We start from the raw sequence: 115343 nt of genomic DNA on the forward strand, positions 1-115343 counted from the left end.
CTTAATTCACGCTTTTTTGAATAAAAACACTTTTAGTACGAAAGGTATACAATTAGAGGGCTAAATAATATAAATAGCTGATAAAAAGCCCATCTCATGAGTTTAGCAAAGTCGCATAACTATTTATTTCATTCTTATAAGGTAGCAGTTTTATACATCATTAAATTCTCTACTACTTACTGCTTATATAATTACTTATATATCTAGTTTTAAGAGTTAAATTTTTAGACTCTATGACTTACTAATAATACGTACATATTTATCAGCTAACTTATCTAAAGCTTCTCGCCAGTTGGGATCAGCTTTTATACAATCTATTGGACATACACTGATGCAGGTTGGCTTTTCATAATGCCCAACACACTCGGTACATTTTTCAGGATCTATCTGATAGATTTTAGCCCCCATGTATATAGCTTCATTCGGGCATTCGGGATGGCACATGTCACAGTTAATGCATTTGCTATTTATAAGTAGAGCCACTATTAACCTCTTTCATTAATATAATTTATAAAACAAGAATCGGTAGGGTTTTGTTTTAAGTTCAAGTACCTTTATTAACTGAATGCTTAACTCTGTTTATTTTTTATCACCATTTTTAAAATTATCGTTATGCCGGATAGTTTTAGAATGAAGAGCGCTTGTAATCGTTTCCTTGCAAAACGTTGCCAAATCATTAATGTTGATTTCAGTTTTCAATTTTGGAGTTAAAAACAATGAATTCTTATATATGGGCAATCCCTGCACTCGTACTTACAATAATTTTGCTAAAACTAATAAGTGACTCAAGCAAAAAATAACATAATGAAAATTTAATTTAATAGGCTGCTTCTAAATTAGCTCGAAAATATCTAAGCATTAGTTAATTACTTTAATTGCCCAGTAATACACACCCTCATTCGTTATTGGGTTTAATTATTAATTAGCCGCGACTTGCTTAAATGGATTTCTGGTATCTTGGTGCTCATCCAAGTTGCGCATCAAAATAGTATGTTGCAAATTTATAGTTTTATCTAAACGAATGAAAACAATATGGCCCGAGCCTTTGCCATCGGTAATGCTTTCGCCTTTTTTATTTTCCATACTTTCAAGGGTAAAACTAATATTGCCTTTCGGCGTCATTAGCTCTAATGAATGGCCAACACAAAACTTATTTTTTACATCTATTTCAACCAAACCATTAGCATTTCTTCCTAATACCTCACCTACAAATTGCTGTTTAGTTGATACAGAGTGACCGTATTCGTAATTTTGATAATCTTGATGAGCATGGCGCTTTAAAAAACCTTCGGTGTAACCGCGGTGTGCTAGGTTCTCAAGGGTTTTAAATAAGTCTGCATCAAATGGTTTACCTGCAACGGCATCGTCAATCGCTTTACGGTATACCTGTGCAGTACGGGCTACATAATAAAATGACTTAGTGCGCCCTTCTATTTTAAGGCTGTGCACCCCCATTTTTGTTAGCTGCTCCACATATTGCACGGCGCGTAAGTCTTTTGAGTTCATGATGTAAGTACCATGCTCATCTTCAAATGCGGGCATGTATTCACCGGGGCGTCCTTGCTCTTCGAGCATAAATACTTCGTTGCTTGGTGCGCCGTCACCTAAAGTGGGTATAACTGCTTTAGGGTCAATTTTATGCACCATTTCACCGGTTTCATTCTCAGTACCGGGTTTTACATCGTACTCCCAACGACACGCATTAGTGCATGTGCCTTGGTTTGGATCGCGTTTATTTATGTAGCCAGAAAGCAAACAACGTCCAGAATAAGCCATACATAACGCACCATGTACAAATACTTCTAGCTCGGTTTCAGGGCACAGAGAACGTATTTTACTTATTTCTTCAAGCGATAGCTCACGAGACAAAATCACCCGTTCAATACCCTGTTTTGCCCAGAACAATACACTGGCATAGTTTACCGCATTGGCTTGTACAGAAAGGTGAACTGGCATATCGGGCCACTTTTCACGTACTAGCATTATTAGACCTGGGTCGGACATGATCAACGCATCAGGTTTCATAGCAATTACAGGTTCTATATCTCGTAAATACGACTTCACTTTGGCGTTATGGGGCGCGATATTTGATACTACATAAAATTTTTTATTTAATGCGTGTGCTTCATTAATACCTATTTGTAAGGTCTCTAAATCAAACTCATTATTTCTTACGCGCAAACTGTAACGAGGTTGCCCTGCGTAGACCGCATCAGCACCATAAGCAAAGGCATAGCGCATATTTTTTAAGCTCCCTGCTGGGCATAATAGTTCTGGTATAAATGGGCTAGATGAAACAGATGGCATGTGCGCTCCCTACAACAACAGGCATTGAGCCAATTGTGTGCGTCATAAATTTAAATATAAAAGCAGAAGCGCGGCAGTATAAAGAGCACTAAAATTAAGCCTTTGATCAAGATCATAAAACTGTAATTGAACTGGCTTTTAATAAAATTAGGATTTTTCACTTAAAACGCGTATAATTCGCGCCCGTTAATATTCACACTTTTACTTATAAATTATTGGAGCATAAAGATGGCTTTAGAGCGTACTTTCTCAATCGTAAAACCTGATGCAGTAGCTAAAAACCACATCGGCGCTATCTACAACCGTTTCGAAACTGCTGGTCTTAAAATCGTTGCAGCTAAAATGGTTCACCTTTCTCAAGAGAAAGCTGAAGGTTTCTACGCTGAACACAGCGAACGTCCTTTCTTTGGCGCTTTAGTATCTTTCATGACATCTGGTCCAGTAATGGTTACCGTTCTTGAAGGCGAAAACGCTGTTCTTAAAAACCGTGAAATCATGGGTGCTACTAACCCTGCTGAAGCGCTAGCTGGTACTTTACGTGCAGACTACGCTGATAGCATCGACGAAAACGCTGTTCACGGTTCTGATGCTGTTGAATCTGCTGCTCGCGAAATCGCGTACTTCTTCGCTGACGAAGAACTTTGCCCACGTACTCGTTAATTCGAGTTTCACAGCTAACCCTGTGATGCAAAGTATGGAAAGGGCTTTCGAGCCCTTTTTTAGTCATTAATTAAAGTATTACTCTGCTATTTATGATGCTTTATTTAATGATTAAAGTGAACGAATTGTGTACAATTTGTCTCTGTAAATTTTATCACCACCGTTACTGATTAAGGTTGTTTCATGACCACTGCGCAAAAAAAGATTAACTTATTAGATTTAAACCGAGATGCAATGCGTGAGCTATTTGTATCTTTCGGTGAAAAGCCATTTCGTGGCGATCAGGTGATGAAATGGATTTATCATTTTGGCGTAGATAACTTCGACGAAATGAGCAACGTGAATAAAAAGCTTAAAGAAAAGCTTAAAGCTGAGTGCGAAATTGTAGCCCCTGAAATCTCAGTTCGCCAACAAGCGAGCGACGGTACTATTAAATACGCTTTAGTACTAGAAGGCGGACAAGAAGTTGAAGCCGTGTGGATCCCTGAAAAAGAGCGCGCAACATTGTGTGTATCTTCACAAGTAGGTTGTGCACTAGAATGTACTTTTTGCTCAACAGCACAACAAGGCTTTAACCGTAACTTAAAAGTATCAGAAATTATTGGCCAAGTTTGGCGCGTAGCCAAAGATATTGGCCTAGATGGCAACAGCGAAAAACGCCCTGTTACTAACGTAGTAATGATGGGTATGGGCGAGCCATTACTTAACGTTAAAAACGTAGTACCAGCAATGGAATTGATGATGGACGATTGGGGCTTTGGTTTATCTAAGCGCCGCGTAACATTAAGTACATCGGGCGTAGTACCTGCACTTGATTTATTAAAAGAGAAGATTGACGTAGCGCTTGCTATTTCACTCCATGCACCAGATAACGCACTGCGTGATATTTTGGTACCAATTAATAAAAAGTACCCTATTGAAGAGTTTTTAGCGGCATGTCGTCGATACATTGATGGCTCTAAAGCCAATAAAGACGTAACAATTGAATACGTAATGCTTAATGGCGTAAACGACAGTACCGACCAAGCACACGAACTTGTTAAAACCTTAAAAGGCACGCCATCTAAGGTAAACCTTATTCCGTTTAACCCGTTCCCAGGTAACGAATATACACGTTCAAGCAACAGCCGAATTGACCGTTTTTCTAAAGTATTACAAGCTGCTGGTATTACTTGTATTGTTCGCCGAACTCGAGGTGATGACATTGACGCAGCCTGTGGACAATTAGCCGGAGATGTCGTTGACCGTACAAAACGTATGGCAAAAAAGAAAATGCGCGACGATAACAAAATCTCAGTTAACATCCAGCAAGCCTAAATTTAGTTAAATTACTAAAAGCCCTCCTGTTAAATCGTTTATTATTAAATAATTGATGCAACATGAGGGCTTTTAGGTAATATAGGCAATATGGACAAAAATAAAGAGATAAGGTAATGCGATCTATACTTGCTATAACACTATCGGCACTGGCTTTAAGTGGCTGTGTTACCGAAAGTAGTTATAACGGCAGTAATAAGCCCGTTGTCAAAAATAAAATCAATAACGCCGGGGCAGCACGCACGCGAATAGCTTTAGCCTTACAGTACCTAAAAACAGGTAATAATTCACAAGCAAAATACAACCTAGAACGCGCAGCTGAATTCGCTCCCAACTTACCTGAAGTTCATTACTCTATGGCGTATTATTACCAGCAAGTAGGTGAAAACCCATTAGCCGACAGAGCCTATCAAAAAGCACTAGATATAAAACCAGATGACCCTAATACACTTAACAACTACGGTGTATTTTTGTGTGGCATTGATGAATACGACCGTGCCACCGACCAATTTTTAAAAGCCATTGAAATTCCAACGTATATCCGTGTTGCAGAAAGCTACGAAAATCTAGCGTTGTGCGCTATTGAATTTGACGATTTTGAAAACGCAGAAACTTACTTTAAGCAAGCGCTTAATCACAGCTCTCAGCGAACCTCAACTCTTTTAAGTTTAGCGGCTTTGTTTTATGCAAAAAGTGATTTATACAAAGCAAACGACATTCTTAAAAAACATGACGACACAGGTCGGGTATCGTCGCGTGCTTTAATGCTTAGCTATTTAGTAAAAAATCGTATGGGGCGAATAGAAGAAGCCGAAAAAGTAGCAAGCACCCTTTTACAAACCTACTCTACTAGTAACGAAGCGTATGCAATCAGAGAGCAACGAACACGTTTTAACGAATTTGAAATGCTGCGTGAAAAATACCGTAAAGCAAAACTAAATGAGTTAAAAGCTGATGCAGACAGCACATATATAAGTGCAAAACCAAAAATAAAAATAGTCAGAAAAAAAGCACCTACTCAAGATGGCACAAAAAGCCTGGTTATTAAACAACCAGCGCAAGTTAGATCTGTAGAGCCTGAGCAAAACACGCAAGACGCGAATCCAGTCATTGCTAGAAATGATACAAACACAAGCATTGAAAACACCGTTGCTGCAGTTTCAGCACCACAACAAATTGCTCCCAAAAAAGCCACAACTAAAGCAACAGCAATTGTTGAACAGCCAGAACAAGCTGAAATAAAGCAAGTTACATCTACTGGGCCATCAACAGATACATCTGCGGTATTACGTGCTTTAACAACTGAACCCAAAGCACCAAATAGACCTGAGTCAGTTATTGAAAAGCCCGCCACTAAGCCTAGTACAGCACCTGCAACAGTGGCAGCTAAAGTAGCATCAGCACCACCAAAAGAAGAGGTGAAAATTATTTCTTTTGGGGCGCCTAAAACGGCTAACTTTAATTCACCTCAAACAAATCAGCCAGCAGTCACGGCAAACACTACCGTTGCCAATAACGACTCAAATGTTGTTTTTTACGAAGCCACTAAAAACGAAGATATTTTTGAAACGAGTGATTACCAAAGCGGTAATGATGTTACATTTACAAACTTAGCGTCAAATAAGCAAACAGCATTACCGATGTTAAACCCTAAAGTGGCAGCATTACGTGTGCCTTTTCATATTATAGAGTTTGGTGAAAACCTATTTAGCATTTCGGTGCGATACAATGTTAAACTACAAAAACTCCTGCAATGGAATGGATTAAAAGAGTCGGATCGGGTAATGAATGGCAGCAAAATTTACTTAAACGATCCTAATATTTATTACGAAATTAAATCTGGCGACTCCCTTTACGATATTGCTACCCAGAAGCAAGTATTAATTGATGAATTAATGCGATGGAATAAATTAAGTCCTGATATAGAGCTAAAACCAGGACATAGACTTTTACTAGTGGATCCAGACTCATACTTATTATGAATGAAGAAAAAACGCAGAGCGAACAGCCTACCGTAGGCCAAATTCTAAAAGCACACAGAGAGCAAGCCAAGGTAAGCATTGAAGCCATTGCTAAACCGCTAAAGCTCTCTGAATTTCAAATTAAACACCTTGAAAACGATGAGTTTCAAGCGTTAGGACCTATTACCTTTGTAAAAGGGTACATAAAAAACTATTGCCGCGAATTAAAGGTAGATAGCACCCCTATATTAGCCATGTTGCCAGCGCCACCAGAGCCAGCAAAACCAGCTAACATGCAAAGCTTTTCTCGTCGTACAGAAAAAGAAGCCAGCGATAGCCGTTTAATGTTAGTGACCTACATTATATTGGCCATCGTTATTGGCTCGTCTGCATTATGGTTTTGGCAAAACGCTACCCCCATAGAAGAGCAAACCACAAATATAAATATTGGCAACACTATAATGAGTGAGCGCCAGGCAATTCAATCAACAAATATTGAACAGCAAAAATCGGCAAACGACGCTGAGGAGTTACGTCAAGAGTCTATTGAGCAAAGTACAGACTTAACAAATGACGAAGTAACACAAACACTTGACGAGCAAACCCTAGAGTCAGATACCGGTAAGGCCAACATCAGCACAATAGAAATGCTATTCAATGACGAAAGTTGGGTCGAAATACACGACGGCGAAGGGGAAAAAATAGCCTTTGGCGTTAAAAAAGCAGGTTACAGAATGACTGTTTCTGGCACACCTCCTTTTGCTGTTGTGCTTGGTAAGCACAATGTAGTTAACATTACTTTAAACGGTGAGCCAGTGGATATCTCGGCTTTTCCTAAAAACCGTTTAGCCAAATTTACCTTACCATTAGCAGAGTAGTCGCTATGTTTTCAGAATCTCCTATCAAACGCAGAAAATCCACCCGTATTAATGTAGGCAATGTGCCTATTGGCGACGGCGCACCTATTGCAGTGCAATCGATGACCAACACCGACACCATGGATGTGGATGCAACCGTTGCACAAATACAAGCAATTCAAGACGCAGGAGCAGATATAGTTCGTGTGTCAGTACCGACTATGGACGCAGCAGAAGCGTTTAAAAGTATAAAAGAGCAAGTCAGTATTCCCCTTGTTGCCGATATTCACTTTGATTACCGCATAGCCTTAAAAGTGGCAAAATATGGCGTAGATTGTTTGCGCATAAACCCAGGTAATATAGGCAGCGAAGAGCGTATTAGAGCCGTTGTTGATTCAGCTCGCGAGAATAACATTCCAATTCGTATTGGTGTAAACGGTGGCTCGTTAGAGCGTGACTTGCAAGAAAAATATGGCGAGCCAACACCAGAGGCATTACTCGAATCAGCAATGCGCCATGTAGATATATTACGCCGTCTTGATTTTGATCAGTTTAAAATATCGGTAAAAGCGTCAGACGTATTTTTAGCTGTAGGCGCATATCGTTTGCTTGCTAAAGAAATAGAACAACCTCTACATTTAGGGATCACCGAAGCTGGCGGCATGCGCTCTGGCTCGGTTAAATCGGCCGTTGGTTTAGGTATGCTACTTGCCGAAGGCATAGGCGATACGCTACGTGTATCACTCGCCGCCGACCCGGTACAAGAGATCAAAGTAGGCTTTGATATTTTAAAATCGCTGCGTATACGCTCACGCGGTATTAACTTTATTGCCTGCCCAAGCTGCTCACGCCAAGAGTTCGATGTGGTGAGCACCATGAACCAATTAGAAGAACGCCTTGAAGATATCATTGAGCCTGTTTCTGTTTCAGTTATTGGTTGTGTAGTAAACGGCCCAGGCGAAGCCCTTGTTAGTGATATTGGCCTTGCCGGTGCAAACCGTCGCTCAGGTTTATACATTAATGGCGAACGCCAAAAAGCACGTATAGATAACAACAACATTGTTGAGCAACTAGAGGGCTACGTTCGCGATTTCATCGATAAAAAGCAAAGCCAAACCCCTATCGATGTAAAAATAGTCGAATAAATAACGTATTAACCGCCAAGCACTCGTGTTTGGCGTTGACCTTTATAATAGATTTACCCAAGCATTCACAAAATACAGAGTTCAGCGCTTCATCGGGCTTTATATCAAAGTATTACTTTTAATAATGGTAATTTCTTTTAATTCCAACGACGCTCGCATCTTGAGGTCGTTTGGGTATATAATATTGGGTCAATTTTTAGCATTCTTGTTGTGTAAGCATTTTTTTATTACACATAAACAGTATTTAGGATTTATCAGTGGCAAAACAAATTCAGGCAGTTCGCGGTATGAACGATTGTCTGCCGGGCGACACGCAAGTTTGGCAGAAAGTAGAAAACATTTTACGCGAGACAGTAGCTTCGTTCGGTTATCAAGAAATTCGTTTTCCTATTGTAGAATCAACCGATCTATTTAAACGCTCTATTGGTGAAGTGACCGATATAGTAGAAAAAGAAATGTACACGTTTGCCGATCGCAATGGTGATTTACTAACTCTTCGCCCAGAAGGCACCGCAGTGTGTGTTCGTGCTGGTAACGAAAACGGCTTATTGTATAACCAAGAGCAACGTCTTTGGTACATGGGCCCTATGTTTCGTCATGAGCGCCCGCAAAAAGGCCGTTACCGTCAATTTCACCAATTTGGTTTAGAAACCTTTGGCATTGCCACAGCCGACATTGATGCAGAAGTTATTTTACTAACAGCACAGCTTTGGGAAGCGTTTGGCATTACCGAGCATGTGCGATTAGAGCTTAACTCATTGGGTTCTAATGAAGCTCGTGCACAATACCGCGATGCGCTTGTTGCCTACCTTGAACAACATACCGACGTGCTTGATGAAGACTCAAAACGCCGCATGTATTCAAATCCATTACGTGTGCTAGATAGCAAAAATCCAGACGTACAGGCAATATTAGTTGATGCACCTAAACTGTCAGAGCATTTAGATGCTGAATCAAAAGAACATTTTGAAAATTTATGTGAACGTTTAGACGCAGCTGGCGTCTCATACACGGTTAACGAAAAATTAGTGCGCGGTTTAGACTATTACAACCGCACAGTATTTGAATGGGTAACCGACAGCCTTGGCGCGCAAGGTACTGTGTGTGCTGGCGGACGCTACGATGGCTTAGTTGAGCAACTTGGTGGAAAAGCAACCCCAGCAGTTGGCTTTGCAATGGGCCTAGAGCGCTTAGTGTTGTTACTCCAAGCACTTGAATGTGTTGGTGACATTCGCCGTAATGCTGATGTATATTTAGCGGCCATGGGCGACAAGGCAAGTATTCAAGCCCCGATTATTGCGTCTGAACTACGCCGTGATGTGGCTGGCCTTCGTGTGATGGTTCACGCGGGTGGCGGAAACTTTAAAAAACAATTAAAACGTGCCGATAAAAGCGATGCACTTGTTGCCGTAATTATTGGTGAAGATGAATTAGAACAAGGCGTGGTGACCATAAAGTATTTACGTGATCGTAAAGAACAAGTCACATTAGAATTAGAACAAGCTAAAGCGCTACTAGCTGAGCTTATAAACGGCTAAGCAGATATTAGAGGTAATCATGGATATACATTCAACAGAAGAAGAACAAGCAGAAGCCATTAAACGCATTTTCCGTGAAAACGGTCTTTCACTGGCACTCGGTGTAATTGTAGGTTTAGGTGGCTTATACGGTTGGAAAGCCTACAACCAAAACCAAATTACAACCGCTGAGCAAGCGTCAGATTCTTACACTAAATTAGTAGAAAGCGATGATGTTTTATCATCAGCTGATGCTTTTATCAGTGAAAATAAAGACACAAACTATGCAGCACTTGCGGCGTTTGTAGCAGCTAAAGACGCCGTAGAAGCGCAAAAGTTAGATGTCGCTAGCGAAAAGTTAAGCTGGATTGTATCAAACGTTGAAAATGCAGAATTAAAAGCGATTGCTATTACACGTTTAGCACGTATTCAAATTGCACAAACTAATTTTGACGATGCATTAAACACACTAAATGCACCGTTACCTGAAGCGTTTAATGCAAATGTTGCAGAGCTTAAAGGCGATATTTATGCTCAGCAAGGTAATAAAGAGCAAGCGCGCACCGCCTATCAGGCTGCGGTAGATGCAGGTGGGTTAACAGGCAATCCACTTTTACAAGTTAAGTTAGATGACCTAGCAGTAACTAGCCCAGCGGCATAAGGTTTTAGGTATGAAAAAATTAACGACCGCAACCCTTGCCCTATGTATGGCAACGCTAATGGGTTGTTCATCAAGTGATGAAGAAGACGAACTAGTCCTTCCCGAAATCGCCAATCAGTTTGAAACTGATGTGGTTTGGCAAGAGTCTGTAGGTAGCGGCGTAGAGCATTATTTTTCTCGCTTAACTCCTGCTGTATACAAAGACACTGTTTATGTTGCAAACCGCGAAGGTCAAGTAGAAGCATTGTCGCTTACTAACGGCGATGTACAGTGGGAAACCGACGTACGTCAAGGCACCTCATTTTGGCCTTGGAGCGACAACGGTACAGCAAAATTATCAGGCGGTATATTACAAGCTTATGGTAAACTGTATATCGGTTCTGAACACGGCTTTGTAGTGGCACTTGATCGCGAAACTGGCGAAGAAGTATGGCGTAAAAACGTACCCGGTGAGTCACTTTCAAAAGCAGCAGCCGGCGACGGCCTTATATTTGTAAACTTGGGTTCAGGTAAACTATTAGCACTTCACCCTGATACAGGTGAAGAGCGTTGGAGTTTTGAACAAGAAGTGCCAGCGCTTACATTACGTGGGCAAAGTGCACCTACTGTTGCAAACGGTGGTGTTTTAGTTGGCCTTGAAACAGGTAAATTAAGCGTTTTAATTTCAGAAAGTGGTTACTCAGCTTGGAGCGCAGAAATTGCAGCAGCAAAAGGTGCTTCAGAGTTTGAACGTCTGGTTGACGTAGACACACAGCCACTCATTAGCGGCCCGTACGCCTATGCAATTGCATACAACGGTAACCTAGCAGCAGTTGATATTCGTTCAGGTAATGTTGTTTGGAAACGTGAATACAGCAGCTACCGCGAAATTTCGATGGATGCACAAAGTATTTATGTAGTAGACAGCAACGGCGTTGTTTATGCATTAGATAAAAATTCAGGTATTGAACGTTGGAGCCAGCCCGCACTTCGTGGCTGGTACTTAACAGGTCCTGCTGTTACAGGTAACTATTTAGCCTTAGGCGACCAAGATGGTAACCTACACTGGCTAAACAAGGAAACTGGCGAGTTAGTAGCGCGTGAAGACTTTGATAGCTCAGGCTTCTTTGTTGAACCTGTTGTTGCCGACGACAAACTGATATTATACACCCGTGACGGTGAAGTAAGTGCGGTAACAATACCAAACTAACTTACTAATAGTCATATGGTTTTTATAAGGCTTCGCTCTGCGAAGCCTTTTGTTGTTTTTTAAAGAGGTAGTTTATGCTTCCCGTGATCGCTCTAGTTGGGCGACCCAATGTGGGCAAATCCACATTATTTAACCGTTTAACACGTACTCGTGATGCACTCGTAGCCGATTTTCCAGGTTTAACACGAGATAGAAAATATGGCCAAGCTAGTTACGATGGCTATGAATTTATCGTGGTAGACACGGGCGGTATTGATGGCACTGAAGAAGGCATCGAGATCGAAATGGCTGACCAATCGCTACTTGCAATTGAAGAAGCCGACATCGTACTGTTTTTAGTTGATGCCCGCGTAGGCATGACCGTTGCCGACCAAGCTATTGCTAATCATCTTCGCAAGCAAGACAAAAAATGTTTTGTTGTTGCCAATAAAACTGACGGTATTGATGCTGACTCAAATTGTGCTGAATTTTACCAGTTATCACTGGGTGAGATTCATCACATTGCGGCAGCTCATGGTCGCGGTATTACGCTTTTACTTGAGCACACACTTCAGCCTGTTATTGCCGAACTCGCAGCACAAGATGAAGACGTAGCCGATAATGATGAAGAGCTCATTGAGCTTTACGAAGAAGGTGAAGGCGACGATACTGACCACCAAGCATTTGCAGATAAACCAGTAAAGCTTGCTATTATTGGTCGACCTAACGTCGGTAAGTCTACACTTACAAACCGTATACTTGGTGAAGAACGTGTGATTGTTTACGATATGCCTGGTACAACACGCGACTCTATTTATATCCCTATGACACGTAACGAAAAAGAGTATGTGTTAATCGATACAGCAGGTGTTCGTAAACGTAAAAAAGTAAGCGACGTAGTAGAAAAGTTCTCAGTGATTAAAACACTACAAGCAATCGAAGATTGTAACGTGGTTTTACTTGTTGTGGATGCGCGCGATGGTATTTCTGATCAAGACTTAAGCTTATTAGGTTTTGCGCTTAACTCAGGTCGTTCGCTGGTTATTGCCGTTAATAAATGGGATGGCCTTGACGACTACGTTAAAGATCGTATTAAAACAGAGCTTGATCGCCGTTTAGGCTTTATTGACTTTGCACGCTTACACTTTATATCTGCACTTCACGGTACAGGTGTTGGTCATTTATTTGAATCGGTTGATGAAGCTTACGAGTCAGCAACTAAGCGTATTAGCACCGCAATGCTTCGCCGTATTATGGATATGGCACAGGCCGATCACCAGCCGCCACTTGTTCGTGGTCGTCGTGTTAAGCTTAAATATGCGCATGCCGGTGGTTATAACCCGCCACGTATTGTAATTCATGGTAACCAAGTTCACGATTTACCAGATAGCTACAAACGCTACCTGATGAACTATTACCGTAAAGCACTGAAAATTATGGGCACCCCAATCAAAATTGAATTTAGAGAAGGTGATAACCCATTTGCAGGGCGTACTAATAAAGTAACGCTTTCGCAAAAACGTAAAATACGTGCATTTGCTAAAGAAAACCGTAATAAATAAACTGCATAAGCGTTAATTTATTACAAAAAAACGGCGTACTTTTTAGTACGCCGTTTTTTATTACTGAAAATTAAGTAATGCTAATTGCACCAGCCGTTCAACTGTCGTGTCTTGAACATTTTTAGGCGCTCTGGGGTAATACTTTGATTTTGGCGGCTTAATAGTTATAAACCCATGATTGGTTGCCATTTCGTGGGCTAACAGCTTTCGCTCTCGGGGGGTTAAATGGTTTTCGTGTATTTTTGCCAGCTCGCCGCTATCAAGCCATATGCCTGCACAACCTGGGCATTCGTCTATTTCAACCACTTTGAGTGGCGAAAAATATCGGCGCATCATCACAATACTTGGGCATTTAGGGCAATTTACTCGCGATGAGACTTCGCCCTCACCTTCGGTATAATTATTCAAATACTTAAGTAAAACCTGACCATGCTTTAACTCCGGCGAACTAAACTTAAAAATTTGGCTGTTATCAAAAAATACGCCGCCTTGCGCTGACGTAAAAACAGTAATTCCGCCAACAAGTAAAGGTTCAAGTGGCGTATTACTACGAGGACAATACATTTAAAATTCCTTTTTATTTATTTTCTTTTACTCAAGTGCTTTATGAATAAGCCCAACAAGCGGCCCGGGCAATGTAATATTACCTGCAAGTACAAACTCATGGGCTTCATCTGACATTTTTTGCCATGTACGGCGAATAATCCCAATCCATTTTTCTTCATTGTAATCTGGTTTTGCATAGGCAAACCCAAGCATATAATGTTCAATAAATACAAGGCTTGCTACATCTTCAACTAATTGGCTGTCTGGGTTATGTTTAATATTTTTTTTAGCGACCGCATCGTACACTCGGTTTTGCTCAGCTTCACCGTAACCAGCTTGCTTCATGAGCGCAACCACGCTGCTAGCATGAAATATATAAAGTGCACTGCGCCACTGATGATAGCCCTGTTTGTTCATTTCAAAATCACTACGTGGCGACTTCCAACGCTGAATATGCTGTGCACGCACTGCAATTTGCATGAGTTCATCGGCATCTGGTTTAAAACGAGTTAACATTTCGCTCATGCGCAAGGCGTATAAACTTTCTTTAGGAAAGCTTTGTCCATTGTGCTGCTCAGTATTAGGGTCTTGGTCGTTTGCTTCATCAATTAAGGTAATTACTTTATTAAACATGACAATCATTTTTTATAATAAGTTTTAGTCATTCTAAACGCTGATAAAACAATAAACTAGTACGCCAATCAGTTACGCAGTGAAATTTGTTCAATCAAAATATAAAACCAATAAATATGGGCTGTAAAAGTAAGCGCATTGATTAAATTAACTTGGTACTATATTGAGCACAAATTAAAATAAAAAAGCGCGATTAATAACAACTAACTCGCCAATAACGGATGATTATGTTTAAAAAACGTATTTTAGCTATGTGCTTAGCAGCCATATCGCTTCCAAGCCTTGCCGACAGCAACAGCGATTTAAAAAGCATTATTGATAATCACTGGCAAAACGCCAAAGTTGAAAAAATATTTTTTCGTACCGATCCAGACGGTTGGAAACCAAACGGCACATTGCCAAATTGGAGCGAGCAAGCCATTGCTAAGCGCCAAGCCTACAACAACAGCGTTCTAAAGAGCTTAGCCAGCATAGACCCAAAAACGCTCAACACCGAGCAACTAATGAACTACCGCTTATTTAAATATGAGCGAGAAACCGAGCAACAAAGCTACCTTTATCAAGATAAGTATTTTCCGGTTAATTTTTTAAGTGGCTGGCATACTTACTTTGCAGAAGCGCCAGCTAATATGGCTTTTTTAACAGCTGATGATTACAACGCATTTTTAATCAGCCTTGCCGACTACCCACGCTTTAATCAGCAAAATATTGATTTAATGAAACAGGGTATAAAATCAGGCTTTACCCATTATTGTAAAACCTTTGAAAATTACGGCCAAAGCATTAGCGCGCATATAGTTAAAAACTCTGAAAACAGTGCCCTTTATGAGCCCTTTACGCGTATTCCTAATACATTTACCGCACAGCAAAAGGCAGATTATCAAGCCAAGGCTAAAGCGATAATTGCCAAAAGCGTATTACCCGCATACGAACATTTCTACGATTTTTTTAAAAATGATTACATGCCTAACTGCAGAGCAGAGCCTGGTATAGCAAGCATAAAAGGCGGGCTTGATTACTACCAATACACTGTTAATTACTACACCACAACAAACGCGACACCTAAACAAATACACGAACTAGGCCTTAAAGAAGTCGCACGTATTAAAGCGCAAATGCAAAGCATCATTGATGAAGTAGAATTTGATGGCACATACAGCGATTTTTTAGAATTTTTAGCAACCGATGCGCAATTTTACGCAAAAGACGCGCAGGACCTACTTGAAAAAACCGCTTTTATTACGCAAAAAATGTATGGCAAACTCCCCACTTACTTTGGCCATTTACCGCGTAACACCTTTACTATAAAAGGCTCAGCGAGTCGTGGTGCGTTTTATATGCCACCGCCTGATAACCGCTCTCCTGGCACTTACTTTTTAGCCTCAACGCCTAAACTGCAGCCTTTATATAATTTAGAAGCACTCAGCCTGCATGAAGCCATACCAGGGCATCACTTACAAAATGCCATTGCTATGGAGCTGGATGTACCCGAATTTAGACGCACACTTAGCCACTCTGCTTTTGGGGAAGGTTGGGCGCTATACACAGAGCGCTTAGGTAAAGAAGCTGGCTTTTATCAAAGCCCATACAGTGACTTTGGCCGCTTAGGTTACGAAATGTGGCGTGCTGTGCGTTTGGTGGTTGATACCGGTATTCATGCGTTTGGTTGGAGCCGTCAAAAAGCAATTGACTACTTAGCCAGTCACACGGCTTTACCACAAAGCGCCGTGGAAGATCAGATTGATCGTTATATTTCATGGCCAGGCCAAGCGCTCTCTTACAAAATGGGCGAAATAAAAATACGCGAACTGCGCGCAAAAGCCGAAAAAGAACTCGGCGCTCAATTTGATATACGCAGCTTTCACGACACCGTTATTGGCCAAGGCTCTCTGCCTATGGCAGTACTAGAAGACGTTATAAACGATTGGATAGCAGAGCAAAAAGGATAATTTAACCCTACTTCAATAAAATCAGAGGCGGTAACTTTACCGCCTTTTTCTAACTTAGAGTCTTGCACTCATTTTTAAATTTAGTCGATTAAACACTATTAATTAATCCTCATCTACTTTTGCTTCGTAGATTTAATCATCATAAAAACCAGAGCAAAAGTATGAGCAAACGCATTTTATATTGGCTACAAAACGATTTACGCCTCAACGACAACCCTATTTTTAGTAAACTTGCACAACAACAATGCGCGCTAGACGTAGTGTTTGTAATTAACCCCAACTGGTTTAAAAACACAAATTATCATCAAAAGCAGTATGGTGAAAACAAGTACACCTTTTTAATGCAAAGCCTTTATGAGTTACAGCAAGCATTAATTGCTCGAGGGCAGACCTTGCATGTTCTAGAAGGTGAACCGGTGCGCGTTTTAAAACAACGTATCAAAGAGCAACACATTGATGAAGTGGTTTACAGTGAGCAGTTTGGTGTGTACGAACAGCGCGAAGTTAATTTATTAAAAGCCCATTGCCCTGAAATTCAATTTACCAGTACCCTGCAGGATACCTTGTACCAACAAAACGAACTGCCTTTTAATTTAAACGATTTACCTAAAAGTTTTACCCCGTTTAAAAAGAAGGTTGAAGCAATCAATGTTCCAATTACACTCTCGCATATAACAACCGAACTACTGCCTAAACCTATTACGCTGTGCGCTAAAAACCCAATTGAGTTGCCAAAAGCAATTAACACCTCAATGCATGGTGGCCTAACAAGCGCACACAAACACTGTGAACAATACTTTTCAGGCGAATTACCCAGCACTTACAAAATAACTCGTAACGCGCTTGATGGCTTTGACAACACCACCAAATTTAGCCCATGGCTTGCTTTTGGGTGTATTAGCGCAAAACAAATATACAATGCTGTTGAACAATACGAACAAACATATACCGCTAACGATTCAACCTACTGGATTAAGTTTGAATTACTGTGGCGTGAATACTTTAAATGGCATGCACTAAACGTACAAGGCAGATTGTTTAGTTTTAAAGGGCAAAAGCAAACTAAGCCGCTAACTACGTTTATGCCAAACCGTTTTGCTGCTTGGTGCCAAGGCACAACCCCATACCCTTTAGTTAATGCCATTATGAAAGAGCTCAATGCAACCGGGTTTATAACAAACCGCTCCAGGCAAATTGTGGCAAGCTGCTTAGTAAACGAGCTTGGCCTTGATTGGCGATACGGCGCAGCTTATTTTGAGCAGCAGCTAATTGATCACGATGTAGCAGCCAACTGGGGAAATTGGCAGTACATAGCAGGAGTTGGCGTTGACCCACGTGGCGGACGCCACTTTAATATACAAAAGCAAACTGCACAGTTTGATCCAAACGGTACCTACACCAACAAATGGCAAGGCAATCAACATTCAGCTGGACAGCTTGATCACTTAAACGAGGTAGATTGGCCTGTATAGGTTAATGATTTAAAACCCCAAAAAGTTGCGCTATGCCTATATTAATGGCATAGCCACCCAAGGTTAAAAATAAAAACAAACAGCCCGCTAACAAAAGGGGCTGTATGCCTGCTTGGCGAATAGCCCCCATCTGCGTCCGAAGCCCTAGCGCCACCATGGCAATGGTAAGTAATATATTGTCAAACCATATGATAGCGTTTGTAGTATCTTGCGGAATAATCGATAACGAATGCACACCACTTGCTACTATAAATAACACGGCAAACCAAGGAATTGTAATTCCCGAAATTTGCTTACCATAATGGCCATTATTGTTAACCTTAAAGTGCTTTTTACTTTGCCAAAACGATAAGCCCACTAAAAATGGTGCAAGCATCATTACGCGTAGCATTTTTTCAATCACGGCGGTGTCGGCTGCACTGGCACTTACCGCAGTACCTGCTGCAACCACTTGCGCGACCTCATGAATGGTTGAACCAACAAAAATACCGTACGCATGTTCACTCAACCCCATAAACTCAAACAGTATTGGGTAGGCAAACATACTTAACGTGCCAAACACCACCACCGTTGCCACCGCTACTGATACTTTATGCGCCTGCGTTTTTATAACTAGCTCGGTTGCCATTACCGCTGCGGCGCCACAAATAGAGCTACCCACACCTATTAGTATGGTTGTTTGTTCATCAAGCTTAAAAACACGCTTACCTAGCTGCACTGCCAAAATAAATGTACCTAACAGCATTATTATATCGGTTAATAGGCCATGCCAGCCTACACCCGCTACTTGCGAAAAAGTAACTCTAAACCCAAATAAAATAATGCCTGCTTTGAGTAATATACTTTTAGCGTAATCAACACCTACATCGGTACGCGTAGCTATGCGCGAAAACACACTGTTGCCCACAATAATGCCAAGCACAATACCAATAGTGAGTGAGCTAAATTGCGCACTTTGCATTATGGGTAACTTACTTAATGCAACAGATGCCCCCGCTAAAATAACCACCAGCAGTATACCTAACCACCAGCGCGTATCGCCGTATTGCTTAGTATTAATACCCAAAGGCTGAAACCCATTTTTAATAGCGCTAAGCATTCTACTTCCTCAATTAAACCATGTTGATCTGTTGACTTAATTGTAAGAAACCTCAAAATATAACTCCAATATATTAAAATCATGATTCAATAACTTAAAGTTATACAATTTAGAGTTATGCAATTTAAGGTTATACAATGAACTTACATGCACTTAGGGTGTTTTATACGGTGGCTAAAGTAGGTAGCTTTTCAGGCGCAGCCGAGGCACTTTTTATAAGCCAGCCCGCTGTTTCTAAAGCGCTAAAAGAGCTAGAGCATCAGTTAAATATTCAACTTATTGAACGTGCATCGAAAGGCAAAAAGCTCACCTTAAGTGAAGGCGGCCAAGCCCTATATGATCACGCCCGCAGTATTTTTGCTATCGAAAAAGCCGCCCTTGACGATATTAAATCGCGCACAGGGCTTAAGCGTGGCACGCTCGTTATTGGCACCAGCACCACTATTGCCAGTTATTGGCTACCGCCTTATTTAGCTAAATTTTGTGCCCAGTACCCACATATAAAAGTAGAAGTACAAGTGGCTAATACCGCGCAAATTGAGCACGCATTGCTAGAGTGCACTATCGATTTAGCACTGGTTGAGGGCACCCCGACCGAATCACATATAATAAGTAAACACTGGCAAAACGATTTAATGAGTGTCGTTATTCCCAGCAACTTTAAGCCTACTAAAGACTTAAACGCATGGTTAAACGAGCAGTTTTGGCTACTGCGCGAGCCGGGCTCTGGCACTCTAGAAATGTCGGTTAAGTTATTAGCAGAGCATGGCGTACAAGCTGACCGCAGTATGCAATTAGGCAGCAACGAAGCCATAGCAAGGGCTGTTGCTCAAGGTATGGGGGTCGCTTTATTGCCAAATGTAGTCACAGAAGATTTAGTGCAGCTAGGCAAATTAACACGCCTGAGCAAAAAAAATAACGAGCAACTCTCTCGGCCACTTTATCAACTGCAATATAAAGACAGACCCTCTTCGCATGCCGCGCAAGCATTCGAAAAAAACCTGTTTAGTGAATAGTACTCACAATGTGAGAATTAAGGCACCATTAGCAAATTGAGATAAAGTTTAATATGTAAAATCGAAATTTGAGCACTTTAGTTTTCTCGTGCCTGTTAGCTGAGCTAAAACTCTCTTGCGTTAGGTGACACACCTTTCATGCTTCACTATTAAATTAAAATAGTTTTTAAACATGTGTTCGGAACTAATATCCCTAAAATCCACATCAAAATAGTAGCCGTCTTCTAGAATTTCTAAACTCTCTAAGTCATTACAAATTAATTCAAGAATCAAGTGTTTATATTTTGGGGTTATACTTTCGATTTCATTCAAAGTGAGCCCTTCAGCATCAAAGTTTAAAACAACTCTTAAACTGGTACCTGAATAACCATGCCTTACAAAACTAATTCGGCTATCAATGGATGAAAAAAAAGTGCTGAAGTGATTTTTATCTTCCTCGTATTCCCATTGGGAAGCATCTCCCCAAATTAAAATAAAAATAGCACCAAAAATAGCTGCAGCTACATATAGTTTGTTGGCATTAACCAAGAACCACAATTGAATTTTTTCAGAGCTCATTAACTTCATAAGTCACTTCACTTTTAAATAAAAGACTAAAATGAGTCGGATAAAATAAGCAATTAATGAACAAAGCTAATGCCTTGCTTATTTACATATTTGGTTAATATAACCAAACTCAAGAAAAGTACCTTGATGCCACACCAATAACTATAAGTAAAATAATTAATGTAACCCAATACCTTTTTGAACCATCTAAATTTTCACCACATACAGGGCACGTTGATGATGTTATTGGCGTACTATCAATATTTATTGTTTTAACTACTGGTGAGGTAATCCCTGATTTACACTTTTTACACTTTTTACACTTCATAAATATCCCTATTAATTTTAAATAAAATTACTGGTTGATGTTCGCATAACGCTTAACAAACCGACGCTAAATATCTGCCTATGATTAGCAACAAATCAAAAAAGCCAAGCTTTATAGCCCCTAACTGAATGGCTATAACATAAGGATAGACCTTACAAGCCTTGCGTTAAATCTTCTGCTAATGTTCCGGTTGGCTTTTCAATGACGCGAACTAACTCTTTACCATCGTCTTTTACTATAAACGTAGGCGTGTACTGCAAATCGTATGCCTCAGCTATTCCGGCATCATCGCGTTTGTTGTAACCCACTGCCACGTAGTCAATACTTGCAAGCTCTACCTTAGATTCATCAATTAACTTAATCAGCTTAGGCACTTCGCGATGGCTGTCGTGGCACCAAGTACCAAATAATACAATTAGCTCCTTACCTTCTAGCTTTTGCATTAAGGCAATATCTTGTTCGGTTGGCGTAAATGCGTTGTATTGTTCGTTAAATTTATCGTAGTCGCTTAATAGTGCTTGTGTACTTATCTCACCCGAAAATGGCGCAACATCATCCGCACATGCTGCCAGTGGTAAGCTTAACGCACACAATAAAATTAATTTTTTTAACATAAAGTTACTTTATAAAGAAGAGTTTAAACAACTATACCCAATGTTTAGTATTGAGTGAATAAAGAGTTCATACCGTAAAATTTTATTTCCAATAAACTTTGCTGAAATTTAAAGAAAATATTCACTCTGCCTAAACAGTAAAAAAACATAAGTCGATCTTAAACTAGGGTCTGTTGATCTTAGTGGATTAAATTTTGTTCAAACTAGGGGCTATTTAATAGCGGCTCGAGGTTTGTAACCTAGTGTGCTTGATATCGGCTCCTAATTTACTTTACTGGTTTACATGCATGTAATAATAAATAAAAACCGAGTAAACTTCCGCGTCCTGCTCACGCCCCCACCTAAACCCATGAAGGCAAATAAGCGTAAATAGCCCCTACGAGCCCCATTGGACAGCGCCTGTTTGGCAATAAAGCGACGTTATCGCCAATTTATGGAGAATAAACTAAATTGGCTTTGCCTTACCTAAATACCAAACAAACTGGTGTAAATTCAATCTTGAAAACTCAACAGACCTTAATAGTTAACTGAAGCTCTGGTTAGTTAAGATCGCTTTTGATCAAACTACTCAATAATTATACGATTTCGTACAATAGTCATAATTCTGTAATGTTGATGGTGGATAATTTCTACTCGATAAACTGATACTGTTGTAAGAAGACGAAGTAAAATGACCACACCTCTAGTGCAATTAACATTTGCACTGCAATCACTTGATGACCCGATGTCTGCGGCAATGAGCCACACCATGGAATACGAAAACCTTTCGGTACAAGCTAATGCGCTTCATGCAATCACGCTGCAATGCGATTTACCCGATGCGGTACATGAAGGCGATGTTATTTCGCTTAGCGCAACACATCCAAGTGCCCGTGGTGCTCAGTACTTTACTGAAAACATTATTACGCAAGCTGATTTAGAGCGTGGTTACGTTAACCTTACTTTAAACAAAATCACCCACAGCCAATGTTTTGTAATGCAGCTAATGTTGCATGGAAAATACGCCACCTTAAAAAATAGCCTTCAGTTTGATATGAATATTAACGCCTTTGAGGGCGGCTATAACGCGCCACTCATCAATATCGAGCAATCAAAACCACAAGGGTTGCGCCGATATTTTGCAGGGGTAGGATCAACCTTTTTATCGTTATTTTAAACCGGTTTGATCGAGAAAGCTTAATCGGGAAAGCTTATTTTCCCCATCGTTACTCCCGCAATACCTTGTGAGCAGCCTTTAAAATGTTGTTTTTCACCTGCTAGGCATTCGTTTGCTAAAATGGCAAACAATACGGCTTCTTTTGCATCGGGATCGATTCCCAATACTTGAGTATTTTTAAATGCCTTAACCTCTGGGCAAAGAGTTAAAAGCTGTTCCATTAATAACGGGTTATGTATTCCGCCGCCACTGGCATATACCACACAGTTTCCCTTGTTTTTAGCGCACTCTTTTATTGCAGCACTTATTACATTAGCACTAAATGCATTGAGTGTTGCCATTACATCTTGATGAGTTAAATCCTGTGTATTGGAGAGTGCTTGAGCCGCTTTTAAATACGCTAAATTAAATACTTCTGGCCCAGTTGTTTTAGGCATACTTAAATTAAAAAAGTCATCCGTGCATAACGCATTTAGCAAAGGTGTATTCACCCTACCTGTTTTTGCTATCTTTCCACCATTGTCGAAATGCATCCCCTCAAAATATTTTTGTACGTAGGCATCCATTATTGTATTACCCGGGCCAATATCGGAGCTAAATACCGCGCTAGCATCACCGCACTTGGGTAAAAATGTTAAGTTAGCGATACCCCCCATATTAAGCAAAATACGGTTTTCAACAAGGCTTGAAAAAAACAAGTAATCGCCATAAACTGCAAGAGGTGCGCCTTCGCCCCCTGAGGCTATGTGCTTTTGCCTAAAATCGCCAATAGTTGTAATGCCGGTAGTAACGGCTATTTGGTCGCTATCGCCAATTTGTAATGTGCCATTAGTAAAGCTTTTATGATTATGTTGTGACTGTGGGCAGTGGTAAATTGTTTGCCCGTGACTGGCTATAACATCAATGCTTGCCGGATTTATCTGCCAAGTATGTAAGCACTGATTAACCATATCGCCATGTAATTTACCCACCCACGGGTGTAATAAGGTTACAAGTTCTAAATCGCACTCTCGTTTTGCAAATACCTGCTTTATTTTGCTTTTATACTCATTGTTATAGTCAACGGTAGTGAAATTTAGTATTTCAATATGCGTGTTTAAGCCTGCACCGCTTACCTTACATAAAGCGACATCGAGCCCATCTAACGAAGTACCACTCATTAAACCTATAATTAAACGGCTTGGTTTTTGGGCACTATTATAAAGGGCGGCTATGTGTGGATGCATAAAAGTATCTTAAACAGGTATCATATTTTGCTTATATTAGAGTAATTTAAAACAAAGTTATAGGCGTAAACGGTTAATCTTTGTGATTGTGCAATCTCTAATTGCTTGCTAACTTGACCCGTATGCAACAGACACTTAATTAAAACAATGATCACCCTAAGAGATTTTCAACCGCACGATGCCCCGCATATTATTAAAACCTTAAACGATGGGCTGGTGACACGCTTTTTATCGTCTAAAATTCCATTTCCATACACTCAAGCTGATGCGGATTGATGGATAAACCAAGGCTCAAAAAATGGTATAATTAAAGCCATAGTTGTTAATGGGCAATTTGCAGGTTGTATAGGTATCACCCCAGGAGAATTTGAATACAACCGCAGTGGCGAAATAGGCTATTGGCTTAATAGTCACTTTTGGAGGCAAGGAATAATAACACTCGCTATTACACAAATTTGCGATGAAGCCTTTAAAAACTCAAATCTAAACCGTATTTTTGGTGCTGTATTTGCTGGCAATATTGGCTCTATAAAGGCACTGACTAAATGTGGTTTTGAAGCCGAGGCCACTCTCAAACACGCCATTTATAAAGACGGCGTTTTTTATAATAGTCATATATTTAGCAAGCTAAAATAAATTGTTTAGAATAAATACTCTGCAAAGCTTGAATTAGCAGCCCCCCGCCCAAAACTCCTGTTATAAGGTACAAATTTGTACATATATAGACTACTTAGCGCGCATTATTGTTTATGCCAATTAGGTTATTAAACGCATACACATTCGTTAAGTGGGTTCATATTCAAAAGGAGATTTTATGTCTGCAACTAGTCGTCAACTTACTTTAGCATCACGCCCACATGGCGCCCCGAACGATGAAAATTTTGAACTTAAAACAGTAAACCTACCAGCGCTTAAAGATGGCGAAGTGCTGCTGCGCACTATTTACCTTTCACTTGACCCATACATGCGTGGCCGTATGAACGATGCAAAGTCGTATGCTGATCCGGTAAACGTGGGCGATGTAATGGTTGGCGCTACAGTGTGCCAAGTAGAAGAGTCTAAAAACGATAAATTTAGTGAAGGCGAATGGGTGCTTGCCTACACTGGTTGGCAAGACTACGCCATTACCAATGGCGAGGGCTTAATGCAATTAGGCAAAGAACCTGCAAATCCGTCTTATGCGCTTGGCATTATGGGTATGCCTGGCTTTACGGCTTACATGGGCTTACTTGACATTGGTGCGCCTAAAGAAGGCGAAACGGTAGTCGTCGCCGCCGCAACAGGGCCAGTGGGCGCAACCGTTGGTCAAATAGCTAAAATTAAAGGCTGTAAAGTAGTTGGCGTTGCTGGTGGCAGCGAAAAATGTGCCCATGCCGTTGAAAAGCTAGGCTTTGATGCATGTATCGATCACAAAGCCGATGACTTTGCAGAGCAACTAGAAAAGGCCTGTGATAACGGCATAGACGTATATTACGAAAATGTGGGCGGTAAAGTATTCGACGCCGTATTACCCCTACTCAATACCGCAGCTCGTGTACCGCTGTGTGGTTTAGTATCGCAGTATAACGCAACAAGCTTACCAGAGGGGCCAGATCGCTTAGGTATGCTTATGGGTCAATTACTTACTAAACGTATTAAAATGCAAGGCTTTATAATTTTTGACGACTACGGCCACCGCTACGACGAATTTGCACAAGACATGCAAAAATGGCTACGCGATGGCAAAGTACAATACCGCGAGCACATGGTAGAAGGTATTGAAAACACCATAAGCGCATTTAACGACATGCTTAGTGGTAAAAACTTTGGCAAAACCGTTGTTAAAATTAACGAGCCTCTTTAAATTTTACTAAGCGTTACTGCCTATGCAGTAACGCCAACAAGGACTGACATGATAAAACTACACCATTTAAACAAATCACGTTCAAAACGTATTATCTGGCTTTTAGAAGAGCTAGATGTTGATTACGAAATTGTTGCCTACCAGCGCAATACAGAAACTTTTTTAGCGCCTGACGAACTAAAAAAAGTGCACCAATTAGGTAAGTCGCCTGTTATTGAAGACGATGGTTTGATTGTTACTGAATCTGGCGCCATCACCGATTACTTAATTACTAAATACGGTAACGGTAAATTTGCGCCAAAAGCAGGTACTGCTGAATACGTTGATTATCAGCAATGGCTTCACTTTGCAGAAAGCTCTGCAATTTTACCACTACTACTTAAAATGTTTGTGCTAAAAGATGGCGCTAAAACACAGTTTTTAGAAGGATACGCTGATGCCGAAACCGCTAAAGTTATTAGTTACTTCAACGACCGCCTAGAAGGTAAACGTTATTTAGTTGGCGACACTCTAACCGGTGCCGACTTTATGATGTCGTTTATAGTTGAAATTGTTAAAAACGCTGGTCAGCTAGGTCACTTTAAAAATCTCGTTAAATACGACGAGCAATTACAAAGTCACGAAAAGTTTCATACAGCTAATGAGTTAGAGGCTAAATACGATTAATTAGCTTAAGTACAAAACACAGATAAACCAAAGGGGCTTGTTAAGCCCCCTTTTTAAAGTGCAAACTATATTCCCGCTAACTCACGTTCGGTAATACACTCACCCGATGCCATTTCAAACTCGCGGCATACCAAAGGGCGGTTCTCGTAAATAGAGCACATTAGCGTGTTACGATCGAGTGCTTCGCACCAGCCATCATCAGCGCGTTTCATTACTTCACTGCCCCATTTGTCGTATTCAATAAAATTAAAAGGGACACCGGTGTCGGTTACTATACGCACTTCTAATTGACAGCAACACGCTTGGCAATTGGCACATGTAATTGGCTCTGGCGTAGATGCAATTGTTTTACTTGGAATAACGGTATGTGGCATGGTGGCTTAAATAAAAGAAACACATAAGATAGGATACACGAGCACGCTAAACGCGCTAGTTAATTTTAATGATGAACAAATACAGTAAAATAAAGCGTGCTGCTATTTAGCACGCTTTATTGTTTGGTTTTAGTGTTAAATTAAAAGGTTAATACTACTTTAACATCATCAGACACGGTAGATGCCGAAACAAACCCAATCGTATTTGGGTTAGCTGCAACCATTTTGATCACCTCAGCGTCATTTTCTAGCTCTTTTGGTGGTGTACCTTTTCCCGTAAAAATAAGCTTTGACCAATAAGCTCTTAACTGTGAGGCGCTTTTATTAAGCAACTTACTATTAAACTGCTCGGTAGTCGGGTTTTTTGAATCTTGTGAAATTGGAATGATCGTATTGCCATTACTAAACGACTTTTCTTTTCCTGTATAGATTCGACTAATAACGGATTCATCAAAGCTACTCTCGTTTGACGGATGTACAATAATAGCAAAATCAGCAAAGGCAACGTTGCTAAACAAAAACAGTACACATAACATTAATTTTTTCATTTTTAATTCCTCTTAAAATACAACATCAACACCAAGCGTGATTGCCTTACTATCACCCGCTACCGCTAAATCGAATGAATCATCTTTGACTCTATCGTACTGCATTTTGAGTGCCGCTGAAGGATGAAAATCCCAACGAACCCCCACCGCAAAGGTATTATGGCTTTCAGTATCACCTTCACCTTCTTGCTCAAAATCTGAAAACATCACATAAGGTGTAATTGCATCAAACCGGTATCCCGCACTGATCATATAGGTGTCTAGGTTTCCATCTAGGTCTAAACGGTTGAGTTCGCTTAGTACAAAAAAATCGCCAAAATCAAAATTGGCTGCTAAACCATAAAATTTACCATCACGGCTATCTTTTCCATCCCATAAAACAGGCTCACCAGAACGAAAACGTTTATTAGTGTATTGCATGTGCGTTACTCTCACTTCAAGCCAATCATGGCTTAACGAAAGTACCCCACCTAGCATATCTTCCCAAATTTCTCGGGTAGGCTCTTGAAAGAAAAAGTCTGATAGCAGTTTGTTGTCGTCATCATCTTCTTTACCAGCATATACATTAGCCGACACTCCCCACTCTCCAATCGAGCCAGAATAAAGAAGGTTTACGCCCTCATAGTTAAATACTTGCCATGTATAATTGTCGGCAGGTGCCCGCATCCATACATATGCGTAACCTACGTCAAAAAAGTCTGAGTAATAAAAAAGAGGCAAACGTTTTTTACCCGCTTGAACCGTCCAATTATCATTAATTTCATACGAAATATATGCCCACTCAAAATTAGCATCAAAATCGTTTACACCTCGGGCAACAATTTGACCTGTGACAGATAAGCCTTCACCAAGGTCCCCCGACACTTGTATGCCAATTAACGACTCAGGCGAGAAAGATAAATCTTCTGTATAGCCACTCACATTAGGGTAGTCAGCCAAAAAAGTTGGCTCAACACCGTATTGCGGCACACCACTTCCACTTAGTACTTTACCAGCGTTAATACTTGCAAAGCCTGAAATATTAATTTCAGCGTAACTAGTCCCTGAAATAAATACTCCTAACAGCATCAATTTTTGCAGTTTCATCGTTCACCTCATTTTTATATGACCTTCATAGTCATGTTGAGTATAGTTAAACGATGAAAAAACAAACAAAAATTTAACATTTTTTATAATTATGCGAGTTTGGTCATCATTTCAATACTATCTTGCAAGCAGTGTTGCTTTAATTTCGCTATAGCGCTGCTGCTCGCACAGTGCAAAGCCACCTAGTTGACGCACTTTATTTCGGGCAAACAACGGGACACTCATGCCGGCTAAAAAGCGGCACTGCGTTTCAATACCTACACTGTGAATACCTTTTGTTGCCATATGCGCTAAAAACTCATCCACTTTTTGATAAACAACATCATCGGCAATGTGAGCAGGTTCTATTGAATACTCAAGCTTTACAGCATTACCACGGCATACACTACAATGCCCGCATTGCGCTGGCGCATTTTGATCGTCAAAATAGCGAGCTAAGTTATAACTCAAGCACGTTTGCAGTTCAAAAAAGCGCACTAACGCAGCAATTCGTTTAATCTCAGCCTGTTCTTTGTCAACAAAGTAATGGTGCAGTTGCGCGGCAAGCTCTGGGTTATTTATAACCTCACCATGCACCTTATATACTTGGGTAATACGTTTAGTTTCAAGAGTAATAAGGTTTTTTTCGGCTAGATAGTCAAGTGCAGCCACTACGCGTTTACGGTCAACCTGCGCAGCTTGGGTAAGGGTGTCAAAATTAAGCGTGCCCCATATTTTTTTAAAATCGGTGTGGCTAAATATTTGCGATAAAAAGGCTTGGCGTTGCTCGTCAAACTGGCTAAGCAATTCATTTTTATCAACCAAAAACTTGTATTTAAAATCGGCGTAATAGGCGTACTGCGGCGTTATTGCACCTTGCATTTCTAGTTGTACCAGCAAAGTCTTAAGCGCTAGCTGCCTAATATTACTCTCGCTCGAAAGGCTGTACTCTTGCATTTCCCATTGCTGTTGGCTTTGGCGAATATCGTTAATAACGTGCTCAATACCACTAAGCTCGGGGGTGTCGCCGTACACAAAATTCTCTACTGTGTTTAGACCATCTAAATTAGCCAATGTATAACAATTTGAAGGGTTGCCATCACGCCCTGCACGGCCAATTTCTTGGCTGTAGTTTTCTATAGATTTAGGTAAATCGTAATGAATAACAAAGCGAATATCTGATTTATCAACTCCCATGCCAAAGGCTATTGTTGCCACAACAACGTTAATTTTGCCCGCCATAAAATCGTCTTGAATTTGCCCGCGAAGCGTATCTTCAAGCCCTGCATGATACGCCACCGCTTGCAAACCCTGCGCGCTTAATATATTGGCAACTTGCTCTGCGCTTTGTTGTAGTGTGACATACACAATACCGGGGCCAGTTTGCGCACGCACTATGTTAGTAAGTTCGGTGTTTTTATCAGCTGTTTTTACACTTAGCACACTTAAATCGAGGTTTGCGCGGTAAAAGCCGGTTTGTACAATACACTCAGGCGATATATTAAAACGCTCAGCCATGTCACGCTTTACTTTTTTAGTGGCTGTGGCGGTTAGCAATAGTACCAGTGGAATATTTAGCTCATCACGGTAGCGCGGTAGTTTTAAGTAATCGGGTCTAAAGTTATGGCCCCATTCAGAGATACAGTGCGCTTCGTCTACCACCAACATAGAAAGCGCAACTTGGCTTATAAACTCTCTAAAGCGCTCGTTTTTAAAGCGCTCAACCGAGACCATTAATACTTTTACTTTACCACTGCGCACGTCGTTCATTACCGTGCTGCTTTGCATTTGATCTTGGCTTGAGTCAAGGCTTGCAGCATAAATGCCTTTACTATTTAAAAAGCTTATTTGATCTTTCATCAATGCAAGTAAAGGCGATACCACTAAGGTTAAATGAGGTAAATGTAAAGCCGTTAGCTGATAACATAACGACTTACCCGACCCTGTGGGAAATATAGCCAATGATGACTGCCCATTTAAAAGTTGCTCTATGGTTTGCTGTTGCCCAGTTCTAAATTGTGAAAAGCCAAAATGCTGCTCAAGTGATTGTAATAACGGCGTATTCATAAAAATGTCCTTTTAGGCGATGTAAACACAGGGCTAAAACAAAAAGTGCAGCCAAGATGAAGTATTTGCAAGTTAGTATACAGTAAATAACATGATTTAATGCTGACATTTCCTTTAATTAGGCGCACACTATAGCCCCATAAACGTGTGCTTTGCCAAAATAATTTTTGATACCCAAGTCATTTTAAAATAATAAAACAGATCGCTTGGGTATATTATTTTTAAGGTCATAGTCATGAATATAACCAAACCTAAAATCGTCGTTATTGGCGGTGGCGCAGGTGGATTAGAGCTTGCAACTCAGTTAGGGCATAAACTAGGGAAGAAAAAACACGCCGAAATACTACTCATTGATAAAAACCGCACCCATATATGGAAGCCGCTATTGCACGAGGTTGCAACAGGCTCTATTGACCCCGATTTAGATGGCGTAGTTTACTCTGCCCATGCCGCAAAACATCATTATAACTTTCAACTTGGTACCTTTTGTAATCTCGACCAAAGTAATAAAACCATCACTCTCGCCCCTCTTTTTGACGAACTTGGACACACTATTTTACCCAAGCGCACTGTACGTTACGATCATCTTGTTATTGCTATTGGCAGTGTAAGTAACGACTTTAATACACCTGGCATAAAAGAGCACTGCTACTTTTTAGACTCAAATCAACAAGCGGAACGTTTTCAGCATTCATTGCTCGATAGCTTTACTCGCCTACACCAAGACGATAACCAGCAACAGTCTCTTGATATTGCAATTGTTGGCGGAGGAGCTACCGGTGTTGAGCTATCAGCGGAGCTGTATCATGTATCTGAGCTGTTAAAGCTATATGGACTTACAAATATGTCGTCTAAGCGTTTGCACATTCATTTAATTGAAGCAGGGCCACGTATTTTGCCCGCATTAACAGAGCGAATTGCCGTAAGCGCCAAACGTGAGCTACTCAAATTGGGTGTAAACGTACGCGAGCAAACACAAGTGAAGGAAGCTACGGAACAAGGCTTTATAACCAAAGACGATGAACACATTAATGCCGATATTATGGTGTGGGCTGCAGGCGTAAAAGCGCCAGACTTTATTAAAGACTTAGGCGTTTTTGAGCTTACCCGTAACAACCAAATTCAAGTTAATGAGTTTTTACAAAGCACCGTCGATGAGAGTATATTTGTACTGGGCGACTGCTGCGCTTTTACTCAAAAAGACGGAAAGCTCGTTCCACCGCGCGCGCAATCGGCGCATCAAATGGCGCTATGTGTTGAAAAAAACCTCATTGCCACTTTAAAACAACAACCTTTGTGTAGCTTTAAATATAGCGATCATGGCTCATTAGTTAACTTATCGCGCTACAGCACGGTAGGTAATTTAATGGGTAACTTAACCAGCAACACCTTTTTTATAGAAGGGCGCATAGCCCGCTTTATGTATATATCGCTTTATCGCATGCACCAACGCGCCATTCATGGCAGCGCAAAAACCTTTGCGTTATGGATAAGCGAAAAAGTCCTGCGTGTAGTGCGCCCTAAAATGAAATTACATTAATAAAAAGCTTAAGGCGGTAATAAACACGTTTAATAAATATTTATTACCGCTGTCTTTGATTTTTCACAATTCCCATATAAATTTATACAAACTACTGAGGGAAATAGGCAATGACGGGCAAAACGCTAATTTTTAATTTTGATGGTACCGGGGGCGAGCCTCGCGACGCAGAGCAATTTAACTCAGACCATTTTAAAGAAGACAGTAGTATTTCTAACATCCTCAAGCTGCATTTATTATTAGGTGGCAAACTTGATGACTCCCCCACCACTCCATTTACAAACCAGCTTAGTTTTTATTATCAGGGCATTGGCACTAAAGGTAGCCGCTTAAAGCGCATTTTAAATCAAACTTTAGCACCGCGCGGTGACGATGTTGCTAGCATTTTGAATCAAGCAATTAACGACTTTAAAGCACATTACCAACTAGGCGACACTGTGCTGCTTACTGGTTTTAGCCGAGGTGCAGCCCTAGCTAGACGCTTTGCAAAATGTTTAGAAAGCCTTATCAGCGAGCATGTTTATTTATGTGTGTTTGATACCGTTGCCTCTATTGGGCTTTCTAAAGTAAGTAAAGCGACACGCGGCGCAGAGCATGTTATTTTTGAAAACCACACCATTGCACACAATATAACCGCGGCGCTGCATTGTGTTGCGCTTGATGAAAAACGCCGTGCGTTTGAGCCCACGCTAATGAACCATCAAAATAACATTACTGAACTATGGTTTGCAGGCGCCCATTCAGATATAGGGGGTGGTTATTACCGCGACGGATTAGCCGATATTTGCTTACGTTATGCACTTGAGTGGTTAATTGAGCAACCGTTAGCTATTTCATTGTTAACAAGTCACGAGATAAATTACGAAACACTCCTACCAACGAGTAATTTAATTGCACAAGACGATGTTACTGTGATCCCAGATCCACTTGCACTTAGCCACCAACAAAACTACTTTTGGTTTAATTCGCTCTTTAAACTGGTAGATAGAGAATGCATTGTACTGGTTGATAATGAGGTAAGCACTATAGAGCCCCTTATACACCACAGTGTGGCTACACGAATTAATAAGCTCACCAGCTACCGTCCTGAGTCACTTAAAAAGCTAACATACAAAATTAGCTACAGTGACGACTCTACATTAAGTTTTACCGGCTTAAGTGCGCACATTACGCTTGCCAACCAAAATATGAGCGTATTAAGTATTGGCCAAAGCCAAGATGTGGTGGTATTTGCGAGTGAGTTTTATAACAGTACGGGTTTGATGCTTGAGCAAGGTGCAACCTATCGCTTTACCCCATACCCTGAGCAATATTGGTTTGACGACGGCATAAAGTGTACACCCAAAGGGTGGCATCGTGATAACGTGCAACTTGGCGTAAAAGAAATACCTATGGCATTACTGGAGCCTTTTAGGCGCAAGCCAAATGCTGATTGGTTTGCTTTAATTGGCGCCATTGATAAAAGTGACAGAGCCTTATTTGAAATAGCGCAAGGAGCAGATATAACCATGACTAAATCGGGCGAGTTTTGCCCTTTCGCTAACGATTTAAGCCGTTTTTATGGGGCAAATGCTGGCAGGATAAAACTAAAAGTAACGCGCTTAAGTTAACGTGTAATAGTTAACTTGAACTGTGGGTAATAAATCTATCCCTCGCCAAAGCTCAGGTTCGTTAATCATCAGTGCACTTTATATTGCAAAGTGCACTGGAGTTAGTGTAGCTGGTGGACGTTATTGCTTTTTCATTTTATGGCCTTTTACGGCGTAAAATAATATAAATAAGTAACAAGGTAACAATACAGAGTAGCCAGTTTGTAGCGAGGTAAAGCCGCTCAATAAACCCCATAACACCGGACCAAATGCACCGCCTGCTATACCCATTACTAACAGTGCAGAGCCTGTGCTTGTTAGTTTTCCAAGCCCCGACAACGCAAGTGGAAATACCGCGGGCCAAACAATGGCGTTTGCTAAGCCTAAAAAAGCTATAAGTAGTAATACATCGGGTAAGTTAGCGCCACCTAATGGTATTAACAATGCGTTGGCAATAATAAACGACTGCGCATCAATTAATAAAATGCACAAGGTAATAGCAATACCTAATACGGCTGATAGTGTGAGGGCTGTTTGTTGAGTTATAAATTTGGGAATAAGCAAAATACCCAAAATATAGCCAAACACCATAAAGATCATGGTGTAGGAAGTCATCACACTATAATTAGCAACGCCAAGAGAGAGCGCAAAAGTGCCAATGGTATCGCCAGCAATAACTTCTACTGCAACATATAAAAAAATGGCAATCGCCCCAAAAACTAAGTTAGGGTGAGATAAAGTTTCGCGTATTTCACTGTTGCTACTTGTTTGCTCAGCATCGTCAGTAATAAGTTCGGGTAATGGTGATTTTTTAACGGCAAACGCTAATAGTCCAATAAATAGTGCCATACCTAAATAAGGAAGAATAAGACCATTTGCCATATCATCAACTTGTTGCTGGCTAAGCTCAGTGCCTACTGTATCTGTAAAATTACTTAAAATTAACGCGGTAAACACTAAAGGAGAAATAACCCCCGCCCCTTTATTGAGTATGCCCATAATACTAATGCGAACCGCTGCAGACTCTTCTGGCCCAAGCCTTACAACATAAGGATTAACGGCAGTTTGAAGCAATGTTTGTCCTGCGCCCATCACTAGCTGTGCTAGCAAAAATAAAGGAAAAACTTGCGACATCGCAGCAGGAATAAATAACAAGCCGGCAATCATCATTAACCCCATGCCCATCGCCATACCGTTTTTGTAACCAACTTTTTTAATTAACACTGCCGATGGCAATGCTGTAAAAGTCACCGCGATATAAAACGAAAATAAAATTAACGAACCCTGAAATGGCGTTAACTTTAATATTTGGCTTAAATAAGGCATTAGTGAACCATTTAGCCACGTTGCAAACCCCAGTATAAAAAATAATACTGCCACAATAGCCATGGGCAGCATGCTACTGCTTTTAGGTGTATCCATAACATTTGTTGTCATGTTATTTTTCCTTTATTTATATTTATTATCGTTTTTTAAAAAAGCTGTTCACCACCAATCCACGTGCTTATAACCTGTTGGTGTGTATCGAGTTGAACAAAATTAGCAGGGCTGCCAACAATTAACCTTCCATGTGTTGTGGGTAAGTTAATATACTGTGCTGGGTATAAAGATGCCATTTTTAGTGCTTCTGATAGTGGCAACTGTAAATGCTCTACGCTATTTTTTACAGCCGTTGCCATATCAAGTACTGAGCCTGCAAGCTCCCCCGTTGTTGAGGTTAACTTGCCTTGGTTAAGTGTTACTGTTCGATCGAAAAAAGCAAATTCAGTTTCGTTTGTACCTACCGGTGGCATTGCATCGGTCACTAAAAACACACGCCCTTTAGGTTTAGCTTTCAGTGCTACTTGGCATGCAGCATAATCAACATGATGACCATCAACTATTAAGCCACAATAGGTATTATCATTTAGCAAAGCACACCCCACAACGCCTGGCTCACGCCCTTGTAAAGGCGACATGGCGTTGTATAAATGTGTAAATCCTGTAGCGCCAGCATCAACGGCTCGTTGTGCCTGCTCAAAACACGCATTTGTATGGCCCAAGCAAACATGTATGCCTAACTCACGCATTTGAGTAATATCACTAGGTAGTACATTTTCAGGGGCTAATGTAACCACCACTTTGCCTATATCTTTGCGCGATAAAACTTGCCACTCATCATCTGAAATCGGACGAATAAATTCTTCGCTATGTGCCCCTTTTTTAGCTATAGATAAATGCGGTCCTTCAAAGTGAATGCCCAAAATGCCAGGTGTGTGTTTAACAATCGCATCGGCTATTACATCAGCCGCTTGGCGCATAACTTCAACTGTATCGGTAATTAAAGTAGGCAGCATGGCTGTTGTGCCATACTTAGCGTGAGCCATAAGCATTCGTTTAACCTCTGATGCACTGCGTGCTCGGTTAAACAATACACCTCCACCACCATTTACCTGTAAATCTATAAACCCAGGGGTAACTACGCCTGATAAGGTTTCATCTACATTATTAGTATTATCATCAATAGCGGTAATAACACCCGCGTCAATTGTAAGCACTTTTTCTTTTAAAAACTGATCACCATCAAACAGCGTAGCAACAAAAATACGTTGAACTGACATTTATAATGTCCTTGTTACTTTTTTAAGCCCTTTGGGCTCGTCGGGGTTAAAGCCTCGCTTAACTGCCACTTTGGCAATATCTAAATAAAAACGCTGCAGCACTAAAAACGGCGCTAAACGTGGGTGCACTGCAATTCCATTTTGAGTAAGGTTGATAATGTGAGCGCCGCGCTGGGTTACGTCTGCTATTTGCTGCTGGTGAGAGTATGCGGTTTCATCTTCTACCGCGCAGTTTAAAATCACCAAACCTTGTTCAACTAACGTAACGGGGCCGTGTAAAAATTCTGCACTACTAAATGCCTCTGCATGAATAGCACACACTTCTTTAAGTTTTAATGCCATTTCTTTAGAGACTGAAAACCCTAGACCGCGTGCTAATACAACCATGTTTTTAACAGGCAAAAATGCGTCTGGCTGAAGTTGTATTGGTGAGTCAATGATTGCATCTAATGCTTCAGGTAACTGCTTTAACCCTTGTAATAATTCATTATTTTGAGTCCAATTAGCAACTAAATGCACTAAAGCTGACAGCGTAGATAAATAACTTTTAGTCGCCGCAACCGATATTTCATCTCCCGCTTTAAGCCCAATAAAGTCATCAACAATGTCTTTTAACGGTGACGCCTCGTCATTTACCAGTGCAATACAGTATGCGCCAGCTTCTTTTGCCATTTTAGCTTGGGCAATAATATCTGGGCTTCGTCCTGATTGAGAAATAACAATCACCAATGCACTATCAAGTTTAAGTGTTTTACCGTACACACTGGCAACCGACGGCGCCGCTGAACTAACAGGAATACCTGCTTCAATTTCTATTAAATATTTACCAAATACTCCAGCATGATCTGACGAACCACGGCCGATGATCATCACCATTTTAGGCGCAATATCACGTAGTTTTTGGCCAATTTTTTCTACTAGAGGCTGATTAGCAAGAATTTGCTGTTTAATGACTTCGGGCGTTTGCGCCGCTTCTTTTTCCATTAATGTGTGATACATCATAACTCCTGACTGCTGTAGTTAACTTGCTGTTGTTTCGCGTAAAGTACTGATCCCATTTCGGGTGATGATAAAGGCGCAGATAAAACACCTTGAATATCTATGTCTAGCCAAGGCGTCATAACCGAAGACAATCCACCTATAAAAGATAATCTTGGTGATTTTTTGGCTAATAATTGACGAGCAATGTCACTCAAATAGGCACCGCTTTCTTTTAAAATACTAATAGCAATATCGTCGTTTGCCGCAGCCGACTGAAATACACACCCGGCTAATTGAGCAAAAAATGCAGCCGGTTTATTTGCAATAATTTCGACTAACTCCATGGCATCATTGACAGACAAATACTTTAAAATACATTCAGTCAGCGTGTTATTAGGCATTAGCTTATCTAAGCTCAACAGCACGTTTTGGCATGCTGTAAAGCCAATCCATGCACCACTTCCTTTATCGCCATGCGGAAAGCCATGCCCGCCAATCATAAAAGACTGTCCTTTAACATATGAAAAACCACACGAACCCGTACCAGCAATTATCACTGCACCATCATCACCTTGATGTGCACCCATACAAGCAATAAGTAAATCGGTAGTTAAATACATTGTTTTGAAGGGGCTTTTCCAATGCATCATTTGTTTATGTAGGCTTGGTAAGTTAACACCCGCCAACCCCACACCCGCCACTAAGTAAGATAAAGGGGTTTCACTTAAACCTGCATCATTAAGAGCTAATTGGGCAGACTGCTCTATAGAATTAATGGCCTGTGTAAATCCATGTAAAGGGTTTCCTGGCCCAGCAATACCCGTTCCTAAAATTTCATTCGCGCTGTTAACGATAATTGCTTTACATTTAGTGCCGCCCCCATCGATCCCAACAAAGAGTTCATTATTAATTGTATTGGTGATCATTTTTGCCTCTTTACTTGTTCGACCGTGTTGCATAACACTCAAAATAAAACACGCTGCCAGAGCGGATGAATCTTATACTAACACAAATGACAGCGTTGTCATTATTTAATTTATATTCAAATTATGTTTCTACACCTCTTATAATTTAAGGGGTGTGTATGCTACTGCTGTGTTACTTTTAATGTACGACTAACACGACCAGATACTGGCAATTTGGTACGCACCCACACATCTTGAGTTACTTTTACCGGCGCATTATACGTCTGCCATTGTCCTCCGGCTTGCATATATTCTATTAGCAAACCGGGGTAAGCAACGTTAGCGTACAACATGCCGTTTTCAATTTTGGCTCCTGCGTTAGCAATGCGAAAGTGCACATTTGCCCTCTCTAACTTATTAAACTCTTTAAGCCCTAAACTAGCGGCAAACGTTAACCATTGTTGGTCTCGCTGCTGCTTCAGTGAAGGCGTAAAACGCTGCGTGTTTCGGCTATAAACAAAGCCATCATGATCGTAAGGCACCGCCCATTGCGCTTTGTGCCATGCGCGTTGTGCTAACGATAATAAACGAGGAAAAAGCTTATACTCAGCCATATTATTGGTACGGGTGTTTTCGCTCCATAACTGACCTTGAATACCAATAAATTGCTTACCTTTTTCAAGCGGTGCAAACTCAACTTCACCTGCATCATTTTTTATGACCGTGTCGTTTGCGGTGTAAGGCCTATCTTCTCTGTCTAACCAAAATTCGGCGTGCACGGGTAAATTATCAGGCATAAATTGAAATACTTTTTCTGTATTAATATGCCTTGAAGCCCAGTAATAACCGTGCTCTTGAGGATCGGCTTCATAAGGAAAATCAAAATATAAAACATCGGGTGATGACACCACTACCTGCCAATTACGATTAGCAAATTGGTGTGCGCGCTGGTGGCCATTCCACATCAGTAAATCCCAACTATTACCTTGCACAATGTCAGGCATATTATTTGGGTTAGTATGCGATAGGCCATCACTCCATGCAGCTGTTTCAATATTCATGTCAGCTAACATGTTCGACACACGCTCTATAAAGTAGCTACCTAATTGCTCAGCTTTGGTAAACAGCAAATTATTTTGTTTAATAAACTCAGTACACGCTGGAGACGACACCCATGCACCCGCTGTTTCATCTGCACCTATGTGATAACGCGTTAGCGGGTGCTGCGCTTCATTATGAATTATTTTAACTTGCTCCATAACTTCGCGTATAAACGCATACGATGAATCTAAACATACATTGATGGTGTTATCGTTGTAATGCTGTACCGAAGAATACACGGTGGTATCGAGCGGATCATAAAGTAAAAACTGTTCAGCTTTTTGTTTATTACCCTGTTTTATGTACTTATTATAACGAGCTTGCATAGCCTTAATAGCCGCTCGCGAATGACCTGGCATATCTAATGAGGGAATAACTTGAATATGTCGCGCACTCGCAAATTTAAGGATTTCTTGGTAATCATCCACTGAATAAAAACCATTAACCGGGCTAGAAGTATCTATACCAGCACCAAGTTGTGGCATTAAACACTCCTGCTCTGAGAGGTCAAAACAGCGTTTTGAAGCAACATCAGTAAGCTCTTCAAGAGAAGGGATTTCTAAACGCCAACCTTCGTCATCGGCTAAATGTAAGTGTAATTTATTAAGCTTATATGCAGCCATTTGATCAAGTAACTTTAATATAAATGCTTTGTCTCGAAAGTTACGGGCCACGTCCACCAACACGCCTCTAAATTCATAATGAGGAGCATCGTTTACCTGACCTATTGGCAATGTTGTATTGTTTACTTGGTATAAACTCGCCAAGCTCTGCAAGGCATAAAACACGCCAGATTCATCAGTGGCGCTTATATTTATTTCACTGACATTAATTGCTAATGTATAACTACCTTGTGAGCCATCTTTTGTGGGTGTTAAATTAAGATTTACCGCAACACCAGATTCACTTGTCGTTAAACCCAATAATTTAAGTCGCTCAATGGCCGCAGTTACCCCTTTTTCATTTACACCATTGAGGTTAAAGCGTAAGCCTTGGCTAATATCTAGCTGTTGTATTTGACTAAATGTAGCCCTAGTTGGAGTAGGAATGATGTGCTGTGCTACTTGTTTATTTTCATCTGTTAAATAAGGTGAAAAATCATATTTTGTGTTTCGCTCAAACAAACGTTCTGCTGTCAGCCATTGTGTTTCATCGTTTTTAGTACGCTTAAATTGTCGCTCGTAATCACTATAAGGTACAACATGAGGTAATAGCTCTAAACCTGTCTCAGGGTCAACAGTGGGCTTTGTACTTGTAATTACTTTGGCGTACTCATTATGGTTAACCAAAATATAATTTGGGATTGCATCACTTTGCGATAACGACCAAAAATTAGCATAAAACGTAATAGTTTTGGTTTCGCCTGCTTTAAACCCCGTAAACGCCTCTTTTAACTCAATTACATGAAGGTCACCATTAACATGAGTAATAGTAAACTCATCACTGAGAGCCTGTTGAATAGGCGTAATTTGACTAAAGTAAATTTTCCACCCATCCACATTAACGGCACCACTTGCCTTAATGTGTAGCTTTGCTTCAAAGCAATTACCGTTTTCAATGGTTTTATCGCAGTATTTTGACGGTCTATTATCGACTTGTTCGTACTGTATTTGTAGCATATTAGCGAGTGACTCTATTGCGCTATTACTCGCTTGAACCAGTTCAACATTTTGTTTGTGTGTTTTTGTGTCCTGACACGCTGTTAAGCTCAATGCTATACAGCCTGCTATCAGTAATGATTTGAGTGTCATTGCCTGTATCCTTTAATCTATTAACTGAGCTGCTTGATAAGCCACTGCTTAACTTGCGCTCGTTGTTGACTTGTAAGCGGGTTTAAGATTCCTTTAAGCTGTTCAGGAATATGCTGATTTTGCGCCTCTTCAAAGTCAAAAATATGGTAGTTAAAAAAAGCCTGCCACGCTTTTTTTTGAGCTGTGGGTAAATCTCTAATGGCCATAATTGATAACAATAATGCATCCATTGGCACGGGTTCACTGCTCTTTGCAATAGACCCGCCCGACCAATAATTCATCATCATATTTATAGGACTTAATGCCTCTACATGATGCCACCACAAGGTAGGAATATATAATGCATCCCCCGGTTGTAGCTGAGCGACAAGTGCCTCATTGAGTGCTTGCTTAAACTTGGGGAATTTTTCAAAATCGGGATTATTTAAATCCACCATTGAAACTGGCGCACCCGCTGGCGTATGCTCAATAGAGCCTACATACAAATTTGTTATTTGATGCGGTGCAAATAAAGTAACCTTGCGCTCACCAGCAATTACGCAGGCAATATTTTCTGCATCATCATAATGAGCCACCACCGTTGACTGATTACCCAGCCAAAATCGCGGCTGTGGTTTATCTGCAAATAACGCCATAGTGTGAGTTGTTGCAAGGTCATTAAAATAATCAACAACTGGGGCACTTTGAATAGCAACAGCACCAGAGTTATTACCCGCCTTTATTAACTCTGCATTTTGTAATAGCACCTGCATAAATTGCATAAAAGGTGCAACTTTGCGGGTAAAGTTAAATCCATCACGCGCTTTGTTATAAAAAAACTGAGGTGATTCACTTCGCGGTATTTCAGCCATTCGAACACTGCCACCCACATAATGCTCGCTTAACATGTTAAGCCAAGCATGAGGGTTCTCGCCTGTGCAGCTAGTTACTTGCTTTACTAACGGCCAATCACTTATCAATCCTTTTAAAATAGCGGGCTCGGCTAGTGGTGCTATGTCGTTTTTAAACATAGCTGGAGTTACATTATGCCAAGTTGCGACCTGTTTTAAAGCACGCATAATTAAAGACCATAATTTGTATCAAGGTGATTAATAACCAAAAGCCGAGCTAAACTCGGCTTTTGAAATGCTTATTCATATTAACTTAAAAGTTAACACGAATACCTGCCACATAACGGCGTCCATTAGAGTAAATAGACATAATGCGTTCTTCATTCGTGTTGTACTCAACAATTTCTTCATCTGTTAAGTTAACCGCTTCTAAAGTAAGCGTTACGTATTCATTTACATTATAAGAGGCGCTTGCATCCCACTGGCCAAAGGCGTCATTGAAAAGCTCATCACCATTAAAGTGAAGACCTTTATACCAGTCGCTTCGGTAGTTATACATAATGCGCGCTTGGTAATCGTCGTTTTCGTAATATGCCATTAAGTTAAGCATATTTTTCGATGTCCCTTCGACTAAGCCACTTCCAACCTGATTTGTATCGCGCTGCTCATCAGCACTTGCATCTGTGTATGTATAGTTCGCTGATACACCAAAACCACCAAAATCATGTTGTAGTCCCAGCTCAATACCTTGAATTGTGCCACCTAGCCCATTACCCGGCTGTGCAAAATCAACAGGAACAAATACTTCGTTTTCCTGATCATAACGGTCTTCTGTTACGGTAACGGTAGAGCGCAATGAGCTTAAGTCTTTAGCAAAGTAAGCAATCGATAGCATTGATGCCTCGTTGTAATACCATTCCCATGACAAATCAAACTGATTTGAAATAGTGGGTGCTAAGTTTGGATTACCACGGCTACCTGTGCCACGACCGCCGGTTAATGAACCGAAGGTTTCTGACGATGAAATATCGGCCCAATTTTGACGAGCCATAACACGTGCAGCACCGATACGAAGTATTTGCTCTTCAGTTAAATCAAAAGCAATGTTAAAGCTTGGTAAAAACTCAGCGTAGTCATTATCTTGGCTTACCCAGTTTAAAACGCTTGGCGTTAACCAATCACCATTAATTGTATTTAAGCCCCACGAATCACCTGAAAATTCATAACCATAAGAGGTCTGCTCGGTGCTTACATAACGCATACCTACATTACCTCTGAAACCCTCTCCAGAAAAATCACCTTGTACATACAGCGCCAAAATATCTTCTTCTACTTCCCAAATTTCGGCTAAATTATCGTGAATTGCATAACTGGCAGATATTCCGTTTAAACCGTTAAAGGCAATTTCTTCCATTAGTTTACGGTTATGTGAAACTTGCTCAGTAATATTACCAGTCACAGCAGCATCAATACTTGTAGCGCCATTGGCATCTAAGCCACACGTTGCAAGCGTTGGGCAGGTGTCAAAAATGTGATCTAGATAATTGTCTGAATTTGCACCACCGTCGGCAAACGGTGCATGCCAACTATAAGCATGACGCCCTTGAGTTCGCTCTGCTTGGCGATATTTAACACCTGTTTTTATTGCTGTGAATGGGCCAAATTCAACATCGTATGTTAAATCGGCCTGAGCAAAGGTTTCTTCATCGGTAGTCGGTTTTGCCCCGCCCCAAATCCATCCAGCTGCAAAGTTATTACCATCGGCGGCGTTAACACCCACATTTACATTGGGTGTACCCGTTAAGTCGTAATCATAGCCTGAGCCAACAGCAACATATTCCCAAGACGTTTCACGGTAAGTCCCCCCACTCGCTGCGGTTTTACCTAGCTCAAAATTAAGGCTGTAACCGTCGCCTTGGTAGTCAATATCAAGATGTACTTGATCTGTTTCAGTACTTGATACGCGATTAATGTAATTGTAAGCATAATTACCGCCTGCGCTTGATGCTAAAATAGCGCCATTTTTAACTTTAGTCGCATTAGCAATAATTTCAGCGCGGTCGCCAAACGCAAAATTAATTAAGTTAGAATTTTGGTTGTCTACATCCATTTGCGAATCTAGATAATTTAACGTCATTAATAAGTTATCGTTCGGTGCGTATTGGAGGGTTGCAAATAAGGTTTCGCGCTCCCGGCTTTGAATAAATTTAGGTGCACCAATGTTACGAGGTACAATATACTCATCATCGTCGCTTTCAACCCAACCTAGCACTTCAAAACCTTGACGCTCTAAATTACGTTCTTGCTTAACAGCCGATACCATAACACCCAATGTTTCATCGTCATTTTTCCACGAATACATTCCCGCTAACTGTGGGTCTGTTTCGCCAGATGTTTCTGAATACTGCCCTTCTAATGACAAACTAACTGAGTTGGCATCCATATCCAACGGGCGGCGTGTTTTAAGTACAATAGTGCCCCCTATAGAGCCCTCATCAATACTTGCCACAGGTGATTTGTTCACCTCAAGTCCTTTTACAATAACTGACGGTAGCATGGTGTAGTTAAAGCTTCGGTTTGCTTCATCTAAAATAAACCAATCAGCAGTACCTACCGTTTGACCATTTAACAATGTTCGGTTGTATTTTGGGCCAGCACCACGAATACTGATTTTTTCACCTTCACCAAATTCACGGCTAACTGCAACACCAGTAATACGAGACAGTGTTTCAGCAACGTTTTTGTCAGGGAACTTGCCAATGTCTTCAGACGTGATCACGTCTGATACATTTGAAGAAAAGCGTTTTGCATTAAGGTTTTCTTTTAGTGAACTGCGGATCCCTTTAACCTCAATAACTTCCATTTCTTCTTGTGCTAATTGCGCATCTTGTGCAATGGCCGCAGCAGATAGGCTACCAGATAAAATAAGTGCAATTGAACTAGCTAGCATTCCCTTTTTAAACAGTGAATTTGACATTGGTTTCCCCTTATTGGTGTTTCATTTTTTTTAGTGTTCTAGTGTCTGAGTGTCAGTATTTTTTATAAATAAACAACGCGCTACGGTGTCATGTCATTGTGTGCAAAACCTCATGACAGCGTTGTCATTATGGAGCGACTTTACACCGTTTTTATTTTCATAGCTACATACGAGCGCAAAAAAGATACAAAATATTTACATAATAAATCATATAAATTACATAATGTGTTGTATTTTATAAATAATAAATTAGTCATTTTTTTATAAAAAATTTCAGGATTTTCATGATCTGCGATACCCATTCAATAAATTAACTATCAATCTCAACGGATGTCTTTATAATTTGTTCATTAAAATGATATCCAATGCGCAGTTATCGCTATTTTAACTGTCGATATTAACTAATGAATTAGTGCCAAAAAAAATAATATTAAAGGTCTATTAAGCTTATGAAAGCAACAATAAACGACGTGGCAAAAGATGCAGGGGTATCGATAAAAACGGTATCGCGAGTAATAAACAACGAAGCGTCTGTGCGTGACAATACGCGTGAAAAAGTCATGGCGTCGGTTGAAAAGCTAAACTACCATCCAAACTTAGCAGCAAGAAGCCTTGCAGGAACAAAAGCTTACAGTATTGCTTATATTTACGATAATCCTAATGCCTATTACATCATAGACATGCAAAGAGGTATTTTAGATGCCTGTAAAAAACAAGGCTTTGAGCTACTCATTCACCCATGCGATGCGAAAGAAACACGAATAATAGATGAAATTACCGACATGGTAAAACGCACGCGAATTGCAGGTATTTTACTCACACCGCCCTTTTCAGAAATGCCCAATTTTGTAGAAAAACTCACGCAGTTAAATATTAAAGTTGTGCGCATACTATCGGGCCATAGCGCTCCAGATACGTTAACACCGTGTATTATGATTGACGATAACTGCGCTTCGAAATCTATTACTGAGCATTTAATTAATAATGGACACACCCGTATTGGTTTTTTAGCAGGTGGCTCAGAGCATAACTCAACTAAAGAACGATTAGAGGGCTATAAAGCAGCTTTAACGCAGCATAATATTGAAATAGACTCGCAGTTGGTCATTGCCGGAGAGTACTCGTTTGAGTCAGGTGTTGAAGGGGCAAAAGTATTAATAAATCAAACCAACCGGCCAACCGCTATTGTATCTTGTAACGATGAAATCGCTGCAGGTGCGCTATTTGCAGCGCGCTTAATGGAAATTGACATACCGAGTCAATTATCAATTACAGGCTTTGAAGATAGCCCGTTTTCACGCCAAACATGGCCTAAGCTTACCACTGCTCACCAGCCTAACAACCAAATAGCGCAAGATGCTGCTAACTTATTAATTGCGCAAATTCGTAATGGCAACGAACGCGACATTATCAAGCAATATACCCCTGAACTGGTAGTTAGAGATTCAACCGCCCATATTGACTAATTCAGAAAAAGCAGGCTAAAACACTGTTTTTAGCCTGCCTTATCGGTTTATACCAATTCGTTTAATTAACTGATCTATTTTGAGGGTGGTAAAACGTGTTGAACGTTTAGCCCCGCAAAATGATTAAGTATTATTGCAGATTGGTATTCCTTAACCTTTATTACCCCTCGTTTACCGCCATTGCTAAATCAGATTCTGCATCAGCTAACATAGCAAATTCTTCATCAGCCGTTTTAGCCATTAAATGCTTAGAGCTGTAGCCAAAATAATATGCCGCACCCAATGCAAATAAAATTACCGTGTATAAAAACGCTCGAGGGTCAAAGGCGTATACACCGGTAAGTGCAATAAGCGATAGTACAAGTGCAATACCCGATGTAACCACACCACCAGGCGTTTTATAAGGGCGAACTAATTCAGGTTGCTTAATACGTAGCATAATATGGCTTAATGCCATTAATGCGTAAGATACCGTTGCACCCACAACCGCCATTGCCAACATTAAATCACCTTCACCACTTAGTGAGGCAATAAAACCAAAAATAGCAGGCACTATTAACGCACGAGCCGGTACTTTACGCTTTGTGGTAATTGACAAAGATTGTGGTAAATAACCCGCTCGTGAAAGGGCAAACACTAAACGGCTATAACCATAAATAATAGAAAAAAACGATGCGACCAACCCCGCTAAGCCTAAAATATTGACTACCGTGGCTAAGCTTGTATTACCCGTGGCGTTCAGCGCATCAACTAAAGGTACTGCACTTGCTCCCATGGCGTTGGCACCAGCAGCACCGGGCACTAACACCACGACTAACAATGCAGTGAACAGTAAAAATACCATTGCTCCAATAATGCCTTTTGGCACATCTTTAGCGGGATTTTTTGCTTCTTCTGCAGCAAGTGGTACACCCTCAACGGCTAAAAATAACCACATAGCAAATGGCAGTGCGGCCCATACGCCATACCAACCTAATGGTAAAAACTCAGTTGCGCCAGCGGCGTCGCTGACCGCCACATCAAATAAATTAGCTGCATCAAAATTAGTTACAAGCACAACCGCAGTGGCAACAATAGCAAGCACCGCTAACCCACTTATTACCATCATCACTTTTAGTGCCTCACCTACACCCGCTAAGTGAATGCCCACAAATGCCAAGTAAAACAGCGCATAAACCCACGGGCCATTAAACCCAGTTAATGCTTCTACCGCAGAGCCAATAAATATAACAATAGCGGCGGGCGCAAGAGCGTATTCAATTAATACGGCAAGGCCTGTTAAATAGCCACCAGCGGGGCCCATTGCTTGGCGAGCAAAACTGTATCCGCCTCCTGCTGCAGGTATAGCTGCTGACATTTCAGCCAGCGAAAGTACCAATGTTAAATACATAATTGCCATTAGCACTGCTGCAATGGCAAAACCACCCCAACCCGCCTCCGCTATGCCAAAATTCCAACCAGCAAAATCGCCCGATATAACATACGACACCCCTAGACCGGCTAGTAATAACCAGCCTGCGGTACCGCTTTTTAATTGCCTTTTGGCAAGGTATTCTGAATTATTATTCGACATTGTTATCTCCGTTGATGCTTCATTTTTATTGTTTTAATTTTTAATTGCTTACTATTAGCCAATTAAAAAGTGGGTATTAGGCTGCTGATGTTCAATTACATCGTCTTGTGTTCGATCTTTTAGGTTAACGCCTGTTAACTTGAGCTTTTTGGCCTCGCGTACTAAATACACTGCACGACGAGCCGCCTCTTCATAAGACAAACCCGCAGGTCGAATATTTGAAATACAATTTCGGCACGCATCGTTTAACCCTGTTTTTGGCGCCCATGTTAAATAAAGCCCCAAACTATCAGGCGAGCTAAGCCCTGGGCGCTCACCTATTAGCACCATGACTATTTGCGCATTTAATAACTCGCCAATATCGTCGCCAATGGCTACACGTCCTTGTTCTACTAAGGTTATTGGCGCTAGTTTAAGTTGCTGATTTTTGCCCAGTTGTGCCAACAGTTCACTAATAAATGGGTGCGCATTTTTTTGTACTGCTAGTGACGAAAGACCATCGACCACGACAAGAGCCAAATCGTAATTTAAAGGTGTGGTTTGCTTTTGCTCTGCCATAAAATCAAGCAAAATATCTTGGCTTTTTTTACTTAACTTACGCCCTAAATCAGGGCGTTGAAGATAACTTACTCGATCAACCGCTTGGCTATGTAAATGCAAAATATGAGTGCGGGGAGTTAAAACACCAAGGCTATTTTTCATTTGATTAATATCCAGCGGAAAACTCACTGCATCGCGGGCTTGGGCATGAGACAACTGAAACGCCAGCATTTCTGAAGTCGGTAAACTAATCCCCGCTCTACCAAGGCCAATTCGCGCATCAGTAAAGCGGCGTAAATCATTCCACGGATTATGTACCACCTTGCCATTACTTTTATGATTGGTGTTTACATTTAAAGCTTTAGGGTTACTTGCCATTAATTCCCTCCTGAAATCGCGTTAAGTGGCTTTACAAACGCCGCAGGTAATGAGTCTGACAAAGTCACATTTTCAGTGCTTTGCATTATTTTCATCTCACTCAGCCATGCCTCAAATTCAGGTGCGGGTTTTGAACCCAGTACACGGCGTACATACAACGCATCGTGAAACGAAGTGGTTTGATAATTCAACATAATGTCGTCAGAACCAGGGATCCCCATTACAAACGAACACCCCGCTACACCTAATAACGTAAGTAAGTTATCCATGTCGTTTTGGTCGGCTTCTGCATGATTGGTGTAGCACACGTCACAACCCATAGGAATACCAAGCAACTTGCCACAAAAGTGGTCTTCCAGACCCGCGCGGGTAATTTCTTTGCCATCAAATAAATACTCTGGGCCAATAAACCCCACAACTGTATTAACAAGTAACGGATTAAACTTTCTTGCCACAGCATATGCTCGTGCTTCACATGTTTGTTGATCAAGCCCATGATGCGCATTTGCTGAAAGCGAGCTACCTTGCCCGGTTTCAAAATACATCACATTGTTGCCCACCGTGCCGCGCTTTAAACTAAGCGCGGCATCTTGCGCTTCAGCGAGCGTATTTAAATTAAAACCAAAGCTTGTGTTTGTTGCCTCTGTGCCCCCTACTGACTGAAAAACCAAATCAACTGGTGCGCCTGCTTCAATGCATTCAATCGTATTAGTTACATGAGTCAGCACGCAGCTTTGTGTTGGAATTTCGTATTTTTGAATAACATCATCCATTAGCGTCATTAACTTAATGGCCTGAGCTACATTGTCGGTGGCAGGGTTTATACCTATTACCGCGTCACCATTCCCGTAAAGCAAGCCATCCAACATGCTGGCCGCAATCCCATTAATATCATCGGTTGGGTGATTAGGTTGTAAACGCGTTGATAAATGCCCGGGAAAACCAATCGTATTTCTAAATGCACTGGTTACGTGGCATTTTTTAGCAATTAAAATTAAATCCTGATTACGCATTATTTTGCTAACTGCTGCGGCCATCTCAGGGGTTATTGCGGCCCTTACACTCGCTAATACCCCTGGGGTGGCAAAATCACTCAATAACCAATTACGAAAATCCCCAACAGTTAAATGCGCTATTGCCTTAAATGCGTGTGCATCGTGGTCGTCTAAAATTAGACGTGTTATTTCGTCGTCTTCGTAAGGAATTAACGCTTCATTTAAAAATGTTTTAAGTGGCACCTCAGCTAATGTCATTTGTGCCACGGCTCGTTCTTGCGCCGACTGCGCAATAACGCCAGCCAACCTATCGCCCGAACGCTGCGCGGTCGCTTTAGCCATCAACTCGGCTAAATCTCTAAATTGATAGGTTTTTGTACCAAGCGTGTAGCGATACGTTTGCCCCATTCTTTACCTCATCTAACTCTTTCAAACCTTGGTACAGGTTTTGCTGCAGCATTATTTATAGTTATTTGTCATTTAAGTACTAAAAGCTTAATTCGTACCAAAGCACTATCGAATTTTGGCAAATCGTTTTTTTAAATATAATTCAGTAACTTAAAGCATTTAAAACACGGTTAAAGTTCCTCAATAAGCAATACAAAATAAAGAGCGAATCCAAAATGGCGCATCAGCATTTATCTAACGCACCACAAAAGAGCAAAGTACATACTCACGATATTGATGAACAAGCAAGTAACCTAATCAATTGGCAACAAAAGTATGATCAGGTCAGCGAGGGTGGCTTTTTTGGTTGTATTGAAGGCGTTGCCCATTCTAATATTCACGTATTTGAAGAGTACACAGAGCGTGCGCTTCGCCAGCAATGTGTTATTGCCGATGACTCTATTTGGTTGGGTATTCCTAAAACATCGTGCGAAAGTAAAATTAATGGCTTAGATGTTCTAAATAACCAATTTATGTGCCGCAGTAGTCACAGCGATTTTGAATTAATAACACCTGAAAAATTTAATATTTATGGGGTAGTGATTAACTGGCAATCAATTGAATGCATGGCGCAACTACACGGTATTAATTTACAAAACATAAATGCCTTCGGCGCAGAGCGACTCACAGTAAATAGCCCAACTCTCAACAGAGCGCGCAGTATTATTAACAGCATGGTTAATCATGGTGCCCATGGCTTAAACGCCAATTTACAACAAGAAATGCTTTACATGCTTGCGCTAAATTTATTAAAAACTGAAAGTCAGCAGCACAACATTGCGCCAAGTTATAAGCATCGCAAAGCCGTGGTAGACAAAGTAAAAGAATATATTAAAGCTGATCCACAGAGCACAGTGACTATTACACAGCTATGCGAACTCACACATGTTAGCAGGCGAACTTTACAGTACAGCTTTGAAAGTATATTAGGTATTAACCCGCTGCGATTTTTACGCTTATCGCGTTTAAATAATGTACGGCGTGAACTTAAATTAGTTGGTCAAACCAAGTCAATTTCAGTCATTGCTGCAAACTGGGGGTTTTGGCATGCAGGGCAATTTGCTAAAGACTATACGCAGCTTTTTGGTGAGAACCCATCAAAAACCATAGCAAATAATTTAAAAGAAAGTGACTTAGATTATTAGATGCTGCGCATCCCGTGTAAGCAACCTCTACGCCTACCGCCAAATTTAACTCAACGGTAAAATTCCCTGTAGACGCGCAGCTTGCTGGCGTGACGAGCGATAGCTCGTAAATAAAGCTAATGCATTCACAAAGAGATTAAGAGGCGCTTCGCTTTTAGAGAAGTAAATAGCATCTTGCGCGAGCAAGCTTCGCGCCTGCAGCTTTCACTTCTCATTTACTCCTCATTCTCTTCTCTTTGTGCATTTTTATTGAAGATCAATAAGTCAAAAATAGGGTTTTAAGTGCTTTGCAACATCTAATAATTTAAGTAATTAGATGCTCCGCATCTCGCGTGAGCAGGCTCTTCGCCTACCGCCAAACTTATCACCGAGTAAATTATTTTGTATTTGCCAATTTCGTTAACCCTACTTTGACCCTCTATAATTTAAGCTAACTGCATCAATGTAGCTTGTTCAACTGTATAACTACATATTCAAAACTTTTTAAGTATTAACGTTAGGAATAAACTGTATGAAACTTATAAAAGATACACCTCTCACGCTGAGCAAAACCACAATCAGCCTACATTGGATTGTAGCGGTGCTTATTATTGGGTCATTAGGCTCAGGGCTGTACATGGAAAACTTTAAAGCGTTTTTTCTAATGAGCTGGCATAAATCGTTTGGGGTATTACTCTTTGCTTTTGCTTTATTAAGAGTAACGTGGCGCATTATAAATGGCTGGCCAAAACACACTAATACCCATCCACAGTATGAAATGATACTCGCTAAAGTTATTCACTACGTATTGATAATTAGCATGTTACTAATGCCAATTTCAGGATTAATAACCTCTGGTATGGGCGGGCATGGCGTAGACTTATTTGGGCTAGAAATTATTCCGCATAATCCTAACCCAGAAAACCCACAAAAAAGCATGCCATTTAGCGAAAGCTGGTCAGATTTAGGTAAAACCGTTCACGGTATTACAGCAAATGCGCTTCTTATCGCGTTAGGTTTACATATTGTGGGCGCCTTAAAGCACCATATTATTGATAAAGACAACACACTTACACGTATGTTTGGCAAAAAATAGGCACTTAAAAGTCTTATTTGATCGGTGCTATTTAAGCCGCGATTAAATAAGACTCTCGTCCTACGTGTTTGCTGCTGCGTTTAAACGAGCCTTTCCCTTTTTTAGCTTTTACCACTTGTGGTTTAAACACTTTAGAGGTTACTAAAGCCGCCAGCGCATTATGATTAATAACCCCACGACCGGTGTCTACTGCGCTTTTATTTACCGATTTGTTATTCGATTTTTTAGCCATTTTATTTCCTATAGATTGAGTACTCACTAACAACAGTAAGTCCTTAAAGAAGTGGCGATTGTATGCCTAATTTTCAACCTTGCAAGTATTTTTATCATTACACAACGCTGTTTTTTCATAATAAATAGGCATAAAAAAAGCGCAGTAAATAACTGCGCTTAGTAAAGAACCTGAACGCTGGATAATAAATCTATCTCTAGCCAGAGCTCAAGTTAAATAGTTTCTAGCTCAAATAATTAAAATTCAAAGCTTACTTTTGCGTAGTAAGTACGCCCGTCAAAACCATAAGGCAATGCACGTACAGGATATTTAAACGCACCATTGGTGATAAAGTTTAGCACTTCATCATCACCTAACTCATCAGGTGTTTCATCAAATACGTTGTCGGCACCAACCGAAAGCGTAAACATCTCATTAATGTCATAACTTACGTTCACATCAACCAATACAGCAGCTTCAACAGTACTTGTTGGTTTAAACGAGCCCGTTGGCGAAAGCTCACCGGGTAATGAAATGTGGTCGTTACCAAAATACTTTACATCGGTCTCGCCAAAGTAATTAAAACGAAGCGTAGAAGTATAAGCTTCACGCTCATAATCAAATGTCAGTGTTGCACGTTCACTTGGCTGCCCATCAGTAAAAAAGCTACGTTGTAAGTCATCAAAGGCAACCGCTTCTGGAATGCCCTCTTCAGCATTAACGTTATCAATTTTAGTGTCGTTCAAATTACCAGCGAAAGTAACACCTAAATTAGCGCCGTCGATTTCAGTACGGTATGAAGCAATAATATCAACACCTTGCGTAGTAGAATCAACGGAGTTTGAGAAGTAGTTGGCTTGTACTGCACCGGTTGCTTGCAGTGCAGCCAGCGCGTCTGGACTAAACGAGACGTCGTCGGCCGACAGCAAACTACCTAGTGTTATACGGTCTTTAATCTCTACACGGTAAAAATCAACCGTAAGCGAAAGCTCACTACTTACATCGTAAACAAAACCCGCGCTGTAGTTAGTTGAAGTTTCAAGCTTTAACGTATCTACGCCTAATGCACTAGGGAATGCCGTGCCATTGTTGGCAGTAAATGACTGAGTTAACGAACCGTCAGAACCTAGGTTCGTAGTAAACGCAGTATAACCACTTTGTTGTAATGAAGGCGCTCTGAAGCCAGTTGATACCGCAGCACGAACAGCAAAGTCATCATTAAACTCATAACGCGTTGCTAGTTTACCTATTAAATCGTCACCCGCATCTGAAAAGTCTTCAAAGCGCAGTGCACCACTGACATTCCATGCATCTGTGATCATTGTTTCTACATCAACAAATACGGCATAACTATTACGATCGCTCTCGTTTGCCGCTTCTGGGCGAAGGCCGTTGTAAGCCTGAAAACCACACTGCGCAAATTGGTTTTCATCATTAACTGAAGGGTATGAAGTGTCAGTATTAGCTAAGCCACAGGCATACGACGCTTGGCTGCCCGGGACTATTTCGTAGTTTTCTTTTCGGTACTCAGCGCCAATAGTTACGTATAATGGTTCACTGCGACCAATATCTACAAGACCGTTAAAATCAGCATTAAATGAAGTTTGATCAAATCTAAACCCACCTGAATAACCACCTGTTGGGCCTGCATTGGCTGCAATATCAGCATCGCTTGCATCAGGGTTATTAAATAAGTACTCAGCTGCGTATGACGCATTTAAGGTTTTACGCGAGGTAAAGTCGTATTCGTTTTCACCATATACAGCCGACACATCGTAAGTCCAATCTGGGTTTATGTCGCCTTTAAACCCTATTGCAAATGAAAGGTCTTGTGCTTCATTGTATATACGCGGTAAAAAACCATCACTATAAACTTGAGTCACGTTTTTAGACGCTTCGTTAAAGTTACGATAAAAACCATTACCCAACGCGCTACGTTCTGAGTAACCACCAAACGAGTAAAGCTCGCTATCGCCAACAGGCAATGCCATATTGTAAAACAGCGATGTGAATTCGCTATCCGCGTTACCTTGTCCCCAACGAACGTCCTCTGAAAGCGTTCCAGGTGCTACATTTAATGAACCACCCGTATCGCGCTCTGCACGGTTAGTGCCGTCGGCATCTCGATACTCCAGTGATAAATTAATAAAACCGCCTTCATTACCTAACTCAAAACCACGGTTTAAGCCTGCAGTAACCGTATCGCCATCGCCTTCGCTTGTGCCGCCATACTGAACAAAGCCCGTTGTTACACCTGTTGAATTATTAAGTGATAAATTGATTACACCCGCTATTGCATCAGAGCCATATTTTGCCGCTGCGCCATCGCGAAGTACTTCAACACCTTTAAGCGCAGTTAACGGAATTGCGTTCATATCGGTACCCGCAGCACCTGCACCAACCGTCCCATTCAGGCCAAAAATAGATTGATTATGACGGCGCTTGCCATTAACCAGTACAAGTGTTTGATCGGGTTGTAAACCACGCAAGGTCGCGGGTCTAAATAAATCAGAACCATCAGAAACCTGCGTACGCGAAAAATTAAATGAAGGGGCTGTTGCTTGTAAGCTTTGGCCAAGCTCAGTATAACCGCCTTTATTTAAATCATCCGAGTCGATTAAATCTATTGGCGAAGATGACTCGGTTGATGTGCGATTTGAGACTCGTGAGCCTAAAACAGATATTTGCTCAATATTTTTGACAGCTTGAACGGGAGCTTCTTGTGCATTTACAACGCCTGGTGCGCATACTGCAAACGCAACTGACACTGCAAGTGTATTTAAACGATATGTTGACATAGTGACGACCCTGTTTATGTGTGTTCTTATAATTTATATAGCGATTGTGTATCGCCAATGAGGAACATCCTAGCAACATATACAAGCAAAAAGAAATGAAAAAATTTAAATTTACGACCTAAGTATGCAAATTAAATTCAACCAAAGAAAAAACAACCTCAAAACGATCAAAATTAAAGCAAATAAAGAATTGAAATTACAAAACAAATAATTAACACCTTATTTACAAAGGGTATTTATATGCAAAGTTATGCTTTTAAGGGAAATAAGCATGAAATGGACGTACCTGTCTCTAAAATACTATTAACGTGCACCTTTCCTGCGTGTTCTTGCATAATTGATTGCACAAGCGTGAGCCCCATACCAGTATTTTTACCCACCTCTTTAGTTGTGAAAAAAGGGTCAAACATCTGCTCTTGAACCTGGTTTGACATACCACAGCCATTATCTTTTATTTCAACACAAATATAATTATCTTTTTCAAAAATGCTCACATCAACAATGCACCCTTTAGTGTCGTTATGCTCGCATGCATCTCTGGCATTAAGGAGTAGATTAACAAATAGCTGATTAGTTGATGCTAAATTGCAATATATCGGGGGGGTATTTTCAAAGTGAGTATTAACTGCACATAATTTAAGCTGGCTTTCGAGTAAACGCAGTATGTTGTTAGCAACATCAGCCATGTTAACAAGTTGCATTGCGTGGTGATCATTAGTGTCCATAAAATTCAGCAAGTTTTGAACACAATAATTAACCTGCTTTAGGGTGCTGGCACTTTCTTTTATTCTTGGTGACAAATCATTACTGATCCAAGCAAATGGGTGTTGTAAATTAAGCAAATCAAGCTCGTGTTTAAACTGGCTTTCTTTTAACTCACCGTTTAAGTATTGCTCACTTATATTTAATACTGAGGTGATAATTTGGCTCGAATAATTAAAGCTATCAACAGTACCAATAGCTTTCAGTAAAGGCGTGTTTATTTCTGAAGCTGCGTCAACGCTCAAAGTACCTAAAGTCGCCATTTTAGTACTCTGCACTAACATTTTTTTATAACGAGTTAGTTCGGCTTCTATTTCGCTTATTTGCTTTTCGAGCTGTTTACGTTTTGCTTGCTCGTCTAAAAATGCACTCTCTAAATTACTTTCTACTTCATTCATGCCAGAGTCCCTATAGCTATTGCTTTAATGTTTAGTTCGCAAACTCTAAACACGCAACCTAAGTAACTTTATTAATGTAAACAAAAGTAATGACTGCTTTGATTTATCACCAATCAAAAGTGCCAATTGCTTCATAAATTGATGAGTCAACATCATGGTGTTGGCAAAAAGTAATCAAAGCTTCGTTCGACTCTTTATAAAAAAGCTTTTGCTGAACAATAAACAATACATTACCTAACTTGTCATCAGGCGCTTTTAGCTCGCTAGAGTTTATAATTAATGAACACACTTGAGAGCTATAACCCCAAAGTTTCATCACATAAGCAGAAATGTGTAAATAAGAAATGCAGTGTTCAGGTAACGGTTCTTCTGCACTTAAATCACTTTTCTCTTCCCCTTCAAGCTTTATTAATTTGCCAACAAAACTTAATAGTGCAACAGAAAAAAGCAGCGCCTGTTCTTTTTGACTCATTTTCATATGTTGTGCAAATTTTTTAACACAGCTCGCGTAATGTGTAGCTTGAGATAAATGTTGTTCATGCTCACTAGCAGATAAACATGATTGGCTGTTTTGAGCTATTAATAACAATGCGCTAATTGATAATAATATAGTTGTTCCAAGGCGAGACACCGCTTCTTCAATTGAACTCGTTTCACGCGTAAACCCTAAATAAGCCGTGTTAGCAAGCTGTAGTAATTTAGCAACAATAATTGGTTCTTTAGCTACCATTTGAGCAACGTTAGCCAAGTCGTAATCGTCACTGTTTATTAGGTTGTTAAGCTCTTTAAGTAGTGAAGGGTAAACAGGAAAACTAGGCATTGAGCCTAACTTGCGTCTCATCGTATCTGAAAATGGTAACGCCTTTAAATCGGCAACATTTTCAAATAACAAGATTAAATTATCTTTATTAAATGGTTTTGCAAGGTACATATGCACAACGTTACTTTGCCGCATTTTTGAAGTTAACGATGAATCGCCTGTCAGCAGCGCCCTAACCGGGTACGGGTTTTCAGTCAAGCAGCGCTCTAACACATCTAGCCCGTTAATATGCGGCATTAAATAATCGCTTATGACTAAATCAATGGTTTTATGTTCTTTAAGGACTGCCCAAAACTCATTTAATTCAGTAACCGTAATTACGTCTGCAACAGGGTAAATTCGATTAATTGTTCTCTGTAGAGCCTTTAAAATAAAACGCTCGTCGTCAAATAAAACGATGGTCATTGTGTTCATTGAGTATCGCACTTATTTTTAATCGTTAAATAGCGACAAAACTCATCAGCATGCAAAGGTTTAGAAAAATAAAAGCCTTGAATATAATCACAGCCCAACTTTTCAACTAACTTACATTCGTGCACGGTTTCAACACCTTCTGCAATTACTTTAAGGTTTAAATCATGCGACATGCGCACAATGTTTCTGATCATGCTTTGCATTTCAAGTGATGAGTCCAAACCACTAATAAGCTCTTTATCTAATTTAATCGCATCAATAGATAACTTAGAAAGATACGCAAGCGATGAATAACCAATGCCAAAATCGTCAATTTGCACTTCAAAACCCAAGTCGCGTAGCCTTGTTATTTGCAGCTGACATTCGTGTAAGTCATCCATTAAATACGTCTCTGTAAGCTCAAACTGAATACTTGATGCACACAGGCCATTTTCTTTTAGGCGGGCTAGCATAAAGTTAATCCACTGCGGATCTTCTTTGATTTGCCGAGCTGATAAATTAATAGCTAATTTCCCAACCTCTATTTTTTGCTCTTGCCAGGTTTTAAGCTGCTTAAAACTTTGAGAAATGACAAATCGGCTAATAGCAATAATTTGGCCATCGCATTCTGAAATAGGTATAAATAAACCAGGAGGCACCCACCCATACTTTGTTGGTTCGTACCAACGAATAAGCACTTCGGCGCCACTGACTTTATTTGTTTTTAAATCTATTTTAGGCTGAAAACACAAACTAAATTCTTCATTATCAATCGCTTTAAATAATAACCGGCTTAACTCAAAGTTTTTTCGGTAGTCATTCACAAGCTCTGCATCAAAGCGGGTAAAAAATCGTTGCTGTTTTTTAGCCAAGTAGTTCATATTCAAACTAAGGTGATTAACTAACTCTTTGCCCGTTAAAACATCGTCAGGAAAAATGCCGTACACACCATAAAGCTCTAAACTCATTCCTTTGTAACGTTGGGGTATAGCATCGGTAAATAAGGCCATTGTTTTATTAAGTGCGGCAAGTAATGTGGCATCGTTACTTGCGTGAGGCACAGATAACATAAACTGATTTGAGTGCTTTTGACACATTCTTACCTTTTCACCAAAGGTATTGTGCAGTACTTTTGCAAGCAAATGTGTAAATTCGTAAGCGCTTTGGTAATCTAATAAATCCGCTATAAGTTCAAATTTAGCAATACCGATAAAAATAACCGTGTAACTGGTATTTTCACTTTCATAATCATTTAGCTGTTGATAAAAAGCGGGCTCTTTAATAAGAAACTCACCAAAGCTTTCTATTAAAAATTTGTTACTCGATTTACTCGGGTTAACCGACAACTTCAGTAACTGACAAAAATCATCAGACCAATATCGCTCCAAAATAAACTCGTATTCCTTTTCGCTCTCGGGACATTTACGAGCAATAAATAGCATGTCAGTTTTGTTATTTAAAAAAGCCGTTAAGTCAGTTTTGTTTTGCTGTGAATCTATACTGGTTATGTAATCGTCAACATAGCTGTATAGGCTCGGAAAAAGAGACAGGGCGGGGGCATTAAAGCGAGTTATTTTGCCTTGCTCATTTATTTCAATAAGTGCCGTTACGCTCCCAAGGAGTAGTTGATCACGCTCATGCTGTGCAATGCGTCTGCAATAAAGCTTCTGTGCTTGTTTAATTGTGTCAACCAGCTCGTTTTCGTCCCATGGTTTTTGTAAAAACTTAATCGCCAGCCCTTGATTAAGAAGCTCAACAACCGAATTAAAATCGGCATGACCACTAAGCACTATGTTTATTATGTCTGGCCAATGTTTTTTGGTTTCTCTGAGTAAGTCGGCTCCTGTCATTTTAGGCATTCTGTAATCGGTAATAATCACCGACACATCATGCACTTTTAAGTAAGCCAATGCTTCTTGGCCACTAGCGGCTACCGCTACTTTTTTAAAGCCGGCACGCTTTAGCACGCGCTTTAAAGACCGTAATACATTTTCTTCATCATCAACCAAAAGGATACTAGGTTCCACTATTGGCTCCCATTGTTATTCAATCCTAAATAAAGATTAAAACAGCTAATACGACAGCGTATAATGCACCTATCGTCATTTAAACTGATATGGCTATAGTTAACATGTTTTAGTTCATAGCCCCATTGCAAAAATAGCACCTGCTATTTATTACTCAAAAAACAATCCTAAAAAACCAAATAGCGCAACAAAAAGCAATACAATACAACTAGAAATAGACTAACTTATATTAATAAATAACTGCAATACGTATAAGCTCTTAATGTACACGGCTAAAAGTGCCATTAACTAGATTAATTTAAAGGCGCTTTAAAAGTGTTAAACATAAACGTAAAGCAAGTGCCTTCGCCCTCTTTGCTAAACACGTCTATACCTGCCTCATGCTCTTCAATAATTGTATACACCTCAGACAAACCTAAACCTGTTCCTTGTCCAACTTCTTTAGTTGTAAAAAACGGATCAAAAATGCGTTCCAAGTCAGACTCAGCAATGCCTGCACCAGTATCTTTAATTATTAATGTTATTTTGTCCCCATTTTTCTTGCAGCCAATGGTAAGCGTTCCTCCAGAACTCATTGCCTGCAGCGAATTTAAAATCACATTAAATAAGAGCTGCCTTATTTTGCCCGCTTTACCTTTTATAAATACCGGCCCCTGAGGTAAGTCTTTTTCAACCTGCACTTTATATTTAAGCTCATTTTTAAGCACAACTAGCGTAGATTCAATCTCGGCGCATAGGTCTACCTCTGCCCAGCCTTCTTCATCGTTTAGTGCAAAATCTCGTAAACTATTCACAATTTTTTTAACTCGCTCAGCACCATTTAGCGACTCATCAAGTAACTCTGGTAAATCTTCTAAAATAAAGTCAACACCGTGACGTTCGTATACATCCTCGAGTAATTTTATAAATCTTTCTTCTGCTTGTTTTTCAATGATTTTTTTCTGTGTTTGTGTCGTTTTTATTAGCTTTAACGCATAATCCTTGAGTGTTTCAAGGTTCGAGCTTACAAATCCAATGGGGTTATTTATTTCGTGTGCAACCCCTGCAGCTAATTGACCTATAGACGCCATTTTTTCTGATTGCAGCATTTGCTTTTGCGCTACTTTTAGCTCTTGATGCAGAACTTTTAATTGTTGATGCTCTTCATCAAGTACATTTTTTAAGTCAGATTGCTGAATAAAATAACTGGCTTCTGCAGTCACATCGGTCACAAAAATGCTGACATGAGTAACCTCTGCATTATCGTTCGAAAGCGGCATAAACTGCACATTTTGGTACATTTGCGACTCGTCTCCTGTAATAGGGCGACTGCTGCGCATAGGGAATACATGGGGGCGTTGTTGCCAGTAACTAAAGCTTGGATTTTTTAAAATAAATACACTGTCAATTTTACGTTTTAAAAAACGCGCTTGCTCTTCAAATACGGTTAATAAATGCTGACCAACTAGGTCGGGCTGGCGAATAGTTAAACCACCTAAAAATGTAGGGTTAGCGAATGTGATGGTCATATCTTGGTTTATAATGCATGCACCAATAGGAAGCTGCTCAATGACGCGCTCAAACTCACTTTTCTCCATTAATCCTCCAATAAAGCTTTTATGGGTACTAACAGTTGTTCAATTGAGCCTTCGCTTAAGCCAATGAGTATGCGCGCATCAAATTGCATTTGCTCTATAAAAAACTCTACTTCTATAATTAAAATCGACGACCACTCGTTGCTATGCACCGATTGTAATGGGTAATAAAACGCAGGCATATTCAATTGCGTCGATAACTCAAGCTGGCTTGTAAATCCCTGCAAGCAAGCAGCAGATAAAATATTGGTAACTTCTAAAACAAGCTCTTCTGTAGCGGCATCATCAAGTGGTAAATCAAAGTCCATAACCTCTGCTAACGCATTACAGCCATCTTTATGCATGCTCATGATCACTTCACCACGAATGGTGCCCGTGAAAGACTGCCGTGCAAACCAATTATTAGAGAGGCTATTAATCATCCCCTGAAAATCTTCAGGAGACATTGCTTGAATAGCAGGAATAGACAACGACACCTTAGTTTGAATAAGGCGTGCAAGTGCATCAGCCGCCTGCCCCATAGAAATGTTCATTATTTCTTGAAGCGCATCGCGTTCATCTTCGTTTATTTCAATCATAACAAACCAACATCCAGCAAGGTTTCGCGTAATTGATCAGCCTTTAAAGGCTTTTGTAAAAACCTAAAAGCGCCCATTGAGCTAACAAGCGCCTGTGCTGCGGGTTGAATATCAGCACTAATTACTATCACTATGGTTTTTTGGTGTTCTTGCTGCAGCTCTTTTAATACTTCAAAACCATCCATTTGTGGCATTTGTAAGTCTAAAAAAAGTACCTCTGCTAACCCAGCATGCACAGCTTCTAAGGCCTCTACGCCATTTTTAGCCTCATAAATAGTTATGTCCCAATCTTCAGGGAGTGCGCGTTTAATTGTTTTTCTTGAAAGTGCTGAGTCATCAGCTATCGTAACCGGTATTGGCATACAGTCCTCGCTATACAATATTAGTACGTAACCCTCTGTTTTAGAGTAGAAGTAATTAGTAATTTCTGCAAAAAATTAGCCTACAAATTAGCCTTTCATGCTGAGTTTTTGTTATTTTTTAAAGGCCCTAAATTCACGCATTAGTAAAATACATCACAATTATTAAAATCTATCAATTCAGTTGTTTATACGCTTAGGTTAGACTAAATTTAACTGTATATCAGAATTGGCTGGCTTTATTTAATGCAAAATACCTCTGAACTAGAAGAATTTAACAATCGGCCTGCGCACATTTTATGCCTAGATGACGAAGCAAGTGTTTTAAAGTCACTTGTACGATTGTTGCGCATGAACCAATTTAATGTGGTTGTATCGACAGACGGGCACGACGCGCTTCAAAAAATGTCTGCCACACAGTTTGACGTGGTTATAAGTGATATGCGTATGCCAAAAATGAGCGGCGCAGAATTTTTAGCAAAGGCAAAAAAGCTAGCTCCTGATACTCAACGTATTTTGCTAACGGGCTATTCTGATCTAGAGTCAACGGTCAGTGCGGTCAATGATGGGGGGATCAACGCCTATATTCAAAAGCCTTGGCAAAACGATCACTTAATCAGCGTTATAAAATCAGCCGTGGAAAAGTTTCGTTTAAAAAAACACAACGAGTTACTGCAAGCCCATGTCAAAAAACAAAATGCGCAGTTAACCGAACTGAATCAGTCATTAGAACTCAGAGTAGAAAAACGCACAAAACAAATAAAACAAGTACTTAAACAGCTTGAAAAAGCGAATGAGCGAGAAAAAAACGAGCATAAGTCTACTGTAGAGCTACTCTATAATTTTATTAACGCTAACCCCTATCTCGACGGTAATAAAGCGCAAAACATTGCCAATACCTGTACTCATATAGCCTTGTATTTAAATGTATCGCAAAAAAGTATCGATCTTGCCCCTACGGCTGGTTATCTAGCGCAAATTGGGCTACTTGCAATGGACCCCGATCTTTATAAAAAGCCAGTGAACAAACTTACCGAAGCACAACGCAAAGCCTTTTACACTCACCCCAGCACCGCGCAACTAATGCTTATGCCTGCACTGCATTTACACGACGTGTCTGACGCTATTTACTATCAATATGAACGCTATAACGGCAACGGGTTACCCAAAGGGCTTTCGGGTAACGAAATACCCATTGGCGCCATGGTACTCAGTGTTGCACGTGATTACTGGGACGCATATGAGCAAAGTGTGGGCGATAACGAAGCTGAGCACCACCAGCACGCGCTCGACACTATAAAGCTATACAGCGGTACATTTTATCACCCTAAAATTGTGCGAGCACTTGAAGCCAGCCACAATATGATGAAAGAAAAGAAAAGCACAGCAGGCTCAGTTAATATTTGCAACGCACAAGAGCTCAAAGAAAACATGGTGCTGGGCAATACGCTTCAAAGCCATACCGGCATTATGTTACTACCAAAAGGTCATGTATTTAGCCGTAAATCAATTGAAAAATTACAACTACTTGAAGCTAAAAAACCAACCCCCTTTAGAATTATGATTAAAAGCGCTAAATGATTGATCTAAAGCAGGCTTTTTTTCGTTACAATAAGCCTAAAACATACATATAACTTTGCTTGAAGGAGCACAACGTGTCGCGATTTTCTGCCGTAACCGACAATCCCCACGACGGGCGTTTTAATCAAAAAACGGGAATACTACTTACTAATTTAGGGAGCCCAGATGCTCCAACGGCCGCGGCACTTCGTATTTACTTACGCGAGTTTTTGTCTGACCCACGTATAGTCGAAATACCGCGCCTTGTATGGATGATCATACTACATGGCATTATTTTACGAGTACGTCCAAAACGCTCAGCAAAGCTATACAAAAGCATTTGGACCGAAAACGGGTCGCCCCTCACCCACATTACGCGCCAACAAAGCGAAAAGCTCAACACATTATTAAAGCAAAAAGGCTACACAAACACCGAAGTGGTTATGGCCATGCGTTATGGCAACCCTTCAATAGAAGCAGGCCTTGAAGAGCTAAGAGATAAAGGCCTTACGCGCATTATTATCATGCCAATGTACCCACAATATTCAAGCCCAACAACGGGTTCTACATTTGACGCCGTATCAAGCGTACTACGCAAATGGCGCTGGGTTCCTGAGCTTCATTTTATAAATGGCTATCATAAAAACACCACGTATATTGAGTCATTGGCCAATAGCATAAGTGAAGACCTAGCTGCCAATGGCATGCCGCAAAAAATAGTGTTTTCATACCACGGTATGCCAAAGCTATTTTTAGACAATGGCGATCCGTACCATTGCCTGTGTTTACAAACAACGCGACTTGTTGTTGAAAAGCTTGGCCTTGATAAAGACAACGTTATTAGCACTTTCCAAAGCCGATTTGGTAAAGCTGAATGGTTAAAGCCTTACACCGATGCTACGCTTGAAAGCCTGCCAGCTGAAGGAATTAAAGACGTTGCAATTATAAGCCCAGCGTTCAGCGCCGACTGCCTCGAAACTCTTGAAGAATTAGAAGGTGAAAACCGTGAGATTTTTGAAGAAGCCGGCGGCGAAAAATACCGATACATCCCTGCTTTAAACGACAGAGACGACCACATTGAAGCCATATTTGATGTGTTAAAACCGATGTTGTAGTCAACTCAATATAATAAACAAGGCGTTAATATTAACGCCATTTTTTATGCCCACTCTTCACAAAGAGGTTAAGAGACGCTGCGCTTTTAGAGTTAGTGAAAAAGCCCAACATTTACAATGCCATGGCTTAATTTACCTATAGACGTGCTTTGCTTTTGTTTAAAAATGCCTTTAAGGGTTATAAAAGTAACTAACTTACCACCGAGAATTAAAGGAGAAGACCAGGAGAAGTGACCAAAACAATATTTTAACTCTTTGTAGCGCGAAGCGCCTCGGTGTGCTCTGTGGTGATATTTATTGTAAATAACAAGAAGCTGCCGCTTCTAACGTGAGCAAGCTCTTCGTCTACAAAATAAACTAAAACACCGCTTGTCACTTTAACTGCTCATTTACTCCTCGTTTTGTTCTATTTGTGCATTAAGATTTTAAAAGCCAATGACTCACAAAGAGGTTAAATTTACTGGTAGACGCGCAGCTTGCTGGCGTTTAAAAGTAACGCTTTTACATTTAGTCGATTTATTCGTAAACGTAATTGTTTCACCACCGAGAAGTGAAGAAGAAGACCATGAGAAGTGACCAAACCAATACTTTTTAACTCTGTGTAGCGCGAAGCGCCTCGGTGTGCTCTGTGGTGATATTTATTGTAAATAACAAGAAGCTGCCGCTTCTAACGTGAGCAAGCTCTACGTCTACAAAAATAAACTAAAACACCGCTTGTCACTTTAACTGCTCATTTACTCCTCATTTGCTTCTCTTTGTGCATTAAAGATCTAAAAGCCCATTACTCAAAAAAAGATTAGAGGCGATGCTATTTTACTTAAACCCCACCATTATTAACCCTTACGAGTGATCATCACGGTACACACTCCTGCAATAATTCCCCAAAAAGCAGAACCTACTGAAAACAGCGTTAAATCAGACGCCGTCACCAAAAACGTCACTATTGCAGCCTCAGTATATTGCGAACCCGTTAACGCCTGCTGCAAACTATTAGCAATAGTGCCAAACAAAGCTATGCCCGCCAAAGCTAAAATAAGTGCTTGCGGTAAACTTGCCACCAACCCCACTAAAGTTGCAGCACACAACGCCATTAAAATATAAAACACACCGCCCGCAATACTTGCCCAATAGCGTTTATCCGGGTTTTTATCGGCCTCATCACTCATACAAATAGCCGCCGTAATCGCGGCTAAATTAATTGAATACGCCCCAAACGGCGCACAAAGCACATTCACCAGCCCCGTAACATTAAGCGATGACGAAATAGGCGCCTCATAATTGTGTGCCTTTAATACCGCAATACCAGGCAAATTTTGAGACGTCATGGTCACAATATATAAAGGTAAACCAATGCTTATACAGGCTTGTACATTAAACGAAGGGGCAATATAGGTAAAGTGGCTCATTTTCCACTGTAACGCGCTGGTATCTATGTAGCCAAATTGCCACGCTAATAACACACCAACAATTAATACACTTAACATCGCAAAGCGCGCAAAAAAGCGCTTACCCACAAAATAAACCAACACCATTAGCCCTATAACTAAGGGCATATCGTTCATAAAATTAAATACATCTATACCAAAAGTAACCAGCACACCGGCCAACATAGCACAGGCAAGCTCACTGGGTATTCGGTTCATTATTTTTTCAAACCAACCCGTAATCCCCGACAAAAAAACCAACAACGCGGCAAACATAAATGCCCCAACGGCTTCGTTCAAGTTATACCCTTGTGCGCTTGATATAAGTAATGCGGCTCCGGTGGTCGACCATGCAATTAAAACAGGAACTTTGTAATAGTACGATAATCCAATTGAGGTTGTTCCCATTACTAAACCTAGCATTAAAATCCAGCTCGCTACTAAATCGGGCGTTCCGCCAAGGGTGATCACAACCTGATAAATTAATGCAATAGAACTTGCAAAACCAATAATCACTGCCACTAATCCAGCTGTTACTCGGTTAAGTAATTGATCTGAAAACGTCATAAGTCCCTCTTGCATTTATTTTTATGCAAACAACATACGTTGCTCAATTTCACATTGCAATTGGCTATTAGTGTAAGAATCGTGAATTATTTTCATTTTTATTTTAAAAAATTTTACACCTTCAAATTATTGCACTTTAAAAAACAAACAAGTACCTATAAAAGCGCCACAGGCCCCATAAAACCTACAAAAAGCAATACCTAAAATGTACTAAAAACAACCTAAGCATTACTTAACAATAACTTAAAAAACAAAAAACCAATACATTAATACTAAACAAGCAAACTTGATCTAATCACTCACTTAGTATAAAAGTAACAAATAGTTAACCAAAAACACCAAAAGAGAAACAAATGAAGCGTTTAATCATTGCTGCCGTTGCTACTGCGGTACTCGCATTCGCCATTTACAAAGTAGTAATTGAGACCAATAAAGCCGAGGAGCCTATTGCCCCAATCGCAATCGATTTTGTACCTATTGATCTGCAAAAAACACGCACAACCAAAGCACCAGCGCCTATTGATATGAGCAAAGATCCGATAAAAGCAACGCCAAAAATAGAGCAAACAGCCCCTTTTGAAAGCTTTGACGCGGTGAATCGCTTGTCTGACCGTGCAAAAGCAGTACTTACCGATGCCAAGGTGCTGCCTACCGATCTTAATAACGAAGCCTACATAGAGTTTGACCTAGCCAGTTTACAGGCACTTAAAACAGGCGAAAATTTTGACCTAGCTATTCCACAAACAACCGAAACTTACACCGCCGAAGTCACTAACGTTATTGAGTCAGCCAATGGCGACAAAAGCATTTTTGGAAAAGTACTTGGCGTTGACGGACGTATGCACAACACGGTACTTACTGTTGGAAAAGACGCTGTATACGGCCAATTTACCGCGCCTTCTGGTAACTACGTATTTGAAAGCAAAGGCCAGTACGGCTGGATAGCAGCTAAACGCGATTTATATAAAAGCCATATTGAGCACAACGTGAGTGCCCCACAACCAAAAACCAATAGCGCTGCCGATATGTTTGCCCCTAAAACCGACGGCTAACTACCTATTCCGCTCGCTCAATTAAGTGCTATCGCGGATTACTAGTACCTAATTTTTTATATTAAGCCCCATTAAATGGCTGCTTAAGCGTGCTCGTTATGCTTAAGCAAAATTTAATAATAACTATATTAACCACTACAAGAGTAAGGAAATACAACAATGAAGAATGTAATCATAAAAACGGCAGTAGCCGCTGCATTGTGCGCTGCAAGCACAGCACAAGCAGAGACAATCGATATTGGTATTTTATATACCGACCAATCGGCTGCAGCAACCAGCAATATTAATACAAAAATTAACCAGCTGATTGCGTTTAGTAATCAAGTTTACAGCCAAAATGGTGTAGATATCACATTACGTTTAGTGGGTTCGCAAAACTTAGGCGACTACGCAATTACACCGTCTGAAGACTGGCTTAATGCAGTAACAAACAGCAGCTACGTAGATAACCTGCGTACAGGCTGGAAAGCCGATATGGTTGCAGTACTGGGTATGGGCCAAAGTGCAGGTGCTGGCTTAATTTCATGTGGTTTAGCATGGGTTGGACAAGGTACAAACGGCAACCTTTACAGCTCAATGAGCGATCGTATGTACTCAATCACGGCGATTGACTGTGGCGCAAGCACATTTGTACACGAGCTAGGCCATAACCAAGGTTTAGCGCATTCACGTAAGCAAGGTGATACGTCGGGTGGTGTTTATACAGACGGCATGGGCCACGGTGTACAAAATGAATTTGCAAGTATCATGGCGTACCCACAAGTATTTGGTAGTGCAACTCAGTACGATTACTTCTCTAACCCAAATTGGAGCGTAAACGGTATTCCTTACGGTATTACAAACCAGGCATACGCAATTCGTACTGTAACGGCAACAAAAACAAGTATTGCTAACTTTAAGTAAGTTAGTAAAAAGCGGGCCGATTTATTAGCCCGCTTACGTTATTTTGTTATTCCAATCCGTTTAATTAAGTGATTTATTTTAGCCCCTAAAAATAATCAAGTATTATTGCGGATTGGTATTAGTCCCTTTGGAGCGCGTTATGCGCTCTTTTTAATGCACAACCACCTTTTGCTTAATAGCCGGCATTAACGTTTTACCATCGCCATCTACTTTATTTAATAGCTTTAAGCCCATTACTTTTGCAAGCACCGGGTAAATGTCGAGGTTATTTACTTTTTCAAGGCTAACACCTTGTTTAAACGCAGGCCCAGTGGCAATAAACGTGGCCGCCATGTCGTCTGTGTAAGCATAACCATGTGTGCCAACATACGTCGATTTACCCTTACTTGTAAACACAGCCGGCGCGTTAGTTTGCGCAATAATATCGCCCACACGGCTCCCTTTATTATAATGATACCCAGCTAACTGCTCATCGGTTAACACTGTATAGCGGCCATTAGCCGCATCGCGCAAACGTGCTTTGTAATTGGCTATGTTAGCTGCGCTGGTTTCGGGCTTTGCGTATATAAGTAAGCGAGGCCCCGTGTTTTTAACTATAAAACCGTCATCGCTAGGTAACGTGTTTAGTAAAATACTTTCATTAGGATCAACAACCGCCATACCATGATCCGACACAATCACTAAATTCACATCCTGCTCTAGCTTACTCAAACGCGCTTGCAACTGCCCCATTAACGTATCGAGCTGTTTAACTGCATCGCGTGTTTGCGGTGCGTCGGGGCCAAATTCGTGCCCCATGCTATCTACTAACGAAAAATAACTCGCAACAAAGCGAGGGCGCTGCGCCTTAGGTAAGCTTAACCACTGAATAATTTGATCAACACGGCCTTGGTATTCACTGTGTTTAGAATAATGATAAAAATAGTCGGGGGTCATACCATTAAAACGCGCATCCGACTCAGGCCAAAAATACGCCGCCGACTTAAGCCCCTGCATTTTAGCTAAATTCCATAACGGAATACCCTTTACCCACGTGCTGTCGCCTAATGCTTTGCCCATACTGTAACATTCGTTATTACGCGCTTTGTCGCAAAATTTGTTATCAACAATGCCGTGATTTACGGGCAATAACCCAGTCACAATAGAAATATGGTTAGGAAACGTTTTAGTGGGGTAAACCGGTATTAACTTTTGTGCCCTTACGCCTTTTTCTGCCATGGCTTTTAAATTAGGTGCCCCGTGTTTTTCAATGTAATCCCATCTAAAACCGTCAATCGACACAAGCACTACGGTTTGCTCTTTTGCCGCAAACGCTAAATGACTAGTAAGCACCAAAGATGCCAATATCATTACCTTTAAAAACACATACTTCATTATAAATACTCGCCTACATTAAAATGCGTTAAATACTGAAAAATATAGCTTTATAATACAATTGAAGGGCCTTAAATGATACAAGCACCTGTACCTAACTCGTCTAGGTGTATATATTAACAAGTAAGTATTAAAAAAGAATGACACCGCGCACTTACTTTGCCAGTCGTCAACACCAAACAAGGACACCGATGACTATCGACTTTAGTAAAAAAATAACCCCCGCGCGCATGTACCGAACCACCTCTAATTTACAAATGGCGCTTGAAAGCGACCGTGGTCGCATAATGAACAGCGCCGCTATTCGTCGCTTACAACAAAAAACACAAGTATTTCCGCTAGAGCGAAATGCCGCAGTGCGTTCAAGGCTAACTCACTCGCTTGAAGTTCAACAAGTTGGCCGCTTTATTGTACAGCGTATTTTTGCCAACTTAAGCTACCAACAACAAACAGACTTTGGTTTAACCGACCTAGAGCGCCCGCTCGAAAGCCTAGTAGAAATGGCCTGCCTAATGCACGACATTGGCAATCCACCTTTTGGGCACTTTGGCGAAGCCGCAATAAACCACTGGTTTAATTCTAATTTAGCCAGTGTTACCCCCGAGCGATGCCGCGAGCCAAACACCGGCATTGGTGTTATTTTTAAGCACTTAGCGCAAGACATTTGCAACTTTGAAGGCAATGCCCAAGGCATTCGTATTATTCATTCATTACAAACCCTAAACCTAACTTACAGCCAAAGTGCTGGTATTTTAAAATACACCCGCCCAGCAGGGCTTGATATAAAAGACATCCCCCAAAATAAAAACTACTTAATGAAAAAAGTAGGCTACTACTACAGCGAAAAAGCCTTTATAGAGGCATTACAAAACGAATTAACCATAGAGCCATACTGCCGCCATCCGGCCAGTTACATAATGGAAGCCGCCGACGATATATCGTACTGCCTAGCCGACATAGAAGACGCCGTAGAAAAAGGCATAATAACCATTGAGCTACTGTGCACTGTACTTAAAAATCACTATCAAAAAGTACTTATAAACCTAACCATTGACGACACAGACCACCAAGACTTTGTTAGCAAAGCCGTAGACTACGCACTCGAGCGAGGCAAAGCACAACCGTATAACTTTAATAGCGAATTTTTTATATACCTGCGTGTTGCCCTACTGCACCCGTTAGTTAACCATGCAGCCAAACGGTTTATAGAAAATATAGAGCCCATTTATCACGGCGACTTTAACCACGCCCTACTAGAAGACCGAAGCCACTTGCACGCCGTAACACAAACGCTTAAACAAGTTGCCCTAGCGCATGTGTTTTCAGATAAAGAAGTAGAAAAACTTGAGCTACAAGGCTACAGAATCATTAACGGCCTACTCGACAGCTACAAACCGCTACTGCAACTAACAAGCGACGACTTTAAACGCGCCCTAAATGGCGACAAACGCCTACTCATCGAATCAAGACTTGTTAAAAAGCTCTCTAAAAAGCATTTAAACAGCTATCAACATGCCATAGACGCTATGCAAGAAGAGCCCGACCACTTTGCAGCCTACGAGTTTTATTACCGATGCCGACTAATTCAAGATTACATTAGCGGCATGACCGACCAATTTGCTTACGACGAATACCGCAGCCTTATGGTAATAAGCTAATACAAAATGGCGCCTACTTAGCGCCACTTAACAACCGCTGTTTAAGCGTTAACATTAAAACGAATTGAGCTTTGCCTTATTGGCTCGCTATTAAGCGTAAGGCTCCCCTAGATAATTTTTAATTTTACGCTTAAAATCAACTTATTAATGATTAAACGCTAACCACCCTTATGACCACTTTACTCACACGCCTGACGCTTTGTTTTGCCTTATTTTATAGTGTTAACAGCGCTGCTTATAACGAAGCAATGTGCATACTTATAAAGCAAGAAGTACAGCAATACAGTAATAACAAAACAAGCGAAAAATACCGTAAAGCGGCGCGTGATTACAAAAAAAATTGCAACAAACCTAAGCAAGTACTTACTCAAGCTAAACCCATAGTAAAAGAGCCTGAACCCAGTGTAATAGTAAGTCAGCCACAACCAAACAGTGTGCAACCCGCTCCGGTTATTGAACCTGAAAGTCAAACAACCGATGGGCTAATAGACGAAAAAACGCTTAACTTAACTGATGAACAAAAGCAGCAAATTAGCGACATGATTGACGCTAATGCAAGCGAAGTAACCATTGATATAGAGCCTACACAAACAACCCCCGTTGAAGCAAACGGGTCTAAAAACACAGCTGACGACCAAACGCTTGCAGAGCCAGTTGCCACGCTAAAACCTGAACAAGCATCAGAAAAAACACAAGAAGCAGCGCCAATTCAAACAACAGAGCAAGCAGCACCCGTTATACAAAACCCAGAACCAACAGTAGCGCCGGTGATAAAGCCAGCGCCAGTGATTGCCCAGCAACCAGCGCGCGAGCAACCTAGCTCGTTATTATTACCAAGTTTTGTATTAGTACTGGTTGTGCTTATTGGCGCAATGGTGATCATTCGTTTGCGCCGCGCAAAGCAAACCAATGCTAACGCCGCCGTTACAACAGCAAATACGCAAATGCAAAATATACAACGCGTTGAAAAACAACCAACCGAAGTAAAACCAGAACTACAGCAACCAAAAACCACACATAATACATTGGCACCCACAGAGCAATTAGCCACCGAAACAGCCGAACCAGCAGCGCCCGTTAATGACCCAATTAAAAATGAAACACCAAGCGAAGAAAAACCACAACCTAATACCGCCGAGTTTGAAGCCGCAGCCAAAACCACATTAGCGCGTATTAAAAACGCCAGCAGCTTTAACGAACCCCAAGTGCGCGACTTTGATCCAGATGCTAAACCAGTAAAAAAACAGCGTAAGCACAGCCCTGTGAAACCAGAGCCGGCACCAGTAACGCCGGTCGAAAACAATAAAGAGCCCGTAACACACACAGAAAAACCAGTAGAGCAAACACCTGAGCCACTGCCAACAAGTAAACCTACTACTTTAGATAAACCCGAATCAGATGCGCCTGCAATTAAAACCGAACACGACTTTAAAGAGCCCGAAGTACGTACGTTCGACCCTAATGCACCACTACCCGGTAAAAAGAAAAAACCACGCAATATAGAGCCGGCACAAACAATGCCCGAGCCACCAGCGCCAGAAAAAACACCTGAAACAAAACCCGACATTACAGAGCCGGCACCTGAGCCTAAAAAAGCAGATAACAGCAACCCGTTTGCCAACCTATCACTTGATGCAAGCTGGGACCCAAACTCAGCCGAAAAACCTAAAATAGAAGAAAAACAACGCGCCCCTAAATCACAAGCATTAATAGACGCAGAAGAACGCGCCAAAAAGTTACAAACAAAAGAGTAGCAACCTCACTCACTTCCCTTTGTACATCACGGTTTAAAAGCCAATGATTCACAAAGAGCTTAAGAGCCGCTGCGATTTAGAGTTAGTGATTTGATAAATGGCTGAGCATGCAAACTCGGCGTGTGTAAACCTAAATTGAACATTGGTTTTGCTCTACTCATTTACTCCTGATTCACTTCTCTTTGTGCATTATGGTCTTAAAGCAAATTAATCACAAAGGGGTTAAATTTACAGGTAGACGCGCAGCTTGCTGGCGTTTAAAAGCAACGCTTTTACTTATGCTATAAACGAAATTGTTTCACCACCGAGAAGTGAAGGAAAAGATCAGTAAAAATGACCAAACCAATCTTTTAAACTCTGTGTAGCGCAAAGCGCCTCAGTGTACTCTGTGGTGATATTTATTTTTTAAAAAGAAGCTACGCTTCTAACGTGAGCAAGCTCTACGTCTACAAAAACAAACTAAACATTGGTTTTGATCTTCTCATTTACTCCTCATTTTGTTCTCTTTGTGCCATTAAGGTTTTAAAAGCCAATGATTCACAAAGAGGCTAAGAGACGCTCCGCTTTTAGAGTTAATGAAAAAGCCCACCATTTACAATGCCGTGGCTGAATTTACCTGTAGACGCGCAGCTTGCTGGCGTTTAAAAGCAACGCTTTTACTTATGCTATAAACGAAATTGTTTCACCACCGATAAGTGAAGGAAAAGATCAAAAAAAGTAACTAACCAATATTTTATAACTCTGTGTAGCGCAAAGCGCCTCGGTGCGCTCTGTGGTGATATTCATTTTTAATAACAAGAAGCTGCCGCTTCTAACGTGAGCAAGCTCTACGTCTACAAAAATAAACTAAACATTAGTTTTGATCTTCTCATTCACCCCTCATTCGCTTCTCTTTGTGCATTAAGATTTTAAAAGCCAATGATTCACAAAGGGGTTAAATTTACTGGTAGACGCGCAGCTTGCTGGCGTTTAAAAGCAACGCTTTTAAGGGGTTATAAAGTAATTGTTTCACCACCGAAAAGTGAAGAAGAAAACCAGGAGAAGTGACTAACCAATATTTTTTAACTCTGTGTAGCGCAAAGCGCCTCGGTGTACTCTGTGGTGATATTTATTTTAAATAACAAGAAGCTGCCGCTTCTAACGTGAGCAAGCTCTACGTCTACAAAAACAAACTAAACATTGGTTTTGATCTTCTAATTCACCCCTCATTCGCTTCTTTTTGTGCATTATGGTCTTAAAAGCAAATTATTCACAAAGAGGGCAAGAGACGCTGCGCTTTTAGAGGTAGTGAATGTGCTTAATAATAGGAAACTTTACTTCTAACAGCAGCAAGCTCAAGATCTGTAATTAAATACCAGCGCTTGCAACAAACCCCGTAGGCGCAAAGCTTGCTTGCGCGAAAAGCGAAGCTTTTAATTATGAAACAATGTTTACCTTACGCTTTAGTTAAAGCATTTAGCACTACTTGTTTAACTTACCCCCCTATTTGCCTCAACCAATGAGTCAAATAACCATTTAATTGCCTCATTGAGCAACTTTGTAACGTGTACTGCGCCCACCGGCAGCTGTTTTTGATATGAAACCTAATGTTTGTAAATCGGCTAAATGCCGTGTTGCAGTCGCACGACTGACTTTAGCTACCTTTTGATACTGACTGGCACTAATTCCGTGCTCAAATTGGCCATCGAGTAATTTATTAATTACTTTTACTTGTTGCTCACTTAGTTTTGTTTGCTCTTTACTTGCCCAGTAATTGGTTTTAAAAACTGTTTGCTCAATGTTTTTAAGCGTATGGTGTATCGCATTATTAAGCGTATTTAAAAACCATTTAATCCACTGTGTTATACAAAGCCCCCCCCGCTGTGTGGCTTCTAACACCTCGTAGTAGCTTTTTCTATCGCCTAAAATAGCCACCGACATAGCATATAACCGGATAGACTGAGCATACTTTTGTGCTAAAGCCAGATCTGTTATAAGCCGTGTTATTCGCCCGTTACCATCTTCAAGCGGGTGTATTGTTACAAACCATAAGTGTGCGATAGCAGCACGAATAAAAGGGTCTATTTGTGGATCGTTTTGCGTCTTGTTGAACCAATCAAAAAATAGCGACAGCTCTTTGTTTATTAACTTTTTAGGTGGCGCTGTAAAATGTAATACCGGTTTATCTAAACGCCCTGATACCACCTGCATTGGCTCGTCACCTCGCAACTGCCCGCCCTCAATCTTAGTAAACAAGCTTTGCTCATCGGCAAATAATAAACGATGCCAGTTAAGCACCCTTTCTAAACCAAGCGCTGAATCTGTGTTAGTTATTGCATCAAGCATAATTTCTGCAAGATTGTCGCTTTGCACTGTTGTGGGATAAGGCTTCTCGTTAATATTGAGCTTTTTAGCGAGCGAAGAGCGAACCGAAAATGCATTAAGCTTTTCTCCCTCAATCGCACTAGAGTGAATAATATTTGCTAATAAAGTATCAAGAGCTTGCTGCTTTTGATGGGCACTTTGCACGCCCATACGGCCCACTAATAAGCCATGGTTATATGAAAGCTCCCTTAGTAAGGGAGCAAGCGCCGTATCATCCCACGTAAAGTTTGGCCAGTTTTGTTGTTGCCATATCCACATAGTCGTTTGCCCTTAAGTTAGTTAGCTTCAGTCTATATGATTTAATCGCCTCATTCAATGAGGCGATTAATGACATTAATTGCCTCATTGTTTTGCAAGCACCACCACTTTTTAAATTATAGGCAACCGTAATTTAAATATTTGTAGATGCAATTTTACTTCGCGCTTTGATTTTTAACCGAAAGCGTCGTGTATTCGCCGCCCATGGCGAAGTCGCACCTTTGGCAAGAAGCTGCGCTACTAACGTGAGCAAGCTCTACGTCTACAAAAACAAACTAAAATACCGCTTGTCACTTTGGCTACTCATTTACTTTTCATTTTGTTCTCTTTGTGCATTAAAGCCCTAAAAAGCCAATGATTCACAAGGGGTTAAATTTACTGGTAGACGCGCAGCTTGCTGGCGTTTAAAAGCAACGCCTTTAAGGGGTTATAAAGTAATTGTTTCACCACCGAGAAGTGAAGGAGAAAACCAGAGGAAGTAACTAACCAATCTTTTTAACTCTGTGAAGCGCAAAGCGCCTCGGTGTATTCTGTGGTAATAAAAAGATCACTTAACCCTGTCACGTTGGCTGCTCATTCACCCCTCATTCACTTCTCTTTGTGCATTAAGATTTTAAAAGCCATTGATTCACAAAGGGGTTGAATTTACCTGTAGACGCGCAGCTTGCTGGCGTTTAAAAGCAACGCTTTTACATTTAGCGGATTTATTCGTATACGTAATTAACTCACCACCGATAAGTAAAGGAGAAAACCAGAAGAAGTGACTAACCAATCTTTTCAACTCTGTGTAGCGCAAAGCGCCTCGGTGTACTCTGTGGTGATATTTATTTTAAATAACAAGAAGCTGCCGCTTCTAACGTGAGCAAGCTCTACGTCTACAAAACCAAGCTAAATTCACTCTGGCTTCTCATTCGCTTCTCTTTGTGCATTAAAATTTGCCCCGCGCTTTTAAATCAACAACACAACTTAATAAACAGGAATAAACTCGCCCTTAACCTGCTGCGACGCCTTAAACCACACCAAATACGCCTGCTCGTAATCTATAAAATAGGTAGAAAGCGCATTTAAAATCACCTCATTCTCAAGCGTATTGCACGGATTTTTAGCCTCACCCTGCACAATCGCCTTTAACAACCTTCTGCCATGCTTATGCTGAATAAAAAACGCCAACCAATTATTCGCATTTGCGTATAAATCACCACGGTAAGACTGCTGCTCCCACAACGATTCTGAATCAATTAACGATCTAAATTCCATATACGTTCGGCGCACACGGTCAGTAGGAATAGCAATAGTCCGTTTGGTTTTATAAATCAGCGTATTTTCAAAAACCTCAGCTATTCCCTCGTTTAACCACCTAGGGGTACTGCCAATTAAATTAAAATTAATAACATGCATTGCCTCGTGTATGGCTACGCGCAAACTACCTTGCGGATCGGCCGGGTCAAACCTCACCAACGCCGTATTATTTTTACCAAAATAAATCCCCGCATTGTTGCTTGGTAAAGCCCCAAAGCGCGACACATAATCGTCGTAATAATGATTAGGTAATACAACCAAGTTCATTAAAATGGGTTTGTCGGGGTATAAACCAAATAAGTTTTGATACTTCTCGTATGCTTCAAATAAACGAATACGCAGCGTTTTATGGTAATCGCTATTTACATTAGGGGTAATTAATTTAACCGACGTATATGGCCCAATATCAAACGTTTCGCTAGTGAAATCGAGATTATCGTTTAATTGCGACAACTCACTTTGCGCGTATTCAAGTTCTTCTGGGTCGTGCACCAACTCGCAACTATTTTGTTGCACTGGAGCAGCTTTTGGCTGGGCTTTAGCTTTATTGGCTACATTACCAACACGCTTGTTATTAACAGTTTCAGTAGTATACACATGCGTATAACTCTCACCACTTTGGGCTTTATGCGTGTCATTATTTACTAAAATCACTGCGGTATTAGGTTTATAAAAAAAGTGTAAAATCAGCAGCATTACAGCTAACAACACTACATGACGTGTTTTTATTTTCATTAAATTAGCCCGGCATAATAGTTAAACCACAATACTTAAAAAATAAAACTCACACCAGAGCTAACGCTAAAAATAACTAAAGTGTCATGGTTATTAAGTTATAAGCATAATAATTAATTTGCAGGCGCAGGGATTGCTTGCGCGAAAAGCGCAGCTTTTAAATTGTATTTACTTATATCGCGTTGGCGATGGCAACCAAAGAGAAGTAACCGCCGACTTCTCTTTGGAATCTCTCGGCGCCCCGAGGATCGCACTTTTTCCTCAATTTAAATTAATGATATGAACGTAAACGCGATGAAACACGTCCGTGTGCAAGCATCGCTTAACGCGCATCCATGCGCTGCTATTACTCATCATTAATTCAATTTCGGGTGTGATCACGGGGGGGATTTTCTTGGCATTAGCCTTTAATTCAAAATGAGTTAATGCTTGTTTGCATTACATTTTTTAGTAAACTAACTACTCGCAAACAAGGAGTGGTTTTAATGCAGCAAATTGGTATTTACGAGCAGTTAATTACGCAAGTAATTGAGCAAAATTTAAATCGTGACCAATTTTATGTGGGCGAACGCCAACTAGAATCGGCAGAGGCGGCTACGTGGCTTTCGCGTTTTTTAGGCAAGCTGGTTGAACATGCTATCGATGCAATCCCTAATTCAAGCGAGCGTTTGCACGAGCAAATTAACCTAGCAAACAGCCTTGTGCATTGGCTTAAAGATCATATTCGCGATGACGAGCTGATCGACGAAAATCTTATCGACAGCCAAGGGCGTATTCTCACCGCACTGTTTAATACCCAAAACCCCATTGCCGCCAATCTTAAAGATTACTCTCACGATATTTTTCCGCTAACAGGGCTTACCCAAAGCGAATTGTTTAGCGGCGCGAATGCGGGTATATCGCTAGAAACCGAGCTAAAGCGGGAGATAAAATCATCCGACACTATTTACTGGCTTGTCTCATTTATAAAATGGACGGGGCTGCGCATATTTAAAAATGAGCTTGAAGCCTTTACCAAAAGCGGCAATAAGCTCAAAGTTATTACCACCTCGTATATGGGTGCAACGGATGCAAAGGCGGTTGAGTTTTTAGCAAACTTGCCAAATACGGAGGTAAAACTTAGTTACAACAATCAGCAAGAGCGCTTACACGCAAAATCATACTTGTTTATGCGTAATACGGGTTTTCATACAGGGTATATTGGCTCGTCTAACTTATCGCACTCGGCGCTTACCAGCGGCCTTGAGTGGAACTTAAAAATTACCGCACAAGAAATCCCGCACATAATAGCTAAAACCAAAAGTACCTTTGAAACCTACTGGCAATCGCCAGATTTCGAACTGTTTACAGGCAAAGCTGAATGTAAAGAAAAGCTCATAAATTCACTTAACGAGCAACGCGGTGTTGGCCAAGCAAGCAGCCAATTTTATTTTGATATAACACCAAAAACGCATCAGCTCGCTATTTTAGAAAAACTAAGCGTTGAGCGCAGCGTGCATAATCGCTTTAAAAATTTAGTGGTTGCTGCAACGGGCACGGGTAAAACAATAATATCGGCGTTCGACTTTAAAACCGTTTACGACAAAAACCCAAATGCACACTTTTTGTTTGTAGCCCACCGAGAAGAAATACTAAAACAAGCGCAAAGCGCTTATCGTGGCGTGCTTAAAAACAACGACTTTGGTGAGCTGTGGGTGGGTAACTACAAACCACAGCGCTATAACCAATTATTTGCATCAATCCAAACGCTAAACAGCCAAATTGAATCGCTCAATTTAACCCGCGATTACTACGACTACATAGTGATAGACGAAGTACATCACGTTAGCGCTACCAGTTATCGCGCTATATTAAATCACTTTACGCCCACAATATTACTTGGCTTAACCGCCACACCAGAGCGACAAGATGGTGCCAATATACTCGATGATTTTTGTGGCGTAATAGCCGCTGAGATTCGCTTGCCCGAGGCAATAAATCAACGCCATTTATGCCCGTTTCAATACTTTGGATTAGATGACGACACCGACCTAAGCCAAATAGCATGGCGCGGCGGCCGTTACGATATAACCGAGCTAAGTAACCTTTATACAGGCGAGAACAGCCGCGCTAACAAAATTATATCCAGCCTTGCTGATATCGTAACCAATGTTCACAACATTAAAGCGTTGGCATTTTGTGTAAGCCAAAAACACGCTGAATTTATGGCTAAAAAGTTTAACTTAGCAGGCATAAACGCCGATGTACTGACCAGTAAAAACACTAATGAGCGCGCAGCCAAACAACAAGCACTGCGACAAGGTGAAATACAAATACTGTGTGTGGTTGATATTTTTAACGAAGGGGTCGATATTCCAGAAGTCGATACTCTGTTATTTTTACGCCCAACGGAAAGCTTAACGCTGTTTTTACAGCAACTCGGCCGTGGTTTGCGTTTACCCGTTAACAGCCAAAAACAGTGCTGCACCGTACTCGATTTTGTAGGCAACGCCCGCCCAGAGTACGACTTTGCCAGTAAGTTTCGCGCTCTCATTGGTAAAAGTAATCAGCCAATAAAAACCGAGATTGAAAACAACTTCCCGCATTTACCACTGGGTTGCCGTATAGAGCTACAAAAGCGCACACAACAAACAATATTAAAAAATATACAGCTAGCTATAAATTCTAAACGCCGTTTACAGCAGCTGATAAATAGCTACTCGCAAAACACCAATGATGCGCTAACGCTTAGTAACTTTTTACGCATAAACCCACAAGTCACGCTTGAAGATATATACAAACCAAAAGACAGAAAACTCGGCGGCTGGCACTGGTTAAAAGGTGATGAAATACCCGCAGACCAAGCCGATATTTACGCCGCGTATTACCGCGCAATCAACACCCAATTACTCGTCTGCACTTCACTTAGTTACTTAAGCTTTTTACGTGATTTATGTAATAACGACTTTAGCTTTACCCCAACGCCACAAAATCAACAATACGCGCTAATGGCGCATTACAATTTTTGGGATAACACAGGCACAAGTTTAGGCTTTAAAACGCTTGAGCAAAGCTTACAAGCCCTTAAACACAAAGAACTACAACAGGAACTTGCCCAAGTAATCGCGTTTTTAATAAACCGCATTCATCAACAGGAAAGCGATTTAGCGTGCTTACCTAATCACGCAGTAAAGTTACACAGCCGCTACACGCGCCAACAAATACTCGCCGCGTTTGGCGCACACTCGTTTGAGCAAAAGTCATCTGCTCGTGAGGGTGTTCTTGTATTCAACGACCAAAACCTCGAGCTACTATTCGTAACACTTAATAAGTGTGAAAAAACCTACTCGCCCACCACGCTGTATCATGACTATGCAATCAGCCCCAGCCTGTTCCATTGGCAAACGCAAAACAGCGCCCGCCCAGAACACGGCCGCGGCCTAAGTTATATTCAGCACCAACAAACAAGCAAAACCATCCTGTTATTTGTGCGCGAACAAGGCAAAGACGAAAACGGCCGAACCATGGGATTTGTAAACTACGGCGAGGTTAAATACCAAAGCCATAATGGCAGCCAGCCGATGAATATAACGTGGGAATTAACCAACCCCATGCCAAGTGAAATGTGGCATGAAGCTGGAAAATTGGCAGTTGGGTGATAATTTAAAATAAGGATGTTTAATGAGCCATAACTATAAAATGACGAGGGCATACAATGAGCAAAACTGGATCACGAGTATTGATGATGTTCAAAGAGGCCTAAAATGTAATTGTACTTGCGTTGATTGCGGATCACAGTTAATTGCCAAAAAAGGAGCTATACAAGCAAACCATTTCGCCCATGCTCCAGATGATCAAAAAGCAAAACACTGTAAATGGAGCTACGAAACAGAGCTTCACTTGTTAGCCAAAGAAATACTTAACAACAATAAAAAACTAACAATACCAATTGGTAACTTTGACCCTTATAACTTTACACTTATTTTTGATAATGTTGATATTGAAACTCCCATTGATAATTCAAAACGAATTCCTGACGTTATTGGCTATTCGAAGGGTGAACAGATTTTAATTGAAATAGCGGTATCACATTTCTGCGAGGCTGATAAAGTCAAAGAATACAAAAGCTTAAATAAAAATGCTATAGAGTTCGATTTTAGTAATTTTGTACCTACCTCTGAGATAATAACATTAGAAGAAGTGAGTGAGTTATTTGAAAACTCAAATGCAAAATGGCTAAGTATAGCTCCCGCTGGTTATATCGGTGAGATCTGTCATGCACATGAGCGTCAATTAATTAAAGATCTGATGAGTAAACGAGATAAATTTTTAAGTGAATTCGAACATGAAAAAACAAGTTTATATTCAGCCGTAACGTTACTCAGAGAACAACTACAAGATTTATCATATACCAAAAATAATCTTGAGGTGCTTGTAAAAAACGACGAAGAAAAAATTCGTAGTGCTTATAGAAAAGAATATAAAGGGCTTGTAGAAAATATTAAATATGCTTCACAAAAACTAGCTCAGATAAATGAAAACATAGCGTCCAGATCAAATCTTAAAAATGAAATAGATGCGTATGAAACTAGACTAAGAAGCGAACTGAATCTGAAAAACCAATACTTAATAAGTAAGAAGAAAAAACTACTAGAAGATATTAATCAATTAAACAGTGTTAAAAGTTTTACCATTAAAGAAAATAAAGAAAATGCTATTAAGGCATTTCAAAAAGAAAAAAAGTTTTTAACTGAACAATTTAATAAAAGCCTAGAGAGTGAAGTCAGTGAGCTTTCTTTTAGGAAGTTAAAATTAGAATCCGAAATAGTGCAGTTATATGAAGACAGAGATGCAGTTCAATTGCTAGTAAATGAGAAAGAGTTGCTACTAGAATCAATCACAGTACAAAAATACGAAATCGAGAGTGAAAGAGAGCGATTAGAATTACTAGAAAAAAGCATCATAAAACAAAATCGGCTTTATCTAAATGCAGCAAAAAATATTGAAAGAATTACGCCCGATTTGAAAGAGTTAACACGCAAAGCCGGTATTCCTTGGCCATTTGCACATGACTTAGTTGATGAGTTAAGCAAAGAAATTAAACCATAATCCTTGAAATTTTAGGATATTAAACAAAAAGACAGCTTTTGTATCTACTAACTAAACTATGGGATTTGTAAACTACGGCGAAGTTATGTACCAACACCACAGCGGCAGCCAACCGATGAATATAACGTGGGAGTTAACAAACCTCACGCCAAGTAAAATATGGGATGAGGCAGGGAAGCTAGCGGTTGGGTGATGGATTTTAAGCTTGATCACCCTTAACTGCTATGTGCCGATAGCAGACTTTAGTAACCCTTCAATAAGCGGCAGACACGCTTTTCCGGGAGTCTGACTTCAGTGGTTGCTATATGTATCACAGCGACGACCAAATAAGTGAGCCTGCAAAAAATGTTATTCCAAGCACGATAGATAAATACACTGCCCAGCGAATAATCTCACTTAATTTTGCAGCTATAACACCTACTAAAACAGCCGAGCCAATAATTATGGAAAATCTCATTAATTTTAGGTCAATTTTTCCATCTGTAATATTTGCTACAACAAACCCAGTACACAATGCAGCTATGACAAATATCCATACTTTCCAATTTTCTGATTGATGCTCAGAGAGCTCTTCATCTGATAAATATGAATTTCCAACACGATGTCTAGCCATTAAATTCTCCTTTTCCATGTCAAAACATATAACACTTTATTAGTGATACTCTAGAAGGTAGCATATCTTGCAAGGTTTCGAACTACCATAGTTCGCTTTTCAGTCTTTGCCGAAATTCTGAACCGTGCCATGAGCAGATATTGAAGACTCTTAATGTGTGAAGTCAAGATTTGACCCTATCCGCTTTTAGTTATATTGAACATCAAAAAACAGGTAAAACCATTCTGTTATTTGTGCGCGAACAAGGCAAAGACGAAAACGGCCGAACCATGGGATTTGTAAACTATGGCGAGGTTAAATACCAAAGCCACAACGGCAGCCAGCCAATGAATATAACGTGGGAGTTAACCAACCCAATGCCAAGTGAAATGTGGCATGAGGCTGGGAAGTTAGCGATTGGGTGATGATTTTTAATTAGAGGATTGTAAATGAGTGATTTTTTTCAAGACACCAAAATTGTTGCAGCTCTAATTACAGCTGCAACGGCCTTAATAATTGCGACTACAGGTGCACTTGCTTTCTTTTATAGATCTCGACGAGATGATAAAAGAAATGCAAAAAAAGTATTATTCCTACTACTAGAAATACGTCATGCTATCAAGTTAAAAACTTTACCCATTGATCAAGTTGCTAAAGAGTACTGCGAGTATGCTGCCAAAAAACTTAGTTCATTTATTCCTGAAGAATCAAATATCTCTGTAGAGAATTTTGATCTTCAACCTATAAAGAAGCAACTTTCAGAGCAACTAGCGTCTATAGAAGAAAGCCTTACTGACAGCGTAATACCTGCACTCAATGATAAATTAACTGACTTAGCCGAAGATAACCCAATCCTAGCTTTTAAAATTCGAGGGCGAGATAATTTTTTAAAACTATTTGAGACTTCAAAGACCCAAATAACGAATTTTGCCATACCAAATACGGAGTTATCATCTGATATTGAAAAAGCTTTATTAGAACGTATTGCAAAAATAATGCTTATCCGTGTAGCAAAAGAAAGTAATCAGCATATAGATGATGCTATCCATGAAATAGCTAGATATTGTGGGCGAAATCAGTTAAGAAAGTGGCAAAAATTAAAGCAGGAAACAGCTTCAGAACATGGGTTCGACTTTACACAATTAGATGAGCTCTTTGAAAGCTGTCGTTTAGCTATCATAGAATTAGAAAAAGAAGTATTAGAAATATAAACCTCAGCACTCATTACAAGTAATATTTATAGCTCAACAAAGATCAAATCTATGCTAAAATCTAAGATGTGATTGTAAGTATTGAGTTTATAGATGAGTCGTTCTGAAAGGTTACTTGAGAGTGATATTAAAGCATTAATATTGAACCGTTTAAAAGCTAAAAAATTAATTAATTCAAAAACATTGTTGATGAATGAATTAACAATTGGAAACTTTGCTCGACGAGTAGATCTTGCAATTTTGCATGAAGGTAAACTTATCGCTTTTGAAATTAAAAGTGAAGCTGATTCTCTAACAAGGCTTAATGGTCAATTGAGCACTTATCAAAAGTATTTTGATAAGGTAATTGTCGTTGCTGACACCAAATTCATTAAAAAATTGAAAGTTCTAGTGCCTGATAATATAGGGCTATGGGAAGTAAAAAAACCGATAATAAAAGTAATCAAAAGGGGAAAGTTAAATAAAAAAATTGAGAACTCAAAGCTCTTAGATTTCATGGATGTAGTTGATATGAAAAAATTAGCTTCTCAAGTTAAAATCGACTCAAACAACTCCCGTAGCTCTCTTGAAAATGCACTACTGCCAATCCCCAATAGTACTTTAAGAAAGGGAGTATTATCTACGATTGACCGTAAATTTTCACTAATATCCAGTAACTTTTTAGCAATGGTTGGTAATGATTGTATCTCTAATAATCACATTCGCTATTTAAGTCGTTACCACAGGGATAGAGCAATACAAAAAGAAGAAGCTAATAAAGCTAGAAGCTTTTGGCTTGATTTCGACTCTCACATACAGCATCTTAAAGATGACATTAAGTCAATGAACTCCCTGACTTAGCACTTAATTAATCAACCCAATCGTCATCTGTATCATCTACAGTCAGAATTTCATCATAATGGAGTTGTGTATGTAGGTGTTTATTGATTCGAACAGCAGTTGCTTTCATCGCGTTATTAATACCGTAGTCATCCCCTTTACTTGTTAGTTCTATTATATAATTAGCCCAAAGTCCTAAATCACTCTCCCAATATGGCTCAAGCATTATTTTTTGTGCAATTAAGGTATATAATTCTTTCTTTTCTTCTTTTTTAAGCTCACTAGATAAGCTTGCATTATCATCGCTAAACTCCATACGAATAAAATTCCACTCATCCTTACATGAATAATCTATCCTAGGTGGTGGGACTCCCGCGCCACCACTCATTTTTGTAGCTCTTGTACTTCCACGATCAGAATATATTAAGTCTGGAAAGTCTATTTTTAGCTTATTGTATAATGCTCGTTCATAAATAGTATTTACGCTTCGATAATAACCGCCAAAACCATCAGGAAAAGACGTTGAGGAGACGCTTAATAATGCATTTGGTAAAGCTTCTTGTATAACTCTTAAATAATTAGCTATATCTTCTTTTGCATCAACTTGTGCTTTTGTGATCTGTTCTAAGTCCAAGACAATAAATAAGTCTTGAATATTTACGAGCTCAGGTAAAATATTTTGAGTTACTTTTGATTCTATATCGAAAGGCTTAATTATAACGACCACCCCTCTTTGCAAAGAAGCTAATGTATTTAATTGATAAGCAAACCCACTTAAATCTTTCAATTGAACAGAAGGTATGCAGTTATCATGCTCTTTTATAAAGTCACACCAATTTTTATAACCATTGCTCGAATCAATAAGCTCTTCAAGTTCAAAATGTACCTGCCTGTATTTAGCCTTATCTCTCTTGGCTAAATCTAAATAATCAATATCAGCGATCCAATAGTTATTTTTCCCAATCGTCGACTCTATCTTCTCAATGGTCTTGCTCAATTCCTTAGTTGTCGCCCAAGACTTTAGTGGGAATATCGGCAGAATTAAATCTTTATCTTTGTTTGGTAGCTCCTTCAACGCGTTAAGTTCTGATGGACTAATAGATAAAATTGGGGAATACTTATATTTGAAATCTGTAAACATATTAAAATCCTTTTTTACCTAGTCGTATTTCCATTGCAGGTATTGAAAGTTCAGCAAGATTAGCCAAATACTCTGTTTTAACTTCCAGTCTTGTATTAGATGGAAATTCAATGCTTTCAATCAAAGAAAATGGCATCACAATATCGGCTGCGAGTCTATTTGCCTCAACTTCTAATTTATCCGATAAAGCAGACCTAAATAAAATAGTGTCCTCTATACCATCCTTCAATTTATCTCGATGAAGTAAAAAATGTGCAATTTCATGAGCTAAAGTAAAGCGTTGACGACCTAAAGAATCATGTCGATTGATCTTAATTAACACTGTACCATCTTCTTCTTTTATTTGCCCCGAAATCCCTGGTTTTAAAGTTGACCTTTTAACGACTATATTAAAAGCATTAGCAATTGCACCTACTTTAACCGGGAATTCGCGTTGAAAACTAAGAATAATATTAACTTGTTCATCGGTTAACCTGTACCATTCTTGACAAACTTTCATATTAGGAATCCTCAGAGTTATCAGGAAAGTCTTCTGTTGACAAAATACCTCTATATACAGCTCTTTCAACAGCAGAATTTATAACATCATTAAAATCACCATTTTCAATCGCCAAAGTTAAAGCAGCTTCTGATTGCATGATTGAATCTTTTACCGAAGCATCTACAGACGCTGTCTTTATATTTCTATAACCCCAAAATGCCAGTAATGCTATACCGACACCTAAAACAGTGACTATAACTGCTACACAAGCAAGTAAAAAACTACCCCAACTATGTTGTGATACATTCAGCTGAATATCCTGCTTATTTTGAGATATTTTTTTTCTATTATTGACTAAATCTATTGCTAGGCCGCTAGTGTGATTTACAATTTCAGTATTATTGGCTTGAATAGCATTAACAGATTGATGTAAATCTTTAAGTTGAGTTTCTAAGCTTTGGTACTGCTTTTCAAGTTGCTCATACTTTGTCTTTATATCAATTTCGTTTTTTTTGATTTTAACTTCAGTATCCTGCTGCGCACAACACACCGAAGAAAATAATAGAAAACCAATTACATATCTAGTTTTAAATATTTTCATTTTTCACCTTGATTTCTTCGAATCTAAAATATCTTTATTTTGCTATGAACACCAATCTACCAGCACACTCCAAATTCCCCGTGATCACACCTGAAATTGAGTTAATGATGAGTAATTTACAGCATGGATGCTGTACAAAGCGTAGCTTGGCCATGGATGGCCTATCTACGCTGGTTACGTTCACATCATTAACGCAAGTTGAAGATCAAGTGTGATCCTCGGGCGCGCCGTGGGATTCCAAAGGGCGGTCGGCGGCAGCCGCCCTTTGGTTGCTATCGCCAACGCGATAAAACCTCGAATAGAGGTCTTAATCCCTTAAATCTTCACACCAAAACATAATTTATAAACGCCGTAAACTTCATCAACAAAAACCTGCGCTTTTCGCGCGAGCAAGCTCTGCGCCTACAAGTTAAAGCGCGACTATAAACTACTCTGCAACCACTTGTTTAAAGCGTGCGAACGTTCGCATGCTTTCATCTGCAATCATTACCTCGTAATCTGGGTTTTGAGCTATTAGCTCATATTGCCCGTTTGGTAATTTATTAACTTTGCGCAGTAAATACTGCCCATCTCCACTGATATCATCTCGCTCTATCGCGACTATTTGGCCGCGTAGCGATCCGGCTCTATCGGAAGTTATAAGCTCAAGTAGCAGTAAATCACCATCAAGTATTGGGTGTTTACCACCATTCATAGAGTTGCCCGAAGCGCGTGCTAAAAAATGCACGTTTGGGTCAAGCTTGCCTGCACCAAATGGCGCGTCTAAATATTCAACATCGCTGCTATCGCCTGTTTTAAAATGCCCGCAAGCAATTTTAATATTGGGGAAATACGGCAGTTTTAATGTTTGTTCAATGGGCTTAATGTTTACTGCGGGCTCTGCAACTTGATTTTGCTTAGCCAAGTTTTCGTGCGGAAACGTTACTATATCGGCTGTTGGCTTTGCTTGTTCAAAATAGTCTTTATTGGCGAGCCATAATTTAGCGCTGTTTGCTTGCGCTACTTGGTACGCCCAATTGCTCACTGCGAGTGACTTATCGGCATCGCAGTGAAAATACGCATTTAGTTCGTTACTAATAATTTGGCTGTTAACAACCAAGTTTTGATTTTGCCAGCGTTCGCGGTGTTGTTGCGCCGCTAAAAAGTCGCGTTTGTTGTTATTACATGCTCGGTGCGCTGCCACAAAATTATGGCCTAAATCGTTAGCGTAACGGGCAAACGGTATAAAGTGATCAACCTCCACATCGTTTTTCATTGGCTTTTGGCAATAAAAACACGTGTTTGATTGCAGCTCTACTAAAACAGGCTTTGCCTTGGTAAGTGCATTACGGTCTACCCCAAATAAAAACTCTTGTAGTTGGCTTTGCGGGCCAATTAGCGCTTGGTTGTGCTTTATACTCTGAATTTTTTGAAGCCATGCATTTTTAGCTAAGTACACAACTAAATCGTAAAAGCGCCTAAAGCAGCTCGCGATACCTGCATTTAGCGTAATAAATTGAGCGCTGTTTGTATGTGGGTATAAAAAGCACTCTTCTTGTTTGGCGAGGATTTGTAAGCGCCAAAGCGGTCCTGATTTTAGTGTTGCCATAGCCGCATTAAACGTGGGCTTATAAAACGGGCTTTGCTTAAGCTGGCGAAAGTTACGTATGTTGTTTTGTTGGCATTCAAACAATACGCTAATTACTTTTGATTGCGCGCCTGTATTTTGCTTAAGTAAGGCGCTTTCGCCGGTGTGCTCTGATGAAAACGGCATTGCATGATGCCAGTATAAGGTAATGAGTTTGTCGGCAAGGGTTGGCAACTCGATTACTAATTGGCTTTGCTCTGATAGCAACGGCTGTTCTACACATACATCAGCAATGGCATGTAAAAGCGCAAACTTATAGGTAGCGCTAAAATCACCCTCAACGAGCATGCGTTGAATATACGCAATAAAATCGAGTTGTTGCTGCATTGCGCCAATCATAAAACAGGCACAGCTTTAATTAACGCATTAAGCCACACTTCACTTTCGCGCTCTGGTCGTTGGTCTATCGTTTGCCAGTGTTTTATTATTTTAAGCTCGGTGTGCTGAGTAATTAGCGCGGTTAAGCCGTCTTCATTTAAATCGGTAAATTCACGGCCATTATGCACGCGCTCTTGCGTGCCATATTTAAACGATACATACAAAACACCATTCGGTTTAAGCGCATTTTGTAGTTTTAAAAACACCTGAGGTAACTCTACTTTTGGTACGTGCAATAAACTAGCGCAGCACCAAATGCCATCGTATTTATTTACACATTCAAGCTGTTGAAAGGCTTTAACCGCTACAGGTTGCTGTAAGTAATTACTGGCTAACTTTGCAATCGCTGGGCTTGCATCAAACGCGCTAACCGTAAAACCTTGCTGTTTAAAATACATAGCATCGCGGGCACTGCCACAGCCTGCATCTAAAATATGGCCGTGTTTAGGGGTAAGCGGTAAAAACTCAGCGTAAAGCGCCGACATATCAACATTAAGCGTTGAGTCGCTAAAGGTTTGCGCGTTGTTATTGTAGTAAGTGAGTGTGGTACTTGGCACGATACACCCGCTCCTTGGCTAATCGTTTAACAGCTAAGCCGCTGTTAATATTAAATTCATTGGTGTTTAATCTACAGGAACATATAAATAAAATATAGACTTAGTAGTAGAATATTTTAAATTAATACGCCCTTTTTATTAATCGCCCGCGCACATTGCAAGTTTAACGATTACAAAATTTAACATGTTAGCTTAGCCTTCCCAACACGTTGATTATAAATACATAACTTTATAAACCCAGTGATGCTATTTACATGCTTATACAAAATTTACGGCTAAATTTTAAGGCTGGTTTATACTGTACCTATTGCGTTGCTAGCATGAGGGATATTATGCATAGATTAAAAAAATACGGTTTGTATTTGTTAGTAGCCCTCTCTTTTGGGAGTGGGGCTTGCGAAAAAAAGTTTTTTGTCGCGTCGCACGATACCTATTGGCCGCCTTACGTTATTGATGTTGACGGCCACGCACAAGGTAAAGAAGTAACGGCGCTTTGGCTTATTTTTGCAGGGTCGCCTTATTGCGTTCAGGTTGAGTTTTTACCCAATACAGAGCGCGCATTTGTTGAACAAACTAAAGGCCGAATGGATTTAGGGTGGGCAGCAAGCTTTACTGAAAAACGTGCAGAGCATGTTTATTTTTCGGATAGTTACCGCAACGAGGTTATGTGGTTGTATCAGCATACAAGTAAACAATACAACGTTAAAAACCTGCAAGATGCGTTTGCACAAGGCTACACCGTGGCCGCTCATGCGGGTAGTTATTATGGCGAGCAATTTGAGCGTTTAAAACGTATTTACCCAAAACAAATTATTTTTACTGGTGCGGCAAAAAGGCGTTTTGCTTTATTAGCTAAACAGCGGGTCGATTTTATAATTGAAGACCAGTTAGTGGGCGAGTATTTTATAAGCCAGTCAAACAATATTAAGCGGGTAAATACCACAACCTATGTTAACAAAGGCTCTATTCATTTAATGCTGAGTAAAAATACCTCTACCTTGCAAGATGTAGTTGAAGTTAATAAATTAATACAAAGCAGAAAAGCACAATTAGAAGAACTGTTTGAAAAATTATAACTATACATACACTAAAAACCCTTCACAAAAGGCTGTAGTTTGAAAATATTGCTGTTTATGACCCTTGTTACTTTTAGTGCATTTAATGCCTGGGGATGCACTAAAACGTTAACGGTGGCTACCAACGAAAGTTACTGGCCGCCTTACGTCATATTAAAAAACAATACGCTGGGTGGTACCGAAATAGACGTACTTAACGCTATTTTTAAAGGCTCACCTTATTGTTTAAATTTTAGTGTGCTGCCTAACTCGTTACGTGCATTTGAAGAGCTAAAACAGGGCCGTGTTGATTTAATTTTTGCTGCTAGCAAAACTGCTGAGCGTGCAGAGTATGCTTACTTTACGTTACCTTATCGTGTTGAAAAAATGCTGCTGTACAAACATGCCGACTCGCCCAACGTACACAGTATTAACCAGCTATTTAGTCAGTCGCTAACTGTAGGGGTTAACAGGGGAAGTGTTTTTGGTGAGGCGTTTGAGCAATTGCGCTTACAGTATGCTGAGCAGGTTGTACTTACGAGCGAGTCTAAAAAACGTTTTGGTATGCTTAACAAGCAGCGTATTAATTATTTAATTGATGATTCGTTAGTGGCGCAGCACTTTACTAAACAGTATTCAAACATTATGCCGGCGGCGTTGGTTAAGCCTATAAATGTAAATAATGTGCATTTTATGCTGAGTAAAAAAACGGTAACCACTGACGATATAACGGTTATTAACTCGTATATTATTAATAATAAGGCAGTTATTGAGCGTATTTACCAAAACCACTAATACTTTAAATTAGTTAACCTTGCGTGCTTATTGGGTAAATTTAAGGCCTTTTGCACCGTTTGTGTGCGTTTAGCTTTGGTTATAAATTAGCTGCCTTTTACCTTTCATTAGTAGTGGCTGATCTGTATAATTCGCCAGCTAATTTACCCTATTGCTTGATGTTGTTTGTGGCCTTTTGCTGCAACGAGCTCCTGTCAGTACTAATTCTAGGATTACCTTTTTTGATCTCCACCGCAAATATTACGATGCAGTTTGGCGCAGAGCCGTTGTTTGAAAACATTTCAGCTAAATTTGGTAACGGTAACCGTTACGGTTTAATTGGCGCTAACGGCTGCGGCAAGTCGACTTTCATGAAAATTTTAAGCGGTGCACTGGTGCCTAGTGCGGGTAATGTGTCGATTACGCCAGGTTTAAAAGTAGGTAACCTAAGCCAAGACCAGTTTGCATTTGAGCAATACACGGTGGTAGATGCGGTAATTATGGGCGACGTTGAGCTTTGGAAAGTTAAGCAAGAGCGCGACCGTATTTATTCGTTACCTGAAATGAGCGAAGAAGACGGCATGAAAGTGGCCGACCTTGAAAGTGTATTTGCCGAAATGGACGGGTACACTGCCGAAAGCCGCGCTGAAGAGATACTTATAGAAGCAGGTATAGATAAAGAGTTTCATTACGGGTTAATGGCAAATGTTGCACCGGGCTGGAAACTACGTGTGCTTTTGGCGCAAGCTTTGTTTGCAAACCCAGACATACTGCTACTCGATGAGCCGACCAATAACTTGGATATTCATACTATTACGTGGCTTGCAAACGAGCTGAACAAGCGTAAATGTACGATGATTATTATTTCGCATGACCGTCACTTTTTAAACTCAGTTTGTACACACATGGCCGACATTGATTACGGCGAGCTGCGTATTTACCCGGGTAACTACGAAAAGTATTTAGAGGCATCGGGCCTGCAACGCGAGCAACTATTGGCTGAAAACGCTAAAAAAAGTGCTGAAATTGACGAGCTACAAGACTTTGTTAACCGCTTTGGTGCTAATGCCTCTAAAGCTAAACAAGCTAGTTCGCGTGCTAAAAAAATGGATAAAATTAAGCTTGATGAAGTGAAAGCGTCGAGCCGTATGAGCCCGTCGTTAAAGTTTGACGAAGGCAAAAAAATGTACCGCCAAGCGCTTGAAGTTAACAAACTTGGCCATGGTTTTGATGGTGAAACACTGTTTAGTGGCGGTGAGTTTTTACTAGAAGCCGGTGCAAAGCTTGCGGTAATTGGCGAAAACGGGGTGGGTAAAACTACTTTTTTACGCTGTTTAGTTAACGAGCTTAAAAGTAATGAAGGCGAAATTAAGTGGTCTGAAAATGCGAGCTTTGGTTACTGCCCGCAAGACAGCACTAAAGACTTTGATAACGATTTAACGTTATTTGATTGGATGTCGCAATGGCGTACAGCTAAGCATAACGATTTAATGGTTCGTGGTATGTTGGGCCGTTTGTTGTTTACCTCAGACGATTCAAACAAAAAAGCGCGTAACTGTTCAGGTGGTGAAAAAAACCGTTTGTTATTTGGTAAGTTAATGATGCAAGACGTGAACGTACTTGTAATGGACGAGCCAACAAACCACATGGATATGGAGGCCATTGAGGCATTAAATAATGCGCTTAAAGACTTTGAAGGGACGCTTATTTTTGTAAGCCACGACCGTGAGTTTGTGTCGTCGTTGGCTACGCGCATTATTGATATTAAAGATAAGCAGGTTATTGATTTTCAGGGTACGTTTGATGAGTACCTTGCAAGTTGTGAAGAGAAAAAAGCATAAGCCCGTTGGGTGTTTATTTTTAAAAGGCGCTTAGTTAGCGCCTTTTTTGTGCGTGGTTAAATGCATTAGTAAACAAGTAATTAGATCATCACCAAAAGGTAATTAACTATTGCTCGTGTTTTTTGTGTAGCACGAAGCGCCTCGGTGCGCTCTGTGGTGGTAACTTGTTAAAAAACAAGAAGCTACGCTTCTAACGTGAGCAAGCTCTACGTTTACAAAAACAAACTAAAATAACCCCTTTTGCTTTTGCTACTCATTTACTCCTAATTCGCTTCTCTTTATGCAATACGCTTTTAAGGGTTATAAAGTGATTTTTTTACCACCGAGAAGTGAAGGAGAAAAGCAGGAGCAGTGACTAATTATTGCTCGGTTTTTTTCTGTGTAGCGCGAAGCGCCTCGGTGCGCTCTGTGGTGGTAACTTATTAAAAAACAAGAAGCTACGCTTCTAACGTGAGCAAGCTCTACGTCTACAAAGCAGTGTTTAAATTAACCTGTAGACGCACAGCTTGCTGGCGTGAAAAAGCAACGCGTTTTAAAACTTGTTTTAGATTAATTCTTATCTATGTTTATACAAAGCCAAAATATATGACTCTCCGATGCATGACTCCTCAAAATTATTAGCACATCGTTTTTCAAATAATAATGAGTTCTACTCTGTGACTATATGCTGCATAAATAGAGCATCTCTATTTAAAGAATTTGGCAATGCATGTATTGCAGCAAAGGCTATTGTGGATATGCAAAATAAAGTTAATACAATTTGCTATGTATTAATGCCTGATCATCTACATTGGTTATTTCAGCTTAAAGAGTGCTCACTAGCCAACGTAATAAAAATCTTTAAAAGTGTAACGACTGTAAAAATAAATAAGCTAAATGGAACAACAGGCAAAATTTGGCAGCAAAATTATTTTGAACATCAGCTTCGTTCTGAAAAAGATTTAATCAATCAAGCTCGTTATATTGTTGCTAACCCACTCAGAGCAGGCGTTGCAAAAAATGTCGGACAATATCCATATTGGGATTGTATTTATTTAAGCTAAATGACTTATAAAGCTAGAAGCTACGCTAATAACGTGAGCAAGCTCTTCGTCTACAAAGCAGTGTTTAAATTAACTTGTAGACGCGCCGCTTGCTGGCGTTTAAAAGCAACGCTTTTACAAATATTGTTAAACCGCTAAGAAGCTGCGCTTCTAACGTGAGCAAGCTCTACGTCTACAAAATAAGTTAATCCTGCTACTATGGCTTCTCTTTGTGCATCTGTTCAGCCTTGTTTTTAAAAACAAAAAAGGAGCATTGCTGCTCCTTTTTAACTGTTGCTCAGGTTTATTAAATATCAAACCTATCGGCGTTCATTACTTTTACCCATGCATTTACAAAGTCGTGAACAAAACGTGTTTTATTATCGTCTTGAGCATAAAACTCTGCCAATGCGCGTAAAATTGAGTTTGACCCAAATACCAAATCTACGCGTGTTGCGGTCCATTTAGTTGCGCCGCTTGCGCGATCTACAATATTGTAAAGGCCATTGCCGGTTGGCTCCCAGCGGTTTGCCATGTCGGTTAGGTTTACAAAAAAGTCATTGCTTAACGCGCCTACGTTATTTGTAAATACACCGTGCTGTGTGCCGCCATGGTTGGTACCCAGCATTCGCATACCACCAATAAGCACCGACATTTCAGGGGCGGTTAAACCCATTAGTTGGCTACGCTCAAGTAATAACTCCTCAGCAGATACCACGTAATCTTTTTTCAGCCAATTTCTAAAGCCATCGTGAATCGGTTCAAGTACGTCGAACGATTCGGCGTCGGTCATGTCGTCGGTTGCGTCGCCGCGCCCTGGCGCAAACGGAACGTTAACCTCTACCCCTGCATTTTTAGCGGCTTGTTCAACCGCGGCTGTGCCGCCAAGTACAATTAAATCGGCCATGCTTACAGGTGTGCTTAACTCTGCTTGCACTTTTTCAAGCGCTGATAACACGCTTGCTAAGCGCTCTGGCTCGTTACCCTGCCACTCTTTTTGTGGTGCTAAACGAATGCGTGCTCCGTTTGCACCGCCTCGGTGATCAGACCCTCGGTAGGTACGTGCACTGTCCCATGCGGTGTTAATTAAATCGCTGGCACTTACACCACAATTAAGCAATGTTGCTTTTAAATCGCTGATTTGCGCATCTGTTAAGGTGTAGTCAACGCTTGGAATTGGATCTTGCCAAATTAAATCTTCACTTGGTACATCGGCACCTAAGTAACGTGCTTTTGGCCCTAGGTCGCGGTGCGTGAGTTTAAACCATGCACGTGCAAACACGTCTGAAAAGTACTCAAAGTCGTTATGAAAACGCTCAATTATTTTACGGTACGCTGGGTCCATTTTCATGGCCATGTCGGCGTCGGTCATTATTGGGTTTAAACGAATTGATGGGTCTTCTACATCGACCGGTTTGTCTTCTTCTTTAATGTTTACAGGTTCCCATTGATGAGCACCTGCCGGGCTTTTTGTCAGTTCCCATTCGTAGTTTAAAAGAAGGTCGCAGTAGCCGTTATCCCATTTTGTTGGGTGCGTGGTCCATGCGCCTTCAATGCCCGATGTCATTGTATCGCGGCCAATACCCCGTGTTTTGTGGTTGTTCCACCCCATGCCTTGCTCTGAAATATCTGCCGCTTCTGGCTCTGGGCCTAGGTTTGACTCTTTTCCGTTACCATGTGTTTTACCTACGGTGTGGCCACCAACGGTAAGGGCTGCTGTTTCTTCGTCGTCCATTGCCATGCGGGCAAATGTTTCGCGCACTTGTGCTGCGGTTTTAAGCGGATCGGGTTTACCGTTTACTCCTTCTGGGTTTACGTAAATTAGGCCCATTTGAACAGACGCTAAGGGGTTTTCCATTGTGTCGGGTTTATCTACATTTTGGTAGCGTTCGTCGCTTGGTGCTAACCATTCTTTTTCGGCGCCCCAGTATACGTCTTTTTCTGGGTGCCAAATATCTTCACGGCCACCGGCAAACCCAAAGGTTTTTAAGCCCATTGATTCGTATGCCATGTTGCCCGCTAAAATAATGAGATCGGCCCACGAGAGTTTGTTACCGTATTTCTTTTTAATTGGCCAAAGTAGGCGACGCGCTTTGTCGAGGTTGGCGTTATCGGGCCACGAGTTTAAAGGCGCAAAACGTTGATTTGCAGTGCCACCGCCGCCACGTCCGTCAGATAAACGGTACGATCCTGCTGAGTGCCATGCCATGCGGATCATTAAACCACCGTAGTGGCCCCAGTCGGCTGGCCACCAATCTTGGCTTTGGGTCATTAAGTTTTTTAAGTCGGTTTTTACGGCTTCTAGGTCGAGGGTTTTAAATGCTTCAGCGTAGTTAAAGTCGCTGCCGTAGGGAGAACTTTTTGTATCGTGTTGATGTAGGATGTCGAAATTAAGTGCGTTTGGCCACCAATCTGTATTTTGGCCAGCTGTTTGTGTATTGCTGCCATGCATTACTGGGCATTTTCCGGCGCTAGAGTTGCTCATTTTTCAATCCTCTTGGTGTAAAAATTACGTAAGCGATATTTAATTTGTTTAAGTAATACTATTTTTAACTAATGCAAATGTTGCTTAATCAACTACTTATATATTTATACTTATTTTGAATTACCAATATAGGCTTATTTTTTGAGCTATGCCAATGAATACACCGTATTTAAAACGATTGGCCCAATTTGTATTTTTGATTGGAACTTAAAAAACAAGCTCTGGTAAATAGAGGCCTGAGTTAGTACAGCAAACAAGTGGGTTTAATATTTTGATCTTTTTTTAAATAACGATGATCGAATTAAAAAGTAGCGGCGTAATGGTATGTGAAGGGTTTGAAAGTGGCTTTGGTTTACCATAGCGCACATAGGAATACCCCCCTTCGCCATGAAATTGTAGTTATAATGCTAAAGGTGTATTACTAAGCCCAATACACCTTTACTTTATAAACTCAGTTTATCAGTTTTATGTTAGTTGATAATAATTAGCTAACAGTAGTTAAGTTTTCCCTAACCTTTGATGTTTTAGCAGTTTCAACCAGCTCACCCAGAGCTGGTTTTTTTTGCCTAAAATTTACCACCACACAATGTTTTCGTAATAATAATTTATAATGCGTAGTAAACTCGCCCTCAAAACAAAACCTGCCCTAGTGAGTTTAGGTTGTGCGTGTTAATATTATTTTTGCAATTAATTATTTTATTTGGGCATGTTGATGCGTTATTACTTTTCTTTACTATGTATTTGTTTTACTTTATTTTTAGCGTCGGCTAATGCCGCTGAGCAACAAACAGAAGCCCCCTCAAAGCAACAAGAACAGCAAGCGCTCGAGCAACTTAAAGAGCCTATGTATAAACCGCTTATGGAACGCTACATTTTAGATGAGCTAAAAGCGGTTCGCCAAGATCAGCAAAAACTACGTGAAGATGTAACTAAACAAGTTACGCACGCGCAATTAGACACGGCCGACAGAGCCCTTACTTACACCACCGATACTATAAATAATGTGTTTTTTATTATTACCGCCACGGCATCTATTTTGGTGCTTGTTGGCTGGAATTCGCTTCGTGATGTTAAAAACAAAGTAGAAGATATTGTAAATACGCGCGTGAGTGTTATTACCGACGAATACGAAGACCGATTAAAAATTCTAGAAGAAAAACTGCGTGTACGTTCTGAAGAAATACTCAGTAACCAAGAACGTATTTCTATTACAAACGAGGTTCACTCGTTGTGGATGCGCGCAAATTTAGAAAGTGATTACGCTAACAAAATTGAAATTTTTGATGAAATTTTAAAACGTAAACCTGAAGACGTTGAAGCTATTGCCTATAAGGCTGATGCGTTGCTTGAAATTAATCAAACAGCCAAAGCGATTGATTTATGTAACCAAGCAATTGATATAGATAGCGATTATGGTTATGCCTATTGGCAACGTGCGTGTGCATTTGCGCTAATACACGAGCACGCCGATGCATTGGCCGATATAAAAATGGCACTTGAGTACTCGCCTAACTTACGTAATGAGTTACTTCACGAAAGTGCATTTGCAAGCCTGCACGATAATAATAGCTTTAATACTATTGTGGCGGGCGAGTAAGTTTAGCCTGTTTATATAGTATTTAAAAAAGAGCGAAAGCTCTTTTTTTGTGGCTGTAATAAAGTGCTGTGCTTTTAGAGTTAGGGACTAAGTAATTTAATATTTGACCTGAAATGAGAAGCTATCGCTTCTAACGTGAGCAAGCTCTACGTCTACAGAATAACTTTACCCTGATTACTATGGCTTCTCATTTTCTCCTCATTCGCTTCTCTTTGTGCATTACTGTTTTAAAAAATATTCACAAAGAGGTTAAGAGACGCTGCGCTTTAAGAGTTAGTGAAAAAGCCCATTATTTACAATGCCTTGGCTAAATATGGCCTGAAGACGCGCTGTGCTTTCGTTTAATAGCAACGTTTTACCTACACTATAAAAGTGATTGTTTCACCACCGAGAAGTGAAAGAGAAGACCAGGAGTAGTGACTAACCAATATTTTTAACTCTGTGAAGCGCGTAGCGCCTCGGTGCGCTCTGTGGTGATAAAAGATCACTTACCCTGTCACTTTTTGGCTACTCATTTACTCCTCATTCGCTTCTCTTTGTGCATTAAGATTTTAAAAGCCAATGATTCACAAAGAGGCTAAGATACGCTGCGCTTTTAAAGGTAGGTGCTAAGTGATTTGATAAAGGGTTACGTGAGCAGGCTTTGGTATAAAGCATACGTACTCAGTATACCTTAGCCGCTTTACTTTTGTTCGAAGTTTTAGGTGTTAACGCTTAAAGTACAAGTCGATTGCTTTGGTGAGTAACTCGTCGAGTTGCTCTTCAAAGCCATCCATATCAATTTCAAAATAGCTAAAGTACTTTTTAACCTGTAATTGTGAAAGGTTACGGCTGTTTACGCTGTATTGGCGTTCGTCTTTTTGTTTATCGTAACGCGGTAAAAAGACAAATTGTGCGTAGTACGGTGACTTAATATGCTTATTGGCATAACGACAAAAATCTTCAATATATTCTGCGCCTTCAGGGCCTAAACAACCGGGTTCAACTCGGTACATTAAGCGAAGTTTTTTGTCGTCAGTAATTTGCATAATAATCCTTAACGAAAAAATAATACGCGGATTATTTTTCCGTTTTTAATTTGGTAGCTCGATACAAGCTCTGAGCGTTTATCTATTACGTTTTCGTCTGTTGAACAGGTTTCTGATAGCTCATGATCTATTACTATATCGCCATGGACTATACGTTTAATAGGCGATGAGTGAATACACTTTAGCTTTTTAAACATTAACCCATAACGTGCTATTAGTTTTTCTTTTCCTTTAAATAATAGCTCATTGGGAAAAATATAAAACTCTACATCTTCATCGTAAACACGAATGAACTCTTCAATATTTCGTGCGTTGTATGCTTTTATAAGTTGTTCAACCACGGCTAGTGATTCGCGAGATTGTTTAGCTTTAGCTTGCTGCTTAGCGGTTAAGGCTTCTTTTGCTTGCGCTACGGCTTTTTCTGCCTCGGCTACGGCTGCAGCTTTTTCTATTTTATTTTTTGGTTTAACAACGGGCTTTGGTGTTTCATCGCCTAACACTTTCGTGTCGTCTGATTTTGCTGGATCAATAACAGGTTTTTTAAGCTCAGGGGCTTTATATTCAAGTGTGTTTACTTTTTCGTCAGCTTTTTGCTGTTCGTTAGTGGGCTCTGTGGCATAACTATTTAAAGCTAGCGTTAGGGTAAATAAAGCAAAAAAAATAGATAACGATTTCATAACTTTCCTAATAAAAACACTAAGCGTGTATTGTATTGCAACATAGCAAATTTTAACGTTTTCGGGTAGCAATTAAATGAATAACCTTGGCTTTCATTGCGTAGTTTAGCTTGAGTTTAACCCAGCTTTTAAAATAATTTTATAAAACACATAATTTTTAATGAGGGTATAAAAATGATTGCTTCACCACCAAGTAGTAAAGAAAATGCAAGGAGCCATGATTAATTGTTACTCCTGTTTTCTCAGTGTAGAGCGAAATGCCTCGGTGCGCTCTGTGGTAAATAAGTTAACCTAATTGGCTTTTTTCTTCTCATTTACTCCTCATTTGGTTCTTTTTTTGCATACTGCTTTAAAGCCCAATTTCACAAAGAGGCTAAGAGACGCTGCGCTTTTAGAGATAGTAAAAAAGCCCCGTATTTACAATGCCGTGGCTAAATATAGCCTGTAGACGTGCTTTGCTATCGTTCAATAGCAACGTATTACTTATGCTGCAAAAGTGACTATTTCACCACCGAGAAGTAAAGGAGAAGACCAGGAGTAGTGACTAATCAATATTTTTTAACTCTGTGTAGCGCGAAGCGCCTCGGTGCGCTCTGTGGTGATAATTTTATAAGTAACAAAAAGCTGTCGCTTCTAACGTGAGCAAGCTCTACGTCTACAAAAATAAACTAAACATTGCTTTAGGGCTGCTCATTTTTTCTCATTCGCTTCTCTTTGTGGATTTAGATTTAAAAGCCATTATTCACAAAACAGTGCCTGAATGTAACCTGTAGACGTACTTTGCTTTCGATTAATAGCAACGTTTTACTATGTTATTAAAGTGACTGTTTTACCACCGAGAAGTAAAGGAGAAGAACAGGAGTAGTGACTAATCAATATTTTTTAACTCTGTGTAGCGCGAAGCGCCTCGGTGCGCTCTGTGGTGATAATTTTATAAGTAACAAGAAGCTACGCTTCTAACGTGAGCAAGCTCTACGTCTACAAAAATAAACTAAACATTGCTTTAGGGCTGCTCATTTTTTCTCATTCGCTTCTCTTTGTGCATTAAGATTTTAAAAGCCAATGATTCACAAAGAGGCTAAGAGACGCTGCGCTTTTAGAGATAGTAAAAAAGCCCCGTATTTACAATGCCGTGGCTAAATACAGCCTGAAGACGCGCTTTGCTTTTGTTTAAAGCAACGTATTACTTATGCTATAAAAGTGATTTTTTCACCACCGAGAAGTAAAGGAGAAGAACAGGAGTAGTGACTAATCAATATTTTTTAACTCTGTGTAGCGCGAAGCACCTCGGTGCGCTCGGTGGTGATAATTTTATAAGTAACAAGAAGCTACGCTTCTAACGTGAGCACGCTCTACGTCTACAAAAATAAACTAAACATTAGTTTAGGGCTGCTCATTTTTTCTCATTCGCTTCTCTTTGTGGATTTAGATTTAAAACCCATTTTTTCACAAAGAGTTCAAAAAGCGCTGCGTATTTAGAATTTGGTACATATTGATTTTATAATTATTAGGGCATAAAAAAAGCCGCATAAAATGCGGCTTTGGAGGTTAGTCTCACTTCACTTTGGGCGTGTCTCCAAAACTTAGTGAATACGTTACCAAGGAACTGTTTTATCGATTAGATAGACTCTAATGCAATTTTAACCATTTCGTTAAACGTGCTTTGACGTTCGTCAGCAGGTGTTGCTTCACCCGTGATCACGTGGTCACTTACGGTGAATAATGCCATTGCGTTTGCGCCGTATTCAGCTGCAACGCCATATAAACCGGCTGTTTCCATATCTACAGCGAGTACGCCTAACTTGTCTAAATCTTTATAGAAAGTGTCGTCTGCTTGGTAGAAAGTGTCGGTTGTAAATACGTTACCTACTTTTGCTTTAATACCTAGTTCTTTTGCTGCGTTAACGCCGTTTAACAGTAGGTCAAAGTCTGCAATTGCAGAAAAATCGTAGCCACGAACACGTGCACGGTTTACGTTTGAATCTGTGCTTGCACCTTGTGCAAAAATTACGTCACGGATTTTAATGTCGGTACCAATACCGCCACATGTACCAATGCGTATAATGTTTTTTACGCCAAAGCTAACAATAAGCTCACGTGCGTATATAGACATTGATGGAATACCCATGCCTGAACCCATAATGCTTACTGGCTTACCTTTGTAAGTACCTGTAAAGCCAAACATGTTGCGTACACCCGTTACTTGTACCGCATCATCTAAAAAGTTTTCAGCAATATATTGCGCACGTAGCGGATCGCCTGGCATTAAAACTGTTTCGGCGAAATCACCAACATTTGCATTTATATGAGGAGTACTCATTCGTTGTTTCCTTTTTATTTTGGCGCGTTTAATTGAGTTAAAAAGCTGTCGCCATATTCAAGCTCAGACAAGTTAAACCACTGTGCTAGTGTTTGACCAATATCTGCAAAACTATTTCGTTCACCTAGCGGTGTATTATCCATACCAGGCTTATACGCTATCACAGGTACGTATTCACGTGTGTGCTCAGAACCTGGAAAGGTTGGGTCACACCCGTGGTCGGCAGTGATCATTAATACATCATCTGCATTTAACTGGTTTAGTATAGTTGGTAAATAGTCATCAAATTCTTTTAATGCTTTAGCGTAACCTACCGGGTTACGGCGATGACCAAATTTTTCATCAAAATCAACTAAGTTGGTAAAAATTAAGCTGCGATCAGGTGCTGTTGAAATTACCTCACTGGTTTTTTCAAGCAAGTTCATAAGCCCTGGTGCTTTGTGCTTTTGGGTTATGCCTTGATGCGCGTATATGTCTGAAATTTTACCAATACTAATTACTTCGCCGCCGTCTTTTGCTAGTACATCTAACAAGGTAGGTGCTGGCGGAAGTACTGAATAGTCACGACGGTTACCTGTTCGTGCAAAATCTTGACTATTTGAACCCAAAAATGGCCGCGCAATCACTCGTCCTATGTTCATTTCATCAAGAAGCGCCCGTGCGATTTCGCAAACTTGATAAAGCTTCTCTAGGCCGAATGACTCTTCATGCGCGGCTATTTGAAACACGCTATCAGCTGAGGTGTAACAGATTGGTTTACCTGTTTTTACGTGCTCTTCACCTAGCTGTTCTAAAATGGTGGTTCCTGATGCATGGCAATTGCCTAAAATGCCAGGAATACCGGTACGAGCTATAAACTCGTCTACAAATTCTTGCGGGAAACTTGGCTGTGTTTTTGGGAAGTAACCCCAATCAAATAACACTGGTACACCGGCCATTTCCCAATGACCTGATGGGGTGTCTTTTCCGCTTGAAAGTTCTTTAGCGTAACCCCACGCACCCTTTGGTGCTTGGCGGTCTGAAACTAAACACGTTTCGCCACCGGCGGCTTCGCAGGCATCGACTAAACCTAATTTAGATAGATTAGGAAGCGAAAGTGCACTGCCTGTTTCGTCGTAATATGCTTTTAGTAAGTGAGCGAATGTATTGGCGCCAAGATCACCAAATTTATCTGCATCTGGTGCTGCACCGATTCCTAGGCTATCTGCCATTAAGATAATTGCTCTTGCCATTTTGACCTCACTTTGTTTCTAGGTGGTTACTTTATCTGCTGAACGATTTTTCCGTACAGGACAAAAGTCCTGTTTCATAAAACCTAAACATTATAAATTTGCGTTCTTAAGCGAAGCAAAAGAGATTAATCGTGTCTTTTTTGCTATTGTGATCTACCAACAATATATCCTTCTGTGTGGGTGAGAACTTTAGTGACACGAACAACTATTATAGCTATTGCTGGCGCGTCTGCGTCGGGCAAATCTCTGTTTAGCCAAACTATATACAATGAGTTGGTTAATGAGCTTGAACCGGGCGCAATTGCCATTATTGAAGAAGATGCTTACTACAAGGATCAGTCGCATTTGCCGATGGCTCATCGTACGCAAACGAACTACGACCACCCTGATGCATTTGAACATGAGTTAATGCTTGAACATTTAACTCAGCTTCGTAGTGGAAACTCAGTAGAAGTACCAACATATGATTATGCACAACATACTCGCAGCGATAAAACGCGACGTGTAGCTGCTGCAAAAATTTTGATTGTGGAAGGTATTTTATTACTGAGCGATAAAGCGCTTAATAAAGAATTTGATATTAAGGTGTTTATAGACACCCCTTTAGATATCTGCTTAATGCGTCGTATGCAACGTGATATGGAGCAGCGAGGCAGAACGTTACAATCTGTTGTTGAACAGTATCAAGCAACTGTAAGACCGATGTTTTATCAATTTATTGAGCCTTCTAAGCATAATGCAGATTTAGTTGTGACTCGAGGCGGCATGAACCGCGTTGCGATTGATATTATAAAAAGTAAAATTAAATATTTACTACAAGAATAACAACGGGAAACATTTGTATGACAACATTTATGAGCTTAGTAGGCATGTGTGTGCTGCTGGGCATTGCCTTTGCCGCGTCAACTAATCGCAAGGCAATTAATTTAAGAACCGTTGCTATAGCATTTGCAATGCAAGTTGTTATTGGTGGCTTTGTTCTGTTTTTTGACGCAGGAAAAAACGTATTAGCAAGTATGTCGGCCGCTGTTTCATCGGTTATTGGCTATGCCAACGATGGTATTGGCTTTTTGTTTGGCCCTCTGGCTTCACAAGACACACTTGGTTTTATTTTTGCAATTCAGGTTTTGCCCGTTATTGTGTTTTTCTCAGCGCTAGTTGCTGTTTTATATCACATTGGCATTATGGATTGGATTATTAAGATTTTAGGCGGTGGTTTACAAAAGCTTTTAAAAACCTCGCGCACAGAATCACTTTCAGCAACGGCAAACATTTTTGTTGGCCAAACTGAAGCACCGTTAATTGTTAAACCTTTTATAGCAACAATGACCAAGTCTGAGTTGTTTGCTGTGATGGTAGGTGGCTTAGCCACTGTAGCTGGGTCTGTAATGGCGGGTTACGTAATTATTGGTGTAGAGCTTAAGTACTTAATTGCAGCCAGCTTTATGGCGGCACCGGGTGGTTTTTTAATGGCAAAAATGATTGTGCCAGAAACCGAAACACCTAAAGATAACTTAGCTGATTTAGATTTAAACGATGACGATAAACCGGTAAATGTAATTGATGCGGCAGCATCAGGCGCTGCAAATGGCATGCATTTGGCGCTAAACGTAGGTGCAATGCTACTGGCTTTTGTTGCACTGATTGCGCTTTTAAACGGTTTATTAGGTGGTGTGGGCGGATGGTTTGATCATCCAACATTAACGCTACAAGAAATTTTAGGTTATGTATTTGCTCCTGTTGCATGGTTACTCGGTGTACCGTGGGATGAGGCAATTATAGCCGGCAGCTTTATTGGTCAAAAGATAGTAGTAAACGAGTTTGTTGCTTACTTAGACTTTATAAATTATCGCGATACGTTAAGTGCGCACACACAAGCAATTGTTACGTTTGCTCTGTGTGGATTCGCTAACTTATCATCGATAGCCATTTTACTAGGTGGGTTAGGCGGTATGGCGCCTAGCAGGCGGAAGGATATCGCACGCTTAGGGCTCAGAGCAGTGTTAGCAGGATCTATGGCTAACCTTATGAGCGCAGCAATTGCTGGGTTTTTCCTCTCGCTAGCTTAGAAACTTAAGAGATGAACCGGTGTTGCAAAACAAGAAGTTAGTACTTTAAGGGGTTAAAGTGCTATCTGACTTGAACGATACTTCACCAAGGGCCGCAAGGCCCTTTTATCGTTTTAGGCGTAAATTACCTTATGCCTTTTTATCTTATCCTAACTACCACTTAATCATTATAATGCTCTATTTTAATCACTTTTTTTTGTAATTATTCTATTTTGTTCCACACTTAAGTTAGTGTTTTTAATTCAATAATGACTCGCTGTTGTGAAATACATTCTGACCCTTTTTATACTTGTTTTATCGTTTTCTACTTTAGCTGAAAAACCGTTACTGGTAGTTACAGAATTAGCACCGCCTAATCAAGTTTTAATAGACGGCACTGTTCAAGGTCAAGGGACACAATACATAAGGGATATATTTAAACAGGCCGGTTTAACGCCAGACATACAAATGTATCCTTGGGCTCGCGCTTATAAAATGGCAAGCGAGGAGAAAAACACGTTTATATACAGTATTGCTCGTACAGCTGAACGAGAAAATCAATTTCAGTGGGTAGGCGAAATTGGTCGCTTTGAAATGGGGTTTGTTGGGCTATCAGACAGAACAGATATAGTAATCAATAATACTAACCAAGCAAAAAATTATAAAATAGCGATGCAATATAACGACTTTTCAACACAAACTCTCACAAAAATGGGGGTTGAGGGCGTTATAACTTCAGATATACAACATTCTTATCAGTTACTACTAGCCAAAAAAGTAGATCTAATATTAGATGACCCGCATTACATGCTCCAATACAGTGATTACTTCAAACTTAAACCTGGCCACTTAAAGTTTATTTTTAAAATAGATGCACTAACAACGGTTGCTTATTTAGCTGCAAATAAAGATACAGATACAGTTCTTATAGAAAAAATGCAAACAGCATATAAAGAGATAAATAAAACTAAAAAAAGCCCTTACGGTAAATAAGCAAACTTTTAATTTGTATTGTTTAACTGTGCTGTAAACCAATAACAAGTGTTGTTACCTCATCGTATTAATTAGTACTTTAATAAGCGTTGCAAGCACTTGTTACCATCTTCGCTTTTATACCAACCTGCAATGCAAAACGTATCGTTATCTGCGTAAAAAACTCATTTAGAGCAGCTTTCACGCGCTTTTTCATCCTTAAAAGATCACTTAATTAAGGGAGTTGGTATTATTTGTTAAAACCGGCTATTTCGACATTTTATTGCCACGTATTCCTGCCAAAAAGTAGTGGTGTTTAGGGGGAAATAGAATCACTTAAATTGTGCTTGTTAGTAGTAGGTAGGGTTGTTACATAAGTTAGGTTTATTTTAGACACAAAAAAAGCGCCCTAGGCGCTTTTTTCATTTTACTTAAAAAGTAAAATTATACAGCTGTGATGTTATCAGCTTGAGGACCTTTTTGACCTTGTGAAAGAGTAAACTCTACACGTTGGCCTTCAGCTAAAGTTTTGAAACCTTCGCTTTTGATTGCTGAGAAATGTGCGAAAACGTCTGGGCCATTTTCTTGCTCGATGAAACCAAAACCTTTAGACTCGTTAAACCACTTAACTGTACCTGATACGATGTTAGACATTGTAATATCCTGATATAAAAATAAAAAATATGCTCATATGAGCGGGTGTAGCAAAAAATGAGATGGTACTTTAAAAACTTCAGGACGGTACTACAAGTATTACTTATACAACATCGAAATGGAGATTTATAGCTTACATGCTTTCTTTCTAGCTGCGGCCCACTATATAGATAACCAAATATAAGTCAAGCACTTCCTTTAATTACTGAGCAATAAATAACCACATTGTGTTTACTAGCTTAAAATTCAAATTCTAGGGCTAGTCTAAAACTATGGTTTTTTTCAGCTTGGCTAATTTCACTTATAAAACCGGCTTCCCATTTTAGCTGCTTTTGACCTTCAAACCTGTATAACCCAATAAACCCTGGCCCAATCCCAATGAAATCCTCTCCTGCATACAACTCAATGGAAGGTTGAAACGCAGATAGGTATCTATACCGATATTGTACCCTGAACTGGGTTTCCCATTCGTTTTCAATATCTTTACCCCATTCGTACACTAAAAATGCATTCATAGTTAAACTCGTTTTACCAAACTCTTTTTCTATTAAAAAACCCGTCGTTGCTTCGTAGATGTCTTCATTGTGCATTTTTTCAAGTTCAAATAACGCGCCCCAATCAGCCCATAATTTACCTTGTTCTATTAATTGCCAACGCAGTTCAACTTCATATGATTCTAAACCAAAGTCACCATTGTCATCTCGCTCTCCTACAAAATAGCCTTCTACAGCCATCGTATCGTTGATTGCTCCACCACCACCAATTCGCTGTGCTAAGAGGTTGCCATTGTCGGTTTGATGAGAAACTAAACGCCATTCAAACTCGCGCTCTAGCGGCAATACATAGGGATGGTAAACCTTATCAACGACAATACCATCGGCATTCGCTTGGTTTGGAATTAACAGCATACAAAAAGCGGTTAAAAATAGTGCTGAATACAGGTTGAGTGCTTTCATACTCGTTCCTTAGATATTGAAGCTGGAATAACGTAGCAAAATATTAAAAATAACGCTGTACTTGCGATGTAGGTAAGCACCGTAGTGAGATCAGGAGTAGCCTCGTAACCAATTAGAGCGCGAAGCACTCGACCAAGCTCTGAGTGCTCACTAATCCAATGCCTTAAATCCCAAATAGGATTAGTATTTGTAATTAAGTCTATTTGACTTGCTAAATCAAGAGCCCCCAGCAGCTTAGATGCACTATTTAAGGCAATTAAAATGAGTATTGGGTAATTACCAAAACGGTGCTTAACGCCACTCATAAAAAAGTACAACAACACACAAAAGCTTAAACAAATACCAGAGCCTAAGAATGTGCCTATAAATAAGCTTTCAGCTGCATCACTATTTTTCCAAAAGCTATTGAGATAAATAACATAGTGGCTTAAGTACATGACTATCGTAGTAATAATTGCAAAATTAAAAGCCGTAACACTTTGCTGTGTAACAAAAACGAGTACCGCAATGAATATTGCAATACACATAGCGATTTGAATGTACTCCAGCCCTTTATGATCAAACCACTGACTAGCCCACAACGCGCTGTACATATATAAAAACGACATTGCAACACCAACCATCAAACAGATCCATATATGGTGGGCGCTTTGCTTTGCAAAAACTTGTAATAGTACTAATAAAATTGCAATTGGAAGCAATTGGTTAAGGCTAACTACTAAACTAGTTATTAGCATGTTGCGCCTCTTTGTTGTTTACGATTACAACACCTGTTGCAGAATTTGGCGAAAATTCGCCAAAAAACGCATACCGCCCCTTTTTTAGAGGGCCTATATAAATAACGCTTTTTCGATGCGGATAAAGAACTTTCTCTCTATTCAAATCAAAACTATCAAATTCTTCAGGGGTGTCGTCTTGGTTTTCTATAATTAATTTAACTTTTTGGTTTTCTGGGATCGTTATTTTTGAAGGGTAAAATAAGTGATCTTTTAGTACAATCAGGTACTCTTTTGCATTAATTTCAGACGATATAAGCACTAAAAGGCATAAGCATTGCTTAATTATGCGCTTACCCATGTTGCTCCCCCTTGAAGGTGACACGCGCGGTTAGTCCGCCCAAAGGGCTATCTGTTAATGTTATTTGGGCTGAATATATAGCAATAATGTGTTGCACTATAGCCATGCCTAATCCAGCTCCTTGCTCTCCTGATGGATGCTGATCCCCTCCAACACGATAAAACCTATTAAATACACGCTGTTTTTGCTCATCAGTCATGCCGGAACCTGAATCGTCAATTTGCCAATAACACCCATCATTATTGACAAGTTTTATTGTAATTTTACCATTTGTAGGGGTGTATTTTATTGCGTTACTTAATAAGTTAGAAATAAGCGTAGTAAGCGTAAACTCATCGCCATTAATTTTAAAGTCATCACCCTCTAAGCTTATTGTTAGATTTTTTTCATCTATTTTGTCGTATTGATCAGATACCGCATGCTGGGTAATTACCAGTAAACATTGTTCAGTAAATTGCTTTTGCCATTGCTCTGGATGGGTACGGCCCAAGATAAGCATTTGCTCCACTATATTACCCAGTCGATTGACCCCCTGTGACATAGCCTCTAACTCTTGCTCATAATACTGATCGTTTTCCAATTTTTTTAAATTATGCACATTTATTTTTAAACTACTGAGTGGGGTTCGCAGTTCATGGGCTGCGTCTGAGGCAAAAAAGCGCTCTCTTAGGTAGGCAGTCTCTACTCGTTGAAATAGATCATTTAACCTATTTATTACGGGCTTAATTTCTTGGTCGGTAACGTGCCAGCTTATAGGGCTAAAATCATTTGCTTTACGCTCAGCAAGCTGTTTCGATAATTGTGTTAGGGGCGCCAGTGCATGCTTAATAAAAAAGCTAATAAACACGGCAAGTATTGGCACAGCCCAAAGCATGGGTAGCATCGCAGACAAAATAACGGCTTCTGCCAACTCAAAACGTTTTGATATTGGCTCAGCCACTATCACTTTTCGGTTATTTTGTGTTAAAACAAACACTCGCATTCTCTGCCCTGCAATATTGGCAGTTTGAAAGCCCTCTTCAAAATCCATGGGCTCTATTTTTAAACTAGCAGATCCACTTAATAACGTATCTTGGTACCAAATTTGGTAAAGAAGCTGGGTATTAGCGCTATTTAACTTTATAGCTTGTGCTGTTTTGACTAAGGGCTGTTCACCCAGTACTAGCGCCACTATTTTTAACTCGTTATCGAGCAGAGTTTCACCTTCACGCATACTTTTTTGGTACCCTTTTACAAGCGCAAAAAAGCAGATAAGCACCATCATCGACAGTAGTATTAAGGTAAGGCGTTTACGAATAGACACTAACGTTTTCCTACCACATACCCGATACCACGAAGAGTTTTAATAAAATCTTTTGGAAACTTTTTTCGTAAGTGGTGTATGTGAACTTCTATGGTATTAGAGCCGACCTCTTCGCCCCATTGGTAAAGTTTATTTTCGAGCTGCTGCTTTGACTGCACACGCCCTTGATTTTCCATTAATGCTTTTAATAGCATGTATTCCTTGCGAGGCAAGGTTAATGGCTCCCCACTTACACTGGCGCTGTGGGCTGATGTGTCAAGGACAACATCGCCACAGTTTAATAGGCTTGAATGGGTATGGTTTATTCGCCTACTCGCGGCCCGTAAACGTGCAAATAGTTCTGCTGGATCAAAAGGCTTAGCTAAGTAATCATCAGCTCCCATGTCGAGCCCAAGTACTTTGTCATCTATACTGCTACGTGCCGTTAAAATAACGACAGGTATTATTTTTTTTTGTTGTTTTATTTGTTTTAAAATCTGAGTACCGTCGCCATCGGGCAATCCCAAATCGAGTATGACGAGTTCTATTTCACCCCCAGATATGCATTGAAGCGCATGTTTTACTGTACCACTGTGTTCAACACTGTAGCCTTCTTGGCGCAATGAACGGATAAGTCCCTGCGCCACAAGTTGATCATCTTCTACTAACAGTAAATGCATGCTTATTATTTATCTCTTAAGTTTTTTATCTACTTTTACTTGTAATTGGCTAATGGCTTGTTGACGATATTCATCAGCTTTACGTCGGTACTCTCGTATACCCGCTTTTTGCGCGACCTCTAACCGTGCTTTAGCTTCTTTGTATTCACGTTCACCATACAAAAATTCGCTGTACAAGTAGTTAGTATCAATACCTTGCGGATTAAATGCAAGTGCCTGTTTAAAAAGCTTTTTAGCCTTATCATCATCGCCAAAACCTATAGGCCAACCAGGTACTTTGCTATAAAGCGTGGCTAAGCTCGCATACGCAGAGCCTCCAAGTGCTGTGCCGTCAATTTCAAGTGAATGCTCTAGCGATTCTTTTGCTTGTTTTGCATATCCCAGAGCCCCGATCCCTCCTTTTGCTCCGGCAAAACTGGCTAGTACAATGCCATGCCAAATATGTGATTGTGCAGAATTTGGGTAATTTTGCACAAATAATGTTGTTTGCTCAGTTAGATCTGTGAATGCTTTTATTTGCGCATCGTCTTCAAGTTCATAATTGGCAATTGCCCATTGTTGTTGAATGGCGAGTAGATCTTGTGATTCATCTGCTTTGGCTGATATTGATAATATACTTAATACAATTAAATATAACGCTAGGGTCATTTTATACATAACTTCATCCTCGTGTATTCGTTTATTTTTAACTTAAAAATCGTTTTATTATTGATAGTTGTTTACCAATTGCGCGATCCACAATACTTGGAAAGGCACCGTTAATACGCACAAATAATTTTTCTGGAAAACCAATAAAGCGTCTTTTTTTACTTGAATTAATTAACGTTAATAACTCTTTTGCTACGCGTTCAGGTGTATCCATTTTATTACCAAGCGCTTTGTTCATTGCACGGGTTTGATCATTGTTAATACTTGTATCTGTAGCTCTTGGTGCTAAATAAGTCACATTAACTCCAGAGCCATTAAGCTCACGAGAAAGGGCTTCGGTGAAACCCCGTAAACCAAATTTACTTGCACAATAAAGTGTGTGATAGGGGTATCCAATACTGCCTAACGACGATCCTACATTTACTATTATGCCTTTTGAGTTTTCTAGCTGTTGCAAAAACAATTGGCATAATTTTATGGGGACCAATAAATTGGTGCTCAATACCGAGTCTATTTGATCACAACTGGTTTGCTTCAAACCTTGCACAACATTAATGCCTGCGTTATTAATCAACAATTTAGTACCACCGAGTTGGTTTGCTTTTATAGCTAAATTAACGCGGGTAGCTTCATCGGTTAAATCACCAATAAAAACCTCACTATTTGGGAGCGTTTTGTTTAAGGCTTTAAGGGCTTGTTTATTACGCCCCACCAACAATAATGACCAACCTTGATCGTGTAACATTTTTGCAAAAGCTTGCCCTATTCCACCCGAGGCACCGGTTAATACACATAGAGCCCCACTCATACAGATGCACTTTGCGTAGTAGTCTTAAAAAAGGGTTCACTATCTAAATCGCGAAATATATTCCCGTATAAACGGTAAAAACACTTTGCACCATGGATGATTGCTTGTTGATCGGCCTCATTGGTTATTTTGTTCATCAGGTCTTCAAAAAACTTCACATGCTCAATATCTAAGGCACCATGAGAGGTTAAATAACTAAACGCTTTTTTTGGTAAACCCACGGCGCTTGCAATATTTGATGCAGCCCCGTCGGCCAGTGCTATAGAAGTACCTTCGAGCACATGGACCATACCAAAAAAGCTCAATGGGTTTTTACGAGCAATACTGTCGTAGGCATACGACACCATTATTTCTGTTGCAAACTGTGGCTTGGAATGACGCACGCGTTCTTTATCAAAACCACAAGCGGCAATATCGTTAAGCACCCATTCTTGATGGCCAATTTCTTCTTCAATGTATTCTGCTACCGCTTCGCGTAACCATTCTTGCTCATCAGTTAAACGCGCGCCAACTGACATCATTAAAGGAACCGTGTGTTTTACATGATGATAAGCCTGCACCAGAAAAGAGGCATATTCTTCAAGCGTTGCTTGTCCGTTAAATACACGCTGTATAATTGGCGCAGCTAATAAGTACTCACGCTCGTTTTGTGTTTGTGCTTTTAATGTATTATAAAAATTACTCATTAATTACTTCTCCAGGTCGGTAAAATTGTTCGAAAACATGGTGGTAATGGCGACTAATCGCTTGTCGTTTTGGACGATTATTAGTTGTTAACAACCCTTGTTGAGCACTTAATGGCTCAGCTATGCAGTGCCATTTTTTTATGCGAGCGTAATCAGGTAATTGTTGGTTTACGTTATTTATAAGTAGAGTTAAGCTTTGTTTGTTTAGTGTTGAATTGACGTAAATAATGGCGGTTAAAAAGGGTTTACCTTCGCCGAAAACAACCGCTTGTAAAATGCCGCTTTGGCTTAGCAATAATGATTCAGGCCATTCAGCATTCACGTTTCGCCCCATACTGGTAATAATTAGATTTTTTATCCGCCCTTTAATAAATAATGTATTATTTTGTTGCTCAACCAAGTCCCCGGTGGCGTACCACTGGTTTTGATCGTGTGGCGGGTGATTTAAATACCCTAAAAACAGGTCTCCCTTAATATATAATTGATTGTCTGTAATCTTGGTTTGAATATGAGGAAGAACACGACCTGCACTATGGTAATTATCGTTTTTGACTGTGTTTAAGCTAACTACCGACGCTGCTTCAGATAGTCCATAACCTTGATAAACAGGTAAATTTAAACTTCTAGCTTTAACAATTATGGTTTTATCTACAATCGCCCCACCCACTGCTATAAACTTGAGTGATTTAGGCGGCTGCCAGCCTTGTTCTGCAAAAGTAACAAGGCATGTTAAAAGCTCTGGCACCAATATAAGTGTATTAGGATTTACTTTATCAATAGCGTTAATAAGTGCATTAGGTTGCGCTAACGAAGACCCTACAAAACCG

The 115343-nt window shown here is 40.2% G+C and carries 95 protein-coding genes and 2 pseudogenes (1 of these 97 running past the window's edge); 42 read left to right on the forward strand and 55 right to left on the reverse strand.

The window, feature by feature from the left end:
- Positions 1-231: 231 nt before the first annotated feature.
- Positions 232-483: a YfhL family 4Fe-4S dicluster ferredoxin gene (locus tag AC27I2_RS15560; protein ID WP_219422655.1), complete on the reverse strand. Its 252-nt coding sequence runs from the start codon at positions 481-483 to the stop codon at positions 232-234.
- Between the two features lie 435 nt (positions 484-918).
- Positions 919-2307, reverse strand: a complete 1389-nt coding sequence (gene trhP, locus AC27I2_RS15565) for a prephenate-dependent tRNA uridine(34) hydroxylase TrhP (RefSeq protein WP_487204793.1) — start codon at positions 2305-2307, stop codon at positions 919-921.
- 228 nt (positions 2308-2535) lie between these two features.
- On the opposite strand from trhP, the gene ndk reads away from it, so the two are divergent.
- The 9 genes from ndk (at position 2536) to der (ending at position 13155) form a co-directional block, all read left to right on the forward strand.
- Complete coding sequence (gene ndk / locus AC27I2_RS15570) at positions 2536-2967, forward strand: nucleoside-diphosphate kinase (protein ID WP_008111339.1); 432 nt, start codon at positions 2536-2538, stop codon at positions 2965-2967.
- 183 nt (positions 2968-3150) lie between these two features.
- Positions 3151-4284: a dual-specificity RNA methyltransferase RlmN gene (gene rlmN / locus AC27I2_RS15575; protein ID WP_006793574.1), complete on the forward strand. Its 1134-nt coding sequence runs from the start codon at positions 3151-3153 to the stop codon at positions 4282-4284.
- 116 nt (positions 4285-4400) lie between these two features.
- On the forward strand, positions 4401-6266 hold the full coding sequence (gene pilW, locus AC27I2_RS15580) for a type IV pilus biogenesis/stability protein PilW (protein WP_487204794.1): 1866 nt from the start codon (positions 4401-4403) through the stop codon (positions 6264-6266).
- Positions 6263-7123: a RodZ domain-containing protein gene (locus AC27I2_RS15585; protein WP_487204795.1), complete on the forward strand. Its 861-nt coding sequence runs from the start codon at positions 6263-6265 to the stop codon at positions 7121-7123. Before pilW ends, AC27I2_RS15585 begins: the two co-directional genes overlap by 4 nt.
- A gap of 5 nt (positions 7124-7128) precedes the next feature.
- Positions 7129-8247 (forward strand): flavodoxin-dependent (E)-4-hydroxy-3-methylbut-2-enyl-diphosphate synthase, encoded by a 1119-nt coding sequence (gene ispG, locus AC27I2_RS15590; protein ID WP_487204796.1) that lies wholly within the window; start codon positions 7129-7131, stop codon positions 8245-8247.
- Positions 8248-8504: 257 nt separating this feature from the next.
- Positions 8505-9785 (forward strand): histidine--tRNA ligase, encoded by a 1281-nt coding sequence (gene hisS / locus AC27I2_RS15595; protein ID WP_138529406.1) that lies wholly within the window; start codon positions 8505-8507, stop codon positions 9783-9785.
- A gap of 19 nt (positions 9786-9804) precedes the next feature.
- Complete coding sequence (locus AC27I2_RS15600; protein WP_487204797.1) at positions 9805-10425, forward strand: YfgM family protein; 621 nt, start codon at positions 9805-9807, stop codon at positions 10423-10425.
- A gap of 10 nt (positions 10426-10435) precedes the next feature.
- Complete coding sequence (gene bamB / locus AC27I2_RS15605; RefSeq protein WP_219422649.1) at positions 10436-11614, forward strand: outer membrane protein assembly factor BamB; 1179 nt, start codon at positions 10436-10438, stop codon at positions 11612-11614.
- Positions 11615-11688: 74 nt separating this feature from the next.
- On the forward strand, positions 11689-13155 hold the full coding sequence (gene der, locus AC27I2_RS15610) for a ribosome biogenesis GTPase Der (RefSeq protein WP_487204798.1): 1467 nt from the start codon (positions 11689-11691) through the stop codon (positions 13153-13155).
- Between the two features lie 60 nt (positions 13156-13215).
- On the opposite strand, the gene AC27I2_RS15615 is transcribed toward der, so the two are convergent.
- Positions 13216-13719 (reverse strand): TFIIB-type zinc ribbon-containing protein, encoded by a 504-nt coding sequence (locus AC27I2_RS15615; RefSeq protein WP_487204799.1) that lies wholly within the window; start codon positions 13717-13719, stop codon positions 13216-13218.
- A gap of 27 nt (positions 13720-13746) precedes the next feature.
- On the reverse strand, positions 13747-14334 hold the full coding sequence (locus tag AC27I2_RS15620; RefSeq protein WP_487204800.1) for a DUF4202 domain-containing protein: 588 nt from the start codon (positions 14332-14334) through the stop codon (positions 13747-13749).
- Between the two features lie 227 nt (positions 14335-14561).
- Between AC27I2_RS15620 and AC27I2_RS15625 the strand changes: the two genes are divergently transcribed.
- Both AC27I2_RS15625 and AC27I2_RS15630 read left to right on the forward strand, forming a co-directional pair.
- Entirely contained in the window at positions 14562-16283 is a 1722-nt protein-coding gene (locus AC27I2_RS15625) for a DUF885 domain-containing protein (protein WP_138529398.1), read from the forward strand.
- A gap of 161 nt (positions 16284-16444) precedes the next feature.
- A complete protein-coding gene (locus AC27I2_RS15630; RefSeq protein ID WP_487204801.1) occupies positions 16445-17755 on the forward strand; it encodes a DASH family cryptochrome in 1311 nt (436 codons plus the stop codon).
- A gap of 1 nt (position 17756) precedes the next feature.
- Here the strand turns inward: AC27I2_RS15630 and AC27I2_RS15635 are convergent, their stop codons facing one another.
- On the reverse strand, positions 17757-18854 hold the full coding sequence (locus tag AC27I2_RS15635; RefSeq protein WP_487204802.1) for a YeiH family protein: 1098 nt from the start codon (positions 18852-18854) through the stop codon (positions 17757-17759).
- A gap of 137 nt (positions 18855-18991) precedes the next feature.
- Between AC27I2_RS15635 and AC27I2_RS15640 the strand changes: the two genes are divergently transcribed.
- Entirely contained in the window at positions 18992-19870 is an 879-nt protein-coding gene (locus AC27I2_RS15640; protein ID WP_487204803.1) for a LysR family transcriptional regulator, read from the forward strand.
- Positions 19871-19990: 120 nt separating this feature from the next.
- On the opposite strand, the gene AC27I2_RS15645 is transcribed toward AC27I2_RS15640, so the two are convergent.
- Both AC27I2_RS15645 and AC27I2_RS15650 read right to left on the reverse strand, forming a co-directional pair.
- Positions 19991-20437 (reverse strand): hypothetical protein, encoded by a 447-nt coding sequence (locus AC27I2_RS15645; protein WP_487204804.1) that lies wholly within the window; start codon positions 20435-20437, stop codon positions 19991-19993.
- Positions 20438-20896: 459 nt separating this feature from the next.
- On the reverse strand, positions 20897-21358 hold the full coding sequence (locus AC27I2_RS15650; RefSeq protein ID WP_487204805.1) for a TlpA family protein disulfide reductase: 462 nt from the start codon (positions 21356-21358) through the stop codon (positions 20897-20899).
- Positions 21359-22028: 670 nt separating this feature from the next.
- Between AC27I2_RS15650 and AC27I2_RS15655 the strand changes: the two genes are divergently transcribed.
- Complete coding sequence (locus tag AC27I2_RS15655; RefSeq protein ID WP_058404565.1) at positions 22029-22514, forward strand: hypothetical protein; 486 nt, start codon at positions 22029-22031, stop codon at positions 22512-22514.
- Positions 22515-22534: 20 nt separating this feature from the next.
- On the opposite strand, the gene AC27I2_RS15660 is transcribed toward AC27I2_RS15655, so the two are convergent.
- Entirely contained in the window at positions 22535-23740 is a 1206-nt protein-coding gene (locus AC27I2_RS15660; RefSeq protein WP_487204806.1) for an anhydro-N-acetylmuramic acid kinase, read from the reverse strand.
- A 147-nt stretch (positions 23741-23887) separates the two neighbouring features.
- Here AC27I2_RS15660 and AC27I2_RS15665 point away from each other — a divergent pair.
- From AC27I2_RS15665 to AC27I2_RS15675, 3 genes and pseudogenes are all read left to right on the forward strand, one after another.
- Positions 23888-24376 (forward strand): annotated as a pseudogene (locus AC27I2_RS15665) (GNAT family N-acetyltransferase).
- Between the two features lie 178 nt (positions 24377-24554).
- On the forward strand, positions 24555-25583 hold the full coding sequence (locus AC27I2_RS15670) for an NADP-dependent oxidoreductase (protein ID WP_487204807.1): 1029 nt from the start codon (positions 24555-24557) through the stop codon (positions 25581-25583).
- Positions 25584-25631: 48 nt separating this feature from the next.
- Positions 25632-26249, forward strand: coding sequence for a glutathione S-transferase family protein (locus AC27I2_RS15675; RefSeq protein ID WP_138529378.1), 618 nt, complete (start codon positions 25632-25634; stop codon positions 26247-26249).
- 65 nt (positions 26250-26314) lie between these two features.
- Here the strand turns inward: AC27I2_RS15675 and AC27I2_RS15680 are convergent, their stop codons facing one another.
- The 4 genes from AC27I2_RS15680 to AC27I2_RS15695 form a co-directional block, all read right to left on the reverse strand.
- Positions 26315-26623: a YkgJ family cysteine cluster protein gene (locus AC27I2_RS15680; protein ID WP_058551455.1), complete on the reverse strand. Its 309-nt coding sequence runs from the start codon at positions 26621-26623 to the stop codon at positions 26315-26317.
- Positions 26624-26763: 140 nt separating this feature from the next.
- Positions 26764-27171 carry a substrate-binding domain-containing protein gene (locus AC27I2_RS15685; protein WP_058404559.1) on the reverse strand — a complete coding sequence of 136 codons (408 nt, stop codon included), beginning with the start codon at positions 27169-27171 and terminating at the stop codon, positions 26764-26766.
- 12 nt (positions 27172-27183) lie between these two features.
- A complete protein-coding gene (locus AC27I2_RS15690) occupies positions 27184-28257 on the reverse strand; it encodes a porin (protein WP_058404558.1) in 1074 nt (357 codons plus the stop codon).
- Positions 28258-28374: 117 nt separating this feature from the next.
- Positions 28375-30303 carry a RecQ family ATP-dependent DNA helicase gene (locus AC27I2_RS15695; protein ID WP_058404557.1) on the reverse strand — a complete coding sequence of 643 codons (1929 nt, stop codon included), beginning with the start codon at positions 30301-30303 and terminating at the stop codon, positions 28375-28377.
- A 235-nt stretch (positions 30304-30538) separates the two neighbouring features.
- Between AC27I2_RS15695 and AC27I2_RS15700 the strand changes: the two genes are divergently transcribed.
- Both AC27I2_RS15700 and AC27I2_RS15705 read left to right on the forward strand, forming a co-directional pair.
- A complete protein-coding gene (locus tag AC27I2_RS15700) occupies positions 30539-31843 on the forward strand; it encodes an NAD(P)/FAD-dependent oxidoreductase (RefSeq protein ID WP_487204808.1) in 1305 nt (434 codons plus the stop codon).
- A gap of 110 nt (positions 31844-31953) precedes the next feature.
- Positions 31954-33453 carry a phospholipase effector Tle1 domain-containing protein gene (locus AC27I2_RS15705; RefSeq protein ID WP_487204809.1) on the forward strand — a complete coding sequence of 500 codons (1500 nt, stop codon included), beginning with the start codon at positions 31954-31956 and terminating at the stop codon, positions 33451-33453.
- Between the two features lie 120 nt (positions 33454-33573).
- Here the strand turns inward: AC27I2_RS15705 and nagP are convergent, their stop codons facing one another.
- From nagP to AC27I2_RS15740, 7 genes are all read right to left on the reverse strand, one after another.
- Positions 33574-34869 carry an N-acetylglucosamine MFS transporter NagP gene (gene nagP, locus AC27I2_RS15710; RefSeq protein ID WP_058404554.1) on the reverse strand — a complete coding sequence of 432 codons (1296 nt, stop codon included), beginning with the start codon at positions 34867-34869 and terminating at the stop codon, positions 33574-33576.
- 35 nt (positions 34870-34904) lie between these two features.
- Positions 34905-36032, reverse strand: coding sequence for an N-acetylglucosamine-6-phosphate deacetylase (nagA, locus tag AC27I2_RS15715; RefSeq protein WP_138529368.1), 1128 nt, complete (start codon positions 36030-36032; stop codon positions 34905-34907).
- Entirely contained in the window at positions 36033-37031 is a 999-nt protein-coding gene (gene nagB-II, locus AC27I2_RS15720; RefSeq protein WP_058404552.1) for a glucosamine-6-phosphate deaminase NagB-II, read from the reverse strand.
- The gene (nagK, locus tag AC27I2_RS15725) at positions 37031-37939 is read right to left on the reverse strand and encodes an N-acetylglucosamine kinase (protein ID WP_058404551.1); all 909 of its coding nucleotides are present in this window, start codon (positions 37937-37939) and stop codon (positions 37031-37033) included. Before nagK ends, nagB-II begins: the two co-directional genes overlap by 1 nt.
- Positions 37940-38100: 161 nt before the next feature.
- Positions 38101-40770, reverse strand: coding sequence for a family 20 glycosylhydrolase (locus AC27I2_RS15730; RefSeq protein WP_487204810.1), 2670 nt, complete (start codon positions 40768-40770; stop codon positions 38101-38103).
- A 20-nt stretch (positions 40771-40790) separates the two neighbouring features.
- Positions 40791-41828, reverse strand: coding sequence for a cupin-like domain-containing protein (locus AC27I2_RS15735; protein ID WP_487204811.1), 1038 nt, complete (start codon positions 41826-41828; stop codon positions 40791-40793).
- Positions 41829-41913: 85 nt separating this feature from the next.
- Entirely contained in the window at positions 41914-44577 is a 2664-nt protein-coding gene (locus AC27I2_RS15740) for a TonB-dependent receptor (RefSeq protein ID WP_487204812.1), read from the reverse strand.
- A gap of 449 nt (positions 44578-45026) precedes the next feature.
- Here AC27I2_RS15740 and AC27I2_RS15745 point away from each other — a divergent pair, with 449 nt between their 5' ends.
- On the forward strand, positions 45027-46043 hold the full coding sequence (locus tag AC27I2_RS15745) for a LacI family DNA-binding transcriptional regulator (RefSeq protein WP_487204813.1): 1017 nt from the start codon (positions 45027-45029) through the stop codon (positions 46041-46043).
- A gap of 160 nt (positions 46044-46203) precedes the next feature.
- Here the strand turns inward: AC27I2_RS15745 and eat are convergent, their stop codons facing one another.
- From eat to AC27I2_RS15760, 3 genes are read right to left on the reverse strand one after another with little or no spacing between them, the layout of a single operon-like run.
- Positions 46204-47616 carry an ethanolamine permease gene (eat, locus tag AC27I2_RS15750; RefSeq protein ID WP_487204814.1) on the reverse strand — a complete coding sequence of 471 codons (1413 nt, stop codon included), beginning with the start codon at positions 47614-47616 and terminating at the stop codon, positions 46204-46206.
- Between the two features lie 54 nt (positions 47617-47670).
- Positions 47671-48534, reverse strand: a complete 864-nt coding sequence (gene eutC, locus AC27I2_RS15755; protein ID WP_487204815.1) for an ethanolamine ammonia-lyase subunit EutC — start codon at positions 48532-48534, stop codon at positions 47671-47673.
- Positions 48534-49937, reverse strand: a complete 1404-nt coding sequence (locus tag AC27I2_RS15760; protein WP_487204816.1) for an ethanolamine ammonia-lyase subunit EutB — start codon at positions 49935-49937, stop codon at positions 48534-48536. Before AC27I2_RS15760 ends, eutC begins: the two co-directional genes overlap by 1 nt.
- A 215-nt stretch (positions 49938-50152) precedes the next feature.
- Between AC27I2_RS15760 and AC27I2_RS15765 the strand changes: the two genes are divergently transcribed.
- A complete protein-coding gene (locus AC27I2_RS15765) occupies positions 50153-51121 on the forward strand; it encodes a helix-turn-helix domain-containing protein (protein WP_058404544.1) in 969 nt (322 codons plus the stop codon).
- A 511-nt stretch (positions 51122-51632) separates the two neighbouring features.
- Complete coding sequence (locus tag AC27I2_RS15770; RefSeq protein ID WP_487204817.1) at positions 51633-52196, forward strand: cytochrome b; 564 nt, start codon at positions 51633-51635, stop codon at positions 52194-52196.
- A gap of 31 nt (positions 52197-52227) precedes the next feature.
- Here the strand turns inward: AC27I2_RS15770 and arfA are convergent, their stop codons facing one another.
- The 8 genes from arfA to AC27I2_RS15810 form a co-directional block, all read right to left on the reverse strand.
- Positions 52228-52428 (reverse strand): alternative ribosome rescue factor ArfA, encoded by a 201-nt coding sequence (gene arfA, locus AC27I2_RS15775; RefSeq protein ID WP_058404542.1) that lies wholly within the window; start codon positions 52426-52428, stop codon positions 52228-52230.
- 236 nt (positions 52429-52664) lie between these two features.
- Entirely contained in the window at positions 52665-55205 is a 2541-nt protein-coding gene (locus AC27I2_RS15780; RefSeq protein WP_487204818.1) for a TonB-dependent receptor plug domain-containing protein, read from the reverse strand.
- A 248-nt stretch (positions 55206-55453) separates the two neighbouring features.
- Entirely contained in the window at positions 55454-56365 is a 912-nt protein-coding gene (locus AC27I2_RS15785) for a sensor histidine kinase (protein WP_487204819.1), read from the reverse strand.
- A 106-nt stretch (positions 56366-56471) separates the two neighbouring features.
- Positions 56472-57599 (reverse strand): HDOD domain-containing protein, encoded by a 1128-nt coding sequence (locus tag AC27I2_RS15790; protein ID WP_487204820.1) that lies wholly within the window; start codon positions 57597-57599, stop codon positions 56472-56474.
- Positions 57596-59605: an EAL domain-containing response regulator gene (locus AC27I2_RS15795; RefSeq protein WP_487204821.1), complete on the reverse strand. Its 2010-nt coding sequence runs from the start codon at positions 59603-59605 to the stop codon at positions 57596-57598. Before AC27I2_RS15795 ends, AC27I2_RS15790 begins: the two co-directional genes overlap by 4 nt.
- Positions 59606-59898: 293 nt before the next feature.
- The gene (locus AC27I2_RS15800) at positions 59899-61182 is read right to left on the reverse strand and encodes a PAS domain-containing sensor histidine kinase (protein ID WP_487204822.1); all 1284 of its coding nucleotides are present in this window, start codon (positions 61180-61182) and stop codon (positions 59899-59901) included.
- Entirely contained in the window at positions 61182-61757 is a 576-nt protein-coding gene (locus AC27I2_RS15805; protein ID WP_487204823.1) for a chemotaxis protein CheX, read from the reverse strand. Before AC27I2_RS15805 ends, AC27I2_RS15800 begins: the two co-directional genes overlap by 1 nt.
- Positions 61754-62119: a response regulator gene (locus AC27I2_RS15810; protein WP_487204824.1), complete on the reverse strand. Its 366-nt coding sequence runs from the start codon at positions 62117-62119 to the stop codon at positions 61754-61756. Before AC27I2_RS15810 ends, AC27I2_RS15805 begins: the two co-directional genes overlap by 4 nt.
- Before the next feature lie 243 nt (positions 62120-62362).
- Here AC27I2_RS15810 and nosR point away from each other — a divergent pair, with 243 nt between their 5' ends.
- The 3 genes from nosR to AC27I2_RS15825 all read left to right on the forward strand — a co-directional run bounded on the left by nosR (position 62363) and on the right by AC27I2_RS15825 (position 65367).
- Positions 62363-63697, forward strand: a complete 1335-nt coding sequence (nosR, locus tag AC27I2_RS15815) for a response regulator c-di-GMP phosphodiesterase, NosR family (RefSeq protein ID WP_487204825.1) — start codon at positions 62363-62365, stop codon at positions 63695-63697.
- A gap of 74 nt (positions 63698-63771) precedes the next feature.
- Entirely contained in the window at positions 63772-64791 is a 1020-nt protein-coding gene (gene hemH, locus AC27I2_RS15820; protein WP_006793511.1) for a ferrochelatase, read from the forward strand.
- Positions 64792-65226: 435 nt separating this feature from the next.
- Positions 65227-65367, forward strand: coding sequence for a hypothetical protein (locus AC27I2_RS15825; protein ID WP_487204826.1), 141 nt, complete (start codon positions 65227-65229; stop codon positions 65365-65367).
- A gap of 257 nt (positions 65368-65624) precedes the next feature.
- Here the strand turns inward: AC27I2_RS15825 and AC27I2_RS15830 are convergent, their stop codons facing one another.
- A complete protein-coding gene (locus AC27I2_RS15830) occupies positions 65625-66782 on the reverse strand; it encodes a benzoate/H(+) symporter BenE family transporter (RefSeq protein ID WP_487204827.1) in 1158 nt (385 codons plus the stop codon).
- Between the two features lie 353 nt (positions 66783-67135).
- Here AC27I2_RS15830 and AC27I2_RS15835 point away from each other — a divergent pair, with 353 nt between their 5' ends.
- Together AC27I2_RS15835 and AC27I2_RS15840 are read left to right on the forward strand one after the other, a co-directional pair.
- A complete protein-coding gene (locus AC27I2_RS15835) occupies positions 67136-67834 on the forward strand; it encodes a hypothetical protein (protein WP_219422626.1) in 699 nt (232 codons plus the stop codon).
- Positions 67835-67993: 159 nt separating this feature from the next.
- Positions 67994-68737, forward strand: coding sequence for a M12 family metallo-peptidase (locus tag AC27I2_RS15840; RefSeq protein WP_006793508.1), 744 nt, complete (start codon positions 67994-67996; stop codon positions 68735-68737).
- 150 nt (positions 68738-68887) lie between these two features.
- Here AC27I2_RS15840 and AC27I2_RS15845 read toward each other — a convergent pair whose 3' ends face one another.
- Complete coding sequence (locus AC27I2_RS15845; protein ID WP_219422625.1) at positions 68888-70111, reverse strand: alkaline phosphatase family protein; 1224 nt, start codon at positions 70109-70111, stop codon at positions 68888-68890.
- A 191-nt stretch (positions 70112-70302) separates the two neighbouring features.
- On the opposite strand from AC27I2_RS15845, the gene dgt reads away from it, so the two are divergent.
- Both dgt and AC27I2_RS15855 read left to right on the forward strand, forming a co-directional pair.
- Positions 70303-71769, forward strand: coding sequence for a dGTPase (gene dgt, locus AC27I2_RS15850; protein ID WP_487204828.1), 1467 nt, complete (start codon positions 70303-70305; stop codon positions 71767-71769).
- Between the two features lie 170 nt (positions 71770-71939).
- Positions 71940-73523, forward strand: coding sequence for a cell surface protein (locus AC27I2_RS15855; protein ID WP_487204829.1), 1584 nt, complete (start codon positions 71940-71942; stop codon positions 73521-73523).
- A gap of 1524 nt (positions 73524-75047) precedes the next feature.
- On the opposite strand, the gene AC27I2_RS15860 is transcribed toward AC27I2_RS15855, so the two are convergent.
- Together AC27I2_RS15860 and AC27I2_RS15865 are read right to left on the reverse strand one after the other, a co-directional pair.
- Positions 75048-76145 (reverse strand): Fic family protein, encoded by a 1098-nt coding sequence (locus tag AC27I2_RS15860; protein WP_487204830.1) that lies wholly within the window; start codon positions 76143-76145, stop codon positions 75048-75050.
- A gap of 966 nt (positions 76146-77111) precedes the next feature.
- Positions 77112-78179 carry a hypothetical protein gene (locus AC27I2_RS15865; RefSeq protein ID WP_487204831.1) on the reverse strand — a complete coding sequence of 356 codons (1068 nt, stop codon included), beginning with the start codon at positions 78177-78179 and terminating at the stop codon, positions 77112-77114.
- 485 nt (positions 78180-78664) lie between these two features.
- Between AC27I2_RS15865 and AC27I2_RS15870 the strand changes: the two genes are divergently transcribed.
- Both AC27I2_RS15870 and AC27I2_RS15875 read left to right on the forward strand, forming a co-directional pair.
- Positions 78665-81817 (forward strand): DEAD/DEAH box helicase, encoded by a 3153-nt coding sequence (locus tag AC27I2_RS15870; RefSeq protein ID WP_487204832.1) that lies wholly within the window; start codon positions 78665-78667, stop codon positions 81815-81817.
- Between the two features lie 22 nt (positions 81818-81839).
- Positions 81840-83267, forward strand: a complete 1428-nt coding sequence (locus AC27I2_RS15875) for a competence protein CoiA family protein (protein WP_487204833.1) — start codon at positions 81840-81842, stop codon at positions 83265-83267.
- 310 nt (positions 83268-83577) lie between these two features.
- Here the strand turns inward: AC27I2_RS15875 and AC27I2_RS15880 are convergent, their stop codons facing one another.
- Positions 83578-83880: a hypothetical protein gene (locus AC27I2_RS15880; protein ID WP_182736617.1), complete on the reverse strand. Its 303-nt coding sequence runs from the start codon at positions 83878-83880 to the stop codon at positions 83578-83580.
- Positions 83881-84068: 188 nt separating this feature from the next.
- On the opposite strand from AC27I2_RS15880, the pseudogene AC27I2_RS15885 reads away from it, so the two are divergent.
- The 3 genes and pseudogenes from AC27I2_RS15885 to AC27I2_RS15895 form a co-directional block, all read left to right on the forward strand.
- A pseudogene (locus tag AC27I2_RS15885) lies at positions 84069-84284 on the forward strand (DUF3427 domain-containing protein); the annotation flags it as partial.
- Between the two features lie 24 nt (positions 84285-84308).
- Complete coding sequence (locus AC27I2_RS15890; protein WP_487204834.1) at positions 84309-85070, forward strand: hypothetical protein; 762 nt, start codon at positions 84309-84311, stop codon at positions 85068-85070.
- 93 nt (positions 85071-85163) lie between these two features.
- Positions 85164-85910, forward strand: coding sequence for a sce7726 family protein (locus AC27I2_RS15895; protein WP_487204835.1), 747 nt, complete (start codon positions 85164-85166; stop codon positions 85908-85910).
- Positions 85911-85917: 7 nt separating this feature from the next.
- Here AC27I2_RS15895 and AC27I2_RS15900 read toward each other — a convergent pair whose 3' ends face one another.
- From AC27I2_RS15900 to AC27I2_RS15910, 3 genes are read right to left on the reverse strand one after another with little or no spacing between them, the layout of a single operon-like run.
- Complete coding sequence (locus AC27I2_RS15900) at positions 85918-87030, reverse strand: beta family protein (protein ID WP_487204836.1); 1113 nt, start codon at positions 87028-87030, stop codon at positions 85918-85920.
- Position 87031: 1 nt separating this feature from the next.
- On the reverse strand, positions 87032-87529 hold the full coding sequence (locus AC27I2_RS15905; RefSeq protein ID WP_487204837.1) for an ImmA/IrrE family metallo-endopeptidase: 498 nt from the start codon (positions 87527-87529) through the stop codon (positions 87032-87034).
- Position 87530: 1 nt separating this feature from the next.
- Positions 87531-88112 carry a hypothetical protein gene (locus tag AC27I2_RS15910; RefSeq protein ID WP_487204838.1) on the reverse strand — a complete coding sequence of 194 codons (582 nt, stop codon included), beginning with the start codon at positions 88110-88112 and terminating at the stop codon, positions 87531-87533.
- Positions 88113-88156: 44 nt separating this feature from the next.
- Between AC27I2_RS15910 and AC27I2_RS15915 the strand changes: the two genes are divergently transcribed.
- Positions 88157-88327, forward strand: a complete 171-nt coding sequence (locus AC27I2_RS15915; protein WP_487204839.1) for a hypothetical protein — start codon at positions 88157-88159, stop codon at positions 88325-88327.
- Between the two features lie 212 nt (positions 88328-88539).
- Here the strand turns inward: AC27I2_RS15915 and AC27I2_RS15920 are convergent, their stop codons facing one another.
- Together AC27I2_RS15920 and AC27I2_RS15925 are read right to left on the reverse strand one after the other, a co-directional pair.
- Positions 88540-90078, reverse strand: coding sequence for a S24 family peptidase (locus AC27I2_RS15920; protein ID WP_487204840.1), 1539 nt, complete (start codon positions 90076-90078; stop codon positions 88540-88542).
- Positions 90075-90674, reverse strand: a complete 600-nt coding sequence (locus AC27I2_RS15925; RefSeq protein WP_487204841.1) for a class I SAM-dependent methyltransferase — start codon at positions 90672-90674, stop codon at positions 90075-90077. The genes AC27I2_RS15920 and AC27I2_RS15925 overlap by 4 nt, the downstream gene beginning before the upstream one ends.
- A 332-nt stretch (positions 90675-91006) precedes the next feature.
- On the opposite strand from AC27I2_RS15925, the gene AC27I2_RS15930 reads away from it, so the two are divergent.
- The 4 genes from AC27I2_RS15930 to AC27I2_RS15945 all read left to right on the forward strand — a co-directional run bounded on the left by AC27I2_RS15930 (position 91007) and on the right by AC27I2_RS15945 (position 95387).
- Complete coding sequence (locus AC27I2_RS15930; RefSeq protein WP_487204842.1) at positions 91007-91750, forward strand: transporter substrate-binding domain-containing protein; 744 nt, start codon at positions 91007-91009, stop codon at positions 91748-91750.
- A gap of 39 nt (positions 91751-91789) precedes the next feature.
- Entirely contained in the window at positions 91790-92524 is a 735-nt protein-coding gene (locus AC27I2_RS15935; RefSeq protein WP_487204843.1) for a substrate-binding periplasmic protein, read from the forward strand.
- 221 nt (positions 92525-92745) lie between these two features.
- On the forward strand, positions 92746-94344 hold the full coding sequence (locus AC27I2_RS15940) for an ABC-F family ATPase (protein WP_487204844.1): 1599 nt from the start codon (positions 92746-92748) through the stop codon (positions 94342-94344).
- 596 nt (positions 94345-94940) lie between these two features.
- Positions 94941-95387 (forward strand): REP-associated tyrosine transposase, encoded by a 447-nt coding sequence (locus AC27I2_RS15945; protein ID WP_082653628.1) that lies wholly within the window; start codon positions 94941-94943, stop codon positions 95385-95387.
- Between the two features lie 286 nt (positions 95388-95673).
- On the opposite strand, the gene katG is transcribed toward AC27I2_RS15945, so the two are convergent.
- The gene (gene katG / locus AC27I2_RS15950) at positions 95674-97851 is read right to left on the reverse strand and encodes a catalase/peroxidase HPI (RefSeq protein ID WP_058405217.1); all 2178 of its coding nucleotides are present in this window, start codon (positions 97849-97851) and stop codon (positions 95674-95676) included.
- Between the two features lie 712 nt (positions 97852-98563).
- Between katG and AC27I2_RS15955 the strand changes: the two genes are divergently transcribed.
- Positions 98564-99448: a tetratricopeptide repeat protein gene (locus tag AC27I2_RS15955; RefSeq protein WP_058405218.1), complete on the forward strand. Its 885-nt coding sequence runs from the start codon at positions 98564-98566 to the stop codon at positions 99446-99448.
- A gap of 707 nt (positions 99449-100155) precedes the next feature.
- Here the strand turns inward: AC27I2_RS15955 and AC27I2_RS15960 are convergent.
- The 4 genes from AC27I2_RS15960 to AC27I2_RS15975 all read right to left on the reverse strand — a co-directional run bounded on the left by AC27I2_RS15960 (position 100156) and on the right by AC27I2_RS15975 (position 104705).
- Positions 100156-100476 carry a hypothetical protein gene (locus AC27I2_RS15960; protein ID WP_058405219.1) on the reverse strand — a complete coding sequence of 107 codons (321 nt, stop codon included), beginning with the start codon at positions 100474-100476 and terminating at the stop codon, positions 100156-100158.
- Between the two features lie 8 nt (positions 100477-100484).
- Positions 100485-101153 carry a nuclear transport factor 2 family protein gene (locus AC27I2_RS15965; protein ID WP_487204845.1) on the reverse strand — a complete coding sequence of 223 codons (669 nt, stop codon included), beginning with the start codon at positions 101151-101153 and terminating at the stop codon, positions 100485-100487.
- A 1618-nt stretch (positions 101154-102771) separates the two neighbouring features.
- Positions 102772-103473, reverse strand: a complete 702-nt coding sequence (gene deoD / locus AC27I2_RS15970) for a purine-nucleoside phosphorylase (RefSeq protein WP_006794609.1) — start codon at positions 103471-103473, stop codon at positions 102772-102774.
- A 14-nt stretch (positions 103474-103487) separates the two neighbouring features.
- Positions 103488-104705, reverse strand: a complete 1218-nt coding sequence (locus AC27I2_RS15975) for a phosphopentomutase (protein WP_203987755.1) — start codon at positions 104703-104705, stop codon at positions 103488-103490.
- A gap of 192 nt (positions 104706-104897) precedes the next feature.
- Between AC27I2_RS15975 and udk the strand changes: the two genes are divergently transcribed.
- The 3 genes from udk (at position 104898) to AC27I2_RS15990 (ending at position 107746) form a co-directional block, all read left to right on the forward strand.
- Positions 104898-105530: a uridine kinase gene (udk, locus tag AC27I2_RS15980; protein ID WP_006794607.1), complete on the forward strand. Its 633-nt coding sequence runs from the start codon at positions 104898-104900 to the stop codon at positions 105528-105530.
- A 17-nt stretch (positions 105531-105547) separates the two neighbouring features.
- A complete protein-coding gene (locus AC27I2_RS15985) occupies positions 105548-106774 on the forward strand; it encodes a NupC/NupG family nucleoside CNT transporter (RefSeq protein WP_008132935.1) in 1227 nt (408 codons plus the stop codon).
- Between the two features lie 261 nt (positions 106775-107035).
- Complete coding sequence (locus AC27I2_RS15990; RefSeq protein ID WP_058405432.1) at positions 107036-107746, forward strand: substrate-binding periplasmic protein; 711 nt, start codon at positions 107036-107038, stop codon at positions 107744-107746.
- 423 nt (positions 107747-108169) lie between these two features.
- On the opposite strand, the gene AC27I2_RS15995 is transcribed toward AC27I2_RS15990, so the two are convergent.
- From AC27I2_RS15995 to AC27I2_RS16040, 10 genes are all read right to left on the reverse strand, one after another.
- Positions 108170-108379, reverse strand: a complete 210-nt coding sequence (locus AC27I2_RS15995) for a cold-shock protein (RefSeq protein WP_002959120.1) — start codon at positions 108377-108379, stop codon at positions 108170-108172.
- A 239-nt stretch (positions 108380-108618) separates the two neighbouring features.
- Complete coding sequence (locus AC27I2_RS16000) at positions 108619-109335, reverse strand: hypothetical protein (RefSeq protein WP_487204846.1); 717 nt, start codon at positions 109333-109335, stop codon at positions 108619-108621.
- Complete coding sequence (locus AC27I2_RS16005) at positions 109332-110072, reverse strand: FTR1 family protein (RefSeq protein WP_487204847.1); 741 nt, start codon at positions 110070-110072, stop codon at positions 109332-109334. Before AC27I2_RS16005 ends, AC27I2_RS16000 begins: the two co-directional genes overlap by 4 nt.
- On the reverse strand, positions 110059-110412 hold the full coding sequence (locus tag AC27I2_RS16010) for a cupredoxin domain-containing protein (RefSeq protein WP_487204848.1): 354 nt from the start codon (positions 110410-110412) through the stop codon (positions 110059-110061). The genes AC27I2_RS16005 and AC27I2_RS16010 overlap by 14 nt, the downstream gene beginning before the upstream one ends.
- Positions 110405-111715, reverse strand: a complete 1311-nt coding sequence (locus AC27I2_RS16015) for an ATP-binding protein (RefSeq protein WP_487204849.1) — start codon at positions 111713-111715, stop codon at positions 110405-110407. The genes AC27I2_RS16010 and AC27I2_RS16015 overlap by 8 nt, the downstream gene beginning before the upstream one ends.
- On the reverse strand, positions 111715-112374 hold the full coding sequence (locus AC27I2_RS16020) for a response regulator (protein WP_058553312.1): 660 nt from the start codon (positions 112372-112374) through the stop codon (positions 111715-111717). The genes AC27I2_RS16015 and AC27I2_RS16020 overlap by 1 nt, the downstream gene beginning before the upstream one ends.
- Before the next feature lie 9 nt (positions 112375-112383).
- Positions 112384-113031 carry a tetratricopeptide repeat protein gene (locus tag AC27I2_RS16025; protein ID WP_058405426.1) on the reverse strand — a complete coding sequence of 216 codons (648 nt, stop codon included), beginning with the start codon at positions 113029-113031 and terminating at the stop codon, positions 112384-112386.
- A gap of 28 nt (positions 113032-113059) precedes the next feature.
- Positions 113060-113830: an SDR family oxidoreductase gene (locus tag AC27I2_RS16030; protein WP_487204850.1), complete on the reverse strand. Its 771-nt coding sequence runs from the start codon at positions 113828-113830 to the stop codon at positions 113060-113062.
- On the reverse strand, positions 113827-114516 hold the full coding sequence (locus AC27I2_RS16035) for an iron-containing redox enzyme family protein (protein ID WP_487204851.1): 690 nt from the start codon (positions 114514-114516) through the stop codon (positions 113827-113829). The genes AC27I2_RS16030 and AC27I2_RS16035 overlap by 4 nt, the downstream gene beginning before the upstream one ends.
- Positions 114509-115343 carry the 3' portion of an AMP-binding protein gene (locus tag AC27I2_RS16040; RefSeq protein ID WP_487204852.1) on the reverse strand. 635 nt of this gene lie beyond the right edge of the window, so the window shows 835 of its 1470 coding nt (coding positions 636-1470); its start codon lies beyond the right edge, outside the window — the gene reads right to left on this strand; its stop codon occupies positions 114509-114511. Before AC27I2_RS16040 ends, AC27I2_RS16035 begins: the two co-directional genes overlap by 8 nt.

It is taken from the genome of Pseudoalteromonas sp. NH0006-46, assembly GCF_057547735.1.

What these genes read in the sequence shown, in the direction of transcription:
- AC27I2_RS15635 (WP_487204802.1), bottom strand. Translation starts at nt 18,854, where the DNA reads ATGCTTAGCGCTATTAAAAATGGGTTTCAGCCTTTGGGTATTAATACT.
- AC27I2_RS15735 (WP_487204811.1), bottom strand. Translation starts at nt 41,828, where the DNA reads ATGCGTGCTTTAAAACAGGTCGCAACTTGGCATAATGTAACTCCAGCT.
- AC27I2_RS15840 (WP_006793508.1), top strand. Translation starts at nt 67,994, where the DNA reads ATGAAGAATGTAATCATAAAAACGGCAGTAGCCGCTGCATTGTGCGCT.
- AC27I2_RS16005 (WP_487204847.1), bottom strand. Translation starts at nt 110,072, where the DNA reads ATGCTAATAACTAGTTTAGTAGTTAGCCTTAACCAATTGCTTCCAATT.
- AC27I2_RS15660 (WP_487204806.1), bottom strand. Translation starts at nt 23,740, where the DNA reads ATGCATCCACACATAGCCGCCCTTTATAATAGTGCCCAAAAACCAAGC.
- nagK (WP_058404551.1), bottom strand. Translation starts at nt 37,939, where the DNA reads ATGATCACCAATACAATTAATAATGAACTCTTTGTTGGGATCGATGGG.
- AC27I2_RS15960 (WP_058405219.1), bottom strand. Translation starts at nt 100,476, where the DNA reads ATGCAAATTACTGACGACAAAAAACTTCGCTTAATGTACCGAGTTGAA.
- AC27I2_RS15805 (WP_487204823.1), bottom strand. Translation starts at nt 61,757, where the DNA reads ATGATTGAAATAAACGAAGATGAACGCGATGCGCTTCAAGAAATAATG.
- AC27I2_RS15690 (WP_058404558.1), bottom strand. Translation starts at nt 28,257, where the DNA reads ATGAAACTGCAAAAATTGATGCTGTTAGGAGTATTTATTTCAGGGACT.
- pilW (WP_487204794.1), top strand. Translation starts at nt 4,401, where the DNA reads ATGCGATCTATACTTGCTATAACACTATCGGCACTGGCTTTAAGTGGC.
- AC27I2_RS15625 (WP_138529398.1), top strand. Translation starts at nt 14,562, where the DNA reads ATGTTTAAAAAACGTATTTTAGCTATGTGCTTAGCAGCCATATCGCTT.
- AC27I2_RS15870 (WP_487204832.1), top strand. Translation starts at nt 78,665, where the DNA reads ATGCAGCAAATTGGTATTTACGAGCAGTTAATTACGCAAGTAATTGAG.
- AC27I2_RS15875 (WP_487204833.1), top strand. Translation starts at nt 81,840, where the DNA reads ATGAGCCATAACTATAAAATGACGAGGGCATACAATGAGCAAAACTGG.
- AC27I2_RS15790 (WP_487204820.1), bottom strand. Translation starts at nt 57,599, where the DNA reads ATGAACACAATGACCATCGTTTTATTTGACGACGAGCGTTTTATTTTA.
- trhP (WP_487204793.1), bottom strand. Translation starts at nt 2,307, where the DNA reads ATGCCATCTGTTTCATCTAGCCCATTTATACCAGAACTATTATGCCCA.
- AC27I2_RS15920 (WP_487204840.1), bottom strand. Translation starts at nt 90,078, where the DNA reads ATGATTGGCGCAATGCAGCAACAACTCGATTTTATTGCGTATATTCAA.
- ispG (WP_487204796.1), top strand. Translation starts at nt 7,129, where the DNA reads ATGTTTTCAGAATCTCCTATCAAACGCAGAAAATCCACCCGTATTAAT.
- AC27I2_RS15900 (WP_487204836.1), bottom strand. Translation starts at nt 87,030, where the DNA reads ATGTTTACAGATTTCAAATATAAGTATTCCCCAATTTTATCTATTAGT.
- AC27I2_RS16030 (WP_487204850.1), bottom strand. Translation starts at nt 113,830, where the DNA reads ATGAGTGGGGCTCTATGTGTATTAACCGGTGCCTCGGGTGGAATAGGG.
- AC27I2_RS15985 (WP_008132935.1), top strand. Translation starts at nt 105,548, where the DNA reads ATGACAACATTTATGAGCTTAGTAGGCATGTGTGTGCTGCTGGGCATT.
- AC27I2_RS15895 (WP_487204835.1), top strand. Translation starts at nt 85,164, where the DNA reads ATGAGTCGTTCTGAAAGGTTACTTGAGAGTGATATTAAAGCATTAATA.
- AC27I2_RS15600 (WP_487204797.1), top strand. Translation starts at nt 9,805, where the DNA reads ATGGATATACATTCAACAGAAGAAGAACAAGCAGAAGCCATTAAACGC.
- AC27I2_RS15645 (WP_487204804.1), bottom strand. Translation starts at nt 20,437, where the DNA reads ATGAAGTTAATGAGCTCTGAAAAAATTCAATTGTGGTTCTTGGTTAAT.
- AC27I2_RS16025 (WP_058405426.1), bottom strand. Translation starts at nt 113,031, where the DNA reads ATGTATAAAATGACCCTAGCGTTATATTTAATTGTATTAAGTATATTA.
- nosR (WP_487204825.1), top strand. Translation starts at nt 62,363, where the DNA reads ATGCAAAATACCTCTGAACTAGAAGAATTTAACAATCGGCCTGCGCAC.
- AC27I2_RS15675 (WP_138529378.1), top strand. Translation starts at nt 25,632, where the DNA reads ATGATAAAACTACACCATTTAAACAAATCACGTTCAAAACGTATTATC.
- AC27I2_RS15835 (WP_219422626.1), top strand. Translation starts at nt 67,136, where the DNA reads ATGAAGCGTTTAATCATTGCTGCCGTTGCTACTGCGGTACTCGCATTC.
- AC27I2_RS15740 (WP_487204812.1), bottom strand. Translation starts at nt 44,577, where the DNA reads ATGTCAAATTCACTGTTTAAAAAGGGAATGCTAGCTAGTTCAATTGCA.
- AC27I2_RS15995 (WP_002959120.1), bottom strand. Translation starts at nt 108,379, where the DNA reads ATGTCTAACATCGTATCAGGTACAGTTAAGTGGTTTAACGAGTCTAAA.
- katG (WP_058405217.1), bottom strand. Translation starts at nt 97,851, where the DNA reads ATGAGCAACTCTAGCGCCGGAAAATGCCCAGTAATGCATGGCAGCAAT.
- AC27I2_RS15730 (WP_487204810.1), bottom strand. Translation starts at nt 40,770, where the DNA reads ATGACACTCAAATCATTACTGATAGCAGGCTGTATAGCATTGAGCTTA.
- AC27I2_RS15630 (WP_487204801.1), top strand. Translation starts at nt 16,445, where the DNA reads ATGAGCAAACGCATTTTATATTGGCTACAAAACGATTTACGCCTCAAC.
- AC27I2_RS15825 (WP_487204826.1), top strand. Translation starts at nt 65,227, where the DNA reads ATGACTCACAAAGAGGTTAAATTTACTGGTAGACGCGCAGCTTGCTGG.
- AC27I2_RS15620 (WP_487204800.1), bottom strand. Translation starts at nt 14,334, where the DNA reads ATGTTTAATAAAGTAATTACCTTAATTGATGAAGCAAACGACCAAGAC.
- AC27I2_RS15765 (WP_058404544.1), top strand. Translation starts at nt 50,153, where the DNA reads ATGGCGCATCAGCATTTATCTAACGCACCACAAAAGAGCAAAGTACAT.
- AC27I2_RS15890 (WP_487204834.1), top strand. Translation starts at nt 84,309, where the DNA reads ATGAGTGATTTTTTTCAAGACACCAAAATTGTTGCAGCTCTAATTACA.
- der (WP_487204798.1), top strand. Translation starts at nt 11,689, where the DNA reads ATGCTTCCCGTGATCGCTCTAGTTGGGCGACCCAATGTGGGCAAATCC.
- nagA (WP_138529368.1), bottom strand. Translation starts at nt 36,032, where the DNA reads ATGTCAGTTCAACGTATTTTTGTTGCTACGCTGTTTGATGGTGATCAG.
- AC27I2_RS15905 (WP_487204837.1), bottom strand. Translation starts at nt 87,529, where the DNA reads ATGAAAGTTTGTCAAGAATGGTACAGGTTAACCGATGAACAAGTTAAT.
- dgt (WP_487204828.1), top strand. Translation starts at nt 70,303, where the DNA reads ATGACTATCGACTTTAGTAAAAAAATAACCCCCGCGCGCATGTACCGA.
- AC27I2_RS15655 (WP_058404565.1), top strand. Translation starts at nt 22,029, where the DNA reads ATGACCACACCTCTAGTGCAATTAACATTTGCACTGCAATCACTTGAT.
- AC27I2_RS16010 (WP_487204848.1), bottom strand. Translation starts at nt 110,412, where the DNA reads ATGGGTAAGCGCATAATTAAGCAATGCTTATGCCTTTTAGTGCTTATA.
- AC27I2_RS15830 (WP_487204827.1), bottom strand. Translation starts at nt 66,782, where the DNA reads ATGACGTTTTCAGATCAATTACTTAACCGAGTAACAGCTGGATTAGTG.
- AC27I2_RS16020 (WP_058553312.1), bottom strand. Translation starts at nt 112,374, where the DNA reads ATGCATTTACTGTTAGTAGAAGATGATCAACTTGTGGCGCAGGGACTT.
- nagP (WP_058404554.1), bottom strand. Translation starts at nt 34,869, where the DNA reads ATGACAACAAATGTTATGGATACACCTAAAAGCAGTAGCATGCTGCCC.
- AC27I2_RS15800 (WP_487204822.1), bottom strand. Translation starts at nt 61,182, where the DNA reads ATGGAGAAAAGTGAGTTTGAGCGCGTCATTGAGCAGCTTCCTATTGGT.
- AC27I2_RS15845 (WP_219422625.1), bottom strand. Translation starts at nt 70,111, where the DNA reads ATGAAGTATGTGTTTTTAAAGGTAATGATATTGGCATCTTTGGTGCTT.
- AC27I2_RS15930 (WP_487204842.1), top strand. Translation starts at nt 91,007, where the DNA reads ATGCATAGATTAAAAAAATACGGTTTGTATTTGTTAGTAGCCCTCTCT.
- AC27I2_RS15745 (WP_487204813.1), top strand. Translation starts at nt 45,027, where the DNA reads ATGAAAGCAACAATAAACGACGTGGCAAAAGATGCAGGGGTATCGATA.
- eat (WP_487204814.1), bottom strand. Translation starts at nt 47,616, where the DNA reads ATGTCGAATAATAATTCAGAATACCTTGCCAAAAGGCAATTAAAAAGC.
- AC27I2_RS15705 (WP_487204809.1), top strand. Translation starts at nt 31,954, where the DNA reads ATGACGGGCAAAACGCTAATTTTTAATTTTGATGGTACCGGGGGCGAG.
- AC27I2_RS15700 (WP_487204808.1), top strand. Translation starts at nt 30,539, where the DNA reads ATGAATATAACCAAACCTAAAATCGTCGTTATTGGCGGTGGCGCAGGT.
- AC27I2_RS15680 (WP_058551455.1), bottom strand. Translation starts at nt 26,623, where the DNA reads ATGCCACATACCGTTATTCCAAGTAAAACAATTGCATCTACGCCAGAG.
- ndk (WP_008111339.1), top strand. Translation starts at nt 2,536, where the DNA reads ATGGCTTTAGAGCGTACTTTCTCAATCGTAAAACCTGATGCAGTAGCT.
- AC27I2_RS15810 (WP_487204824.1), bottom strand. Translation starts at nt 62,119, where the DNA reads ATGCCAATACCGGTTACGATAGCTGATGACTCAGCACTTTCAAGAAAA.
- AC27I2_RS15910 (WP_487204838.1), bottom strand. Translation starts at nt 88,112, where the DNA reads ATGAAAATATTTAAAACTAGATATGTAATTGGTTTTCTATTATTTTCT.
- AC27I2_RS15945 (WP_082653628.1), top strand. Translation starts at nt 94,941, where the DNA reads ATGCATGACTCCTCAAAATTATTAGCACATCGTTTTTCAAATAATAAT.
- AC27I2_RS15695 (WP_058404557.1), bottom strand. Translation starts at nt 30,303, where the DNA reads ATGAATACGCCGTTATTACAATCACTTGAGCAGCATTTTGGCTTTTCA.
- AC27I2_RS15975 (WP_203987755.1), bottom strand. Translation starts at nt 104,705, where the DNA reads ATGGCAAGAGCAATTATCTTAATGGCAGATAGCCTAGGAATCGGTGCA.
- nagB-II (WP_058404552.1), bottom strand. Translation starts at nt 37,031, where the DNA reads ATGTATCACACATTAATGGAAAAAGAAGCGGCGCAAACGCCCGAAGTC.
- AC27I2_RS15615 (WP_487204799.1), bottom strand. Translation starts at nt 13,719, where the DNA reads ATGTATTGTCCTCGTAGTAATACGCCACTTGAACCTTTACTTGTTGGC.
- AC27I2_RS15855 (WP_487204829.1), top strand. Translation starts at nt 71,940, where the DNA reads ATGACCACTTTACTCACACGCCTGACGCTTTGTTTTGCCTTATTTTAT.
- AC27I2_RS15915 (WP_487204839.1), top strand. Translation starts at nt 88,157, where the DNA reads ATGAACACCAATCTACCAGCACACTCCAAATTCCCCGTGATCACACCT.
- deoD (WP_006794609.1), bottom strand. Translation starts at nt 103,473, where the DNA reads ATGAGTACTCCTCATATAAATGCAAATGTTGGTGATTTCGCCGAAACA.
- AC27I2_RS15965 (WP_487204845.1), bottom strand. Translation starts at nt 101,153, where the DNA reads ATGAAATCGTTATCTATTTTTTTTGCTTTATTTACCCTAACGCTAGCT.
- AC27I2_RS15770 (WP_487204817.1), top strand. Translation starts at nt 51,633, where the DNA reads ATGAAACTTATAAAAGATACACCTCTCACGCTGAGCAAAACCACAATC.
- arfA (WP_058404542.1), bottom strand. Translation starts at nt 52,428, where the DNA reads ATGGCTAAAAAATCGAATAACAAATCGGTAAATAAAAGCGCAGTAGAC.
- AC27I2_RS15860 (WP_487204830.1), bottom strand. Translation starts at nt 76,145, where the DNA reads ATGTGGATATGGCAACAACAAAACTGGCCAAACTTTACGTGGGATGAT.
- AC27I2_RS15785 (WP_487204819.1), bottom strand. Translation starts at nt 56,365, where the DNA reads ATGAATGAAGTAGAAAGTAATTTAGAGAGTGCATTTTTAGACGAGCAA.
- AC27I2_RS15640 (WP_487204803.1), top strand. Translation starts at nt 18,992, where the DNA reads ATGAACTTACATGCACTTAGGGTGTTTTATACGGTGGCTAAAGTAGGT.
- AC27I2_RS15955 (WP_058405218.1), top strand. Translation starts at nt 98,564, where the DNA reads ATGCGTTATTACTTTTCTTTACTATGTATTTGTTTTACTTTATTTTTA.
- AC27I2_RS15780 (WP_487204818.1), bottom strand. Translation starts at nt 55,205, where the DNA reads ATGTCAACATATCGTTTAAATACACTTGCAGTGTCAGTTGCGTTTGCA.
- AC27I2_RS16035 (WP_487204851.1), bottom strand. Translation starts at nt 114,516, where the DNA reads ATGAGTAATTTTTATAATACATTAAAAGCACAAACACAAAACGAGCGT.
- bamB (WP_219422649.1), top strand. Translation starts at nt 10,436, where the DNA reads ATGAAAAAATTAACGACCGCAACCCTTGCCCTATGTATGGCAACGCTA.
- AC27I2_RS15585 (WP_487204795.1), top strand. Translation starts at nt 6,263, where the DNA reads ATGAATGAAGAAAAAACGCAGAGCGAACAGCCTACCGTAGGCCAAATT.
- AC27I2_RS16000 (WP_487204846.1), bottom strand. Translation starts at nt 109,335, where the DNA reads ATGAAAGCACTCAACCTGTATTCAGCACTATTTTTAACCGCTTTTTGT.
- AC27I2_RS15865 (WP_487204831.1), bottom strand. Translation starts at nt 78,179, where the DNA reads ATGAAAATAAAAACACGTCATGTAGTGTTGTTAGCTGTAATGCTGCTG.
- eutC (WP_487204815.1), bottom strand. Translation starts at nt 48,534, where the DNA reads ATGGCAAGTAACCCTAAAGCTTTAAATGTAAACACCAATCATAAAAGT.
- rlmN (WP_006793574.1), top strand. Translation starts at nt 3,151, where the DNA reads ATGACCACTGCGCAAAAAAAGATTAACTTATTAGATTTAAACCGAGAT.
- AC27I2_RS15760 (WP_487204816.1), bottom strand. Translation starts at nt 49,937, where the DNA reads ATGGGGCAAACGTATCGCTACACGCTTGGTACAAAAACCTATCAATTT.
- AC27I2_RS15650 (WP_487204805.1), bottom strand. Translation starts at nt 21,358, where the DNA reads ATGTTAAAAAAATTAATTTTATTGTGTGCGTTAAGCTTACCACTGGCA.
- AC27I2_RS15670 (WP_487204807.1), top strand. Translation starts at nt 24,555, where the DNA reads ATGTCTGCAACTAGTCGTCAACTTACTTTAGCATCACGCCCACATGGC.
- AC27I2_RS15685 (WP_058404559.1), bottom strand. Translation starts at nt 27,171, where the DNA reads ATGAAAAAATTAATGTTATGTGTACTGTTTTTGTTTAGCAACGTTGCC.
- AC27I2_RS15880 (WP_182736617.1), bottom strand. Translation starts at nt 83,880, where the DNA reads ATGGCTAGACATCGTGTTGGAAATTCATATTTATCAGATGAAGAGCTC.